The organism is Frigoribacterium salinisoli, from assembly GCF_054781095.1.
In genome coordinates this window covers 449,536-562,723 of sequence record NZ_BAAGVB010000001.1, presented here as the reverse complement: position 1 = coordinate 562,723, position 113,188 = coordinate 449,536, and the positions used below count along the sequence as shown (strand labels likewise).

At 73.7% G+C, this 113,188-nt stretch carries 101 protein-coding genes and 1 pseudogene (2 of these 102 running past the window's edge); 43 read left to right on the top strand and 59 right to left on the bottom strand.

Going from position 1 to position 113,188, the window contains the following annotated elements; translation table 11 throughout:
* Nucleotides 1-295, top strand: the 3' end of a protein-coding gene (gene qcrA / locus ACYVHQ_RS02665; protein WP_460510584.1) for a cytochrome bc1 complex Rieske iron-sulfur subunit. Its footprint begins 773 nt before the window's first position; 295 of the gene's 1,068 nt are visible here — the last part of the coding sequence; its start codon lies beyond the left edge, outside the window; it ends in the stop codon at nucleotides 293-295.
* Nucleotides 296-402: 107 nt separating this feature from the next.
* The gene (qcrB, locus tag ACYVHQ_RS02660; protein ID WP_460511221.1) at nucleotides 403-1,989 is read left to right on the top strand and encodes a cytochrome bc1 complex cytochrome b subunit; all 1,587 of its coding nucleotides are present in this window, start codon (nucleotides 403-405) and stop codon (nucleotides 1,987-1,989) included.
* A gap of 1,306 nt (nucleotides 1,990-3,295) precedes the next feature.
* Here the strand turns inward: qcrB and ACYVHQ_RS02655 are convergent.
* From ACYVHQ_RS02655 to ACYVHQ_RS02635, 5 genes are all read right to left on the bottom strand, one after another.
* Nucleotides 3,296-3,712: a cytochrome c oxidase subunit 4 gene (locus tag ACYVHQ_RS02655; RefSeq protein WP_460510583.1), complete on the bottom strand. Its 417-nt coding sequence runs from the start codon at nucleotides 3,710-3,712 to the stop codon at nucleotides 3,296-3,298.
* Nucleotides 3,713-3,719: 7 nt separating this feature from the next.
* Nucleotides 3,720-5,465, bottom strand: a complete 1,746-nt coding sequence (ctaD, locus tag ACYVHQ_RS02650) for an aa3-type cytochrome oxidase subunit I (protein WP_460510582.1) — start codon at nucleotides 5,463-5,465, stop codon at nucleotides 3,720-3,722.
* Between the two features lie 12 nt (nucleotides 5,466-5,477).
* Nucleotides 5,478-6,371 (bottom strand): aa3-type cytochrome oxidase subunit II, encoded by an 894-nt coding sequence (gene ctaC / locus ACYVHQ_RS02645; RefSeq protein ID WP_460510581.1) that lies wholly within the window; start codon nucleotides 6,369-6,371, stop codon nucleotides 5,478-5,480.
* A gap of 235 nt (nucleotides 6,372-6,606) precedes the next feature.
* Nucleotides 6,607-6,999: an iron-sulfur cluster insertion protein ErpA gene (erpA, locus tag ACYVHQ_RS02640; RefSeq protein WP_460510580.1), complete on the bottom strand. Its 393-nt coding sequence runs from the start codon at nucleotides 6,997-6,999 to the stop codon at nucleotides 6,607-6,609.
* Between the two features lie 83 nt (nucleotides 7,000-7,082).
* On the bottom strand, nucleotides 7,083-8,498 hold the full coding sequence (locus ACYVHQ_RS02635) for a M20/M25/M40 family metallo-hydrolase (protein WP_460510579.1): 1,416 nt from the start codon (nucleotides 8,496-8,498) through the stop codon (nucleotides 7,083-7,085).
* Nucleotides 8,499-8,539: 41 nt separating this feature from the next.
* Here ACYVHQ_RS02635 and ACYVHQ_RS02630 point away from each other — a divergent pair, with 41 nt between their 5' ends.
* Nucleotides 8,540-9,109, top strand: coding sequence for a DUF3043 domain-containing protein (locus ACYVHQ_RS02630; protein WP_460510578.1), 570 nt, complete (start codon nucleotides 8,540-8,542; stop codon nucleotides 9,107-9,109).
* 69 nt (nucleotides 9,110-9,178) lie between these two features.
* Here the strand turns inward: ACYVHQ_RS02630 and ACYVHQ_RS02625 are convergent, their stop codons facing one another.
* The 29 genes from ACYVHQ_RS02625 to ACYVHQ_RS02485 form a co-directional block, all read right to left on the bottom strand.
* A complete protein-coding gene (locus ACYVHQ_RS02625; RefSeq protein ID WP_460510577.1) occupies nucleotides 9,179-10,225 on the bottom strand; it encodes a quinone-dependent dihydroorotate dehydrogenase in 1,047 nt (348 codons plus the stop codon).
* A complete protein-coding gene (nrdR, locus tag ACYVHQ_RS02620; protein WP_460510576.1) occupies nucleotides 10,222-10,704 on the bottom strand; it encodes a transcriptional regulator NrdR in 483 nt (160 codons plus the stop codon). The genes ACYVHQ_RS02625 and nrdR overlap by 4 nt, the downstream gene beginning before the upstream one ends.
* A gap of 128 nt (nucleotides 10,705-10,832) precedes the next feature.
* Nucleotides 10,833-12,143 (bottom strand): histidinol dehydrogenase, encoded by a 1,311-nt coding sequence (gene hisD, locus ACYVHQ_RS02615; protein ID WP_460510575.1) that lies wholly within the window; start codon nucleotides 12,141-12,143, stop codon nucleotides 10,833-10,835.
* A gap of 80 nt (nucleotides 12,144-12,223) precedes the next feature.
* Nucleotides 12,224-15,685 (bottom strand): DNA polymerase III subunit alpha, encoded by a 3,462-nt coding sequence (gene dnaE, locus ACYVHQ_RS02610; protein ID WP_460511220.1) that lies wholly within the window; start codon nucleotides 15,683-15,685, stop codon nucleotides 12,224-12,226.
* A 161-nt stretch (nucleotides 15,686-15,846) separates the two neighbouring features.
* Entirely contained in the window at nucleotides 15,847-18,144 is a 2,298-nt protein-coding gene (gene yicI, locus ACYVHQ_RS02605; protein WP_460510574.1) for an alpha-xylosidase, read from the bottom strand.
* A 25-nt stretch (nucleotides 18,145-18,169) separates the two neighbouring features.
* Complete coding sequence (locus tag ACYVHQ_RS02600; protein ID WP_460510573.1) at nucleotides 18,170-19,081, bottom strand: carbohydrate ABC transporter permease; 912 nt, start codon at nucleotides 19,079-19,081, stop codon at nucleotides 18,170-18,172.
* Complete coding sequence (locus tag ACYVHQ_RS02595; protein WP_460510572.1) at nucleotides 19,081-20,127, bottom strand: carbohydrate ABC transporter permease; 1,047 nt, start codon at nucleotides 20,125-20,127, stop codon at nucleotides 19,081-19,083. The genes ACYVHQ_RS02600 and ACYVHQ_RS02595 overlap by 1 nt, the downstream gene beginning before the upstream one ends.
* 3 nt (nucleotides 20,128-20,130) lie before the next feature.
* Nucleotides 20,131-21,426, bottom strand: a complete 1,296-nt coding sequence (locus ACYVHQ_RS02590) for an ABC transporter substrate-binding protein (RefSeq protein WP_460510571.1) — start codon at nucleotides 21,424-21,426, stop codon at nucleotides 20,131-20,133.
* Between the two features lie 114 nt (nucleotides 21,427-21,540).
* The gene (locus ACYVHQ_RS02585; protein ID WP_460510570.1) at nucleotides 21,541-22,557 is read right to left on the bottom strand and encodes a LacI family DNA-binding transcriptional regulator; all 1,017 of its coding nucleotides are present in this window, start codon (nucleotides 22,555-22,557) and stop codon (nucleotides 21,541-21,543) included.
* A gap of 179 nt (nucleotides 22,558-22,736) precedes the next feature.
* Nucleotides 22,737-23,669, bottom strand: coding sequence for an RluA family pseudouridine synthase (locus ACYVHQ_RS02580; protein ID WP_460510569.1), 933 nt, complete (start codon nucleotides 23,667-23,669; stop codon nucleotides 22,737-22,739).
* Complete coding sequence (gene lspA, locus ACYVHQ_RS02575; RefSeq protein WP_460510568.1) at nucleotides 23,666-24,301, bottom strand: signal peptidase II; 636 nt, start codon at nucleotides 24,299-24,301, stop codon at nucleotides 23,666-23,668. Before lspA ends, ACYVHQ_RS02580 begins: the two co-directional genes overlap by 4 nt.
* A 4-nt stretch (nucleotides 24,302-24,305) precedes the next feature.
* The gene (locus ACYVHQ_RS02570) at nucleotides 24,306-25,100 is read right to left on the bottom strand and encodes a DivIVA domain-containing protein (RefSeq protein ID WP_460510567.1); all 795 of its coding nucleotides are present in this window, start codon (nucleotides 25,098-25,100) and stop codon (nucleotides 24,306-24,308) included.
* 86 nt (nucleotides 25,101-25,186) lie between these two features.
* On the bottom strand, nucleotides 25,187-25,489 hold the full coding sequence (locus ACYVHQ_RS02565; protein ID WP_460510566.1) for a YggT family protein: 303 nt from the start codon (nucleotides 25,487-25,489) through the stop codon (nucleotides 25,187-25,189).
* A gap of 7 nt (nucleotides 25,490-25,496) precedes the next feature.
* The gene (locus tag ACYVHQ_RS02560) at nucleotides 25,497-26,015 is read right to left on the bottom strand and encodes a cell division protein SepF (RefSeq protein ID WP_460510565.1); all 519 of its coding nucleotides are present in this window, start codon (nucleotides 26,013-26,015) and stop codon (nucleotides 25,497-25,499) included.
* A gap of 34 nt (nucleotides 26,016-26,049) precedes the next feature.
* Nucleotides 26,050-26,727 (bottom strand): YggS family pyridoxal phosphate-dependent enzyme, encoded by a 678-nt coding sequence (locus tag ACYVHQ_RS02555; protein ID WP_460510564.1) that lies wholly within the window; start codon nucleotides 26,725-26,727, stop codon nucleotides 26,050-26,052.
* An 8-nt stretch (nucleotides 26,728-26,735) separates the two neighbouring features.
* Nucleotides 26,736-27,893 (bottom strand): cell division protein FtsZ, encoded by a 1,158-nt coding sequence (gene ftsZ, locus ACYVHQ_RS02550; RefSeq protein ID WP_460510563.1) that lies wholly within the window; start codon nucleotides 27,891-27,893, stop codon nucleotides 26,736-26,738.
* 139 nt (nucleotides 27,894-28,032) lie between these two features.
* Complete coding sequence (locus ACYVHQ_RS02545) at nucleotides 28,033-28,749, bottom strand: cell division protein FtsQ/DivIB (protein WP_460510562.1); 717 nt, start codon at nucleotides 28,747-28,749, stop codon at nucleotides 28,033-28,035.
* 544 nt (nucleotides 28,750-29,293) lie between these two features.
* The gene (gene murC, locus ACYVHQ_RS02540) at nucleotides 29,294-30,739 is read right to left on the bottom strand and encodes a UDP-N-acetylmuramate--L-alanine ligase (protein WP_460510561.1); all 1,446 of its coding nucleotides are present in this window, start codon (nucleotides 30,737-30,739) and stop codon (nucleotides 29,294-29,296) included.
* The gene (locus tag ACYVHQ_RS02535; protein ID WP_460510560.1) at nucleotides 30,736-31,893 is read right to left on the bottom strand and encodes a UDP-N-acetylglucosamine--N-acetylmuramyl-(pentapeptide) pyrophosphoryl-undecaprenol N-acetylglucosamine transferase; all 1,158 of its coding nucleotides are present in this window, start codon (nucleotides 31,891-31,893) and stop codon (nucleotides 30,736-30,738) included. The genes murC and ACYVHQ_RS02535 overlap by 4 nt, the downstream gene beginning before the upstream one ends.
* Nucleotides 31,890-33,305 (bottom strand): putative lipid II flippase FtsW, encoded by a 1,416-nt coding sequence (gene ftsW, locus ACYVHQ_RS02530; RefSeq protein WP_460510559.1) that lies wholly within the window; start codon nucleotides 33,303-33,305, stop codon nucleotides 31,890-31,892. The genes ACYVHQ_RS02535 and ftsW overlap by 4 nt, the downstream gene beginning before the upstream one ends.
* Complete coding sequence (gene murD, locus ACYVHQ_RS02525) at nucleotides 33,262-34,836, bottom strand: UDP-N-acetylmuramoyl-L-alanine--D-glutamate ligase (RefSeq protein ID WP_460511219.1); 1,575 nt, start codon at nucleotides 34,834-34,836, stop codon at nucleotides 33,262-33,264. Before murD ends, ftsW begins: the two co-directional genes overlap by 44 nt.
* The gene (mraY, locus tag ACYVHQ_RS02520; RefSeq protein ID WP_460510558.1) at nucleotides 34,833-35,936 is read right to left on the bottom strand and encodes a phospho-N-acetylmuramoyl-pentapeptide-transferase; all 1,104 of its coding nucleotides are present in this window, start codon (nucleotides 35,934-35,936) and stop codon (nucleotides 34,833-34,835) included. Before mraY ends, murD begins: the two co-directional genes overlap by 4 nt.
* Nucleotides 35,933-37,345: a UDP-N-acetylmuramoyl-tripeptide--D-alanyl-D-alanine ligase gene (locus ACYVHQ_RS02515; protein ID WP_460510557.1), complete on the bottom strand. Its 1,413-nt coding sequence runs from the start codon at nucleotides 37,343-37,345 to the stop codon at nucleotides 35,933-35,935. The genes mraY and ACYVHQ_RS02515 overlap by 4 nt, the downstream gene beginning before the upstream one ends.
* On the bottom strand, nucleotides 37,342-38,895 hold the full coding sequence (locus ACYVHQ_RS02510) for a Mur ligase family protein (RefSeq protein WP_460510556.1): 1,554 nt from the start codon (nucleotides 38,893-38,895) through the stop codon (nucleotides 37,342-37,344). Before ACYVHQ_RS02510 ends, ACYVHQ_RS02515 begins: the two co-directional genes overlap by 4 nt.
* 14 nt (nucleotides 38,896-38,909) lie before the next feature.
* Nucleotides 38,910-40,676 carry a peptidoglycan D,D-transpeptidase FtsI family protein gene (locus tag ACYVHQ_RS02505; protein WP_460510555.1) on the bottom strand — a complete coding sequence of 589 codons (1,767 nt, stop codon included), beginning with the start codon at nucleotides 40,674-40,676 and terminating at the stop codon, nucleotides 38,910-38,912.
* An 82-nt stretch (nucleotides 40,677-40,758) separates the two neighbouring features.
* Nucleotides 40,759-41,400 carry a hypothetical protein gene (locus ACYVHQ_RS02500; protein WP_460510554.1) on the bottom strand — a complete coding sequence of 214 codons (642 nt, stop codon included), beginning with the start codon at nucleotides 41,398-41,400 and terminating at the stop codon, nucleotides 40,759-40,761.
* Nucleotides 41,397-42,347: a 16S rRNA (cytosine(1402)-N(4))-methyltransferase RsmH gene (gene rsmH / locus ACYVHQ_RS02495; RefSeq protein WP_460510553.1), complete on the bottom strand. Its 951-nt coding sequence runs from the start codon at nucleotides 42,345-42,347 to the stop codon at nucleotides 41,397-41,399. Before rsmH ends, ACYVHQ_RS02500 begins: the two co-directional genes overlap by 4 nt.
* 101 nt (nucleotides 42,348-42,448) lie before the next feature.
* Entirely contained in the window at nucleotides 42,449-42,880 is a 432-nt protein-coding gene (mraZ, locus tag ACYVHQ_RS02490; protein WP_460510552.1) for a division/cell wall cluster transcriptional repressor MraZ, read from the bottom strand.
* Nucleotides 42,881-43,124: 244 nt separating this feature from the next.
* Nucleotides 43,125-43,520: a DUF3040 domain-containing protein gene (locus ACYVHQ_RS02485; protein WP_460510551.1), complete on the bottom strand. Its 396-nt coding sequence runs from the start codon at nucleotides 43,518-43,520 to the stop codon at nucleotides 43,125-43,127.
* Nucleotides 43,521-43,619: 99 nt separating this feature from the next.
* Here ACYVHQ_RS02485 and ACYVHQ_RS02480 point away from each other — a divergent pair, with 99 nt between their 5' ends.
* Nucleotides 43,620-44,741 (top strand): polyprenyl synthetase family protein, encoded by a 1,122-nt coding sequence (locus ACYVHQ_RS02480; protein WP_460510550.1) that lies wholly within the window; start codon nucleotides 43,620-43,622, stop codon nucleotides 44,739-44,741.
* Between the two features lie 50 nt (nucleotides 44,742-44,791).
* Here ACYVHQ_RS02480 and ACYVHQ_RS02475 read toward each other — a convergent pair whose 3' ends face one another.
* Nucleotides 44,792-45,148, bottom strand: coding sequence for an Rv2175c family DNA-binding protein (locus ACYVHQ_RS02475; protein WP_460510549.1), 357 nt, complete (start codon nucleotides 45,146-45,148; stop codon nucleotides 44,792-44,794).
* A 266-nt stretch (nucleotides 45,149-45,414) separates the two neighbouring features.
* Between ACYVHQ_RS02475 and ACYVHQ_RS02470 the strand changes: the two genes are divergently transcribed.
* A complete protein-coding gene (locus ACYVHQ_RS02470) occupies nucleotides 45,415-46,731 on the top strand; it encodes a LysM peptidoglycan-binding domain-containing protein (protein ID WP_460510548.1) in 1,317 nt (438 codons plus the stop codon).
* Between the two features lie 64 nt (nucleotides 46,732-46,795).
* A complete protein-coding gene (gene pknB, locus ACYVHQ_RS02465; RefSeq protein ID WP_460510547.1) occupies nucleotides 46,796-48,739 on the top strand; it encodes a Stk1 family PASTA domain-containing Ser/Thr kinase in 1,944 nt (647 codons plus the stop codon).
* A gap of 40 nt (nucleotides 48,740-48,779) precedes the next feature.
* On the opposite strand, the gene ACYVHQ_RS02460 is transcribed toward pknB, so the two are convergent.
* From ACYVHQ_RS02460 to ACYVHQ_RS02450, 3 genes are all read right to left on the bottom strand, one after another.
* A complete protein-coding gene (locus tag ACYVHQ_RS02460) occupies nucleotides 48,780-50,153 on the bottom strand; it encodes a class II 3-deoxy-7-phosphoheptulonate synthase (protein WP_460510545.1) in 1,374 nt (457 codons plus the stop codon).
* A gap of 93 nt (nucleotides 50,154-50,246) precedes the next feature.
* Nucleotides 50,247-50,936, bottom strand: coding sequence for a lysophospholipid acyltransferase family protein (locus tag ACYVHQ_RS02455; RefSeq protein ID WP_460510544.1), 690 nt, complete (start codon nucleotides 50,934-50,936; stop codon nucleotides 50,247-50,249).
* Nucleotides 50,937-50,961: 25 nt separating this feature from the next.
* Nucleotides 50,962-51,918 (bottom strand): ROK family glucokinase, encoded by a 957-nt coding sequence (locus ACYVHQ_RS02450; RefSeq protein WP_460510543.1) that lies wholly within the window; start codon nucleotides 51,916-51,918, stop codon nucleotides 50,962-50,964.
* A 159-nt stretch (nucleotides 51,919-52,077) separates the two neighbouring features.
* On the opposite strand from ACYVHQ_RS02450, the gene ACYVHQ_RS02445 reads away from it, so the two are divergent.
* The gene (locus ACYVHQ_RS02445; protein WP_460511218.1) at nucleotides 52,078-53,898 is read left to right on the top strand and encodes an AMP-dependent synthetase/ligase; all 1,821 of its coding nucleotides are present in this window, start codon (nucleotides 52,078-52,080) and stop codon (nucleotides 53,896-53,898) included.
* 4 nt (nucleotides 53,899-53,902) lie between these two features.
* Here the strand turns inward: ACYVHQ_RS02445 and ACYVHQ_RS02440 are convergent, their stop codons facing one another.
* Nucleotides 53,903-54,400, bottom strand: a complete 498-nt coding sequence (locus ACYVHQ_RS02440; protein WP_460510542.1) for a peptide deformylase — start codon at nucleotides 54,398-54,400, stop codon at nucleotides 53,903-53,905.
* Nucleotides 54,401-54,485: 85 nt separating this feature from the next.
* Here ACYVHQ_RS02440 and ACYVHQ_RS02435 point away from each other — a divergent pair, with 85 nt between their 5' ends.
* Nucleotides 54,486-55,298, top strand: coding sequence for a ParA family protein (locus tag ACYVHQ_RS02435; RefSeq protein ID WP_460510541.1), 813 nt, complete (start codon nucleotides 54,486-54,488; stop codon nucleotides 55,296-55,298).
* A 100-nt stretch (nucleotides 55,299-55,398) separates the two neighbouring features.
* Here the strand turns inward: ACYVHQ_RS02435 and ACYVHQ_RS02430 are convergent, their stop codons facing one another.
* The 3 genes from ACYVHQ_RS02430 to ACYVHQ_RS02420 form a co-directional block, all read right to left on the bottom strand.
* The gene (locus ACYVHQ_RS02430; RefSeq protein ID WP_460510540.1) at nucleotides 55,399-55,947 is read right to left on the bottom strand and encodes a MerR family transcriptional regulator; all 549 of its coding nucleotides are present in this window, start codon (nucleotides 55,945-55,947) and stop codon (nucleotides 55,399-55,401) included.
* A gap of 198 nt (nucleotides 55,948-56,145) precedes the next feature.
* Nucleotides 56,146-56,844 (bottom strand): transcriptional regulator FtsR, encoded by a 699-nt coding sequence (gene ftsR / locus ACYVHQ_RS02425; protein ID WP_460510539.1) that lies wholly within the window; start codon nucleotides 56,842-56,844, stop codon nucleotides 56,146-56,148.
* On the bottom strand, nucleotides 56,844-57,344 hold the full coding sequence (locus ACYVHQ_RS02420) for an FHA domain-containing protein (protein WP_460510538.1): 501 nt from the start codon (nucleotides 57,342-57,344) through the stop codon (nucleotides 56,844-56,846). Before ACYVHQ_RS02420 ends, ftsR begins: the two co-directional genes overlap by 1 nt.
* A gap of 269 nt (nucleotides 57,345-57,613) precedes the next feature.
* On the opposite strand from ACYVHQ_RS02420, the gene ACYVHQ_RS02415 reads away from it, so the two are divergent.
* Nucleotides 57,614-58,972, top strand: coding sequence for a S1C family serine protease (locus ACYVHQ_RS02415; protein WP_460510537.1), 1,359 nt, complete (start codon nucleotides 57,614-57,616; stop codon nucleotides 58,970-58,972).
* A gap of 60 nt (nucleotides 58,973-59,032) precedes the next feature.
* Here the strand turns inward: ACYVHQ_RS02415 and ACYVHQ_RS02410 are convergent, their stop codons facing one another.
* From ACYVHQ_RS02410 to ACYVHQ_RS02395, 4 genes are all read right to left on the bottom strand, one after another.
* Nucleotides 59,033-59,920: an NUDIX domain-containing protein gene (locus ACYVHQ_RS02410; protein WP_460510536.1), complete on the bottom strand. Its 888-nt coding sequence runs from the start codon at nucleotides 59,918-59,920 to the stop codon at nucleotides 59,033-59,035.
* Between the two features lie 231 nt (nucleotides 59,921-60,151).
* Entirely contained in the window at nucleotides 60,152-61,078 is a 927-nt protein-coding gene (locus tag ACYVHQ_RS02405; RefSeq protein WP_460510535.1) for a DnaJ domain-containing protein, read from the bottom strand.
* Nucleotides 61,079-61,123: 45 nt separating this feature from the next.
* Complete coding sequence (locus ACYVHQ_RS02400) at nucleotides 61,124-61,516, bottom strand: TIGR02611 family protein (protein WP_460510534.1); 393 nt, start codon at nucleotides 61,514-61,516, stop codon at nucleotides 61,124-61,126.
* A 75-nt stretch (nucleotides 61,517-61,591) separates the two neighbouring features.
* On the bottom strand, nucleotides 61,592-62,005 hold the full coding sequence (locus ACYVHQ_RS02395; protein WP_460510533.1) for a PEP/pyruvate-binding domain-containing protein: 414 nt from the start codon (nucleotides 62,003-62,005) through the stop codon (nucleotides 61,592-61,594).
* 126 nt (nucleotides 62,006-62,131) lie between these two features.
* On the opposite strand from ACYVHQ_RS02395, the gene ACYVHQ_RS02390 reads away from it, so the two are divergent.
* The 4 genes from ACYVHQ_RS02390 (at nucleotide 62,132) to ACYVHQ_RS02375 (ending at nucleotide 65,580) form a co-directional block, all read left to right on the top strand.
* Nucleotides 62,132-63,103: an aldo/keto reductase gene (locus ACYVHQ_RS02390; protein WP_460510532.1), complete on the top strand. Its 972-nt coding sequence runs from the start codon at nucleotides 62,132-62,134 to the stop codon at nucleotides 63,101-63,103.
* A 49-nt stretch (nucleotides 63,104-63,152) separates the two neighbouring features.
* Nucleotides 63,153-64,022 (top strand): aldo/keto reductase, encoded by an 870-nt coding sequence (locus ACYVHQ_RS02385; RefSeq protein ID WP_460510531.1) that lies wholly within the window; start codon nucleotides 63,153-63,155, stop codon nucleotides 64,020-64,022.
* Nucleotides 64,019-64,564: a YbhB/YbcL family Raf kinase inhibitor-like protein gene (locus ACYVHQ_RS02380; protein ID WP_460510530.1), complete on the top strand. Its 546-nt coding sequence runs from the start codon at nucleotides 64,019-64,021 to the stop codon at nucleotides 64,562-64,564. The genes ACYVHQ_RS02385 and ACYVHQ_RS02380 overlap by 4 nt, the downstream gene beginning before the upstream one ends.
* A gap of 125 nt (nucleotides 64,565-64,689) precedes the next feature.
* Nucleotides 64,690-65,580: an EI24 domain-containing protein gene (locus tag ACYVHQ_RS02375; protein ID WP_460510529.1), complete on the top strand. Its 891-nt coding sequence runs from the start codon at nucleotides 64,690-64,692 to the stop codon at nucleotides 65,578-65,580.
* On the opposite strand, the gene ACYVHQ_RS02370 is transcribed toward ACYVHQ_RS02375, so the two are convergent.
* The 4 genes from ACYVHQ_RS02370 to ACYVHQ_RS02355 form a co-directional block, all read right to left on the bottom strand.
* Nucleotides 65,541-67,010, bottom strand: a complete 1,470-nt coding sequence (locus ACYVHQ_RS02370) for an NCS2 family permease (protein ID WP_460510528.1) — start codon at nucleotides 67,008-67,010, stop codon at nucleotides 65,541-65,543. The two genes, ACYVHQ_RS02375 and ACYVHQ_RS02370, sit on opposite strands and share 40 nt — an antisense overlap.
* 55 nt (nucleotides 67,011-67,065) lie before the next feature.
* Nucleotides 67,066-68,502 carry an ATP-binding protein gene (locus ACYVHQ_RS02365; protein ID WP_460510527.1) on the bottom strand — a complete coding sequence of 479 codons (1,437 nt, stop codon included), beginning with the start codon at nucleotides 68,500-68,502 and terminating at the stop codon, nucleotides 67,066-67,068.
* On the bottom strand, nucleotides 68,499-70,223 hold the full coding sequence (locus ACYVHQ_RS02360; RefSeq protein ID WP_460510526.1) for a carboxyltransferase domain-containing protein: 1,725 nt from the start codon (nucleotides 70,221-70,223) through the stop codon (nucleotides 68,499-68,501). The genes ACYVHQ_RS02365 and ACYVHQ_RS02360 overlap by 4 nt, the downstream gene beginning before the upstream one ends.
* Before the next feature lie 81 nt (nucleotides 70,224-70,304).
* Nucleotides 70,305-70,709, bottom strand: coding sequence for a DoxX family protein (locus ACYVHQ_RS02355; RefSeq protein WP_460510525.1), 405 nt, complete (start codon nucleotides 70,707-70,709; stop codon nucleotides 70,305-70,307).
* 81 nt (nucleotides 70,710-70,790) lie between these two features.
* On the opposite strand from ACYVHQ_RS02355, the gene ACYVHQ_RS02350 reads away from it, so the two are divergent.
* Nucleotides 70,791-72,191: a GntP family permease gene (locus ACYVHQ_RS02350; protein WP_460510524.1), complete on the top strand. Its 1,401-nt coding sequence runs from the start codon at nucleotides 70,791-70,793 to the stop codon at nucleotides 72,189-72,191.
* Between the two features lie 92 nt (nucleotides 72,192-72,283).
* On the opposite strand, the gene ACYVHQ_RS02345 is transcribed toward ACYVHQ_RS02350, so the two are convergent.
* Nucleotides 72,284-72,685, bottom strand: a complete 402-nt coding sequence (locus ACYVHQ_RS02345) for a hypothetical protein (RefSeq protein WP_460510523.1) — start codon at nucleotides 72,683-72,685, stop codon at nucleotides 72,284-72,286.
* Nucleotides 72,686-72,723: 38 nt separating this feature from the next.
* On the opposite strand from ACYVHQ_RS02345, the gene ACYVHQ_RS02340 reads away from it, so the two are divergent.
* The 8 genes from ACYVHQ_RS02340 (at nucleotide 72,724) to ACYVHQ_RS02305 (ending at nucleotide 79,762) form a co-directional block, all read left to right on the top strand.
* Nucleotides 72,724-73,752, top strand: coding sequence for an NADPH:quinone reductase (locus ACYVHQ_RS02340; RefSeq protein WP_460510522.1), 1,029 nt, complete (start codon nucleotides 72,724-72,726; stop codon nucleotides 73,750-73,752).
* A complete protein-coding gene (locus ACYVHQ_RS02335) occupies nucleotides 73,749-74,804 on the top strand; it encodes an MBL fold metallo-hydrolase (RefSeq protein ID WP_460510521.1) in 1,056 nt (351 codons plus the stop codon). The genes ACYVHQ_RS02340 and ACYVHQ_RS02335 overlap by 4 nt, the downstream gene beginning before the upstream one ends.
* 103 nt (nucleotides 74,805-74,907) lie before the next feature.
* Nucleotides 74,908-75,801: a patatin-like phospholipase family protein gene (locus ACYVHQ_RS02330; RefSeq protein ID WP_460510520.1), complete on the top strand. Its 894-nt coding sequence runs from the start codon at nucleotides 74,908-74,910 to the stop codon at nucleotides 75,799-75,801.
* A 39-nt stretch (nucleotides 75,802-75,840) separates the two neighbouring features.
* Nucleotides 75,841-77,025 carry a glycosyltransferase gene (locus ACYVHQ_RS02325; protein ID WP_460510519.1) on the top strand — a complete coding sequence of 395 codons (1,185 nt, stop codon included), beginning with the start codon at nucleotides 75,841-75,843 and terminating at the stop codon, nucleotides 77,023-77,025.
* A 455-nt stretch (nucleotides 77,026-77,480) separates the two neighbouring features.
* Nucleotides 77,481-78,011, top strand: coding sequence for a MarR family winged helix-turn-helix transcriptional regulator (locus ACYVHQ_RS02320; RefSeq protein ID WP_460510518.1), 531 nt, complete (start codon nucleotides 77,481-77,483; stop codon nucleotides 78,009-78,011).
* Between the two features lie 157 nt (nucleotides 78,012-78,168).
* Nucleotides 78,169-78,315, top strand: coding sequence for a hypothetical protein (locus tag ACYVHQ_RS02315; RefSeq protein WP_460510517.1), 147 nt, complete (start codon nucleotides 78,169-78,171; stop codon nucleotides 78,313-78,315).
* A gap of 67 nt (nucleotides 78,316-78,382) precedes the next feature.
* Complete coding sequence (locus ACYVHQ_RS02310; RefSeq protein ID WP_460510516.1) at nucleotides 78,383-78,943, top strand: hypothetical protein; 561 nt, start codon at nucleotides 78,383-78,385, stop codon at nucleotides 78,941-78,943.
* A 66-nt stretch (nucleotides 78,944-79,009) separates the two neighbouring features.
* Complete coding sequence (locus ACYVHQ_RS02305; RefSeq protein WP_460510515.1) at nucleotides 79,010-79,762, top strand: class I SAM-dependent methyltransferase; 753 nt, start codon at nucleotides 79,010-79,012, stop codon at nucleotides 79,760-79,762.
* A gap of 22 nt (nucleotides 79,763-79,784) precedes the next feature.
* Here the strand turns inward: ACYVHQ_RS02305 and ACYVHQ_RS02300 are convergent, their stop codons facing one another.
* On the bottom strand, nucleotides 79,785-80,288 hold the full coding sequence (locus ACYVHQ_RS02300; RefSeq protein ID WP_460510514.1) for a 2-oxo-4-hydroxy-4-carboxy-5-ureidoimidazoline decarboxylase: 504 nt from the start codon (nucleotides 80,286-80,288) through the stop codon (nucleotides 79,785-79,787).
* A 119-nt stretch (nucleotides 80,289-80,407) separates the two neighbouring features.
* Between ACYVHQ_RS02300 and ACYVHQ_RS02295 the strand changes: the two genes are divergently transcribed.
* The 6 genes from ACYVHQ_RS02295 (at nucleotide 80,408) to ACYVHQ_RS02270 (ending at nucleotide 87,828) form a co-directional block, all read left to right on the top strand.
* Nucleotides 80,408-81,103, top strand: coding sequence for a YoaK family protein (locus tag ACYVHQ_RS02295; protein WP_460510513.1), 696 nt, complete (start codon nucleotides 80,408-80,410; stop codon nucleotides 81,101-81,103).
* A gap of 107 nt (nucleotides 81,104-81,210) precedes the next feature.
* Entirely contained in the window at nucleotides 81,211-82,032 is an 822-nt protein-coding gene (locus ACYVHQ_RS02290) for a DeoR/GlpR family DNA-binding transcription regulator (RefSeq protein ID WP_460510512.1), read from the top strand.
* Entirely contained in the window at nucleotides 82,029-83,000 is a 972-nt protein-coding gene (locus ACYVHQ_RS02285) for a 1-phosphofructokinase family hexose kinase (protein ID WP_460510511.1), read from the top strand. The genes ACYVHQ_RS02290 and ACYVHQ_RS02285 overlap by 4 nt, the downstream gene beginning before the upstream one ends.
* A gap of 68 nt (nucleotides 83,001-83,068) precedes the next feature.
* A complete protein-coding gene (locus ACYVHQ_RS02280; protein WP_460510510.1) occupies nucleotides 83,069-85,123 on the top strand; it encodes a PTS fructose transporter subunit IIABC in 2,055 nt (684 codons plus the stop codon).
* Between the two features lie 104 nt (nucleotides 85,124-85,227).
* Nucleotides 85,228-85,626, top strand: a complete 399-nt coding sequence (locus ACYVHQ_RS02275; protein WP_460510509.1) for a hypothetical protein — start codon at nucleotides 85,228-85,230, stop codon at nucleotides 85,624-85,626.
* 12 nt (nucleotides 85,627-85,638) lie between these two features.
* Complete coding sequence (locus ACYVHQ_RS02270) at nucleotides 85,639-87,828, top strand: RecQ family ATP-dependent DNA helicase (RefSeq protein ID WP_460510508.1); 2,190 nt, start codon at nucleotides 85,639-85,641, stop codon at nucleotides 87,826-87,828.
* A 114-nt stretch (nucleotides 87,829-87,942) separates the two neighbouring features.
* Here the strand turns inward: ACYVHQ_RS02270 and ACYVHQ_RS02265 are convergent, their stop codons facing one another.
* From ACYVHQ_RS02265 to ACYVHQ_RS02250, 4 genes are all read right to left on the bottom strand, one after another.
* A complete protein-coding gene (locus ACYVHQ_RS02265) occupies nucleotides 87,943-88,374 on the bottom strand; it encodes a DoxX family protein (RefSeq protein ID WP_460510507.1) in 432 nt (143 codons plus the stop codon).
* Nucleotides 88,375-88,407: 33 nt separating this feature from the next.
* Nucleotides 88,408-88,734, bottom strand: coding sequence for a hypothetical protein (locus ACYVHQ_RS02260; RefSeq protein WP_460510506.1), 327 nt, complete (start codon nucleotides 88,732-88,734; stop codon nucleotides 88,408-88,410).
* A 95-nt stretch (nucleotides 88,735-88,829) separates the two neighbouring features.
* Nucleotides 88,830-89,117, bottom strand: coding sequence for a hypothetical protein (locus ACYVHQ_RS02255; protein WP_460510505.1), 288 nt, complete (start codon nucleotides 89,115-89,117; stop codon nucleotides 88,830-88,832).
* A gap of 82 nt (nucleotides 89,118-89,199) precedes the next feature.
* Nucleotides 89,200-90,843: a molybdopterin-dependent oxidoreductase gene (locus ACYVHQ_RS02250; protein ID WP_460510504.1), complete on the bottom strand. Its 1,644-nt coding sequence runs from the start codon at nucleotides 90,841-90,843 to the stop codon at nucleotides 89,200-89,202.
* A 109-nt stretch (nucleotides 90,844-90,952) separates the two neighbouring features.
* On the opposite strand from ACYVHQ_RS02250, the gene ACYVHQ_RS02245 reads away from it, so the two are divergent.
* The 3 genes from ACYVHQ_RS02245 to ACYVHQ_RS02235 all read left to right on the top strand — a co-directional run bounded on the left by ACYVHQ_RS02245 (nucleotide 90,953) and on the right by ACYVHQ_RS02235 (nucleotide 96,875).
* Nucleotides 90,953-94,321 (top strand): DEAD/DEAH box helicase, encoded by a 3,369-nt coding sequence (locus ACYVHQ_RS02245; RefSeq protein WP_460510503.1) that lies wholly within the window; start codon nucleotides 90,953-90,955, stop codon nucleotides 94,319-94,321.
* A gap of 145 nt (nucleotides 94,322-94,466) precedes the next feature.
* Entirely contained in the window at nucleotides 94,467-95,324 is an 858-nt protein-coding gene (locus tag ACYVHQ_RS02240; protein ID WP_460510502.1) for a Rieske (2Fe-2S) protein, read from the top strand.
* A 111-nt stretch (nucleotides 95,325-95,435) separates the two neighbouring features.
* Complete coding sequence (locus tag ACYVHQ_RS02235) at nucleotides 95,436-96,875, top strand: APC family permease (RefSeq protein ID WP_460510501.1); 1,440 nt, start codon at nucleotides 95,436-95,438, stop codon at nucleotides 96,873-96,875.
* Between the two features lie 36 nt (nucleotides 96,876-96,911).
* Here ACYVHQ_RS02235 and ACYVHQ_RS02230 read toward each other — a convergent pair whose 3' ends face one another.
* Nucleotides 96,912-98,057: an SDR family oxidoreductase gene (locus ACYVHQ_RS02230; RefSeq protein ID WP_460510499.1), complete on the bottom strand. Its 1,146-nt coding sequence runs from the start codon at nucleotides 98,055-98,057 to the stop codon at nucleotides 96,912-96,914.
* Between the two features lie 148 nt (nucleotides 98,058-98,205).
* Here ACYVHQ_RS02230 and ACYVHQ_RS02225 point away from each other — a divergent pair, with 148 nt between their 5' ends.
* Nucleotides 98,206-98,943, top strand: a complete 738-nt coding sequence (locus ACYVHQ_RS02225; RefSeq protein ID WP_460510498.1) for an MBL fold metallo-hydrolase — start codon at nucleotides 98,206-98,208, stop codon at nucleotides 98,941-98,943.
* 306 nt (nucleotides 98,944-99,249) lie between these two features.
* Here ACYVHQ_RS02225 and ACYVHQ_RS02220 read toward each other — a convergent pair whose 3' ends face one another.
* Entirely contained in the window at nucleotides 99,250-100,269 is a 1,020-nt protein-coding gene (locus ACYVHQ_RS02220; protein WP_460510497.1) for a hypothetical protein, read from the bottom strand.
* 295 nt (nucleotides 100,270-100,564) lie between these two features.
* On the opposite strand from ACYVHQ_RS02220, the gene ACYVHQ_RS02215 reads away from it, so the two are divergent.
* The 11 genes and pseudogenes from ACYVHQ_RS02215 to ACYVHQ_RS02165 all read left to right on the top strand — a co-directional run bounded on the left by ACYVHQ_RS02215 (nucleotide 100,565) and on the right by ACYVHQ_RS02165 (nucleotide 112,312).
* Nucleotides 100,565-100,960 carry a hypothetical protein gene (locus tag ACYVHQ_RS02215; protein WP_460510496.1) on the top strand — a complete coding sequence of 132 codons (396 nt, stop codon included), beginning with the start codon at nucleotides 100,565-100,567 and terminating at the stop codon, nucleotides 100,958-100,960.
* Nucleotides 100,961-100,974: 14 nt separating this feature from the next.
* Nucleotides 100,975-101,430 carry a hypothetical protein gene (locus ACYVHQ_RS02210; RefSeq protein WP_460510495.1) on the top strand — a complete coding sequence of 152 codons (456 nt, stop codon included), beginning with the start codon at nucleotides 100,975-100,977 and terminating at the stop codon, nucleotides 101,428-101,430.
* Between the two features lie 6 nt (nucleotides 101,431-101,436).
* Nucleotides 101,437-101,802: pseudogene (locus ACYVHQ_RS02205) on the top strand (very short patch repair endonuclease); the annotation flags it as partial.
* A gap of 183 nt (nucleotides 101,803-101,985) precedes the next feature.
* The gene (locus ACYVHQ_RS02200) at nucleotides 101,986-103,839 is read left to right on the top strand and encodes a DEAD/DEAH box helicase (protein WP_460511217.1); all 1,854 of its coding nucleotides are present in this window, start codon (nucleotides 101,986-101,988) and stop codon (nucleotides 103,837-103,839) included.
* 5 nt (nucleotides 103,840-103,844) lie between these two features.
* Nucleotides 103,845-104,207: a hypothetical protein gene (locus ACYVHQ_RS02195; protein ID WP_460510494.1), complete on the top strand. Its 363-nt coding sequence runs from the start codon at nucleotides 103,845-103,847 to the stop codon at nucleotides 104,205-104,207.
* Between the two features lie 148 nt (nucleotides 104,208-104,355).
* The gene (locus tag ACYVHQ_RS02190) at nucleotides 104,356-106,419 is read left to right on the top strand and encodes a glycoside hydrolase family 127 protein (protein ID WP_460510493.1); all 2,064 of its coding nucleotides are present in this window, start codon (nucleotides 104,356-104,358) and stop codon (nucleotides 106,417-106,419) included.
* A 31-nt stretch (nucleotides 106,420-106,450) separates the two neighbouring features.
* Nucleotides 106,451-107,740 carry an ABC transporter substrate-binding protein gene (locus ACYVHQ_RS02185; protein ID WP_460510492.1) on the top strand — a complete coding sequence of 430 codons (1,290 nt, stop codon included), beginning with the start codon at nucleotides 106,451-106,453 and terminating at the stop codon, nucleotides 107,738-107,740.
* Complete coding sequence (locus ACYVHQ_RS02180; RefSeq protein ID WP_460510491.1) at nucleotides 107,737-108,690, top strand: carbohydrate ABC transporter permease; 954 nt, start codon at nucleotides 107,737-107,739, stop codon at nucleotides 108,688-108,690. The genes ACYVHQ_RS02185 and ACYVHQ_RS02180 overlap by 4 nt, the downstream gene beginning before the upstream one ends.
* Nucleotides 108,687-109,589: a carbohydrate ABC transporter permease gene (locus ACYVHQ_RS02175; RefSeq protein ID WP_460510490.1), complete on the top strand. Its 903-nt coding sequence runs from the start codon at nucleotides 108,687-108,689 to the stop codon at nucleotides 109,587-109,589. The genes ACYVHQ_RS02180 and ACYVHQ_RS02175 overlap by 4 nt, the downstream gene beginning before the upstream one ends.
* A complete protein-coding gene (gene arfA, locus ACYVHQ_RS02170) occupies nucleotides 109,586-111,208 on the top strand; it encodes an arabinosylfuranosidase ArfA (protein ID WP_460510489.1) in 1,623 nt (540 codons plus the stop codon). The genes ACYVHQ_RS02175 and arfA overlap by 4 nt, the downstream gene beginning before the upstream one ends.
* Nucleotides 111,209-111,289: 81 nt before the next feature.
* On the top strand, nucleotides 111,290-112,312 hold the full coding sequence (locus tag ACYVHQ_RS02165) for a LacI family DNA-binding transcriptional regulator (RefSeq protein WP_460510488.1): 1,023 nt from the start codon (nucleotides 111,290-111,292) through the stop codon (nucleotides 112,310-112,312).
* Between the two features lie 11 nt (nucleotides 112,313-112,323).
* Here ACYVHQ_RS02165 and ACYVHQ_RS02160 read toward each other — a convergent pair whose 3' ends face one another.
* Nucleotides 112,324-113,188: the 3' portion of an SseB family protein gene (locus ACYVHQ_RS02160; protein WP_460510487.1), read on the bottom strand. Its footprint extends 149 nt past the window's final position; 865 of the gene's 1,014 nt are visible here — the last part of the coding sequence; the start codon falls outside the window, past its right edge — the gene reads right to left on this strand; it ends in the stop codon at nucleotides 112,324-112,326.

Below are 113,188 nucleotides of genomic sequence, written 5' to 3'. Positions count from 1 at the left end.
CCTCAACATCCCCGAGGGCCGCGAGGACTGGCAGTACGACGGCATCGTCGCCTACTCGAAGATCTGCACGCACGTCGGGTGCCCCGTGGCCCTCTACGAGCAGCAGACCCACCACCTGCTCTGCCCCTGCCACCAGTCGACGTTCGACGTGACGAACAACTGCGAAGTGATCTTCGGACCGGCCAAGCGTCCGCTGCCGCAGCTGCCCATCACGGTCGACTCCGACGGGTACCTCGTCGCGCAGAGCGACTTCCACGAACCTGTGGGCCCGAGCTTCTGGGAGCGCGAAAAGTGACCACCACCACCCCTGCACCGTCGACGGAGACGACGAGCACGTCGACGCCCTCCCGCGCCGCCGACTCGTTCGCACCGACCAAGTCGAACCGTTTCTTCGGCACGGCCATGAACTACGTCGACGAGCGGACCAGCGTCTCCGGACTCGTCCGCGAGGTCGGCCGCAAGATCTTCCCGGACCACTGGTCCTTCATGCTCGGCGAGGTCGCGCTCTACAGCTTCGTCGTCATCCTGCTCTCGGGCACGTTCCTGACGTTCTTCTACCAGCCGTCCATGGCCGAGGTGAACTACAACGGGTCGTACGTCCCGCTCAAGGGGCTGAACATGTCGGCCGCCATGGCGTCGACGCTCGACATCTCGTTCGACGTGCGCGGTGGCCTGCTGTTCCGCCAGGTGCACCACTGGGCGGCGCTGCTGTTCGTGGCGTCGATCATGCTGCACATGCTCCGCGTCTACTTCACGGGTGCGTTCCGCAAGCCCCGTGAGCTCAACTGGGTCATCGGCTTCGTGCTGTGGATCCTCGCCATGGCCGAGGGCTTCACGGGGTACTCGCTCCCCGACGACCTGCTCTCCGGCAACGGCCTCCGCATCATCGACGGCATGGTCAAGGGCATCCCCGTCATCGGCGTGTGGATCTCCTACCTGCTCTTCGGTGGGGAGTTCCCGGGGACCGACGTCGTGGCTCGCCTGTACTCGCTGCACATCATGCTGCTGCCCGCGCTGCTCATCGCCATGCTCGGTGCGCACCTCCTGCTGCTCGTGATCAACAAGCACACCCAGTTCGCCGGCCCCGGCAAGACGAACGAGAACGTCGTCGGCGTGCCCGTCATGCCCGTCTTCGCGGCCAAGGCCGGTGGGTTCTTCTTCATCGTCTTCGGTGTGCTCGTCCTCATCTCGGCGCTGTTCACGATCAACCCGATCTGGAACTACGGCCCCTACGACCCGTCCCCGGTCTCGGCCGGCACGCAGCCCGACTGGTACATCGGCTTCGCCGACGGCGCCCTGCGCCTCGTCCCCCCGGGCTGGGAGTTCCTGCTCTTCGGGTACACGGTCTCGATGAACATCCTCGCCCCCATCGCGGTCCTCACCGGCCTCATCGTGGCGATCATGGTCTACCCGTTCCTCGAGGCGTGGGTCACCGGCGACAAGCGCGAGCACCACATCCTGGACCGTCCGCGCAACGCGCCGACCCGTACGGCCATCGGTGCTGCCGGCATCGTCGTCTACGCGGCCCTCTGGGCGGCGGCCAGCTCGGACATCATGGCGACGCACTTCCACGTGTCCCTCAACGCCGTGATCCACGTCATGCAGGCCGTCCTGATCCTCGGACCGTTCGTCGCCTTCATGGTCACGAAGCGCATCTGCATCGCGCTCCAGAAGAAGGACCGCGAGATCGCTCTCCACGGTTACGAGACCGGACGCATCGTCCGCCTCCCCGGCGGTGAGTACATCGAGGTCCACGAGCAGCTCGACGAGTACGAGCGTTGGCGCCTCCTCGACTTCGAGGAGTACGAGCCGCTCATGGTCCGACCCGATGCTCGTGGCCGCATCAGCCCGCTCCAGCGGGTCCGCGCGTCCGTCTCCTCGTTCTTCTTCGAGGACCGCATCGCACCGGTGCGCCGGAGCGAGATCGAGGCGTCGCACCACCACGGCATCGAGTCGTCGGACCAGGGTTCGCAGCGCGAGCTGCACTGACCCCGACCGCTCCCCCTCGAAGGGCCCGACCGCTCCGGCGGTCGGGCCCTTCGGCGTTCTGGATGACGCACGCCTCCGTCACCAGACAGGGTCCGCGGCCCTGCACACCGGGAACGGACGGGCCCTCGGGCGAGCCGTGCTCCGAGGCTCTCCCGTGCCTGTCCGCACCAGAGTGCGCCTCCGTCCTGTCGCCGGTCCGCGGGCCGTGTCAGGGCGAACCCGTGCTCGCGGGACGGCGGGCACAGTGGCACCCGCCCACGTCCCTCGCGCCGAGGACACGCAGCGGTCGCGTGACGATGATCAGGGACGGTTGCCGCGCAGAACGCACCGCTCCGCCGCCCCGGGCGACCGGGGCCCGTCGTGTGCCCTCGGTGTCGGTGCCTGAGCCGCCCTCGGGCAGGATGCACGCCCGTGCTGTCGGTCCCCGGACCGGCCTCGGGGAGCCCGTACCCCCGGTGGACGAGCCTCGTGCTGTACGCGCAGGGCCATGCCGCACGCGAGCGACCGGCGTAGGCAGCCTGGGTGCGTGAGGCACGACCAGGCGAGGTCGTGCCGCGGGCTCGGTGAGACAGCTCGGGGAGGCGGCTCGTCGACCGGTGCACAGGAAGGGTCTCCGAGGTACGTGCTGCCGCCGGGTCCGTGCGCTGGTGCACGCCGCACTCCCCTGACCACCTGCGACACCGCCCCAGCCTGGTGCTGCGTCCGCGGCGGCGGCGGTACGGCGGCGGCGGTGCTGCGTCTGCGGCGGCGGTGCTGCGCCCGCTACGGCCGGGCTGCGCCCGCTACGGCGGTGCTGCGTCTGCGGCGGCCGGGTTGCGCCCGCTGCCGCGGTGCTGCGTCTGCGGCGGCCGGGCTGCGCCCACTGCCACGGTGCTCTCCCCCACTGAGTCACCGCCGGGGCTCGGCTGGCGCGCGGTCCCCGTGCGAGGCGCGGCGAGCGGGCCAGACCGTGCGTCCTCGTCGCCGCGTGCCCCCTGGTCCCGAGCCCCGCCGAGCGGGGGTGCAGGTTGCCGCAGCCGTCGGTCTGACGTCCTGGAGGACGTCACGCACGTGTGCGCGGGCCGTGCCGCGCCTCTTCCGGCCGGTGGCACGAGCAGCGTGCCTCAGGGTCGACGCTCTGCGTCATCGATGGGCGGTCAGGCCGGGCACCGACGGTCTCGAACGTACCCGGGGGTTGACTGCCGGCGGCCGGCACGCCGCCGGCTCCTACGCACCGGCGGCATCGGCGACCCGCCACACGCGCACCGGAGCAGACAGAAGGGGTACAGGCCCTGACGGACCTGCACCCCTTCTCTTCTGACGAGCGTCAGTGCGCGAAGTTGCCTCGGTAGTACTCGTAGACCCAGCCCACGAGGGAGACCACGACGAGCGCTCCGGCGATGTAGGCGATCCACATGCCGACCGCGAGACCGAGGAAGGCCAGGGCCGCGGACCCGGCGAGGAAGATCGGCCACCACGACCAGGGGCTGAAGTGCCCGAGCTCGGGGTCGCCGTCGTCGATGTTCGCGTCGAGCCGGTCCTCCGGCAGCTCCCCGCCCTGGGCCCCGTGGGACCGCGCCATGTAGAAGGCGAGGAACACGCTCAGGATCCCGGTGAGGGAGATCGCGACGGTGCCGACGGGCTCGACCTTGTCCTGGTCGATGATGCTCCACAGCGTGTACGCGGCAGCGGCGACGAAGAAGAAGACCGCCAGGACGTAGAAGAGGGTTGCGTTGGTTCTCATGCTCGGCTCACTTCACCTTGTCCTGGGAGGCGTCGTAGGTGGGCGCCTCCGGGGCGTCCTTGACGGGTCCGACACCGACGGGCATGCCGGCCTCGGGGTGGTTCAGGTCGAACGCCGGCGACTCGGAGCGGATGCGCGGGATCGACGTGAAGTTGTGCCGCGGCGGGGGGCACGACGTCGCCCACTCGAGCGAGCGTCCGTAGCCCCACGGGTCGTTGACCTCGACCTTGGGCGCCCGACGAGCGGTGATGTACACGTTGTAGAGGAACGGCAGGATCGAGACGCCGAGGATCATCGCGCCGATGGTGCTGACCTGGTTCATCCACGTGAAGTGGTCCTCGGGCTGGTACGTCGCGTAGCGGCGGGGCATGCCCATGACGCCGAGCCAGTGCTGCACGAGGAACGTGGTGTGGAACCCGATGAAGAGCAGCCAGAAGTGGATCTTGCCGATGCGCTCGTTGAGCATCTTGCCGGTCCACTTGGGCCACCAGAAGTAGAAGCCCGAGAACATGGCGAAGACGACCGTTCCGAAGACGACGTAGTGGAAGTGCGCCACCACGAAGTAGGTGTCCGAGACGTGGAAGTCGAGCGGCGGCGACGCGAGGATGACGCCGGTGAGGCCACCGAACGTGAAGGTCACGAGGAACCCGATGGCCCAGAGCATGGGCGTCTCGAAGGTGATCGAACCGCGCCACATCGTGCCGATCCAGTTGAAGATCTTCACGCCCGTGGGGACGGCGATGAGCATCGTCATCAGCGAGAAGAAGGGCAGCAGGACCGAACCCGTGACGTACATGTGGTGGGCCCACACGGTGATCGACAGGGCCGCGATCGAGATCGTGGCGAACACCAGCGTCTTGTAACCGAAGATCGGCTTGCGGCTGAAGACCGGGAAGACCTCGGACACGATGCCGAAGAACGGCAGCGCGATGATGTACACCTCGGGGTGGCCGAAGAACCAGAAGAGGTGCTGCCAGAGGATGGCACCGCCGTTGGCGGGGTTGAACACCTGCGCGTCGAAGACGCGGTCGAAGCCGAGGCCGAACAGCGCGGCGGCGAGGACCGGGAAGGCCATGATCACGAGGATCGACGTGATCAGCGTGTTCCAGGTGAAGATCGGCATGCGCCACATCGTCATGCCCGGCGCGCGCATGGTGATGATCGAGGTGATGAAGTTCACCGAGCCGAAGATCGTGCTGAACCCGGTCAGCGCGAGGCCGAACACCCAGAGGTTGCCGCCCAACCCTGGCGAGAAGGTCGTGTCCGACAACGGTGCGTAGGCGAACCATCCGAACGAGGCCGCACCCTGCGGGGTGAGGAACCCTCCCACGGCGATGAGCGCACCGAAGAAGTAGAGCCAGAACGAGAAGGCGTTGAGTCGCGGGAACGCCACGTCGGGAGCACCGATCTGCAGCGGCATGAGCGCGTTCGCGAAGCCCGAGAAGAGCGGCGTCGCGAAGAGCAGCAGCATGATCGTGCCGTGCATCGTGAAGAGCTGGTTGTACTGCTCTTTCGTCTCGACGATGTTGAGGCCCGGGGCGAAGAGCTGGGCACGGATGACCAGGGCCATCACGCCGCCGAGGCAGAAGAACAGGAACGACGCGATCAGGTACATGTACCCGATGGTCTTGTGGTCGGTGGAGGTGATCCACGAGACGACGACGTTGCCCTTGCGGCCGACCTTGGAGGCGCGGAGGTCCGGACCGGACGACGTGCCGCCGGACGCGGGGCGGGTGGCGGTGGCTGAGCTCATCGAACGCTGCCCTTACTTCTCGGAGTCTTCGGTGCCGGCGGCGACGGGCGCCTCGTTGTTCGGCTGGTTGGTGTTGGTGTTGTACTGCTCGTCGAGGCGACCGACGTTGCCCTGGTCGCGGAGCGTGTCGAGGTAGGCCTCGTACTCGCCCTCGGAGACGACCTTCACGTCGAAGAGCATGAGCGAGTGGTACTCGCCGCAGAGCTCGGCGCACTTCCCGCGGAAGGTGCCCTCCTTCTCGGGCGTGAAGTACATGTAGTTCGTCTTGCCCGGGATGGTGTCCTTCTTGTAGAGGAAGTCCACCACCCAGAAGGAGTGCGCCACGTCGCGGGACTGCAGCTCGATCTCGACCGTCTTGCCGACGGGGAGGTAGAGCACCGGCAGCTGGCCGTCGTCCACGTTGCCGTCGCCGAGCTCCTGCGCCTGGATGCCCTGGAAGTAGACCGAGTCGTCCTCGTCGTCCTGGTCGACGTAGTTGAAGTCCCACGCCCAGCGCTTCGCGTAGACGTCGATGGTGACGTCGGGCTCGGCGGTCGGCTCCTCGATCGCGGCCTGGTCGCGAGCCGTGAAGGCGAAGAAGCCCAGCACGAGGATGAACGGCACGATCGTGTAGAAGATCTCGATCGGCATGTTGTAGCGGAGCTGCACCGGCAGGCCCGTCTGGCCCTTGCGGCGACGGTAGGCGACCGAGGCCCAGATGATGAGGCCCCACACGATGACGCCCACGACGAGCAGGACGATCCAGGAGGTCACCCAGAGCCCGATGATCCGGTCGACGTGGTTGGTCGTCCCGGGTTCGGCGGGGAGGAACCCCTGCAGCTGAGCCTGCGAGCAGCCCGCCAGGATCAGGGCCAGGACGGCGGCCACGGGAGTGGCGGCCCAACGAAGACGGCGGTTACGACGCACTGTTACCTCTCGGATGACACGACAGCAGGTTGCGTTCCCAGACTCGGTGGGGACTTCCCTAGCCTACTCGCAGGTCGGACGGCCGACTGCACGCAGCACGCCGAAGTCTCTCGACGCGCCTGGGAACGCGGGCCACGGGGAGCCCCGGTCGCGCCTCCTGCACGCGCCGACGGGGACCGACCCGGATGGTCGGTCCCCGTCGGGAGGCGTGCCGGGACCTGCCCGGCGCGACGGCTCAGTGGAAGCTGTCGCCGCAGGCGCAGCTGCCCTGCGCGTTGGGGTTGTCGATGGTGAAGCCCTGCTTCTGGATGGTGTCCTCGAAGTCGATCGAGGCACCGTCGAGGTAGGGGACGCTCATCTTGTCGACGACGACCTCCACGCCGTCGTAGTCGACGGTCGCATCGGCCTCGAGCAGGCGCTCGTCGAAGTAGAGCTGGTAGATGAGCCCCGAGCAGCCACCCGGCTGCACGGCGACGCGCAGGCGCAGGTCGTCGCGACCCTCCTGCGACAGCAGGCTGCGCACCTTCTGGGCGGCGGCGTCCGAGAGCTGGACGCCGTGGGCGGGTGCCTCGACGGGCGCGGTCGTCGTGGCCGTGGCCGCGGCGGGCGCGGTGGCGGTGTCGGTCATGGTGCCTCCTTCTGGCCGGGCGAGCGTGGGACGCTCGCACCACAGTGTAAGCAGCGGACCCGGGAACGGACCCGCCGCGGCGGTCACGACCGCGCGTCGAGCCTCGCCAAGAGGAGCGCCTCGCTCAGCACGGCCCGGTGCAGCACGCCGAGGTGCTGCGACTCGTTGGGGCTGTGCGCCATCGTCTCGGGGTCCTCGACGCCCGTGACGAGGATCTGCGCGGACGGGAACGCCTCGACGAGGTCGGCGATGAACGGGATCGAGCCGCCGATGCCCGTCTGCACGGGAGCGGTCCCCCAGCCCTCGGTCATGGCCGCCGTGGCCTCGGCGATGGCCCACCCCGTGGTGTCGACGAGGAACGGGTCGCCCAGGTCGACGTCGGTGATCTCGACGTGGGCGCCGAACGGCGCGTGCGAGAGCAGGTGCGCCTCGAGCGCCGCGTACGCCTCGGTGGCCCGCTGGCCGGGGGCGACGCGGGCGCTGATGCGCACCGAGACCTCCGGCAGCAGCGTGTTCGAGGCCTCGGCGACGCTGGGCGCGTCGATGCCCGTGACCGTGATCGACGGCTGGGACCAGGTACGGGCCAGGACCGGGCCCCGGCCGACCGGGACGACCCCGTCGAGGAGCCCGGCCTCGCTGCGCAGCTGGTCCTCCCCACGCTCGGGGTGCTCGGCCTCGCGGCTCGTCAGCCCCTCGACGGCGACGGCGCCGTCGTCGTCGTGGAGGGTGGCGAGGAGCCGGACCGCCGCCATCATGGCATCGGGGACGGCACCACCGAGCATGCCGGAGTGCGAGGCGTGCGCGAGCGTGCGGACCGTGAGCCGGAAGGTCACGTTGCCGCGCAGCGACACGGTGATGGCCGGGACGGTGGTGCTCCAGTTGTCGGAGTCGGCGACGACGATGACGTCGGCGGCGAGGTCGTCGTGGTGCTGCTGCAGGAAGGCGCCGAAGGAGCGGGAGCCGAACTCCTCCTCCCCCTCGACGAAGACCGTCACGCCGACGCCGAGGTCGTCCCCGAGCACCTCGTGGACGGCACGGAGGGCGGCCACGTGCGACAGCACGCCGGCCTTGTCGTCGGAGGCGCCGCGCCCGTAGAGCCGGTCGCCGCGCACGGTCGGTTCGAAGGGCGCCGTGTCCCAGTGGTCCTCGGACCCGGGCGGCTGCACGTCGTGGTGCGCGTAGAGCAGCACCGTCGGGCGACCGGGTGCCGCCTCGCGACGCGCGAGGACCGCGGGCTGCCCCTGCGCCCCGTCGTCGCCGAGGGGCGCCGTGCTGATGCGCACGTCGTCGAAGAGCCCCGTGGACTCGACCAGCGCGGCCACGGCCTCGGCGCTCGTCCGCACGTGCGCGGGGTCGAAGGCGTCCCACGAGACCGACGGGATCCGCACGAGCGACGAGAGGTCGGCGACGGTGCGGGGCATGCCGCCCTGCACGGCCTCCGCGAGTCGGCTGGCAGTCCCCGGGTCGAGGGGCGTGACGGGATGTGCTGTGTCGGTCATGGAGGTAATCTTAGGAACTCGCACCGACCCGAGGATCACCAGTGGCCAAGGCACCGTACACACCGAACGCCGTCGACACCGACGCCGAGACGACACCGACGAGCGCCGGCAAGGGGCGCCCGACCCCGACGCGCCGTGAGCGCGAGCAGGCCAACAGGAGGCCGCTGGTCGCCTCGGGCAAGGAGGCCCAGAAGGCGCAGCGCGCCCGGGCCGCCGAGATCAGGGACCGCCAGCGGGCCGGGCTCGCCGCGGGCGAGGAGAAGTACCTCCCCGTGCGCGACAAGGGCCCCCAGCGCCGATGGGTCCGCGACTACGTCGACGCGCGCTTCAGCGTGGGCGAGGCGCTCATCCCCGCGATGCTCGTCATCGTGGTCCTGAGCTTCGTCCCCAACGTCACGGTGCAGAGCATCAGCCTCCTGGTGATCTGGGGCTTCTTCCTGTTCACGGTCCTCGACTCGTTCCTGCTCGGCCGTCGCGTCGCCAAGCGCGTGGCGGAGCGGTTCGGCTCGGCGGAGAAGGGCCTCCGCCTCTACGCCGCGATGCGCGCGCTGCAGATGAAGCCCATGCGGCTGCCGAAGCCGCAGGTGGCGCGGGGCGAGTTCCCCGCCTGACGCACGGCTCGACGTCGAGAGCCCGTCACCCCTCGGGGTGGCGGGCTCTCGTCGTCCCGTCGACGACCCTCAGGAGGCGCGACGGCGCAGGCGGAGCAGCCCGCGGTTGACCCTGCGCGCCCAGAGCGGCCCCTCGTAGAGGAAGCCCGTGTAGCCCTGCACGAGCGTCGCGCCCGCCCTCAGGCGCGCCTCGACGTCGGCGGCCGTCGTGACCCCGCCGACGGAGACCACGCAGACCTCGGCCGGCAGCACCCGGCGCAGCAGGCCGAGCACCTCGAGCGACCGGGCGGCGAGCGGAGCTCCGGAGAGACCGCCGGCGCCGACGGCGTCGACCTGCGCCCCGGGCGTGCGGAGCCCCTCCCGCGACAGCGTCGTGTTGGTGGCCACCACGCCGGCGAGCCCGAGCTCGAGCACGAGCTCGGCGATGCGGCCGACGCCGTCGTCGGTCAGGTCGGGCGCGATCTTCACGAGCACCGGGGTCCGGCCCGCCGCGTCGCGGACCGCGGTCAGCAGCGGCGCGAGCAGGTCCAGCTCTTGCAGGCCGCGCAGGCCGGGCGTGTTCGGCGACGAGACGTTGACGGCCAGGTAGTCGGCCACGGGTGCCAGGAGGCGCGTGCTCACGAGGTAGTCGGCGACGGCGTCCTCGACGTCGACCACGCGGCTCTTGCCGATGTTGACGCCGATGACGGGTCGGGGCTCCAGGCCGCGTGCCGCCGAGACGGCCCTCGCCGCGGCGGCCGCGCCCGCGTTGTTGAACCCCATGCGGTTGACGACGGCCAGGTCGTCGACGAGCCGGAACAGACGAGGACGCTCGTTGCCCGGCTGCGCCCGCGCCGTGACCGTGCCGACCTCGACGTGCCCGAACCCGAGCGCCCCGAGCCCGGCGATGCCGCGGGCGTCCTTGTCGAAGCCCGCTGCGACCCCGAAGGGCGAGTCGAAGCGCAGGCCGAGGGCCTCGACCGCCAGCGACGGGTGCGGGCGCGTCGCGCGGCGCACGAGGGGTCCGAGCCCGAGCCGCGGCACGGCCCGGATGACCCGGAACGCCAGGTGGTGGGCGTCCTCCGGGTCGAGCCGTCGCAGCACCGTGTCGAACAGGAGGCGGTACGGGGTCCTCATTCGTCGACCGAGCGCAGGGTGCGAGGACGGTCGGCGTGCTCGGCGCGCAGCTGGCGCACGGCGGCCTCGAAGTCGTCGAGGGAGTCGAACGCCTGGTAGACGCTCGCGAAGCGGAGGTAGGCGACCTCGTCGAGCTCACGGAGCGGCGGCAGGATCGCCAGGCCGATGTCGTTGGCCTCGAGCTGGGACGCGCCGCTCGCCCGGACGGCCTCCTCGACCTTCTGCGCCAGGACGGCCAGGTCGCCGTCGGTCACGGGACGCCCCTGACAGGCCTTGCGGACGCCCGAGATGATCTTGTCGCGGCTGAAGGGCTCGAGCACCCCGTTGCGCTTGACGACGTTGAGGCTCGCGGTCTCGGTGGTGCTGAAGCGTCGACCGCAGTTCGGGCACTGGCGTCGGCGACGGATCGACGTGCCGTCGTCGCTCGTGCGCGAGTCGACGACGCGGGAGTCGGGGTGGCGGCAGAAAGGGCAGAACATGGTGCCGCCAGGCTAGCGGAGCCGGAGGCCCGCCCCGGTCGGGTCGGGCCCGATCGGGTCGGGCCCGATCGGGTCGGGCCCGCACCGCACCGGTCGGGTCCGGCCGGTCCGTCCCCGGCCCGGTCCGGTCAGGGACGCTCGAGGCGCGCGCTCACCGCTTCGCCGTGCGCGGGCAGGCCCTCGGCCCGCGACAGGGCGACGAGCCGGTCGGCGACCTCGGCGAGGGCGTCGTGCTCGTAGCGCACGATCTGCTGGGGGCGCAGGAAGGTGTAGGCGCCGAGCCCGGAGGAGAAGCGCGACTGCCCGCTCGTGGGCAGCACGTGGTTGGAGCCGGCGAGGTAGTCCCCCAGGCTCACCGGGGTCGACGGCCCGACGAAGACGGCGCCGGCGTTCGTCACGCCCGCCAGCACGGCGTCGTCGTCCGCCGTCTGGATCTCGAGGTGCTCGGGCCCGTAGGCGTTGCTGAAGTCGACGGCGCGCTCGAGGTCGTCGACGAGCACGAGCGCCGACTGGCGGCCGCCGAGCGCCGTGCGCACGCGCTCGGCGCTCAGGGTGCGGGGCACGAGCCGCTCCAGCTCGCGGCGCACCGCGTCGACCAGGTCGGCGGAGTCCGTCACGAGCACGGCCGCGGCGTCCTCGTCGTGCTCGGCCTGGCTGATGAGGTCGACGGCGACGAGCGTCGCGTCGGCGGTGCCGTCGGCGAGCACGAGGATCTCCGTCGCCCCCGCCACGGAGTCGATGCCGACCCGCCCACGGACGAGCTGCTTGGCGGCCGCGACGAAGTTGTTGCCGGGGCCCGTGATGACCTGCACGGGCGCCAGGCCCAGCTCGGGGACGCCGTACGCCAGCGCTCCGACGGCCCCGGCACCGCCGAGGGCGTAGACCTCGTCGACGCCCAGGAGGCCCGCCGCGCCCAGCACGACGGGGTGCACGGCACCGCCGTGCTCGCGCTGCGCGGGCGAGACGAGCGCGATCTCGCGGACGCCCGCGACCTGGGCGGGCACGACGTTCATGACGACGCTCGACGGGTAGACGGCCTTGCCGCCGGGCACGTACACGCCGGCGCGCTCGACGGGCTGCCAGCGCTGCTCGACGACGGCGCCGGTCGACGGCCGGGTCACGGCGGGCGCGGGCACCTGGGCGCGGCTGGCCTCGGTGACCCGCGCGATGGACTCGACCAGCGCGTCGCGCACGAGCGGGTCGAGCTCGTCGACGGCACGCGCGAGGTCCTCCGACGTGGCCCGGAACGTCGTCGGGCGGACCCCGTCGAAGCGCTCGGCCTGGTCGGCCAGGGCGCTCAGCCCGCGCTCCCGGACGGCCCGCAGGAGCTGCTCGGCGGCTCCCGTCGCGGCGGAGACGTCCGCGGTGGTGCGCGGCACGAGGGCGAGGAGGTCGGACGGGCTCGGGCGGCTGCCCCGGAGGTCTGTGGTCTGGATCATGGCCGGACCAGCCTAGCCGGGCGGGACGCGCCTCCGGCCGGTCCCGGCCCGACCGCGGCTGCCGAGGCGGCGGGGCCGGCTCAGACCAGGCAGCCCGGCCCGAGCAGGCTCTTCAGCTCGCCGAAGAGGTCGGCGGTGACGTCGACCGGCATGGGCACCTCGAAGCTCCGCGCGACGCCGCCCTTGACCAGCTTGAGGCGGACCTCGGTGCGCCCGCGGTGCCGGCCGAGCACCGCCGCCAGCTCGGTGACGACGTCGCTCGTCGCCCGCCGCTCGGGGATCTGCAGCACCAGGGGCCCGGAGTCGACGCCGACGCCGAGGTCGGGCTGGAACATGCTCACGGCGTGCAGGTTCATGCCGTCGTCGCGCACGCTGACGCGCCCCTTGAGCACGATGATGGAGTCGCCCACGAGGGACGGTCCGAACTCCTGGTACGTCTTGCCCAGGAACATCGCGGAGATCTCGCCGCCGAAGTCCTCGACCGTGACGATGCCGTACGGGTTGCCCGAGTTGCGCGCCACCCGGTGCTGCACGCTCGTGACGAGGCCCGCCACGGTGACCTGCTCGCCGTCGATCGACGCGTCGCTCGCGAGGATGTCGGTGACCGTCGTGCTGCGGTGCTTGGCGAGCGGCAGCTCGAGCCCCGCGAGCGGGTGGTCGCTCACGTAGAGGCCGAGCATGTCGCGCTCGAAGGCGAGCTTGTCCTTCTTGGTCCACTCGGGCCGGTCGGGCACGTGCTGCACGGCCTGCGGTTCGTCCCAGAGGGAGTCGAAGTCGAAGCCGACCTGCCCGTTGGCCTCGGCGCGCTTCTCGCTCACCGCGGCCTCGACCGCCGACTCGTGGATCTCGACGAGCGCGCGGCGCGTCGAGCCGAGCGAGTCGAAGGCACCGGCCTTGACCAGCGACTCGACCGTGCGCTTGTTGGCGACGGGCAGCGGGACCTTGCGCAGGAAGTCGTGGAACGACGAGAACGCGCCCTCCTTCTCGCGCGAGGCCCTGATGTGCTCGACGACGTTGAACCCGACGTTGCGCACGGCGCCCATGCCGAAGCGGATGTCCTCGCCGACGGCGGCGAAGAACCCGATCGACTCGTTGACGTCCGGGGGCAGCACCTTGATGCCCATGCGGCGGCACTCGTTGAGGTAGAGCCCGAGCTTGTCGCGCGAGTCGCCGACGCTCGTCAGCAGCGCCGCCATGTACTCGGCCGGGTAGTGCGCCTTGAGGTACGCGGTCCAGTACGACACGACGCCGTACGCGGCCGAGTGCGCCTTGTTGAAGGCGTAGTCGGAGAAGGGCAGGAGGATGTCCCAGATGGCCTTGACCGCGCCGTCGGAGTAGCCGTTGGACTTCATCCCCGCCGAGAAGCCCTCGAACTGCTTGTCGAGCTCGGACTTCTTCTTCTTGCCCATGGCCCGGCGCAGGATGTCGGCCTGGCCCAGCGTGAAGTTCGCGAGCTTCTGCGCGACGCTCATCACCTGCTCCTGGTAGATGATGAGGCCGTAGGTGCCGCCGAGCACCTCGCGCAGGGGCTCCTCGAGCTCGGGGTGGATCGGGGTGATCCCCTGCACGCCGTTCTTGCGCAGGGCGTAGTTGGTGTGCGAGTTCGCCCCCATGGGACCGGGGCGGTAGAGCGCGATGACCGCGGAGATGTCCTCGAAGTTGTCGGGCTTCATGAGGCGCAGGAGGCCTCGCATCGGCCCGCCGTCGAGCTGGAAGACGCCCAGGGTGTCACCCGAGGAGAGCAGCTCGTAGGCACCGCGGTCGTCGAGCTCGAGGTCCTCGAGCACGAGCTCGAAGCCGCGGTTCGTCTTGATGTTGTCGAGGGCGTCGTTGATGATCGTGAGGTTGCGGAGCCCGAGGAAGTCCATCTTGATGAGGCCGAGGGACTCGCACGCCGGGTAGTCGAACTGCGTGACGATCTGGCCGTCCTGTTCGCGGCGCATGATCGGGATGATGTCGAGCAGCGGGTCGCTCGACATGATCACGCCGGCGGCGTGCACGCCCCACTGGCGCTTCAGCCCCTCGAGGCCCAGGGCGGTGTCGAAGACGGTCTTCGCCTCGGGGTCGGCCTCGACGACGGCACGGATGTCGCCGGCCTCCTTGTAGCGGGCGTGCTCGGCGTCGAAGATGCCCGTGAGCGGGATGTCCTTGCCCATGATCGCGGGCGGCATCGCCTTCGTGAGCTTCTCGCCCATGCCGAAGGGGAAGCCCAGCACCCGCGAGCTGTCCTTCAGGGCCTGCTTCGCCTTGATCGTGCCGTAGGTCACGATCTGGGCCACGCGCTCGTCGCCGTACTTGTCGGTCACGTAGTTGATGACCTCGCCACGGCGACGGTCGTCGAAGTCGACGTCGAAGTCGGGCATGCTCACGCGGTCGGGGTTGAGGAACCGCTCGAAGATCAGCCCGTGGCGGATCGGGTCGAGGTCGGTGATGCGCATGGCGTAGGCGACCATCGAGCCGGCGCCCGAGCCACGGCCCGGCCCGACCCGGATGCCGTTGTCCTTCGACCAGTTGATGAAGTCGGCGACGACGAGGAAGTACCCGGGGAACCCCATCTGCGCGATGACGCCGACCTCGTAGTCCGCGCGCTCGCGCACGTCGGCGGGGATGCCGTCGGGGTAGCGGTAGACGAGGCCCTTCTCGACCTCCTTGATGAACCAGCTCTCCTCGTTCTCGCCCTCCGGCACGGGGTACCGGGGCATGTAGCTGGCCGAGGTGTCGAACTGGACGTCGCAGCGCTCGGCGATGAGCAGCGTGTTGTCGCAGGCCTCGGGGTGGTCGCGGAAGAGGTGGCGCATCTGCGCGGCCGACTTCAGGTAGAACTCGTCCGCGTCGAACTTGAAGCGGTTCGGGTCGTTGAGGGTCGACCCCGACTGGACGCAGAGCAGGGCCGCGTGGCTCGTGGCGTCGTGCGCGTGGGTGTAGTGCAGGTCGTTGGTCGCCACGAGGGGCAGCCCCAGGTCCTTCGCGAGGCGCAGGAGGTCGCCCATGATGCGCCGCTCGATGCCGAGCCCGTGGTCCATGATCTCGGCGAAGTAGTTCTCGGCGCCGAAGATGTCGCGGAAGTCGGCCGCCGCCTGGACGGCCTCGTCGTACTGGCCGAGCCGCAGGCGGGTCTGGACCTCGCCCGACGGGCAGCCCGTCGTCGCGATGAGCCCGTCGGAGTACTGCGAGAGCAGCTCGCGGTCCATGCGCGGCTTGAAGTAGTACCCCTCGAGCGAGGCGCGCGACGACAAGCGGAAGAGGTTGTGCATGCCCGGCGTGGACGCGGCGAGCAGGGTCATGTGCGTGTACGCGCCCGCACCGGAGACGTCGTCGCGGCCCCCGTCGCCCCACCGCACGCGGGTCTTGTCGCCGCGGTGCGTGCCGGGCGTGACGTACGCCTCCGTGCCGATGATCGGCTTCACGCCGGCCTCGTTGGCGCTCTTCCAGAAGTCGAAGGCGCCGAAGACGTTGCCGTGGTCCGTGACCGCGACCGCCGGCATGCCCTGGGCGGCCGCCTCGCTGAGCAACGGCTTCACGCGGGCCGCGCCGTCGAGCATCGAGTACTCGCTGTGCACGTGCAGATGGACGAACGAGTCGGTGCTCTGGGCCACGCGGTCTCCGTCGGGACGAGGTCGGACGATGGACGTCGAGTCTAACCGTCGGCACCGACCCCGACGACGGTCGGGAGGGGCGGGCGCCCCTCCCGACCGGTGGGCACCTAGCGGGCGGTGGCCGCTCCCCCGACCTCCTCGAGCCGCCAGCCGGTGGCCGTCGTGCCGATCGAGACCGTGCCTCCTGCCCGCGTGACCGTGAAGTCCGCACGCTCGCCCGTCGGCGTCGTGACGGTCACCTCGCGCGTGCCGTCCGGGCCGGGGAAGGCCCTCAGGACGAGCCCGTCGAGGTAGTCGTGGTCCGGGCGGTCGTCGCGCCCGCCGAGCGGCAGCACCGCGCCCTCGCGCACGTAGAGGGGCAGCGTGGTCACGTCGTGCACCTCGGTCCGCCACGTGCCCGATCCGGCGTCGACGACCTCGCCGGTCCACCAGTCCGTCCACCGCCCTGCGGGCAGGTAGACCTCGACGGTGCCGTCCGCCGAGAAGACCGGGGCCACGAGCAGGTCGTCGCCCAGCAGGTACTGCGTGTCGACGTGGGCCGCCGTGCGGTCCGTCGGGAACGCGAGCACCATCGGCCGCATCACCGGCAGGCCCGAGCGCGAGGCCTCGAGCCCCGCCGCGTAGAGGTACGGCATGAGCGCGAGCTTCAGCTTCGTGAAGCGACGCGTGACCTCGACGGCCTCGTCGTCGAACGCCCACGGCACCCGGTACGAGCTGCTGCCGTGGAACCGGCTGTGGCTCGAGAGCAGGCCGAAGGCGGTCCAGCGCTTGTAGACGTCGGGATCGGGGGTGCCCTCGAAACCACCGATGTCGTGGCTCCAGAACGAGAAGCCGCTCATCGCGAGCGACAGCCCCCCGCGCAGGGTCTCGGCCATCGACTCGAACGTCGAGGTCGAGTCGCCGCCCCAGTGCACGGGCAGCTGCTGCCCTCCGGTCGTCGCCGACCGGGCGAACACGACCGCGTCGCCCTCGCCACGGACCTCCTCGAGCACCTCGAAGACCGCGCGGTTGTAGAGCTGCGCGTACCAGTTGTGCATGCGCTCGGGGTCGGAGCCGTCGTGCCAGACGACGTCCGTCGGGACGCGCTCGCCGAAGTCCGTCTTGAAGGCGTCGACGCCCTGGGCCTGCAGCGCGCGCAGGTGGTCCTGGTACCAGGCCGTCGCCTCGGGGTTCGTGAAGTCGACGAGGCCCATGCCGGCCTGCCAGAGGTCCCACTGCCAGACGCTGCCGTCCGGGTTGCGGACCAGGTAGCCTGCCTCGGCCGCCTCGCGGAAGAGCTTGGAGCGCTGCCCGATGTAGGGGTTGATCCACACGCAGACGCGCAGGTCGCGCTCGTGCAGCCGGGCGAGCATCCCCTCGGGGTCGGGGAACACCCGTCGGTCCCACTCGAAGTCGCACCAGTGGAACTCGCGCATCCAGAAGCAGTCGAAGTGGAAGACGCTGATCGGCATGTCGCGACGGGCCATCTCGTCGACGAACGACGACACGGTCTCCTCGTCGTAGTCGGTCGTGAACGACGTCGACAACCAGAGCCCGTAGGACCACGCGGGCACGTGCGCGGGGCGGCCCGTGAGGCGCGTGTACCGGTCGAGGACGTCGGCGGGCGTCGGGCCGGCGATCACGTAGTAAGTGAGCCCCTCGCCCGCGACCGAGAACTGCACGCGCTCGACCGCCTCCGATCCGATCTCGTACGACACGTGCCCCGGGTGGTCGACGAGCACGCCGTACCCCCGGTTCGTGACGTAGAACGGGACGTTCTTGTAGGCCTGCTCGCTCGAGGTGCCCCCGTCCGCGTTCCAGACGTCGACGGTCTGGCCGTTCTTGACCAGCGGGCCGAAGCGCTCCCCCAGGCCGTAGACGAGCTCGCCCACGCCCAGCGACAACTGCTGCGAGACGTAGCTCGGCGAGGTCAGGCGGCCCGTGCCGCCCCGCGCGTTCCCGACCATGGTGCCGTCGAGGTGCGCGTCGGCCGCCACCGAGTGGTAGCCGATCGACTTGGCACCGCTCCGGGTGAGCACCGTGCCGCCGTCGGAGAACGCCAGGTCGAAGGGCGCGCCGGGGGCGACGGTCGCCGTGAGCCGGCCCGAGGTCAGGGTCGCGCCTCCTGCGCTCGCCTCGGCCGTGCCGACGCCCTCCGCCCCGCCCTCGGCCCCGACCAGGTCGAAGCCGATCTCGTCCCTGCCCCCGGAGAAGTGCTGGACGGTGACGCCGATGACTCCCTCGAGGGGCGAGCTCAGCGTGACCGTCATCGCAGGGCGGTTGAGGGTGTCGCCCCGCGTGGCGATGACCTTCGTCGGGGCCGTGACGACGACCGAGCGACCGTCGACGTCGACGTCGTAGGCCTCCTGGGCGAAGAGCGAGGCGACGCCGGGGCGCGTCTGCCAGAAGCCGTCGGTGAACTTCATGAGGTGCCTTTCGGTGGGAGGAGCGTCACTTGACCGCTCCGGCGGTGATGCCGCGCGTCAGGGTGCGCTGGAAGATCAGGAAGAAGACGAGCGTCGGGACCAGGCCCAGCAGGGCGGACGCGCTCGTCGTCGTCACGTCCATGAGGCGATCGCCCTGCAGCGCCGTGATGGCGACCGGGACGGTCTGGTTGGCGTTCGAGACCAGGAAGGTGAGCGGGATGAGGAACTCGTTCCAGGTCCAGATGAAGAAGAAGATGGCCAGCACCGACAGCGTGGGACGACTGATCGGCACGATGATGCGCCACAGGATCTGCCAGCGGCTCGCCCCGTCGAGCGACGCGGCCTCGAGCACCTCCTTGGGGAAGGTGCCGTAGACGCTCGCCAGCAGGTACGTGCCGAAGGCGCTCTGGACCACCGTGAAGATGATGATGACGGCCCAGATGTTGTCGTAGAGCCCCACCTGCTTGAACAGGAAGTACAGCGGGTAGAGCAGGGCCTCCTGCGGGACCATGTTCGCCAACAGGAACAGCACGATGATCCAGGTGCGGCCGCGCACCCGCCCGATGCCGAGCGCGTACGCGTTGCAGACCGAGATGACCACGGCGAAGAGCGCCACGAGGCCCGCGATCACGAAGCTGTTCCAGAGCTTCGCGGGGAACTCCACGCGGTTCCAGAAGCCCACCAGGCCGTCGAGGTAGATCGAGCTCGGCAGGCTGAGGGGCCCGCCGTTCGTGTAGTCGGCCGGCGACTTGAACGAGTTGACCAGGATGAGCAGGAACGGCAGCGCGACGACCACGCCGAAGAGGACGGCGGCCACCAGCACCAGCCAGTCGGTCGGGATCTTCTTCTTCGTGCGCTGCTTCGCGCGGGGAGCCGGCGACGGCTCCACCGGGTGGATCCGGTCGTCCTTCACGGGCGGGGCGACGGTCGAGGCCATCAGCGCTCCCTCTCAGATCGTTCGACCCGGTTCTGGGCCTGGATGAAGAAGATGGTGATGACGACGATGACGAGGGTCAGGGCCGTCGCGATGGTCGCGCCGTAGCCGACCTGCTGGCTCTGGAAGAACTCGCTGTAGGCGTAGTAGCTGGGCACGATCGTCGAGTCGCCGGGGCCACCGCGCGTGAGCGCGTAGATCGGTCCGAAGACCTTGAGCGCCGCGATCGTGCAGGTGAGCACGACCACGAAGATCTCGGGCCGGATCATGGTGACGGTGATGGCGCGGAAGCGCTGGGACCAGCCGGCGCCGTCGAGCTCGGCGGCCTCGTAGAGCTCCGGGTCGACGCGCTGCAGCGCCGCCATGAAGATGACGACCGGGTAGCCCAGCTGCACCCAGACCATGACGACCATGATGCTGAGCAGCGCGGTGTCGGGGCTGCCGAGCCAGTTGTGCTGGAACGCTCCCAGGCCCACCGCGTCGAGGACCGTGTTGAGCGCGCCGTTCTCCGGTCGCAGGATCCAGCCGATGACGATCGCGGCGATCGCGACGGGCAGGATCTGCGGCAGGTAGTAGGTCGCCCGCAGGAACGAGGCGAGCCGCCCGCCGAACTTCCGCCCGATCACGTCGAAGAGCACGGCGGCCAGGAGCAGGCCGAGCAAGGTCGGCACGACCACCATCGCGATGATGAGGAAGACGCTGTTGACGAACGAGGTCCAGAAGCGGTCGTCCGCCAGCAGGGCGCGCCAGTTGTCGAGGCCCGCCCAGGTCGGCGGACGGATCCCGCGGTAGTCCGTGAAGCTCAGGTAGACGTTCCAGACCAGGGGCACCAGCACGACGACCGTGAAGAGCACGAAGCCGGGGATCAGGTACAGCCAGAAGCCGCGGCGTCCCGCGCCGGGCAGGAGGCTCTCCTCGGCGGGACGGGGCGGGCGGCCGGCGCGGCCGGCGGCGGCGGCGGCGGAGGCGGGCCCGGAGCCCGGGAGGGCCGGCGACGCGCGCCGACCCTCGCGGGGCTCCCGCGCCTCCTGCGTGTCGAGGGAGCTCATCGCCTACTGGCCGGTGATGTCGTCGACGCCGCTCTGGTACTGCTCACCCAGCGCGTCGAGCATGCCCTCGGGCGTCGTGGTGCCGTTGACGAGCTCCTGCGTGCCCGCCACGAGCTGGTCGTAGAAGGTCGGCGTGGGCCAGTCCGGGTAGAAGGCCAGGCCGTCGCGCTCGACGAGCGTGTTCCAGTTCGCGATGAGCTCCTGGCTCTTCGGGTCCGTGATGTCGGCCGGGTCGGCCTTGACCGGGACGCCGCCGTTGTTGCCGATGAGGTTCTGGATCTCGGGGCGCAGGGTGATGTCGATGAACTCGTGGGCGAGCTCCTTGTTGGCCGCGTTCTCGGGTACGACCCAGAGGTTGCCGCCCGAGCCGGGCGCCATCTCGCTGCCCGGGAAGAGGAACGTGCCCCAGTCGAAGCTCGTCGCCTCGGTCACGGCACGGCCGTACCACCACGAGCCGGAGACCATCATGGGCGCCTGTCCGCTCATCCAGGCCGTGCCCATGTCCTCGGCCTTGATGCCCGTGACGTCCTTCGAGATGTAGCCCTTCTCGACGTACTCCTCGAGCTTCTCGGCGGCGTAGGTGAGCTCGGGGCCCTGCCAGTCGACGTCGCCCTCGTACAGCTGGTAGTCGTCGACGAACGAGCGGTCGGCCCGGGTCAGGGCGAGCTGGTAGAAGAGCTGGCCGAGGGGGTACTCCGCACCGGCCTCGGCGAGGGGCGTGATGCCCGCGTCGGCGAAGGTCTGCAGGGCGGCCTCGAACTCGTCGTAGGTCGTCGGCACCTCGATGCCCTGCTCGGCGAAGGCGTCCTTGTTGTAGTAGACCTCGACGTACTCGCCGTAGTTGGGGATCCCGTACCAGCTGCCCGAGCCCATGATGCCGGCCTCGTCGTACTTCGACGTCGTCGCGACCGACGGGGCGAGGTCGTCGTCCCAGCCGTGCTCGGAGACGGCGTCGTCGAGGTTCGAGAGCAGGCCCTGGCTGGCCAGCAGGCCGGCCGTGGCGTTGCCCTTGTTGTACTCGAGGATGTCGGGGGCCTGGTCCGAGTTGAGGACCTGGCTCGCGGTCGAACGGATCTGCTCGAAGCTCTTCTCCTCGAACTCGACGGTCGCCCCGGTCTCCTCCTCGAAGGTGGCGATGGCCTGCTCCCAGGCGATGCCCATGGCGCTGGTCTCGCTCTCGAAGTGCCAGAGCGTGAGGGTGTCGGGGTCGGACGAGCCGCCCCCTGCCGAGCAGCCGGTCAGCAGCGCCGCGGTGGCGGCGAGGGCCGTCCCGGCGACGAGCACGCGTCGTGTGGTCATGTTCTACCTCCTCGTAGATGCCCTGGGCACGATCGAAGCGTTTCGATGATCGGCACGGGCGGGTGGACGTCAGCGTCAGTGGTGCAGGTGGTGCGGGTGGTGCGTCGGTGGGGTCTAGGGGCGCGGCGACGGTGGAGCGACCGAACCGCGGGTCAGATAGGTCGGGGCGAGCAGCTCGAGGCCGGTGCCCGCGCGCCCCTCGATGCGCTCGAAGGCGGCCTCGACGGCCCGCGAGCACATCTCGCCGATGGGCAACGGGATCGCGTCGAGGGCGGGCTCCAGCTCGCCGGCGTCGTAGCTGGCGCACGCGGCGAGCACGGACAGGTCGCGCGGCACGGCGATGCCCCGCTGGTGCAGGCGCACCAGGACCGCCTCGGCGGTGGGCTCGCTGCAGTGCAGGACGAGGGCCGTCATGTCGGGCAGGCGCTCCAGGAGCTCGTCGACCGCACGGGCCCCGGAGGCCCGCCCCAGGTCGGACGCGACGGTCGCGCTCAGCACGCCCCGGCTCGTCGCCCTGGCCGCGAAGGCCTCGTCGAAGCGTCGGATGAAGCCGGTGTCGCGCTCCGAGTAGGACGCGGGGTGCCCCACGACGCCCACGGAGCGATGCCCCTCGTCCGCCAGCCGGTCCACGCTCTGCACGGCGGCCTCGGCGAAGTCGAGGTCCACGCAGGCCAGGTCCCCGGCTCCGCTCGGCACGCCGATGAAGCACGCGGGCAGGCCGAGGTCGTGCACGAGGTCCACGCGCTCGTCCTCCGTGGCGACGCCGATCGCGACGACCCCGTCCACCAACGAGCTCGAGGCGACGCGGCGGATGCCCGACACCTCGTCGTCGGTCGCCAGGAGCAGCACGTCGTAGTCGTGCCGGCGGGCCGCCTCGACGACGGCCGTGACGAAGCGCATCTGCGTCGGCTGGTGGTTGTCGGGACGGACGGGCGCACTGAGCGCCAGGATGTTCGTCCGGGCGCCGGCGAGCATCCGCGCCCCCGCGTGCGGCCGGTAGCCCAGTCGCTCGACCGCGTCGGTGACCCGCTGCCGGGTGCTCGACGCGATGGAGCGCTTGCCCGACAGCGCGTACGAGACCGTCGAGATGCTCACGCCAGCGGCTCGCGCCACGTCGTGGATCGTCGCCATCAGGACCTCGCTGTCAGGTGGTGCGGCCTCGCCGCGGACCGCGCAAGCGCTTCGACTGCTCGCGTTCCGAGACACTACGGCAGCGGCGACGGCGCGCGCAAGCGTCCGTCGTGCGCGTCGACGTCGCTCGTCCGCGTCGGCGTGCGGCGTGCTCCACGACCGGGCGGCCCCACCACGGTTCAGGCGGCGTGCGTCCCCGAGAGCACGTCGAGGGCGTGCTGCAGGTCGTCCGGGTAGCTCGAGCGGTACGTGACGCGCTCCCCCGTGGCAGGGTGCCGAAAGGACAGCTGCATCGCGTGGAGCCACTGCCGGCCGAGGCCCAGCGTGGCCGAGAGCCGCGGATCGGCGCCGTACATGGCATCGCCCGCGCACGGGTGGCGTTGCGCCGACATGTGCACCCGGATCTGGTGCGTCCGCCCCGTCTCGAGGTGGATCTCGAGCAGCGACGCGGACGGGAAGGCCTCGATCGTCTCGTAGTGCGTGACGCTGGGCTTGCCGTCGACGACCACCGCGAACTTCCAGTCGGACGACGGGTGGCGACCGATCGGCGCGTCGATCGTGCCGGCGGAGGGGTCGGGGTGGCCCTGCACGACCGCGTGGTAGATCTTCTCGACGGTGCGCTCGCGGAAGGCGTCCTTCAGGACCGAGTAGGCGTGCTCGGTCTTGGCGACGACCATCAGCCCGCTCGTGCCGACGTCGAGCCGGTGCACGATCCCGGCACGCTCGGCGGCGCCCGACGTCGCGACGGCGGTGCCCGCCGCGGCGAGGGCGCCCAGGACGGTGGGCCCGGTCCAGCCGACCGACGGGTGCGCCGCGACCCCTACGGGCTTGTCGACCACGACGATGTCGTCGTCGTCGTGCACGATCCCCAGACCGGGGACGGCCTGGGCCACGACCACGGGGGCCGACCTGGGCGTCCACGTGACGTCGAGCCACGCACCGGCCTCGAGGCGGTCGGACTTGCCCACGACGCGGTGGTCGACGGTGACGCCGCCCTCGGCCGCCACCTCGGCGGCGAACGTGCGACTGAACCCGAGCAGCTTCGCCAGGGCCGCGTCGACGCGCTCGCCCGCCAGGCCGTCCGGGACCGGCAGCGCCCGGTTCTCGCTCACGAGCGGCCGTCCTGGACGGGTCGTGCTGCGTCGCCGGCGGCGGCCGGTGCGTCGGCGACGTGCTGGGGATCGTGCGGCGGACGGGCGTGGCCCTCCTCGTCGTCGCGCGACGACGCGCCCCGCGTGCCGTCGAGGCCCACGCCGAGCACCGTGAGCAGGATCAGCAGCCCCATGCTGGAGACGATGAAGACGTCCGCCACGTTGAAGATGGCGGGGAGGATCCACGGCAGGTACAGGAAGTCGATGACGTGACCCTGGCCGAAGGAGGGCTCCCGCAGCACGCGGTCCGTGAGGTTGCCGAGCGTGCCGCCCAGGAGCATGCCGAAGAGCACCGCCCAGGCCACCGAGCGGATGCGCCGCGCGAAGACGACGATGGCCACGACCACCACGGTCGCGGCGATCGAGAAGATCCACGTCGAACCGCTCGCCAAGGAGAAGGCCGCACCGGGGTTCTTCACGAAGTGGAGCTGGAGGACACGGCCGAGGACGTCGACCGTCTGCCCCTCGACGAGGTGGCCGACGACGAGGGCCTTGCTGATCTGGTCGAGCGCATAGGCCACGACAGCGACGAAGGCCAGCACCACGAGGACGCGGCCGCTGACCTTCGTCGCGGGAGAGGTGGGACGGGGCACAGGGTCAGTTCGTGCCGAAGCCCTGAGCGCTCGCCGGCGCGAAGCCGCCGGTCGTCTGGCCCGCCTCGCCGTCGAGCTCGTGCAGCTGGCCCTCGATGTAGCTCTTGAGCTTCAGGCGGTAGTCGCGCTCGAACGTGCGGAGGTCGTCGATCTTGCGCTCGAGGCCGCCACGCTCCTCGTTGAGCTGGTCCAGGGTCTCGCGCTTCTGACGGTCCGTCTCGGCGACGATCTCGCGCTGCTGCGACTCGGCCTCGGACACGATCTCGCGACGACGCGACTCGGCCTCGGAGACGAGGCGCTCCGCGGTCGTGCGCCCCTCGGCGATGAGCGCGTCGCGCTTCTCGACGCCCTCGCGGACGTGCTCCTCGTGCAGGCGGCGGGCCAGCTGCAGCAGGTTGTTGGTGCTCGCGGTCTCGTCGACCGGGGCCGCGTAGGCAGGTGCGGGCGCGGCGACGGCGGCGACGGGAGCCACCTGCGGCTCGGGGGCGCTCTCGGCCTCCGCGGGCTCCTGGACCGAGGTGGGCGCGGGTGCCGACTCGGGCGCGGGCACCGAGGCGGGGGCCGGGGCGGACTCCGGGGCCGGGGTGCTCGCGACGGGGGCCGACTCGACGGGCGCGGACTCGACCGACTGTCCACCGGAGGCGAGGCGCTGGCGCAGCTCGTCGTTCTCCTGGTTCAGCCGCCGCAGCTCGACGACGACCTCGTCGAGGAAGTCGTCGACCTCGTCCTGGTCGTAGCCCTCGCGGAACTTGGTCGGCTGGAACCGCTTGTTGACTACGTCTTCAGGCGTCAAAGCCATTGCCGTCACCTCGTGCATCTGTTGGATCGGTCTGGTGCTTCCTCAGGGTAGAGGAACGCGGGGGCTGTGAGCCCAGCTCCACCACCTTACATGGCGTAGCGCAACGCGGAGGCGAAGCTCATGAGCACGACCACGGCGAGCATGATGAGGCTCCACCCGAAGTCGAGCGCGACGCTGCCGAGGCGCACGGGCGGCAGCACCTTGCGGACCGCCTTGATGGGCGGGTCCGTGACGGTGTAGGCGACCTCGGCCAGGACGAGGACGGGCCCGCGCGGCCGCCAGCCGCGGCTGAAGGACTGCGCGAGGTCGAGGACGAACCTGCCCCACATGAGCAGGAAGAACAGCAGGAGCGCCCAGTAGGCGATCGTGGCGATCAGCGAGACGAGCACGGGCCGGTCAGGACTGCGTGAAGAACGACGCCTCGATGTCCGACTCGACCTCGGCCTGCTCGCCGCTGACGGCGATGTGGGCGGGCGAGAGCAGGAACACCTTGGCCGTGACGCGCTCGATCTTGCCGTAGAGGCCCTGCGAAAGGCCGCTGGCGAAGTCGACGAGGCGACGGGCGTCGGACTCCGTCATCTGCGAGAGGTTGATGATGACGGGGATCCCGTCTCGGAAGCTCTCGGCGATGGCCTGGGCGTCCTTGTACTCGCGCGGGTGGACCGTGAGGATCTCGTTCATGTCGGAGGGCACCGTGTTCTTCGGGGTCGAGGCGCGACGCAGGGGCGTCACGGGAGCGCGGGAGGGGGCGGGAGCAGAGGAGGGCGCGGCGTGCACCGGCGCCACGGGCGCCGGCGCTGCGGCCGCAGCGGGAGCCGGCTGCGGACGGGCGGGCTCGCGCTGCTGGTCCTCGTACTCGAGCTCCTCGTCGGCGAGGCCCAGGTAGACCATGGTCTTGCGCAGCGGATTTGCCATTCGTTCCTCCGGTCGTGTGGCGTCTGCACCGAGGTTAACGAGGTGCGGGCCGTGATCCCGTGATTGCCGTGCCGATGCGCAGGTGTGTCGCGCCCTCAGCGATCGCCTCGGCGTGGTCCTGGGACATGCCCGCCGAGATGGCGTCGGCACCGGGGTCGACGGATCGCACCCGCTCGGAGATCTCCCGGAGGCGCGCGAAGGCGGGACGCGCGGGCTCGCCCAGCGGTGCCACGGCCATGACGCCGCGGAGTCGCAGGCCGGGCGTCGACGCGACCAGTTCGGCGAGCCCCTCCACCTCGGACACGGGGACGCCACCGCGACCGGGGCCGTCGTCCAGGGACACCTGCACGAAGCCGTCCACGACCGTGCCGTCGTCGACCGCCAGGGCCCGGACGACGCTCTCGCGGTCCAACGAGTGGACGGCCGAGGCGTACCGGCGCACCTGCCGCGCCTTCTTCGACTGGAGCTGTCCGACGAAGTGCCAGCGCAGGTCGTCGAGGTCCGCGAGCTCCTCGCTCTTGGCCTGGGCCTCCTGGTGCCGGTTCTCGCCGACGTCGCGGACGCCGAGGGCGTGCAGCTCGCGCACGAGCGAGGCCGGGTGGAACTTGGACACGACGATGGTCGTGATCTCCGAGGGCGACCGGCCCGCCGCTGCCGCGGCCCCGGCGATCTCGTCCGCGACCTGCGCGAACCGCTCGACGAGGCCGGGCACGGCCGGGGTCACTTCAGGAAGTCGGGCACGTCGAGGTCGTCGTCGCCGTCGTCGAAGACGGGGTCGGCGGCCTGCTGCGCCGGCTCCTCCGGGCGACGCCACGAGGGCACCTCGGCACCGGCGCCGCTGTCGGCGATGGGCGACGTCCCCGCCGCTGCCGTGGCCGGGGCGTCGTGCTCCACGTAGCTCGCACGACGGTCCTTCTGCTTCGCCTGCGGCTCGCCACCGTCGAAGCCGGCGGCGATGACCGTGACGCGCACCTCGTCGCCGAGGGTGTCGTCGATCACCGCGCCGAAGATGATGTTGGCCTCGGGGTGGACGGCCTCCTGCACCAGGCGGGCGGCGTCGTTGATCTCGAAGATGCCGAGGTTCGAGCCACCCTGGATCGAGAGGAGCACGCCGTGCGCACCGTCGATGCTGGCCTCGAGGAGCGGCGAGGCGACGGCCAGCTCGGCCGCCTTGATGGCCCGGTCGGCGCCGCGCGACGAGCCGATGCCCATGAGGGCCGAACCGGCGCCCTGCATGACGCTCTTGACGTCGGCGAAGTCGAGGTTGATGAGGCCCGGAGTCGTGATGAGGTCGGTGATGCCCTGGACCCCGGCGAGGAGGACCTGGTCGGCGGTGCCGAAGGCCTCGACCATGCTGATGCCGCGCTCGCTGATCTCGAGCAGCCGGTCGTTCGGCACGACGATGAGCGTGTCGACCTCGTCCTTGAGCGCCGCGACGCCGGCCTCGGCCTGGGCCTGGCGGCGCTTGCCCTCGAAGCCGAAGGGCTTGGTGACGACGCCGATGGTGAGCGCGCCGATCGACTTGGCGATGCGGGCCACGACGGGCGCGCCGCCCGTGCCCGTGCCGCCGCCCTCGCCCGCCGTGACGAAGACCATGTCGGCACCGGCGAGGGCCTCCTCGATCTCCTCGGCGTGGTCCTCCGCCGCACGACGACCCACCTCGGGGTCGGCGCCGGCGCCGAGGCCGCGCGTGAGCTCGCGACCGACGTCGAGCTTGACGTCCGCATCGCTGAGCAGGAGCGCCTGCGCGTCGGTGTTGATGGCGATGAACTCCACGCCTCGGAGACCGAGCTCGATCATCCGGTTCACGGCGTTGACGCCGCCGCCCCCGACGCCGACGACCTTGATCACGGCTAGGTAGTTGTGGTTCGTTGTCACGTCGTCCGGCCTCCGCTATAACCTTCGACCTCTACTACAAGGTCAGGGTGATGCTCCATATGCAAGTGCTGCACGCCCACCGTACGGTCCCGTCGGTCGCGCGCGCACCACTCGGCACCGCGTGTCGGGAACGACCGCGTCACTTGCCCCTGATGATGCCCGCGTCCGGCGCGGACACGTCGTACTCGACGTCCGCCCCGGGGTCGCGGCGCGCCTGGTCGGCGACGAGCCCGGCGAGCACCTGCGCCTTGCGCGCGGACTCGTCCGCGCTGCCCCAGACGACCCGTTCGCCCGTGGTCAGCGTGAGGGTCACGTCGTCGGGCGTCGAGGCCGTCGCGGTGTCGACCGTCGCCCGGAGCTGCACGGGGAGGCCGAGCAGCACCTCGCCGACGGCACGGAAGAGCGGGCCGTCGACCTCGGCCGCGCCGACGTCGACGAGCGGCACGCCCTCCGGCCTCGCCCCGAGCCGCTGCACGACGACGCCGGCCGGGTCGACCAGGTCGAACCCGTCGCCGACGGCGACCGTCGCGACCGGCTGCCGCTCGCTGATGCGCACGACGAGCGTGTCCGGCGGAGCCGTCTCGGTCACGTAGCTGGCGATGAGCGGGAACGCCTCGAGGGAGCGCTCCACCTCGTCGAAGTCGAGCAGGGCCAGCGGCGTGCCCATCTGGTCGCCCAGGGCGGCCTGCACCGCGGCGGGGTCGACCCGCTCGGCACCCTCGACGGTCACCGTGCGGAGGGCCAGCAGGGGCGAGAAGACGGCCACGAGCACCGAGGCGACGAGCACCACGACCAGCCCGGCGGCCGTGAGCGACGCCGCCCGACGGTGACGGCTGCGCCGCGTGAACCGCCGCACCTCGGCACGCTCGGTGCGCCGACGCTCCGCCGAGGCCCGACGCGCCGCGCGGCGCGCCCCCCGCGCACGGGCCGAGGCGTCGGCAGCCGTGGACGGGGCCGGGCCGAGGACGGGAACGGGCCTCTCCGCGGCGGCCGGCCCCGTGCCTCCTGCGCCGTCACCCTGGTCGGTGCCGGCGGGGGCACCGGTCCCCTGACCCGTCGAGGGGCGCGCGCCGGCGGGCACGTCCGCCGCGCCGTCGCGGGAGCCGCGCCCCCTGCGCCACGACTCCCCGAGGGCACCCAGGCGCCCGGCGGCCCCGCTCGCGAGCGAGCGTGCGCGGTCGGCGCCGGAGGTCCGGCCATGGTCGGTCGGGACGGGCCCCGTCGCCACGTCGTCCGCAGCGGGCCCCCCGGTCGCCGCACCCGGCGCGCCCGGTGCGTCGTCCCGACGCGCGCGAGAGGGAGAGCGGTCCGGGGAGCCGTCCTTCCTCCGCGGAGGGCCGGGCTCGTCGAAGCCCTCGGGCCGCCTCACGGGCGCCCCCCGCCGACGACCTCGGCGACCGTCATCGCGGCGAGTCCTGGCCGGTCCCCCGGTCGACGGCGTCGTCGTGCGCCAGGTCCGCGTCGAGGGCCCCGAGCAGCTGGGGGACGATGCGGTACACGTCGCCGCAGCCGAGCGTGATGACGAAGTCGCCCGCGCGGGCGATCTCGGCGGTCCGCACCGCGGCCTCCTGCCAGTCGGGCACGAAATCGACCCGCGAGGCGTCGCCGAAGCGGTCCGACACGAGCGCCCCGGTCACACCGGGGACCGGGTCCTCGCGCGCACCGAAGACGTCGAGCACGACCGTGTGGTCCGCGAGGGCCTCGTAGGTGCTCGCGAACTCGCCCGCCATCAGCTGCGTGCGGCTGTACAGGTGCGGCTGGTGCACGGCGATGAGGCGCCCCTCCCCCACGACCGAGCGGGCGGCCTGCAGGGCCGCCGCGACCTCGGTGGGGTGGTGGGCGTAGTCGTCGTAGACGCTCACGCCGCGCACGGTGCCGTGCAGCTCGAAGCGGCGCTCGGTGCCGCCGAAGGTCTCGAGGCCCGCGATGGCGGCCTCGGGCTCCACGCCGAGGCCGACGAGCACGGTGAACGCGCCCGCGGCGTTGAGCGCGTTGTGCCGCCCGGGGACGCGGAGCTGGACGGGCCAGGAGCGCCCCTCCCGGTGGAGGGTGAACGCGACCGGCCCGACCGAGGTGACGTCGGACACGCGCACGTCGGCCGAGGCGTCCTCCCCGAAGGTGACGACCCGGGTCGTCGGCGCGAGCGCCGCGGTGACCCGACGGGCACCGGCGTCGTCGCTCGAGATCGCGACGAACTCGCTCGAGGCGTCCGCGAAGGACGCGAACGCCCGGTCGAAGGCCTCGTGCGAGCCGTAGTGGTCGAGGTGGTCGGCGTCGACGTTGGTGACGAGCGCGACCGCGGTGTCGTAGAGCAGGAACGAGCCGTCCGACTCGTCGGCCTCGACCACGAAGAGGTCGTCCGTGCCGCCGCGCGCGCTCACGCCGAGCGACTGGATCACGCCGCCGTTGACGAAGCTCGGGTCGTGGCCCGCCGCGAGCAGGGCCGTCACGAGCATGCCGGTCGACGTCGTCTTGCCGTGGGCACCGGCCACGCTCACCAGGCGGGAGCCGCCGATGAGCCAGGCCAGGGCCTGCGAGCGGTGCAGCACGGGCAGCCCCTTCGCCAGCGCGAGCTGGTACTCCGGGTTGTCCTGCCAGAGCGCACCGGTCACCACGAGGGTGTCGGCGTCACCCACGTTCGCCGCGTCGTGGCCGATCGCCACCTCGGCCCCCAGGTCGCGGAGGGCGCGCACCGCCGCCGTCTCGCGCAGGTCGGAGCCCGTGACGACGTGACCCGCGGCGAGGAAGACGCGCGCGATGCCGCTCATCCCCGAGCCGCCGATCCCCACGAAGTGGACGCGACCGAGCCCGGTCGGCAGCGGCTGGTCCAGGTCGGGCTTGATCACGATGCCTCGCTCGGGGTCGGGTCGGTGGTGCCGGTAGGGGCCGCGTCGTCGGGGCGACGCCAGGAGGGGCGGCCGGGCCCGCGGCGGCGCACGGCCCCGCGGACGAGGTCGACGGTGCGGTCCGTGCCGTCGAGCACGCCCACCGTCGCGGAGCGGACGGCCATGTCGGCGACCCGCGCGCGGTCGAGCAGCAGGGGCACGAGCGACCGGGCGACCCAGTCGGGACGGAACTCGGCGTCGGCGACGAGCAGCGCGCCTCCTGCCCGGACCACGTCGGTGGCGTTGTGGCGCTGCTCGCCGTTGCCCACCGGGTACGGCACGAGCACCGACGGCAGGCCCAGCGCCGTGAGCTCGCTCACGGTCGCGGACCCCGCCCGGCTCACGACGAAGTCGGCGGCCGCGAGGGCCAGGTCCATGCGGTCGCAGTAGCGGAGCAGGTGGTAGCCGTCGAGGCCGGGGTCGGTGAGCTCGGACTTCTCGCCCGTGATGTGCAGCACCTGCCAGCCGGCGCCGAGCACGCCCGCGGCCGCGCGCGCCATCGTCTCGTTGAGGCGTCGCGCGCCGCTGGAGCCGCCCGTCACGAGCAGCACGGGACGCGCGGGGTCGAGCCCGAACTCGGCGACGGCCTCGGAGCGCCGCGACCGACGGTCGAGCGACTCGATCTCGACGCGGAGCGGCATGCCGACGCGCCGGCCGTGCCGGAGGCGCGTGGACGAGAACACGACGCCCACGTCGCGCGTGAGCCACGAGCCGAGCACGTTCGCCATGCCCGGCTTCGCGTTCGCCTCGTGCACCACGACCGGCACGCGGGACAGCGCCGCCGCGACGTAGGCCGGGGCCGCGGCGTAGCCGCCGAAGCCCACGACGACGTCGACGCCGTGCTCGCGCAGCAGGCCCCGGATGCGGGCGATCGCCCCCCGCAGGGCCGCGGGGAAGCGGAGCGCCGCGGGCGAGGGGCGACGGGGGAAGGGCAGGCGCGGGATCGTCGACAGGTCGTAGCCCCGGAGCGGCACGAGACGGGCCTCGAGGCCCTCGGCGGTGCCCAGGACCAGGATGGTCGCGGCGGGGTCGTCGCGGCGGATCCGGTCGGCCACGGCGAGCAGGGGGTTCACGTGGCCGGCGGTGCCGCCGCCGGCGAGGAGGTACGTCGTCACTGCCCCGAGCCTACCCGGCGAGCACGCGCCTCAGCGGCACGTGCGGACGCCTCGCGCGCCGCCTGCGCCCGACGCTGCGACGCCGCCCGCGGGTCCGCGTCGCGGGGCGCGGCGTCGGGGACGGGCCGCAGGTCGGCGCGCGCGCCGGGCTCGTCGACGACGAGCTCGTCGTCCTCACCGCCCGGCTCGTCCGCGTGCCGCGCGAACGAGAGCACCACGCCGATGGCGAGCAGGGTCACGATGAGCGCCGACCCGCCCGCCGAGATGAGCGGCAGGGGCACGCCCAGGACGGGCAGGAGGCCCAGCACGACGGCGATGTTGACGAGCGCCTGCCCGACGATCCAGGTGCCGATCGCGCCCGCGACGACGCGGACGAACGGGTCGCGCGTACGGCGCACGACGCGCACGAAGCACACGGCGAGCACGATGAACAGGGCGAGGACGACGATCCCGCCGACGAGGCCCAGCTCTTCGCCGATGATCGCGAAGATGAAGTCGTTGTCGGCCTCGGGCAGCCAGGACCACTTCGACTTGGAGTTGCCGAGCCCGACGCCGAAGAGGCCGCCCGACGCGAGCGCCCACGTGCCGTGGAGCGTCTGCCAGCAGTCGGCCTGGTAGTCCGCCTCGGCCGTGCAGCCCGACATCCACGCCGAGATGCGGTCGGTCCGGCTGGAGGACTGCTGCGCGACGAGGGGCACGGCCACGGCGAGGAACACCAGGGGCACCGCGAGGTGCCGCAGGCGCACGCCGCCGAACCACACCGCGGCGAAGACGAGCAGCAGCACGATCATCGTGGTGCCGAGGTCGCCACCGGCGACGACCATGAGCACCGCGGCGCCGACGCCCGGCAGCACCGCGGTCGCGAGGCGGCGCCAGTCGTCGAGGAACGACTGGGTCCGGGCCAGGACGGCACCGAGCCAGACGGCCAGGGTGAGCTTCACGAGCTCGGAGGGCTGCGCCGTGATGAACCCGAGGTTCAGCCAGTTGCGGTTGCCGCCGACCTCGTAGCCGAGGGGCGTGAACACGAGCGCCTGGAGCAGGAGGGACGCCACGAGCAGGTGCAGCGCCCATCTCTTCCAGAACGAGACCGGGATCCGCGAGACGACGAGCATGAGCGGGACGCCCAGGGCGGCGTACGTGGCCTGGCGCCCGAAGGCCCCGAAGAAGGACTTGTTGGCGATGTACTCCTCGACGCTCGACGAGGACAGCACCATGACGAGCCCCAGCACGACGAGGAAGACCGTCGTGCCGAGCATCAGCCAGTAGGTGCCGGTCTCCGCCGCGAAGAGGCGCCGGACGGCGACGACGGCCGCGGCGGAGCGCTCGCGGACGACGCCCTCCGCGGGGCGTCCCTCGGCCGCGGGCCGGTCAGTCGACCGGCGTCGCGGGAGTCCGATCGACGGTCTCGCCATCGGAGCCACCTCCCAGGTGCTCGTGCACGGCCTCGGCGAAGGCTCGCCCGCGCGCCGCGTAGTCGGTGAACTGGTCCATGGACGCCGCCGCGGGGGCCAGCAGCACGGCGTCGCCCCCGTGGGCGAGGCCCGCCGCCAGGCGCACGGCCGTCGGCATCACGCGGCCAGTCTGCGTCTCGTCGACCTCGAGGACGGGCAGCTCGGGGGCGTGTCGCGCGAAGGCGGCCCGCAGCGCGGTCCGGTCGACGCCGAGGAGCACCGCGGCCCGGAGGCGCCCCGAGCGGACGGCGTCCTCGACGAGCGGATCCGGGTCGACGCCCTTGAGCAGGCCGCCGACGAGCCAGACGACGGACGCGTGGGCCGCCAGGGAGGCCTGCGCCGCGTGCGGGTTCGTCGCCTTGGAGTCGTCGACCCAGGTGACCCCGCCGGCCCGGGCCACGACCTCGGTGCGGTGCCGGTCGACCCGGAAGCCGGCCACGGCGTCGCGGATCGCCGCGGGCTCGACGCCGACGGCGCGCGCGAGCGCGGCCGCGGCGAGGACGTCCAGCAGGAGGTGGTCGGCGCCGAGCCCCACCTCCTCGGCCGCCGCGAGGGTGGTCAGCTCGAGGGCACGGTGCCGGCGGTCGTCGAGGAAGGCCCGGTCGACCAGCACCGCGGAGTCCTCCGACGCGACGAGGCCGAGCTCGCTCGGACCGGGCGCACCCAGCCCGAAGCCGATGGCGCGGCAGCCCTCGACGACGTCGGCCTGCTCGACCATGCGGCGCGTCGCGTCGTCCTCCTTCGACCAGACGGCGGCGACCACGGTGTTCTCGTAGACCTTCGCCTTGGCGGCCCGGTAGGCCTCGAAGGACCCGTGCCACTCCAGGTGGTCCGCCTCGAGGTTGAGGCAGGTCGAGGCCACGGGACGGAGGGCGCCCGGTCCGCTCGTCGGCAGCTGGTGCAGCTGGTGGCTGGAGAGCTCGACGACGAGCACGTCGAACCCCTCGGGGTCGCGCACGGCGTCGAGGACCGGCACCCCGATGTTGCCGCAGGGGGCCACCCGTCGTCCGTCGGCGAGGACCATGGCCGCCGTCAGCTGCGTCGTCGTGGTCTTGCCGTTCGTGCCCGTGACGAGCAGCCAGTCGGCCGTGCGACCGGGCACCTTGTCGCGCACGCGCCAGGCCAGCTCCACGTCGCCCCAGACGGCTGCGCGCGACGCCGAGGCCCACGTGCTCCAGGGGTGGTGCGGCGCGAACCCGGGGCTGACGACGACGAGGTCGGCGTCGACGGCGTCGAGCTCGGCGGGCGGGGCCGCGTCGGACGGCGCCAGCAGGAGGCGCGCCCCGATGAGCGAGAGGAGCTCCGCCCGGTCGTCGTCCACCGCGGGGGCGACGACGAGCACCTCGGCGCCGAGCTCCGTGAGCGTGTCGGCGACGGCGAAGCCCGTGATGCCGAGGCCCAGCACGACCACGCGCAGGCCCGACCAGTCGGCGTGCCAGCTGGTCAGGCCGTCGAGGCGCTCCCGTCGGGCGGGGTCGAGGTCGTGCGTCATGAGGTGCGGACGATCCATTCGAGGTAGAAGACGCCGACGCCCGCGGCGACGGAGAGCCCCGCGATGATCCAGAAGCGGACCACCACCGTGACCTCGGCCCACCCCTTGAGCTCGAAGTGGTGGTGCAGCGGGCTCATCAGGAAGATGCGCTTGCCGTGCGTGATCTTGAAGTAGGCGCGCTGCACGATGACCGAGCCGGTGACGATGATGAAGAGCCCGCCGATCAGCACGAGCAGCAGCTCGGTCCGGCTGAGGATCGCGAGGGCGGCGAGGGCGCCGCCGAGCCCGAGCGAGCCCGTGTCGCCGAGGAAGATCTGCGCCGGCGAGGTGTTCCACCAGAGGAACCCGATGAGCCCGCCGCAGATGGCCGCCGCGACGACGGCGAGGTCGAGCGGGTTCGCCACGGTGTAGCAGGCCGACCGCGTCGACTCGTCGAGCCGGACCGAGAAGCAGGACTGGTTGAACTGCCAGAAGCCGATGAAGATGTACGACGCGATGGCGAGGATCGACGAGCCCGTGGCCAGGCCGTCGAGGCCGTCGGCGACGTTCACGCCGTTCGACGTGCTGACCGTGATGAGCACGACCCAGACGAGGAAGAGCCCTCCGCCGACGATGGTCCCGAAGAACATGAAGTCGAGCCAGGGGATGTCGCGCACGCCCGAGATCCGGGGCGACGCGGGGGTCAGCCCGTTCGCGTTGGGGAACGACAGGGCCAGGACGGCGAAGACCGCCCCCACGACGACCTGGCCCGCGATCTTCGCCCAGCCGCCGAGGCCGAGGCTGCGCTGCTTGCGGACCTTGAGGAAGTCGTCGAGGAACCCGACGGCACCCAGCCCGACCATCATGAACAGCACGAGCACGCCGCTCAGCGTGACGTGGTCCTGGGCGACGAGGTGCCCGACGAAGTAGCCGAGGACCGTGCCGATGATGAGCACGATGCCGCCCATGGTGGCGGTGCCGCGCTTGGTGTGGTGCGACTGGGGTCCGTCGTCGCGGATGAACTGGCCCCAGCCGAGCCGGTGGAAGAGCCGGATGAACACGGGCGTCATGAGCAGCGTGAAGGCGAGCGAGACGCCTCCGCCGACGAGCAGCGCGATCACTCGTCCACCCCCGCGAGCCGGTCGCCGAGGTGCCGGAGGCCCGCGGACTTGGACGACTTGACGAGCACGACGTCGCCCTCCCGGAGGATCTCGCGGAGCCGCTCCTCGGCCTCCTCGACGGTGTCGACGTAGACGGACTCGCCGTCCCACGACCCCTCGAGGCCGGCGGCCATGTGCACGTGCCGCGCCTCGTGGCCGACGACCACGAGCTGCGCCACGTTGAGCCGGACGACGAGACGGCCGATCCGGTCGTGCTCCTCGCGGGCGGCGTCGCCGAGCTCGGCCATCTCGCCCAGCACGGCGACGGAGCGCTGCCCGGGCGCGACGATGGTCGCGAGCGTCTTGAGCGCCGCGGCGACCGAGTCGGGGCTGGCGTTGTACGCGTCGTTGACCACGGTGACGCCACCGGGTGCCTCGAGGACCTCCATGCGCCAGCGCTCCGCGCGGGCGACGCCCTCGAGGACGTCGCAGGCACGGTCGAGGTCGAGGCCCCACTCCCCGACGACCGCGAGGGTCGCGAGGGCGTTCATGACGTGGTGCTCCCCCAGGATGCGCAGTCGGACGCGTCGGACCAGGTCGCCGTGGTGGTAGGTGAAGGCGGTGCCCGAGGCCGAGACCTCGACATCGGAGGCACGGTGGTCGGCCCCCTCGGAGAGCCCGAAGGTGACCACCCGCGCCGCCGTGTCGGCGGCCATGCCCGCGACGCGGTCGTCGTCGGCGTTGAGCACGGCGACGGCCGTCGCCGGGAGGTCGGTGACCATCTCGGCCTTCGCGCGTCGGGTCCCCTCGATGCCGCCGAAGCCTCCTGCGTGGGCGAGGCCGACCTTGAGCACGACGCCCGTGTCGGGTCGCGCGGTCGCCACGAGCTTCGCGATCTCGCCGGGCCCGCTGGCGCCCATCTCGACGACGAGGTAACGGGTCGCCTCGTCGACCCTGAGCATCGAGACGGGGGCGCCCACGTGGTTGTTGAACGAGCCCTGGGGCGCGACGGTCGGCGCGACGTCGGAGAGCACGGCGCGCAGGAGGTTCTTGGTGCTCGTCTTGCCGTTCGACCCCGTGACGCCCACGACCTTCAGGTCGCCTCCCCGGCGGACCCGCTCGACGACGCCCGCGGCCAGGGCGGACAGGGCGCGCACGCCGTCGTCGACGACGACCACGGGCACGGTCGCGCCCGGGTCGCGCTCGGCGACCACGAGGGCGGCACCGGAGGCCACGGCGGCGTCGACGAAGCGGTGGCCGTCGGTCTCGTCGCCGCGCAGGGCGAAGAACGTCGACCCCGGACCGACGAGGCGGGAGTCGGTCTCGACGGACCCCGAGACGGCGGCGTCAGCGACGGACGCGGACCCGGCGGGGAGCACGAGGCGCCCTCCGGTGAGCTCGGCGACCTCGGCGGGAGTGAGCGCGATCATTCGGCCCACCCCGCCTCACGGAGCGCGGCGCGGGCCTCGTCACGGGCGGAGTAGGGCGTGCGCACGCCCTGGATGTCGCGGTAGTCCTGGTGGCCGGGCCCCGCCCAGAGGATCGAGTCCCCCTCGCCGACGAGCGAGACGGCGTGGCGGATGGCCGCCTCGGGCGGGCTGACCTCGTGGATCTCGTGGTCGGGGAACGCCTCGCGGGCGGCCTCGACGAGGGTCGCGCGGATGGACGCGGCGTCCTCAAAGCGCGGGTGGTGGTCAGTGACGACGAGGACGTCGGAGCCCTCGGCGGCGACGCGGGCCATGTCGCCGCGCTTCGTGGTGTCGCGGTCGCCGTCGGCGCCGAAGAGCATGACGACCTTGCCCGGGGTGAAGCGCCGGACGGCCGCGAGGGTCGCCAGGAAGGCGTCGGGGCTGTGCCCGAAGTCGACGTAGACGCTCGGGCCCCGGTCGCCCGAGACCCGCTCCGTGCGGCCCGGCAGGTAGGCCCGGATGCCGCCGTCGGCGTCGAGCGCCTGACCGATGGCCTCGAGCTCGAAGCCCGCCTCGACGAGCATGACGATCGCGAGGGCCGCGTTGGCGGCCATGTGCCAGCCGATGAGGGGGACGCGCGTGACGAGGAAGCGCCCCTCGGGCCCGGACAGCCGGAACTCGGTGAAGGCGGCCTGCTCGTCGAGCAGCTCGACGCGCCAGTCGGCCTCCACCTCGGGCAGCACCGTGATGGTGGTGAGCGGCACCCGGGCGTTGTCGACGACGCGCTGCCCGTACGGCGTGTCGAGCGAGACGACCGCCCGACGGGCGCGGTCCGGCTGGAACAGCGGCAGCTTCGCCTCGAAGTACTCCTCCATGTCGGAGTAGTCGTCGAGGTGGTCGTGGCTGAGGTTCGTGAAGGCGGCGACGTCGAAGACGATGCCGTCGACCCGGGCACGGCTCAGCGCCTGGGCGCTCACCTCGACGGCGACCGCCCGCACCTCGGTCTCGCGCATGCGGGCGAGCAGCGCGTGCATCTCGCTGGCCTCGGGCGTGGTCAACCGGCTGACGACCGTGAGGTCGCCGATGTGGCGCTCGGCCGTGCTGCTGAGACCGGTCACGAGGCCGAGCTGGCGCAGGATGCCCTCGAGCAGGTACGACGTCGACGTCTTGCCGTTCGTGCCGGTGACGGCGAAGAGCAGGGGCAGCTCGTCGTCCGGTCCGGTGCGGTAGGTCCAGGCAGAGACCGCCCCGAGGGCGGCGCGGGGGGCGTCGACGAGCACGACGGGCAGGCCGGAGGCCCTGGCCAGCTCTGCGCCGGTCGCGTCGGTGAGCACCGCCACGGCCCCGCCGTCGCGGGCCTGCTCGGCGAACTCGGCACCGTGCCGGTGCTGCCCGGGGACGCCCACGTAGAGGTCGCCGGGGCGCAGGTCGGACGTGCTCAGGGTGACGCCGGTGATCTCGACGCCGTCGAGGGACCCCTCGTGCTCGAGGCCGAAGCGGCTGACGAGCTGGGCGAGCGATCTCGCCGAGGGGTGCTCCGGACGGAGGACCGGGGGTGTCCGGGCGCTCAAATGATCCTCTTCTCTCACCAGGTCGTGGGGATGGCCGGTGCCGGCTCCGTCGACGGGGGCACGCGGTACATCTCGAGGACCTGGGACATGATCTCGTTGAAGGTCGGCGCCGCAGCGGCCGACGTCTTCACTGTACTGGGCTTCGTGAAGGTCACGACGACGACGTACTTCGGGTCCTCGGCCGGAGCGAGGCCCGCGACCGACACGATGCGGTCGGACCCGTAGCCACCGCCTCCTGCCTTCGCCACCTCGGCCGTGCCCGTCTTGGCCGCCACGCGGTAGCCGGGCACCGTGAGGACGTCCGCGAGGTCGCCGTCGCTGACGACCTTCTCGATCATCTGCACCGTGCCGTCGGCCGCCGCGGCGGACACCACCGGGACGCCCTCGGTGCTCGGCTCCTGCGTCACGGTGCCGTCGGGGGCGGTGCAGCCCGCCACGAGCGAGGTCGGCAGGCGCGTGCCGTGGTTGCCCAGCGTCTGGTAGATGCTCGCGATGTGCAGGGCCGTCGTGGAGACGCCCTGACCGAACATCGTGTTGATGCTGGTCTGCTGGTCCCACTCCGAGGCCGGGCGGATGCCCGCGGTGGGCTCCCCGTTGAAGCCGACCGCCGTCGGCTCGTCCAGGCCGAACTTCACCATGTAGTCGTGGCGGGCGTCCTTCGAGAGGTTCTCGCCGAGCAGCGAGATGCCGACGTTCGACGAGTCGCGGAGCACGCCCGTGAGCGTCAGCTGCTCGGTCGGGTGGAAGGTCGCGTCGTGGATCTCGCCGCCCCACGGGAAGGACCGCGAGTACGGCACCGTCACGCGGCTGGTCTGCGAGGCCACGCCCGCGTCGAGCAGCATCGCGGCCGTCATGGCCTTGAACGTCGAACCCGGCTCGTAGCTCGCGGTGAACGCCTTGGATCCCAGGTCGGCCACGTCGGTGCCGTCCACGTCGTTGGGGTCGACGGCGGGCGAGTCGGCCACGGCCAGGAGCTTGCCGGTCGAGACCTCCTGCACGACGGCGGTGCCGGACTCGGCGCCGATCGCGGCGACCTGCTCGCCCACGGCCTGCTGGACCATGTACTGGAGGTCGCTGTCGATGGTCAGCTGCAGGGTGCCGCCCGGGACGGCCTGCTCCTGCGTGACCGTGCTGCCGGGCAGCTGCACGCCGTCGGCGCCCCGCTCGTAGGTCTGGGAGCCGTTCGTGCCGGCGAGGCAGGAGTCCTCGGTGAGCTCCAGGCCGGCCTGCGGGCCGTCCGTGCCGATGAAGCCCGTGAGGTTCCCCGCGACCGAGCCGTTCGGGTAGGTGCGCGCCGACTGGCGCTCGAAGTAGACCCAGGTCACGCCGAGCGCCTTGACGGCGCGGTAGGCGTCGACGTCGACGCCCTTGACGAGGTAGGCGAAGTTCGCCTCCGGGTCGCGCGTGACCGAGTCCTCGAGCGCAGCGGGGTCGGCCCCCGTGATGCTCGCGATCTCGGCCATGATCTCGGTGACCGACAGGAGCTCCTCGGTGCCGTCCTCGCGGGTGACCTTCGTCTCGGAGGCGAAGGCCGGTGCAGCCGTCACGTTGTACCGCGTGACGCTCCCCGCCAGGACCGTGCCCGACGCGTCGACGATGTCGCCGCGGTCGCCGTACGTCGTCTGCACGATCTCGCGCTTGTGCTTCGACTGGTCGTTGAGCTCGGCCGCTTGGACGAGCTGGATGTCGGCGAGCCGGACGACGAAGACGCCGACGAGGCCGATGACGAGCGCCATGGCGAGCGTCACCCGCAGCCGGCGGGAGCGGGGGGCAGCGTGCACGGGGGTTCCTCACCGCGACCCCGAGGTGCCGGGTCGCTGTCGTCGTGGTGCTGGTGCTGGTGCTGAGGCGGTGGAGCCGCGGTCACCGGGTCTCGGGGGCCGCGAGCTGGTCCGTGCCCGACGGTACCGAGCCGGGGGCGTCGGGCCCGACCGCCGCGCCCGGGACGCTGGCATCCGCGGCCGGGGCCGTCGTGCCGGGCGACGTCGTCGAGGCCGGGTCCGAGGCGGCGGGCGCCGTCCCGCCCGTCGCGGCGTCCGCCGCACCGACGACGGGGACGCCCTGGAGCAGGGTGTTGCCGATGAGGTTGTCGCCCGTGCCGTCCGGGCCCGCCTCGGCGGGCGCCGGCACCCCGTGCACGGCGCCCGTGGCCAGGTCGAGGTAGACGGGGTTCGAGTTGCGGACCATCCCGAGGGCGTCGGCGTTGTTCGCCAGGTTCTGCGGCGACGACAGCACGTCGAGCTGCTCGGCGTACTTCTGCTGGTCCCGCGCGAGCTCGGTCTGCTCGGACTGCAGCGCCGAGATCTGGTAGGCCCCGTCGCTCAGGGCGATGCTGATGCCGAGCTGGGTCAGGAGCAGTACGAAGAGCGCGGCGGTCGCGACGAGCGCGTAGGCCACCTTGGGGCGGGCGCGCCGCTGGTCGCGCGAGGTCACGACCTCGACCGGACGCGTGGACCCGTGGTCGGGCCCTGCCGTGGCGGGCGCGAGTGCGGTCGCTGTGCTCATGCGTGCCTCCGGAGGCGTTCGGTCGCGCGCAGGCGCACGGGGGTCGCTCGTGGGTTGACGGACCTCTCGTCGTCGGACGCCAGCTCGGCGCCCCGGACGAGCAGGGAGAACTCGGGACGGTGCTCGGGGAGCTCCACGGGGAGCCCGGCGGGCGCGGTGGAACTGGTCCGGGCCGCCAGCTCGCGCTTGACGAAGCGGTCCTCGAGGGACTGGTAGGCGAGGACGACGAGACGGCCGCCGACGGCCAGGCGGTCGAGGGCGGCCGGGAGGGCGGCCTCGAGCGACGCGAGCTCGGCGTTGACCTCGATCCGCAGGGCCTGGAACACGCGCTTCGCGGGGTGACCGGCCCGCTGCAGGGCGGCCGGGGTCGCGGCGACCAGGACGTCGACCAGCTCGCCGCTGCGCGTGAGCGGTGCGTGGGCCCGCGCCTCGACGATGCGTCGGGCGTAGCGCGGCGCGAGCTTCTCCTCGCCGTACTGGTAGAAGATGCGCCGGAGCTCGGACTCGGGGTACTCGGCGAGCACCCGCTCGGCCGTGAGCTCGCCCGTCGGGTCCATCCGCATGTCGAGCGGGGCGTCCTTCGAGTAGGAGAACCCGCGCTCGACCCGGTCGAGCTGGAGGGAGGAGACGCCGAGGTCGAAGAGGACGCCCTGCGCCTCGTCGACGCCGAGGCCGTCGAGTGCCTCGCCGATGCCGTCGTACGTCGTGTGGACGAGGTGGACGCGGTCGCCGAAGGGCCGGAGGCGCTCCCCCGCGATCTCGAGGGCCTGCGTGTCGCGGTCGAGCCCGACGAGGACCGCCTCGGGGAACCGCTCGAGGAGCGCGGCGGAGTGTCCGCCCATGCCCAGGGTGCAGTCGACGACGACGGCACCCGGAGCGGAGAGGGCCGGGGCGAGCAGGTCGAGGCTGCGCTCGAGCAGGACGGGGACGTGGATCTGGTCTGCCATGGTCGGGAGGACTCGGATCCTCGACCCTGATCCCCATCCATCCCGACCTGGCACCGGGGAAGGTGCGCCAGGGCGGACGGCTGGGAGTCAGGACCGAGGAGCTAGAAGAGTCCCGGGATCACCTCCTCCGAGGTGTCGGCGAAGGAGGCCTCCTGGGCCTCGTAGTAGGTGTTCCACGCCGTGGTGTCCCAGATCTCGGCGCGGTTGCCCGCCCCGATCACGGTCAGCTCGCGACCGAGCCCGGCGTACTCGCGCAAGGGCGCGGGGATCGTCACGCGGTGCTGCTTGTCGGGGACCTCGTCGCTGGCGCCGGACAGGAACACGCGCATGAAGTCGCGACCCTGCTTGCTGGCGATGGGCGCCTGGCGGATCCGCTCGTGCATCTCCTCGAAGTCGCCGCGGCTGAACACGTAGATGCAGCGCTCCTGCCCGCGCGTCATGACCAGCCCGGGGGCGAGCTCGTCGCGGAACTTGGCGGGGAGGATGATCCGACCTTTCTCGTCGAGCCGGGGCGTGTGGGTACCGAGGAACATGCCACACCCCTCTCCACCGCTTTCCTCCACTTTACTCCACCGCGCACCACCGAGCAACGACCGGCGCGCCGGAACGTGCCCGCGCACCCCCGGCAGGCCCGTCGTGGCGGGGCCGAACTGGGTGGAGGGAGGTGGAGGGCCCGGCGCGTCGCGGGGCGCCCTCGGGCCCCGCGGACGACGAAGAAGGGGCCGGCCCGGAGGCCGACCCCTTCTGGTCGTGACGTGGTGGAGGAGGGTGGAGCGCCTATCGGCGGTCGTCGCCGTCCTGGCGGCGTTCCCACCGCTGGTTGAGGCGGTCCATGAAGCTCGAGGACTGCGCGGGGCGCGAGGTGGAGGGACGGGGAGCGCGGGCCCCCGCAGACGCAGGCCGCACGTCGCCCTTGCGGCGGGGCGGCGCGATCGCGAACAGCACGCCCACGAGCATGACCACGAAGCCGGCCACGCCGAGGAGGGGCAGGCGCAGCACGACCCCGGCGACCACGACCGCGATGCCGACGAGCGCGCCGAGCACGCCGAGGACGGTGACGGTGTAGTTCGGGCGGCCGGACCGGCCGACGGTCGCCACGAAGTCGGAGTCGTTCGTGTAGAGACTCCGCTCCATCTCTTCGAGGAGTCGTTGCTCCTGCTCGGACAGCGGCATCTTGGTGTTCCCTTCGAGCACAGGCCCACGGGCCTCGGGATCGACGCGTGACAAGGTGCCTCGAGTGTAGGCCCGCGCGTGCTCGCTAGGCTATGCAGCGTGGCTGAGAGTACGCGATTAGTGGACATCGTCCAGGGGCGCATCGACGGGTTCCTGGAGGAGCGACGACCGCAGCTGGTGGGCATCGCGCCCGACCTCGACCCGTTCGCCCGCTTCTCGAGCGACCTGCTGCGCGGCGGCAAGCGGTTCCGGGCCCTGTTCTGCTACTGGGGGTGGCAGTCGGTGGCGGGACTCGGGGACGACTTCGACCCCCTGCCCGAGCGGCACGACGAACGGTCGCTCGACGCCGTCGTCGACGCCGCCGTGGGGCTCGAGCTCTTCCACGCCGCGGCGCTCGTGCACGACGACATCATGGACAACTCCGACACCCGGAGGGGCCTGCCCGCCGCGCACCGCCGTTTCGAGCAGCTGCACTGCGACGGGGAGTGGCTCGGAGCGGCGGCGCCGTTCGGGACCTCCGGGGCGCTCCTCCTGGGCGACCTGCTCCTCGCCTGGAGCGACGAGCTGGTCAGCCGGGCCCTCGACGCCCTGCCCTCTCGGGCCGCCGCGACGGCGGCCCGAGCCGAGTTCAACCGCATGCGACAGGAGGTGACGCTCGGCCAGTACCTCGACATCGTCGAGGAGAACGCGTGGTGCAGCGTGCCCGACGCCGAGCTGCTCGGCCGGGCGCAGCGGGTCATCGTCTACAAGTCGGCGAAGTACAGCGTCGAGGCGCCCCTGACCATCGGCGGCGCGATGGCCGGCGGCCGCCCGGAGCACCTCGAGGCCCTCCGCCACTTCGGCCTCCCGCTCGGCATCGCCTACCAGCTGCGCGACGACCTGCTCGGCGTCTTCGGCGACCCCGCCGTGACGGGCAAGCCAGCCGGCGACGACCTCCGCGAGGGCAAGAGGACCGTCCTCGTCGCCACCGCCCGCCGCACCCTGCCGTCGAGCGCGGTGCGCCTGCTCGACGAGCTGCTGGGCGATCCCGAGCTCGACGCGGACCAGATCGGCATGCTCCAGGCGACGCTGCGCGACTCGGGAGCGGTCGACGAGGTCGAGCAGGCGATCACGGACCAGGTCGAGCGCGCCGAGCACGCCCTCTCCCGGTCCCCCCTCGCGGCCTCGGCGCGAGCGCAGCTGTCGCGCCTCGCCGAGACGGTGACCCGCCGGGACTGGTGACCGCGCGCCCTCGGGGCGCGCGGGGTCGCGGACGCGCGGCGGGCGCGGCCTCAGAGGAGGCTCTGAGCGACCCGTCGCACCTCGGCCTTGCGACCCTCGAGCAGGGCGGCCAGCGGCGTCGTCCCCAGGGAGTCCTCCGGTGAGAGCACCCAGTCCACGGCCTCGTCGTCGGTGAAGCCGTCGTCGGCGAGCACGGTGAAGGTCCCGCGGAGCTCGGGGAGCGGCTCACCGTCCCGCAGGAACGCCGCGGGCACGACGAGGGTGCCGTCCGCGCGGACGGCGAGCAGGGCCCGCTCCTCGAGGAGCCGGCGGACGCGGCTCACGCCCACGCCGAGTCGCTCGACGAGGTCGGGCACGGTCAGCCACTCGTGCTCGGCGTACCAGGGCTGGTCGGTGGTGTCGGTCACCCCACCACTGTGCCACGGGCCGGGGGTCCGCGCGGACCCCCGCGCGGGCGCCCGGCCGTCGCGTCGGCACCGCCTCCGTGGTTGACTGGTCCCCAGGACCGTGCCAGGTTCGTACCGCCACGTGCGGTGCGCGACCCCCGTCGCCGAGCAGCCCGTGCCGACGACCCTGTCCGACGGCGACGCCGCCCGGCTGCACCGCGGGCCGTCGACGCCGACCACCCGAGCCCGCGAGGGCACCTTGAGACCGATCCCCGGGGACACCTTCCATGAACGACTCGCAGACCGGCCCTGACACCAGCGGCACCCTCGACCGCCAGGCGAAGATCAGCCGTTCGCTGCTCAGCACGGTGCCCATCGTCCTCGCGGGCAGCATGGCCGTCTCCCTGGGCATGACGGGGCCCGTCTTCGCCTCCGAGCGCGCCCCCGAGCCGGAGCGCCGCCCGCACACCGCCCCCGACCCGGAGGTCGCCTCGGGCGAGCAGCGGGCGAGGACCGTCCAGGCGGCCAGCACGACCGAGGCCCCCGAGCGCGACGAGCGCAGCACGTTCGCCGCCGCCCCGTCGAGCTACACGGTCGTGTCGGGCGACACGGTCGCCACGATCGCCGGGCGCTTCGGCCTGAGCACCGCGTCGGTCCTCGCGCTCAACGGGCTCAGCTGGAAGTCCACGATCTTCCCGGGGCAGGCCCTGCGCCTCACCGCCGCGGCCCCCGCCCCGACCCCCCGTTCCACGGCCCCGAGGCCCACGTCGCCGGGCAGCTACACGATCGTCCGTGGCGACACCCTCAGCTCCATCGCGGGCCGCCACGGCGTCACCACGCAGCAGCTCATCCAGGCCAACGGGCTCACCTTCTCGAGCATCATCTACCCGGGCCAGGAGCTGACGCTCCCCGGGGGCTCGGCCGCGACGGCACCGTCGGCCCCGCGCGCCGCCGCCCCGACGTCGACGCCCCCCACGGGCAGCTACAAGATCTCCGCCGGCGACACCCTGAGCTCCATCGCCAGCCGGACCGGCACCTCGGTGCAGGCGCTCATGGCGGCGAACGGGCTCAGCTGGACCAGCACGATCTACGCGGGCCGCACCCTCCGCCTCCCGGGCGCGACGACCGCCGCGGTCGGCGTGCCCCGCGTCGTCCTCGCGGAGGGCACGCGGCCCGCACCCTTCGTCACCACGTCGACGCTGACGCACGAGCAGCAGGGCAACGCGCGGACCATCATCCGGGTGGGGCGCTCCCTGGGCGTCTCCGACCGGGGCATCGTCATCGCCCTGGCCGCGGCCGCCCAGGAGTCCAGCCTCCGGAACATCGACTACGGCGACCGCGACTCGCTGGGCCTCTTCCAGCAGCGCCCGAGCACGGGCTGGGGCTCCGCCGCCCAGCTCACCGACCCCGTGCACGCGACGAAGCTGTTCTTCGGCGGGCCCTCGAACCCGAACAAGGGCAGGACGCGCGGGCTGCTCGACGTGCGCGGCTGGACCGGCATGAGCGTCACCGTGGCGGCGCAGGCCGTGCAGATCTCCGCCTACCCCGACGCCTACGCCAAGTGGGAGGGCCCCGCGCGGACCTGGCTCGCCCAGCTCGGCTGATCGGCTGCCCGCGACCCGGTGAGTCGGGAGGGCGGGCACCCGACCCTTCCGTAGGATCGAGCGCGTGAGCGCGCACCAGACCGACCCGATGATCGGCCGTCTCGTCGACGGTCGCTACCAGGTCCGCTCCCGCATCGCGCGCGGCGGCATGGCGACCGTGTACCTCGCGACCGACCTGCGGCTCGAGCGACGCGTCGCGATCAAGATCATGCACGGCCACCTCGCCGACGACGCCTCCTTCAAGGAGCGCTTCGTGCAGGAGGCCCGCTCGGCGGCGCGCCTGGCCCACCCGAACGTCGTCAACGTGTTCGACCAGGGGCAGGACGACGAGAGCGCGTACCTGGTGATGGAGTACCTGCCGGGCATCACCCTCCGTGAGCTCCTGCAGGACCACCGTGTGCTCACGACCGAGCAGGCCATGGACATCCTCGAGGCCGTGCTGGCCGGCCTCGCGGCCGCCCACGCCGCGGGCATCGTGCACCGCGACCTCAAGCCGGAGAACGTGCTGCTCGCCGACGACGGCCGCATCAAGATCGGCGACTTCGGCCTGGCCCGCGCCGCGACCGCCAACACGGCCACGGGCGCTGCCCTGCTCGGCACCATCGCCTACCTCTCCCCCGAGCTCGTGACCCGGGGCGTCGCCGACACCCGGAGCGACATCTACGCGCTCGGCATCATGCTCTTCGAGATGCTCACCGGCGAGCAGCCCTACAAGGGCGAGCAGCCGATGCAGATCGCGTACCAGCACGCCAACGACACGGTCCCCGCGCCGAGCCTGCGCGAGCCCGGCGTGCCCCTCGAGCTCGACGAGCTCGTGCTGTGGGCCACGGCTCGCGACCCGGAGCACCGACCCCGTGACGCGCGTGCGCTGCTCGAGCAGGTCGTCGACGTGCAGCGCGTCCTCCGCGACCCGTCCGGCCCTCCCCTCACGCGGACCATGGTGCTGCCCCCCGCAGCGGCGCCCCGCAGCTCCGGTGCCACGGGCGAGACCACGGTGCTCCCGGGCGCACGCCACCGCACGGGTCCCGTCCCGCCCGGCCCGGCCGACGCCCTCGCCGCGTCAGCGGCTCGTCGACGCCGCCGGGGTCGTGCGGCCCTCGTCGTCGTGCTCGTGCTCGTGCTGCTCGCAGGAGGCGCGGCCTGGTGGTTCGGTGCCGGTCCCGGTGGGCAGGCGCTCGTCCCCGACGTCGTCGGCAGCGACCCGGCCGCCGCGGCGACCGTCCTCACGGAGGCGGGGTTCGTCGTGGCCGACGAGCGTCGCGAGGACTTCTCGGTCTCGGTGCCGGCCGGTCAGGTGGCCGGGACCGATCCTGCCGCGCAGGCCAGCGTCCGCCGGGGCGCCGAGGTCGCCCTGGTGGTCTCGCGGGGTCCGCAGCCGCTCGAGCTGCCGACGGTCGTCGGACAGCCGGAGGACCAGGCGGTGGCGGCCCTCGACCGCTTCTCGCTCACGGACCCGGTGCGGCAGTTCCGCGACGAGCCGCAGGGCACGGTGGTGGGCGTCGCCGGCGTCGGGCCGGACGGCGGGTCCGTCGACCTCGCCGACGCCGACGAGTACGGCGAGCAGCAGCCGGTGACGCTCACCGTCTCGCTCGGACCCGTGCCCGACGTCGCCGGACAGGGGGTCGACGAGGCCGTCGCCGCCCTGCAGGCCGTCGACCTGGCCGGGGTCGAGCAGGAGCGGGAGTTCAGCGACGAGGTCCCCGCAGGGGTCGTCCTGCGTGCCGCGCCCCAGGGCGAGGGCCCCGTCGTGCCCGGCGGGACCGTCGACCTCGTCGTCTCGAAGGGCCCGGCCCCGGTGGTCCTCCCCGACGTCCGTGGGCAGTCGATCGCGTCTGCGACCGCGACCCTCGACGACCTGGGGATCCTCGTGAGCTACGACGAGTGCACCAACGTGCTCTGCGAGGTCCTCGACGGCTGGCGTGCCGTGGTGGTGGTCGAGGACACGCTGCCCGTCGCCGGCACGAGCGTCGAGCGGGGCAGCACGGTCCGCCTCACCTACCGGCAGTGACCGGCTCCGGGGCGCCCCTCACGGGACGCCCCGCGCACCGTCAGGCCTGCGCGGAGAGTTCCTCCGCCACGAGGAACGCGAGCTCGAGCGACTGCATGTGGTTGAGCCGGGGGTCGCAGAGCGACTCGTAACGCGTCGCCAGGGTCGCCTCGTCGATGTGCTCGGAGCCGCCGAGGCACTCCGTGACGTCGTCGCCGGTGAGCTCGATGTGGATGCCACCGGGGTGGATGCCAGCGGCACGGTGCGCCTCGAAGAAGCCCTTCACCTCGTCGACGATCTCGTCGAACCGGCGCGTCTTGTAGCCCGTCGGGGTCGTGAGGCCGTTGCCGTGCATGGGGTCGCTGACCCAGAGGGGCGTCGCGTCGGCGCCCTTGATGGCCTCGAGCAACGGCGGCAGGGCGTCGCGGATCGTGCCGGCCCCCATGCGGGTGATGAAGGTGAGCCGGCCCGGCTCGCGATCGGGGTCGAGCGCGTCGATCAGTCGGAGCATGTCGTCGGGCGTCGTGCTGGGGCCGAGCTTGACCCCGATCGGGTTGCGCACGCGCGAGAGGTAGTCGACGTGCGCGCCGTCGAGGTCGCGCGTCCGCTCGCCGATCCAGGCGAAGTGCGACGAGAGGAGGTAGGGCGTGCCCGTGCGCGAGTCGATGCGCGTGAGCGGACGCTCGTAGTCCATCAGCAACGCCTCGTGGCTCGTGTAGAACTCGACGCGCTTGAGCTCCTCGAAGTCCGCCCCGGCCGCCTCCATGAAACGGATGGCCTTGTCGATCTCCCGGGCGAGGTGCTCGTACTGGGCGTTCGCCGGGTTGCGCGCGAAGCCCTGGTTCCAGCTGTGCACCTGACGGAGGTCGGCGAAGCCGCCCTGCGTGAAGGCGCGGATGAGGTTGATGGTCGAGGCCGAGGTGTGGTACCCGCGGACGAGCCGGGAGGGGTCGGCCTGCCGCGACTCGGGGGTGAAGTCGTAGCCGTTGACGATGTCGCCGCGGTAGGCGGGCAGCGTCACGCCGTCTCGGGTCTCGGTGTCGCTCGAGCGCGGCTTGGCGAACTGGCCCGCCATGCGCCCCATCTTGATGACCGGCATCGAGGCGCCGTAGGTGAGCACCACGGCCATCTGCAGGATCGTCTTGACCCGGTCGCGGATCTGGTCGGCCGTCGCACCGGCGAACGTCTCGGCGCAGTCCCCGCCCTGCAGCAGGAAGGCCTCTCCACGGGCTGCCGTCGCGAGACGGTCCCGGAGCGTGTCGACCTCGCCGGCGAAGACCAACGGCGGCAGCGTCGCGAGCTCGGACGAGGCGGCCTGGAGGGCGTCGCCGTCGGACCAGGCCGGCTGCTGCTTGATCGGCAACGTGCGCCAGCGGTCCAGGCCGTCCAGCACGTCGGGATCGGTGAGCACGGTCGGTTCTGCGAGCTGGGACACGGTCTTCCTCGAGTCTCGGTCGGGATCGGACCCGGACGGGCCCGACGTGCGAGCTTATCGCGGAGCGAACGGGGGGCGGGTGACCGTGACGCGTCAGCGCGCGGAGGCGGCCCGGCGCTCCTTGACGGTGGACGCGTAGACGTCCTCGTACTCCTGGTCGCTGAGGCGTGCCAGTTCGTACATGATCTCGTCGGTGATCGACCGCAGGATGAAGCGGTCGCCCTCCATGCCCTCGAAGCGGCTGAAGTCGAGCGGCTCGCCGAAGACGACGCCCACGCGGCGCAGCTTGGGGATCTTCGTGCCGGTGGCCATGACCTGCTCGGTGCCGATCATCGCCACGGGGACGACGGGCACGTGGCCCTCGAGGATCATCCGCGCCACGCCCGTCCGCCCGCGGTACATGCGCCCGTCGGGACTGCGCGTGCCCTCGGGGTAGATGCCGAGCTGTTCCCCGCGCGCGAGGACGGCGAGCCCCGTCGCCAGAGAGGCCTCCGAGGCCTTGCCGCCGGAACGGTCGATCGACAGCTGGCCCGTCGCGTTGAAGAACAGTCGCGTCGCCCAGCCCTTGAGGCCTCGCCCCGTGAAGTAGTCGCTCTTGGCCAGGAACGAGATGCGCCGTTCGAGCGCGATGGGCAGGAAGATCGAGTCGACGAACGACAGGTGGTTGCTCGCGAAGATCACCGCGCCCGAGGCGGGGACGTGCTCACGGCCGCGCACCCAGGGCCGGAACACCGTGAGCAGCAGCGGGCTCGCCACGAAGGTCTTGAGGATCCAGTAGAGCATCGTCGCGCCTCTCGATCGACCGCTGCTACCGACGGGCCGCGTGGATGCGGGCCAGGTCGGCGGCGCCGACGACGCCCGCGTCGTTGACGAGCTCGGCGATGACGAACTCGGGTTCGGGGTGGTACCCGCGGGCGGGCAGGTGGGCGAGGTAGGCCTCGCGGACCGGGTCGAGCAGCAGGTCGCCGGCCTGCGCCACTCCCCCGCCGAAGACGAAGACCTGGGGGTCGAGCACGACGCTCAGGGAGGCGGCTGCCTGGCCGAGCCAGGAGCCCAGCTCGGCGAGGGCCGCGAGGGCGCCGGGGTCGCCGGCCTGCAGCAGGGTGCTGACGTCGTGGCCGTCGAGCTCGCCCGCCTCGCGTCGACGGGCGGCGAGGGCCGCGCCGCGCCCCTCGGGCTCCGCGTCGGCGATCACGCCGGCCATGCGCAGGAGCGCGCGGCCCGAGCCGTACTGCTCGATGCAGCCGCGGGCGCCGCACCCGCAGGGCAGGCCGTCGGGGACGACGCGCACGTGGCCGAGCTCGCCGCCGGTGCCGAAGCCGCCGCGGAGGAGGGCGTCCTGGACGACGATCGCGCCGCCCACGCCCGTGCCGATGGTGAGCATCGTCATGTCGCTCGCCAGCCGGCCGGCACCGTAGCGGAACTCGGCCCACCCGGCCGCGTTGGCGTCGTTGTCGATCGTGAGGGGCAGGTCGAGGCGGCGGGCCAGCTTCGCGCGCAGGGGCTCGTTCCGCCAGGGGATGTTCGGGGTGTAGTAGACGACGGACTGCGAGGCGTCGATGAAGCCCGGGGCCGCGACGCCCGCCGCGACCACGTCGGGGTGCTCGGCCCGCAGCTCCTGCACCATGTCGACGACCGCGTCGACGATGGCGTCGGCGTCGCCGGCGTCCGTGGGCACCCGCCGTTCGGCGACGATCTCGCCCAGCTCGGTGACCACCGCCCCCGCGATCTTCGTTCCGCCGATGTCGATACCTATGGCCTGCACGAGGGCAGAGTCTAGCGGCCGCTCGGCCGCGCTCCACCGGCCACGCGCGGAGCGCGTCCCGCTAGGCTGGCCGGACCATCGTTCGGTACCGAAGGAGCTGCCGTGAGCGACCACGACGTCACCCGACCCGCGCGAGGCGCGGGCGCCCCCACCGGAGGCCTGCGCGAGCACGGCGTCCCCGCCGCCGTGCCGGCCGCCCCCGGCGACACGGCCACCGACCTCCTGCTCGCGCGGGTGGCGGCCACCCCCGACCTCCCCCTCTTCGGCCTGCCGGACGGCACCGGCGGGTGGCGCGACGTCACCGCCCGGACCTTCCTGGACCAGGTGCGCGCCCTGGCCAAGGGGCTCGTGGCGGCGGGCGTGCAGCCCGGGGACGCCATCGGCATGATGTGCCGCACGCGCTACGAGTGGACCCTGGTCGACTTCGCGACCTGGTTCGCGGGCGCCGTGCTCGTGCCCGTCTACGAGACCTCCTCCCCCTCGCAGGTGCACTGGAACCTCAGCGACAGCGGAGCCGTCGCGGTGTTCCTCGAGACCCCGGACCACTTCGCGCGGTTCGACGAGGTCCACGCGGAGCTGCCCGACGTCGAGCACGTCTGGCAGATCGACCTCGGCGACCTCGACAAGCTCGCCGCCGCGGGCCGCGACGTCGCGGACGACGAGCTCGAGCGCCGTCGACGGCTCGCCACGGGCTCCGACCTCGCGACGATCATCTACACCTCCGGCACGACCGGGCGCCCCAAGGGCTGCGTGCTCACGCACTCGAACTTCGTCGAGACGAGCAGGAACGCCACCGTGGCGATGTCGGAGATCGTCGCCGAGGGCGCCTCGACCCTCCTGTTCGTCACGACGGCCCACGTCTTCGCCCGCTTCATCTCGGTCATGTGCGTGCACGGCGGGGTCAAGGTCGGCCACCAGGCCGACACGAAGCAGCTGCTGCCGTCGTTGGCGTCGTTCCGGCCGACGTTCCTGCTCGCCGTCCCCCGCGTGTTCGAGAAGGTCTACAACTCCGCCGAGCAGAAGGCGGAGGCCTCGGGTCGCGGGGGCATCTTCCGACGAGCCGCCGCCGTCGCCGTCGCCCACTCGAAGGCCCTCGACGACGGTCACGTCCCGACGGGCCTGGCGTTGCGGTTCCGGCTCTTCGACGCCCTGGTCTACTCCAAGCTCCGCAGGGCCATGGGCGGCCGCGTGCGCTACGCGGTGTCGGGCTCGGCGCCGCTCGGCCTGCGCCTCGGCCACTTCTTCCGCAGCCTCGACATCCGCGTCTGCGAGGGCTACGGGTTGACCGAGACCACGGCGCCCGCGACCGTCAACCTCGTCGAGCGCTTCAAGATCGGCACCGTCGGCCCCGCGCTGCCCGGCGTCCGGGTCCGCATCGCCGACGACGGCGAGGTCCAGGTCGCGGGGGTCAACGTCTTCGCCGGCTACTGGAACGACCCCGAGGCGACCGCGGAGGCCATGGACGGCGAGTGGTTCCGCACCGGCGACCTGGGCGCGCTCGACGACGAGGGCTACCTCACGATCACGGGCCGCAAGAAGGAGATCATCGTCACCGCGGCCGGCAAGAACGTGGCCCCGGCGGTGCTGGAGGACCCGATCCGGTCCAACCCCCTCGTGGGCCAGGTCGTGGTCGTCGGCGACCAGCGCCCGTTCGTGGGCGCCCTCGTGACCCTCGACCCCGAGATGCTGCCCGTGTGGTTGAACAACGCGGGCGAGGCCGCCGACATGCCGCTCGCCGAGGCGGCCGAGCACCCCAAGGTGCTCGCCGAGCTGCAGCGGGCCGTCGACGAGGCGAACTCGCGGGTGTCGCGCGCGGAGTCGATCCGCAAGTTCGTCGTGCTGCCGGTCGAGCTGACGGAGGCCGGTGGCCACCTCACCCCGAAGATGAGCATCAAGCGCGCGGTCGTGCACGCGGACTTCGCGTCGCAGATCGCCGAGCTCTACGCCACGGACGCGACCGACTCGATCCGCACGGCCTGACGGCTCAGGCCCGCCACCAGTCGCTCGCGCGGATCTCGCGCAGCGCCTCGCGGCGGGTCTCGGGCTCGAGGGTCATGACGTAGAGCGTCCCCGCCAGGTGGTCCGTCTCGTGCTGCAGCGCCTGGGCCATGAGGCCCGTGCCCTCCAGCACGACGCGGTCGCCCGCGAGGTCGACGCCCTCCACCCGGGCGTAGGACCAGCGCGGCGTGGGGAACCAGAAGTCGGGCACGCTGAGGCAGCCCTCGTCGACGAGGTCGTGCTCCCCCGACGCCTCGACGACGACGGGGTCGAGCACGTAGCCGACCTCGCCCTCGACGTTGTAGCTGAAGGCCCGCAGGCCGACGCCGATCTGGGGCGCGGCCACGCCGGCACGGCCGGGCACGCGCACGGTGTCCAGGAGGTCGGTCACGAGCGCCGCGAGGCGCGGGTCGCCGAGGGTCACGGGGTCGGCGGGCGAACGGAGCACGGGGTCGCCGAAGAGGCGGATGGGTCGAACGGTCACGCCACTACTCCACCACGAGATGCGACCCGGCCGCGTGCACCGCGCTGTCAGCCGCTTCATCGACCGGACGCGCTATCGTCGTCTCGTGCATGTACTCAGCGTCAGTTCTCTCAAGGGGGGCGTCGGCAAGACGACGGTGACGCTCGGACTCACCTCGGCCGCCTTCGCCAAGGGCCTCCGCACCCTCGTCGTCGACCTCGACCCCCAGTCGGACGTCTCGACCGGCCTCGACGTCGCGGTCTCGGGGCACCTCAACGTCGCCGACGTGCTCGCGTCCCCGAAGGAGAAGACCGTCCGCGCGGCGATCGCTCCGAGCGGATGGACGAAAGGCCGCCAGGGCACCATCGACGTGCTCGTCGGGAGCCCCTCGGCGATCAACTTCGACGGGCCCCACCCCTCCATCCGCGACATCTGGAAGCTCGAGGAGGCCCTGGCCATCGTCGAGGCGGACTACGACCTGGTCCTCATCGACTGCGCGCCCTCGCTGAACGCCCTCACCCGCACGGCCTGGGCCGCGTCCGACCGCGTGACCGTCGTCACCGAGCCGGGCCTGTTCAGCGTCGCCGCGGCGGACCGTGCGCTGCGGGCCATCGAGGAGATCCGTCGCGGGCTGTCCCCGCGCCTCCAGCCCCTGGGCATCATCGTGAACCGTGCCCGCGTGCAGTCCCTCGAGCACCAGTTCCGCATCAAGGAGCTCCGCGACATGTTCGGCCCCCTGGTCCTCTCCCCTCAGCTGCCCGAGCGCACGTCGCTGCAGCAGGCTCAGGGTGCGGCCAAGCCGCTGCACGCCTGGCCCGGCGAGAGCGCGCAAGAGATGGCCCGCAACTTCGACCAGCTGCTCGAGCGCATCATGCGCACGGCGAAGATCGGCGACTACGCCGAGGCCGCCACCCGCTGAGGCCGTCGGCACGACCACGCGACGCCCCTGGTCCTCGGACCGGGGGCGTCGCGTCGTCGTGCCACGGGGGCAGCAGGAGGCCCGGGGCGGCCCGACGGCGTCAGCTGGCCCGCGTGCCGCGTCGCGCGGCGAGCTCGTCGGCGGGATCGGCCGCGGGGGTCGCGTCGAGCTCCACGAGGCTGGACTCCACCTCGCGCAGCACCTTGCCGACGGCGATGCCGAAGACGCCCTGGCCGCGGCTCACGAGGTCGATGACCTCGTCGTCGGACGTGCAGAGGTAGACGCTGGCCCCATCGCTCATGAGCGTGGTCTGGGCCAGGTCGTTGACGCCGGACTCGCGGAGCTGGTTCACGGCCGTACGGATCTGCTGCAGGCTGATGCCCGTGTCGAGGAGCCGCTTGACGAGCTTGAGCACGAGGATGTCGCGGAAGCCGTAGAGGCGCTGGGAGCCCGACCCGGCGGCACTGCGCACCGTGGGCTCGACGAGGCCCGTGCGTGCCCAGTAGTCGAGCTGTCGGTAGGTGATGCCGGCGGCGCGGGCGGCGACGGTGCCGCGGTAGCCGCTCTGGGCGTCGAGCTCGGGCAGGCCGTCGGTGAAGAGCAGGCCCAGGTCGTACCTGGATCCCTCGGGAGAACCTGTCTCTCTCATGCGGTCGCCTCTCAGTGTCTGCGCGGACCGGCGTCGGAGCGTCGGTCCCCACCCGTAACGTTCAACGCCGGGTTGATGGTTGTTCCGAGTGCAACGGTACCGGCCGCGAGCCCCCGACACGGCCACATCCGCGTGGAGGGGTCGGCGTGTCGAGGATATTCTCCCGAGGCCCCGGAGTCCATGCCCGCGGGCGGACGCTCAGGCGTCGAGCCGCGCCAGTGCCGATCGCAACAGGCTCGCCCGGACCACGTCCAGCTGACCGGCCAGCTCGCGCGAGGCCTCGGCGACCCGGGCGCGACCGGCCACGTCACGGCGCCGCGCGACGCTGGCGAGGGCCGTCTCGATGAGGGCGACCTCGCGCTCGGCGCCCGCGCGGAGGGGACGCAGGTGCCGCGGACCGATGCCGGACGCCGCGAGCTCGACGAGCGCGGTCAGGACGGCCACGGACTCGTCGTCGTACTGCTCGGCGGCCGGCAGGAGCCCCGTGGCGACCGCGTCGTCGAGGAGCGACGCCGGGGCGCCGGAGGCACGGAGCAGCTCGCTCCGCGTGCAGCGACGGACCGTCGAGAGGAGCGATGCGGGCGCCGAGCTGCCGGGGACGGTCGAGGGACGACCCGCGTCGAGGTCGTCGAGGTGCTGCCGGATGACCTTCAGCGGCAGGTAGTGGTCGCGCTGCAGCCCCAGGATGAAGCGGAGGCGCTCGACGTCGCTCGGGGAGAACTTGCGGTAGCCGGACGCCGTCCGCACGGGCGTCACGAGCTGCCGCTCCTCGAGGAAGCGCAGCTTGCTGTTGCTGAGGTCGGGGAACTCGGGCTTGAGGCGCGCGAGCACCTGCCCGATGGTGAGCAGGTCGGGCGCTGCCGACGCCCCGGCCCGGGCGGCGGAGGTCGCGGCCACTACCCGATGGCCAGGTGGGCCAGGTCCACGCGCGACGCGTAGAAGGTCAGGCGGAACTTGCCCACCTGGACCTCGGCCCCGTCGCTCAGGCGGGCCTCGTCGATGCGGGTGCCGTCGAAGTAGGTGCCGTTCAGCGAGCCCAGGTCACGGACCACGAAACCGGTGCCCCGGCGCACGAACTCGGCGTGCCGGCGGCTGACGGTGACGTCGTCGAGGAAGATGCCCGCGTCGGGATGGCGGCCGGCGACCGTGACGTCGCTGTCGAGGAGGAAGCGCGCGCCGATGTTGGGACCGCGGCGCACGACGAGCAGGGCCGACCCGGAGGGCAGGGCCGAGACGGCGTCGTGCTCGTCCGTGGACACGCCACCCTCGAGCGCGGCCAGCTGGGCCTGGAACTCCTCTGCGAAGCTCGCGGTCGTGTCGGCCTCGTGGGCCGGGGCACCACTGACGTGACCGGCGGACTCGCGACGGTCGGGGGTGGGGTGGGCGGGCTCTGCCATCGTGGACCTCCTTCGGCGTCCCAGCGTACTGGAACCGGACCCCCGGTCCAGCACCGGATCCCCAGGTCGCGACCCGGAGCAGCACCGCGTCCGTCGCACGGACGACGGTCCCCCCTCCCGGGACGGAGGCGGGACGGGCGGCTCTCGGCGTCCCCTGGCGATCCTCCCGACCGGCACCCAGCCCGCCCAGGGACGTTCCAGGGCCGGCAGAGGTCGGATCGGAGCACGGCACGAGCACCGCACGACCAGCCCGAGGAGGCGCCAGGACCATGACCGAGATCGACCGCGACCCGGACCGAGACCACGACCACGGCGAGCCCGCGGCCACCGCACCGGTCCGGTCGGGGACCGCCTCCGCCGCGCGGGACGGAGGACACGACGTCGACGCGCACGCGCTCCCCGCCGCGACGGCCGGCCCTGCCGGGCGCCACGGCACCGCCCCGGCTCCGCGGCGTCGCCCGTCGCGCTGGGTCCTCGTCACGGGTGCGGCCGCGGCCGCCGCCCTCGTGCTGGGCGGCACCGGCGCGGGCGCGTGGTCGCTCGGTCGCGCCGTCGGCGAGACCGCGGCGGTGACCTCGGCCCAGCGACGGGTCCCGAGCCTCCTGCCCGCGACGCCCGGCAGCGGCACCGCGGTCGACCCCTCGTCGCCCGCGCAGGGCGGGGCGGACGCGTCGTCGCCCACGGCCGGGGGCACGACGGCACAGCAGCAGGCCACGACCGCCACGGCCGACGAGCAGCGCGGGGTGGTGACGATCGAGGCGGCCCTCGGCTACGACGGCACGGCACGGTGCGCGGGGACCGGCATGCTCCTCACGGCCGACGGCGTCGTGCTCACCAACGACCACGTGGTGCGGGGCGCCACGAGCATCGCGGTCACCGACGAGACGACCGGGCGACGCTTCACCGCCGACGTCATGGGCACCGACGCGACGGCGGACGTCGCCGTCCTCCAGCTGCGCGACGCGACGGGCCTGGACACGGTGACGATCGACGACGACGACCCCGCCGTGGGCGACGAGGTCCGCTCGACCGGCAACGCGGCGGGCACGGGCGACCTCGTCACCGCTCAGGGCACGGTGCTCGCCACCGACCGGGCCCTCACGGTCGCCAGCGAGACCGACCGCAGCACCGAGTCGCTGGACGGCCTCCTCGAGATCGACGCGGACGTCGTGGCCGGCGACTCCGGAGGGCCGCTGCGGGACGCCGAGGGCGAGGTGGTCGGCATGGTCACGGCGGCCTCGTCGGGCGTCGCACCCGTCACGGCCTACGCCATCGACGTGGACGACGCCCTGGCCGTGGCGCAGCAGATCAGGTCCGGGCAGGGCACCGGCACGGTGCAGATCGGCCTGCCCGCGTTCCTCGGCGCGCTGGTCGCGGACGGCCCGACCTCGCCCGGCGGCGGCGTCGCCCTCGCCGGCACCGTCGAGGGCAGCGCCGCGGCGACGGCGGGACTGCGCGCGGGCGACACCGTCACGACCGTCGACGGCACAGTCGTCGGCGACGCCGACGCCCTCACGACGGCGGTCCGCGCCCACGACGCGGGCGACCGGGTCGTGGTCGGCTGGACGGACGCGACGGGCACCGCGCGCACGGCGACCGTGGCGCTCGGCGCGGGTCCGGCGGCCTGAGCCGGGGCGGGACGGGCAGGAGGCGCGGGCTCGACGACACCGCGCCTCCTGCCCGTCCCGTCAGCGCCGGTCGTCGAGCAGGCCGAGCAGGGCGGACGGAGCCAGCACGGCGGCACCGACGGCACGGACGCGCTCGGCGAGGTCCCGGTCGGCGGTCACGACCGCCACGGGGTCGGCCGCCGGGTCGGCCGCCCCGGCGGCGACCCGCACGATCGTCGCGTCGCCCTCGGCGCTGGCCCGCTCGACGAGGACCGCGCCCGACCGGTCGGCCACGGCACGCGCCTCGCCCTCGACCACCGCCGTCACGGGGGCCCGCACGAGCGTCGGTGCGCCCGGGCCCTCCTCGGCGAGACCGAACCACCGGGCGGGCCAGCCCTCGTCGGCCGCGCCCTCGACCGCGTCGAGCAGGCGGTCGGTGGCCCCGGCCCGATCGCGCCACCAGCCGTCGGGTCGCGACCCGACGACGTTCGCGACGTCGACCACGAGCCGGGGGCGCCGGTCCAGCTGCGTGCGCAGGAGCGGCCAGGAGGCGGCCAGGCCCGGGTGCAACGGCAGCTGGTCCACCCGGTCCACGGGGACCCACGCCAGCTCGGTGCTCTCGGCGTCCGAGATGACGGGTTCGAACGGACGCGTCACGCGGGCGACGACCGTCGTGTAGGACCAGAAACCGAGGTCGAGCACCGACGTGAACGCCACCTCGAGCGCATCGCGCGGGACCGCCGCCTCTTCGGCGCTCTCGCGCAGGGCACCCTCGACGGCGCTCTCGTCGACGTCGCGCGCACCCCCGGGCAGGCCCCAGGTGCCCCCGAAGTGGCTCCAGGCGACGCGGTGCTGCAGCAGCACCCGCCCCGCGTCGACCGCGAGCAGCCCCGCCGCGCCCTCGCGTCCCCAGAACCGTTGGCCGCCCGGTCCCTCGACCCAGCCGTCGGCCGGGCCGTGCACGGTCACGGTGCGTTCCCGCCGGAGCAGGGACGGGACAAGGGGGACGGTGCGGGCATGTCGGGCCTCCTCGGTCGGACCGTCCCAGCGTGGCACGACCGGCGGCGACCAGTCCGATCGGCGGGGCGCTCCGAACGGGTGTGCAGGGGGTCGGTCCGCAGCCCGACGCCGGACCGGCTCCCGCACCTCCCGGGCACGCCCGACGCCCGGCCCGGTGCCGACGTCGACCTCGCGGCCGTCTCAGACGAAGCGGATGGACTGCTGGAGGCGAGCGCGCAGCTCGAAGACGTCCGTCGGGCTGGTGCGGTCGTCGAGCCCCGGCCCGTGGTGCAGCACGTGCGCCAGCAGGGAGCGGCGCAGGACGTGCGTGCCGCCCGAACGCCCCCGTCCGACCTGTTCGATGCCGGGCGGGAAGTCGTCGTCGGGCACCACCACGAGATGGTGCGTGAACGGCACCCGCGTCTCCCGACGCACGGCACGGGCCTGACGGCTCAGCTCGCGCACGGGGCGCTCGTCGAGGGCGAGGCCGCGTCCGACGAGCTCGCCGCGCGAGAGCGCCACCTCCGTGCCCCAGTCGCTCGACTGCACCGCGTAGAGGCCGGAGGGGCCGAGCACGACGTGGTCGAGCTTGCCCTCGGCGCCCGCGTCGACGTCGCTCCAGATCGTGAAGCCGAGGCCCAGCTGGCTGACGATCGCCACCGTCGCCTCCTCGGCGAGGGCGTCGGCCAGCACGTGCCGGATCTCGGCCGGCGCACGGTGCACCAGGGCGTCGTCGTAGGGGTCGTCGAGCGGCACGCCGCGGCCGACCCACTCGCGCATGAGCTCGAGGTACCGCTCCCGGTTCGCCCCACCAGGGTGGCCGTGCGTGCGCGCGCGCGGCTTCGAGTCGGTGCGGCGTGCCGTCGGCGGACGCCAGCCCGGCCCGTCGTCGGACGAGGTGCCGCTGCTCGTCGACGATCGGCCGCGGTCGTAACGGGCCCTGGCCTCGGGCGTGCCGACCTGCTCCCAGGCGAGCTGCAGGCGCCGGAACGCGCCCGCCGAGCCCCCCAGGTCGGGGTGGGCCTCGCGGGCGAGACGGCGGTAGGCCCGGCGCAGCTCGTCGTCGCTCGCCTGCGGCGGGACGCCGAGCACCTCGTAGGGCGTGGCGGAGGCGGGGCTGGGCGGCACGCGGACGATCTTAGGAGGGGCCGACTGGGAGCCGCGGGACCGCGCTCAGCGGTGGGACGCGCGGCTCGCCGCCGGCTGCGCGGACGGCCGGGCGGGGGCGGGACCGCCTGCCCCGTGCGCGGCGTCGGCACGGGCGGCCGATCGTGCGACGCGCCAGGCACGCCACCGTGTGCGGAGCCGGCGCACCTGTCGACGCACGAACTCGGTGACCCGGTGCGCCGCGGGGAACTCCGTGCCGAGCACCGCGACCCCGACGAACACGATGAGCCAGCCCGGCCCCGGCAGCGGCACGAGGATCAGGCCGACCACGACGACGACCAGGCCGACGACCGCCACGAGCAGCTTGTAGGCGGTCCGGAGCCGGGGGAACGCGTCGAGACGGGACCGGTGGTGGTCGTAGCGGTCCCTCAGGCGGCCGCGCCTGGTCGAGGAGCTCATGCGGCCGACCCTAGGGGGCAGGACTGGCAGAGTCCACCGCGCCCGCTGCCAAGGCGCTGGACCCGACACGGACCCTCAGCCCTCGCCGAGGGGCAGGAGGCGCGCGTCGTGGAGCTCGAGCGCGCCGGCCCGCAGCGTCCAGTCGGCCTGGACCGGGCCTCCTGCCGTCCGTTCCGCCTCGCGCGCCGCCCGGGCCAGCCGTCGGACGGCCTCGTCGTCGAGCACCTCGGCCCGTCGTCGGAAGACGTTGACGTCGTGCTCGACGAGCAGGTCCGTCTCGAGGTCGAGCACGTGGGCGGTGCGCTTCTCGTGCGTCTCGCGGTGCAGGACGCTGCCACCGGCGTCGACGACGACCACGTCGGGCGGTCCGCTCGCGAGGCCGTGCGGGACCGCCTCGCCCCATCGGGCCGTCACCACCACCTCGTCCGTCCCGAGCACCGGGTCGCGGGAGAACACCCTGCCGGAGGCGTCGAGCGGGTCGTGCGGCATGGCGGTCCTGTCCTCGTGGCGGGGGCGAGCCCATCTTGCCGTGCGCACCCGCGGCCCCGCCGCGCCGGGGCGTCCGCAGGGCGGTTCCTGGGAGCACGCCGTCCTCGGGAGGACTAGGCACGGACCATGGACTACGCACATCTGGGACGCACGGGGCTGTCCGTCTCGCGGGCGGTGCTGGGCACGATGAACTTCGGGCCGCAGACCTCCGAGGAGGACTCCCACGCGATCATGGACCGGGCCCACGAGCTCGGCGTCAACTTCTTCGACACGGCCAACGTCTACGGCTGGCAGAAGGGCGAGGGGGTGACCGAGAAGATCGTCGGGCGCTGGTTCGCCCAGGGCGGCGGACGACGCGAGCGCACCGTGCTCGCGACGAAGCTCTACGGCGACATGGGCGACTGGCCCAACGAGTCGAAGCTGTCGGCCCTGGCCATCCGCCGCCAGCTCGACGACTCGCTGCGCCGGCTGCAGACCGACCACATCGACCTCTACCAGTTCCACCACGTCGACCGCGGCACGCCCTGGGACGAGATCTGGCAGGCGATCGAGGTCGCCGTGCAGCAGGGCAAGGTCCTCTACGCCGGCAGCTCGAACTTCGCGGGCTGGCACATCGCACAGGCGCAGGAGGCCGCGAAGGCCCGGCACTTCGTCGGGCTCGTGAGCGAGCAGAGCATCTACAACCTCATCGTCCGCGACGTCGAGCGCGAGGTGCTGCCCGCGGCGCGCGAGTACGGGCTCGGCGTCATCCCCTGGTCGCCGCTCCAGGGCGGACTGCTCGGCGGCGTCATCGACAAGGTCGAGGAGGGCCGCCGCCGCCTCGAGGGGCGCAGCGCCGAGTACGTCGCGGACCACCGCGACCAGCTCGTCGCCTACGAGGACTTCTGCCGCGAGGCCGGCCACGCCCCCGGCGAGGTCGCCCTGGCCTGGCTGCTCCACCAGCCGGGCGTGACGGGCCCCATCACCGGCCCCCGCACGCTGCAGCAGCTCGAGTCGGCCGTGAAGGCCGTCGGCCTCACGCTCGACGACACCGCCCTCGCGCGCCTGGACGAGATCTTCCCGGGGCACCGCACCGCGCCCGAGGACTACGCGTGGTGACCACCCCGCGCTCCCCCGAACCCCGCACTCTCTCCTTGGAGGACCACGCATGAGGACACGCACCATCGGCGACGTCACCGTCAGCGCCATCGGCCTGGGAGCCATGCCGCTCTCGATCGAGGGTCGCCCCGACGAGGCCCAGGCCGTCTCGACCATCCACGCCGCCCTCGAGGCCGGCGTCACGCTCGTCGACACGGCCGACGCCTACCACCAGCCCGGCACCCACGAGGTCGGCCACAACGAGGAGCTCGTGGCCCGTGCCATCGCGAGCTTCGGGGGCGACACCAGCGACGTGCTCGTGGCCACGAAGGGCGGCCACCTGCGCCCGGACGCGTCGAGCGACGCGTGGACCCAGGACGGTCGGCCCGAGTACCTCAAGGAGGCCGCGAGGGCGTCCGCGAAGCGACTGGGCGTCGAGGCGATCGGCCTCTACCAGTTCCACCGGCCCGACCCCGCCGTCCCCTACGCGGACTCGGTCGGCGCGCTCGCCGAGCTGCTCGACGAGGGCGTCATCCGCATGGCGGGCATCTCGAACGCCGACCCGGACCAGATCCGTGAGGCGAACGAGGTGCTCGGCGGCCGCCTGGCCAGCGTCCAGAACCAGTACAGCCCGGCCTTCCGCTCCAGCGAGGCGGAGCTCGTCCTCTGCGACGAGCTCGGCATCGCCTTCCTGCCGTGGAGCCCGCTCGGCGGCATCTCCAGCGCCGGGGGCCTCGGCGACGAGCACGCCGCCTTCGCCGAGATCGCGGCCGCGCGCAGCCTCTCGCCGCAGGTCGTCGCGCTCGCCTGGGAGCTGTCGAAGTCCGACGTCGTCGTGCCGATCCCCGGCTCGCGCCGCCCGCAGACGATCCTCGACTCCGTGACCGCCGCGACGATCAAGCTCGCCGCCGACGAGATCGAACGGCTGGACCGCGCGTGAGCGCCGCCGAGCACCCCTACGACGCCATCGACGTCGTGCCCGCCTTCGAGCTCACGAGCGACGACCTCGTCGAGGGCGGCACGCTCGCGTCGCCGCAGGTGAGCGGCCTCATGGGCGCGGGAGGCGGCGACGTCAGCCCCCAGCTCCGCTGGTCGGGGGCGCCCGAGGGCACGAGGTCCTTCGCCGTGACGATGTACGACCCCGACGCCCCCACGACCGCCGGGTTCTGGCACTGGGCCGTCGCGGACCTGCCCGCGGGAACCACCTCCCTGCCCTCCGGCGCGGGCGACGACGACGGCGCGGCACTGCCCGAGGGAGCGGTCCGGCTCCGTGGCGACGCCGGCCTGGCCCGCTTCGTCGGCGCGGCCCCGCCCGCCGGTCACGGGCCGCACCGCTACGTCGTGGGCGTGCACGCCCTCGACGTCGAGCAGATCGGGGTCGACGCCGACTCGACGCCGACGTTCCTCGGCTTCTCGATGCACGGGCACACCCTGGCCAGGGCCACCCTCACGGCCACCTACGAGGTGCCCGCCGAGGACTGACCGCGGCGACCGCCCGGCCCCGCCCCGCACGCACGGGGGCGGGGCCGAGCTGCGTGCGGCCGACGGCGGGCCCTCCCGTGCCTCCTGCCGGGCCGGTCGCCCGCGGCGCCGCTAGCCTCGGCTGCGTGACGACCACGACCCCGCCCCGCCCCGGTGCCGCTCGCGAGTTCGCCTCGGGCGTGGCCCTGCTGGGCGTCGGCCTGCGCACCTGGCTCACGTCGCCCCGGCTCATGCTGCTGGGCGCCCTGCCCGCACTCGTCGTCGGTGCCGTGTTCGCCACGCTGCTCGTGATCTGGGCCCTCCGGGTCGACGAGGTCGCGGCGCTCCTCACGGCACGCCTCGACGTCGGCCCGGCCTGGCTCGGGCCGGTCGTCGACGGGGCCGCCCAGCTCGTGCTCGCGGGAGCCGCCGTCGTGGTCGCCGTCCTGGCCTTCACCGCCACCACGCTCGCGGTCGGCGACCCCTTCTACGAGCGCATCGCCCGGCGCACCGAGGAGCGGCACGGCGGGGTCGTCGGCGAGGTCGAGCAGGGCTTCTGGCGGGGCCTCGGCCGGGCCCTCGGCGACCTCGTCCGCGTGCTCGCGGCGACCGTGCCGCTCGCGATCGCCCTCGCGCTGGCCGGGTTCCTGCCCGTGGTGGGCCAGGTCGTGGTGCCCGTCGTCGCCGCGCTCACGGGCGGGTGGTTCCTCGTCGTCGAGCTGACCGGCTGGGCCTTCGACGCCCGCGGGCTGACGCTGCGACGACGGCGCAGGATGCTCGCCGTGCGCCGGGCGCGCAGCGTCGGCCTGGGCACGGCCACGTACCTGGCGTTCCTCGTGCCCCTGGGAGCGGTGGTCGCCATGCCGGCCGCCGTGGTCGCGGCGACCCTGCTCGCCCGGGACGCCCTCCGGGACGACCCGGCCACCGCGGCGTCCCTCGGGGAGGACGCCGGGCCTCCGGCCGGGCAGCACGTGATCGGCCCCCGCGCCGACGGGCCTCAGCCGAGCAGCAGCTCGAGCGGTCCGCGGACGAAGTAGACGACGAAGCCGGCCGCCACGACCCAGAGCAGCGGGCTGACGGAGCGCGCGTGCCCGGACAGCGACCGCACGACGACCCAGCTGATGAAGCCGACGCCGATGCCGTTCGCGATCGAGTAGGTCAGCGGCATGACGACGATGGTGAGGAACACGGGCAGGGCCACCGAGAACGAGCCCCACTCGATGTCCTTGATCTGCGACACCATGAGCGCCCCGACGATGACGAGCGCCGCCGCCGCGACCTCGAGCGGCACCACCTGCGTGAGCGGCGTGAAGAACATGGCGAGCACGAACAGCACGCCCGTGACGACCGAGGCGAACCCCGTGCGGGCTCCCTCGCCGATGCCCGACGCCGACTCGACGAAGACCGTGTTCGACGACGAGCTCGTCGCGCCGCCGGCGATGGCGCCGACGCCCTCGACGACGAGGGCGGAGCGCAGGCGCGGGAAGGTGCCCTTCGCGTCCGCGAGGTCGGAGGCCTTCGCCAGGCCGGTCATGGTGCCCATCGCGTCGAAGAAGTTCGTGAAGACGAGGGTGAAGACGAGCATGACGGCCGAGAGCACGCCGATGCGCGCGAAGGCCCCGAAGCTGACGTCGCCGACGAGCGACAGGTCGGGCAGCGAGACGATCTGCGAGGGCAGCGCGGGGGCGTTGAGGTTCCAGTCGTCGAGGTTCTGGCCGTTGGACGGCGGCACCTGGAAGATCGCCTGCAGGGCGATCGCGACGATCGTCGAGGCGACGATGCCGATGAAGATCGCACCGCGCACGCCCCGGGCCATGAGCACGCCGATGACGACGAGCGCGATGACGAAGGTGATCGTGGGCAGGGTCGCGATCGAGCCCTCCGAACCGAGCTGCAGCGGCGGCGAGGCCAGCCCGCTCGTGCGGACGAACCCGGCGTCGACGAGGCCGATGAAGGCGATGAAGAGGCCGATGCCGACCGTGATGGCCGTCTTCAGCGCCGCGGGCACGGCCGTGAAGATGAGGCCTCGCAGGCCGGTCACGGCGAGGATCGTGATGATGAGCCCGTTGATGACGACGAGGCCCATCGCCTCGGGCCACGTGACGTCGCGCACGACCGTGACGGCCAGGAACGAGTTGATGCCGAGTCCGGCCGCGAAGGCGAACGGCAGGCGCGCGACGGCGCCGAAGAGGATCGTCATGACGCCCGCGGTGAGCGCGGTGACGGCGCCGACCTGCGCGTTCTGCAGCCATCCGCCCGTGACGTCCTGCGCCGCCTGGTCGGCGCTGAAGCCGCCGAGGATCAACGGGTTCAGGATCACGATGTAGGCCATCGTCACGAAGGTCACGACTCCGCCGCGGATCTCGCGCGACCAGTTCGAGCCCCGGGCCGAGATCTCGAAGTAGCGGTCGACGCGGCCGAGGGTGCCCCGGGAGGGTGCGGTGCCGGTGGGCGCGGACGATCTCATGGGCGACTCCTGCGGTGGTGGTGGTCCGGCGCCAGATCCTGGGCGGACTCCCAGCTTACGACGCCGGAGGCGCTCCCTCGGCGGGCAGGGCGGGCGACCAGCCCGGCCACGGGGTCGGTCGGGCCAGGGCGTCGAGCCCGTCGCACTCCCACTCGACCCACCTCGTGTGCACGCGGTGCCCGTCCTCGTCGCCCACGAAGGCCGGATCGTCGACGAGGAGGCGGTGGAAGGGCAGCACGGTCGTGGGGCCCGTGACGACGGCCGAGGCGAGCGCGCGGCGCGACCGCCGGAGGGCCTCCTGCCGGTCGCGACCGGAGACGACGCAGCGCATCACCTCGCCCTCCCGACCGCGAGGCAACAGGCCGCCCTGGGCGACCGCGAGATCGGTGCGCACGCCGTGTCCGCCGGGCGCCTCGAGCCGTTCGAGGCGCGCGGGTGCCGGGACGAAGCCGCGGCCGGGGTCCTCCGCCACGACGAGCCAGTCGATCGCGCAGCGGTCGACGTGGGGCGTGGCGTCGACGTCGAGCGGCTGGCCGTCGGCGACGAGCAGCTGCTGACGGACGAGGTCCACGCCCGTGGCGTGCTCGGTGGCCGCACCGCGGTCGGTGAGGCACGGCGACGCCTCGAGGAACGACGCGACTCCGGACTGGGCCACGAGGAACTCCACGGTGCAGAGCCCGCGCAGGCCGGCCGCGACGGCCACGTCGCGCGCCCCCGCGGTGATCGCCTGCTGCTGCTCCGGGGTGAGGGACGGCGCGGGCGCCTCGACGACGAGGGGGCGGTGCCGGCGCTGGACGCTCGCCTCGCGGGTGCCCAGCACGACCACCTCGCCCGAGGCGTCGCCGACGAGCTGCACCTCGACGTGCCGCGGTCGGTCGAGGTACTGCTCGACGAGGCACTCCCCCCGCCCGGTCGAGCGCACGCCCTCCTGGACGACGGCCTCGAGGAGGTCGCCGATCTCGTCCAGGCGACGGACGACCCGGAGCCCCGTGGTGCCCGTGCCCGAGGCGGCCTTGAGCGCGACGGGCAGTCCGTGCCGCTGCGCGAACGCGACGACCTGCGCCGAGGTCGCGACGGCTCCGCTCGACGCGACGACGAGCGGCACGCCGGCCTCCTCCGCGACGCCGCGGGCGGCGAGCTCGTCGCCCAGCAGCTCGAGCGTGCCGGGATCGGCGCCGATCCAGGTGAGGCCGGCGTCGGCGACACGCCGCGCCGCCTCGGGGCTCTCGGCGAGGGCGCCCGTGCCCGGGTGGAAGGCGTCGGCCCCGGCGCGGGCGGCGACGTCGAGGAGCGCGTCGAGGTCGAGGTACGGGTCACGGCCCTGGCCGGGCTCGCCGACGGGCAGGGACCACGCGCTCGTCGCGAGCTGCGCGTGGCGCGCGTCGACGTCCTCCGGCGACCAGACCGCGACGGACTCGACGCCGTGGTCGGCGCACGCCTCGACGACGCGCACCGCGGCGAGGCCGCGCGCCGCCACCAGGACGCGCCTCACTGCTCGCTCCCGCGCTCGTCGAGGTCCCGGTCGACCGCGACCTCACGGCGGCCGTCGAGGACCGGCCCCGGCACGACGCGGAAGCGCACCCGACCGCCGACCGGCACCTGCGCGATGCGGTCGAGCTGGCCGGCGACCACGACCGCCACCACCGGGCGCGAGACGGTCACGGGGTGGTCGGACATGGCGACGACGAGGGTGCCGTCGGCAGCGACCTCGACCCCGCCGGGCACCAGCGGCTCGCGCGGCAGGACGGCCGAGCACGTCGTCACGAGGGTCGTCGGGCCGCCGAGGCGCAGTCCCGTCCGGTCCGAGCCGGGCGCGACGCGCCACGCCTCGTCGACGAGGGCTTCGAGCGAGGCGGGCTCGACGAGGTCGTGACGGGGCCCGAGCACGACGTCGACCACGGTGACGCCGTCGGCCGAGGGCACCGAGCGCTGGGCGTCGACCGCGGGCGCGGCGACGGCCTCGGCCCAGGCCGTGCCGACGGGCACCAGGTCGCCCGGTCCCAGGAGGCCGGGTCCCGTCCCGGTCCGCAGGTCCCCCGACGCGCTCTCCAGGACCGCGGGCACGGCCAGCCCGCCCCGCACGGCGAGGCAGGTCCAGACGCCGCTCGGCGGCTCCCCCACGCTGAGCACGTCGCCGTCGTCGAGCGCGAAGGGCGCTCCCACCTCCTCATGGCGCCGCCCCGAGGGCGTGCGCACGACGACCGGGACCGGGGCGCCGGCGAGGGCGACGACGTGGTCGCCCTCGGCGACGGCCTCGAAGCCGCCGCCGGCGAGCTCGAGCACCGCGGCGCCCGAGGTCATGCCGACGAGACGGTCGGCCTCGCGCACCGCGCGGTGGTCCATGCCGCCCGAGCGCGAGACGCCGAGGCTCGAGCGGCCCGGGCGACCGAGGTCCTCGACGAGGGCGTGCCCGCCCGGGTGCACGACGCGCAGGCCGCCCCGGGTGGGCGGCTCGTCGGCGCCGACGACGACGTCGTCCTCGACGACGGTCTCGCCGCGGTCGCGCGCGTCGGCGAGGGCCGCGGCGTCGTCGGCCTCGACGAACCGGACGCGCATGCCGGGCTGGAGGGCGGCGGGCACGCGCCGCCGGAGGTCCCAGAGCGCCACGTCGGTGCGGGCGAGGACGACGTCGCCGGGGTGCGGGGCGCCCGGACGCACGACGAGGTGGCCGTCGACGACCGCGACCGTGCCACGGCCGTCGGCCCCCTCGTCGTCCGCGTCCGCCACGGCGTCGCCGTCGGGCGCGGGGAGGCCCGTGAGCAGGGGGTCGGTGCAGAGCAGGTGGGCCGTCCCCGGCTCGTCGCTCGTGGTCGCGACGGCGTAGGTGGTGCCCAGGTGGCGGGCGAGCAGGGCGTCGGGCTCGCTGGCCGCGGCCTCGGCGACCCGCTCGAGCACGGCGGTGTCGTGCTCGACGGGCAGCACCACGAGGCGGCCGTCGCGGGCGGGGTCGTGCCGGACGCGCGTCCTGCGCACGACGGTCACGAGGGTCTCCGCGGTGAGCAGCGAGTCGAGGAACCTCAGGGCGACCGTGCGCTCCCCCGGCACGACGTCGGTGACGCCGCCGAGGGGCTCGGCCACGAGCGTCGAGAAGAGGGCGAGGGCCTCGTGCGGGCCCGCGGCCTCGACCAGCACGCCGTCGGTCCCGAGCGGCAGGAACCGCAGCGGGGCGTCGTCGCGCGGGGCGCCGGGAGGGGTCTGCGCGGCGTCGGTCATCGTCCGATCATGGCCGACGCACCTGCGCACGGCCCGGAGGCGGTGCGGCCGGTCCGCCCGTCCCGCGCGCGGCCGGGGGCCTCAGGAGCCGCGCCGCACCCCGAGCGCGGCCGTCACGAGGGGCACCTGCAGCGGCAGGCGGGCGACCGTGACCACCCGACGACGCGTGCCCGCCCGGTCGCTGCGGAGGGCCCGGAGGGCCATCGAGACGTTGGCCGGGAACACGGCGACGAACAGGGCCGCGGCGAGCGCCCCGCCCGTGCGCCGGGTGCCGGGCACGGCGAGCGCCGCCGCGACGACGAGCTCGGCCACGCCGGAGGCGAGGGTCCAGGGGCGGGGGCGGCCGGGCAGGGAGCGGGGCACGACGGCGTCGTAGGTGGCGGGCACGGCGAGGTGGAGCAGGCCGGAGGCGCCGAGCACGACGGCGAGGGCGGTGGCCGTGCGTGCGGCGCGGGCGGGGCGGGGCGTGCGGCGGGCTCGGGTCATGGGGCCATCCTCCCCCTCCCGCGGCCCGGGGCGGGGCCGGACGGTACGGTGGGGGCCCACCACCGTTCGAAGGAGAACCCCATGACCGTCGAAGGTTGGACGCAGAGCCTCACGGCCGGTCCGCTCCTCCTGATCGCCGCGGGTGCGATCCTCGTCCTGCTGTTCCTCATCATCAAGCTGCGCGTGCACGCGTTCGTGGCGCTGATCCTCATCAGCCTGGTCACGGCGTTCGCGACGGGGATCCCCACGTCGCAGATCGTGACGGTGCTGTCGGGCAGCTTCGGCTCGACCCTCGGGGCCGTGGCCCTGCTGGTGGGCCTCGGGGCGATGCTGGGCCGCCTGGTGGAGACGAGCGGCGGGGCGAAGGCCCTGGCGGACACGCTCATCGGTGCGTTCGGCGAGCGCCGTGCCCCCCTGGCGCTGGGCGTGGCCTCGCTGGTCTTCGGGTTCCCGATCTTCTTCGACGCGGGGCTCGTCGTCATGCTGCCCATCGTGTTCTCGGTGGCGCGTCGCCTGGGCGGCGGGGTGCTGCGCTACGGCCTGCCCGCGGCCGGCGCCTTCTCGGTCATGCACATCTTCGTGCCGCCGCACCCGGGGCCGGTCGCCGCGTCGACCTTCTTCGAGGCGAACGTGGGCGTCGTGATCCTCGTCGGCCTCCTGGCGGCGATCCCCACCTGGTTCGTCACGTCGTACCTCTACGGGCTGTGGGCCGGCAAGAAGTTCGTGCTGCCCGTCCCGGAGCTGCTGGGCAAGGCGGACGAGCGGGCCGAGTCGGACCCGCCGCGCTTCGGCACGGTCGTGGCGGTCCTCCTGCTGCCGCTGGTCCTCATCTTCCTCAACACGGGCCTCAACACGGCGGCGCAGTCCGGGGCGTTCGGCGACGGGCTGGCCGACCAGACCTGGTTCCAGGTCCTGCGCACCCTGGGCGAGACGCCGGTGGCCCTGCTGATCTCGCTGCTGGTCGCAGCCGTCGTCCTCGGCCGCCGACGCGGGATCGAGAAGTCGGCGCTCGAGAGCACGTTGGAGTCGGCCCTGGGCCCGGTCGCCTCGGTGATCCTCATCACGGGCGCGGGCGGCATGTTCGGCGGCGTCCTGCGGGCGAGCGGGATCGGCGACGCCCTGGCCGACGTCCTGGGCGACCTCGGGATCCCCCTCGTCCTGGCCGGGTTCCTCATCGCGGCGATCCTGCGCATCGCGCAGGGCTCGGCGACGGTGGCGCTCACGACGGCCGCGGGCCTCATCTCGCCGGCGGTCCTCGCCGCCGACCTCGGCGCCCTCCAGGTGGCGGCGCTGGTCGTCGCGGTGGCGGGCGGCTCCGTCGTCGCCAGCCACGTCAACGACTCGGGCTTCTGGCTCGTCGGCCGGTTCTTCGACATGGACGTCAAGACGACGCTGAAGACGTGGACCGTCATGGAGACGACCATCGGCCTCATGGGCTTCGGCATCGCGAGCGTCGTGTTCGGGCTGGCGTCGCTGGCCTGACACCACGGCGGCCTGCCGCCGCCCCGGCCGGACACCGCGTCGGCCTGCCACCGCGGCGGCCTGCCACCGCGGCGGCCGGACCCGCCCGCCGGTCAGACGGCGGGCCTCCTGCGCGGCGCGCCGAAGGCGAGGGCGACGTCGAGCGGGGCGTCGCGACCGTCGGGCAGGCGGACGGTGCCCGTGACCCGCAGGTGGTCGCCGGCGGAGATCGTGAGGTCCGCCGTGAGCTCGGCCAGGGGCTCGTCGGCGTCTCCGAGGTCGAGGCCGACGTCGTGCAGCACGGCGACGTCGTCGTCCAGCTCGGCGCCGAGGGAGGTGCCGTCGAAGCCGACGGGCAGGGCGCGACAGCGCAGCACGGGCGGCGGTCCCCCGTCGGCGGGGCGCGTGCCCGCGACCACGACCGCGTCGAGGACGCCGTCGGCCGTGAGGGTCACGAGGCAGGCGCGGAGGTCCAGGCCGAGGTCGACGCCGTCCAGGCGGAAGCGGGGCTGCACCCCGTCACGCTAGTGCGCCGAGGCGCAGACTGGGCGGCATGAAGTCGATCGTCCACACCGAGACCGGACCCTCCAGCGTGCTGCACCTCGTCGACCGCGACCTGCCCGAGCCCGGGCCGGGCGAGGTGCGCGTGCGCGTCGTGCTGAGCGGGGTCAACCCCACCGACTGGAAGTCGCGTTCCGGCGAGGGCCCGGGCGGCGCGCTGCCGTTCCCCGAGGTCACGCCCGACCAGGACGGCGCCGGCGTCGTCGACGCGGTCGGCGAGGGCGTCCCGGGGCTCGCCGTCGGCGACCGGGTCTGGACCTACCTCTCCGCCCACCAGCGCCCCACCGGCACCGCGCAGGAGCACACGGTCCTGCCCGCCGAGCGCGTCGTCCCCCTGCCGGACGGCGCGTCGATGGAGCTGGGCGCGAGCCTGGGCGTGCCCGCCATGACCGCCCACCGCGCGCTCACCGTCCGCGAGGACGGCCCCTCGCGGCTGGAGCCGGGCGCCCTCGCCGGCACCACCGTGCTGGTGGCAGGAGGCGCGGGCGCCGTCGGGCACGCCGCGATCCAGCTGGCGAGGTGGGCCGGCGCGACCGTCCTCACGACGGTGAGCAGCGACGAGAAGGCCGCCCTGGCCCGGGCGGCCGGCGCGCACCACGTGGTGAACTACCGCGAGCAGGACGTCGCGGCGGTCGTCCGCGAGCTGGCACCGGACGGCGTCGACGTCGTCGTCGAGGTCTCGCTCTCGCAGAACGCGGCCGTCGACCAGCAGGTCGTGGCGCACAGGGCCGCGGTCGCGATCTACGCGAACGACGGTGACGACCGCGCGACCCTCGACCTGCGCGCGAACATGACCACCAACACGCGCTACCAGTTCGTGCTGCTCTACACCGTCGGCGACGCGGCCCTCCGCGCCGCCGTCGAGGACGTGACCGCCGCCGTGCGCGACGGCGCCCTCGAGGTCGGTGAGGCGACCGGGCTGCCGCTGCACGAGTACCCGCTCGAGCGGACGGCCGAGGCGCACGACGCCGTCGAGGCCGGCGCCGTCGGCAAGGTGCTGGTCCGGGTCGGCCGGGAGTGAGCGAGGACGCGGCGGGAGCGTCGCCTCCTCGCCCGACCAGCGCCCACCAGGCCGAGGCGCTCGCCCGGAGCGTGCTGCCCGCGCCCGAGCGGGTCGGGGAGCGGACCTGGTCGCTCGCGCTCCCGGTCGGCGAGCGACCGCTCGACGCCACGCTCGCCTACCTGCTGGAGGGCGACGGGGGCGAGCTCGCGCTCGTCGACCCCGGCTGGGGAGAGGGCGACGCCGTCGGGCGCCTGCGGGCGGCCGTGGCCGCGACGGGGCACGACCTGGCCGACGTCGGGCTCGTCGTGGCGACGCACCTGCACGCCGACCACCTCGGTGCGGCGGAGGCCGTCCGGCGGGCCACGGGGGCCCGCGTGGCGGTGCACGCCCTCGACGCCGAGGCGGACCGCTGGCTGCCCGGCCGTCGGGCCACCGCCGAGGCGGACCTCGCCCGCTGGGGCGTCCCCACGGGCGAGCTGCCGGCCCTGCGCGACTCCTGGGCCGTGGGCAGCGCGGTGACGAGCGTCGTGCCGGACCTCCTCCTGGGCGACGGCGACCTCCTGCCGCTGCCCGGCCGCGCGGTGCGCTGCACCTGGACGCCCGGGCACACGGCAGGGCACCTCTGCCTCGTCGACCCCGAGGGCGCGCTCGTGCTCACGGGCGACCACGTGCTGCCGCACGTGAACCCCGGGATCGGCCTCGGCGGCCCCGGGCCCGGCGATCCCGTCTCGGACGTGCTGGCCTCCCTGGGGCGCGTCGCCGACCTCGACGACGGCTCGATCGAGGTCGCCCCCGGTCACGGCTACCGCTTCCGGGGCCTGCGCGAGCGGTCCGAGGCGCTCTCGGCGCACCGCCTCGCCCGCGACGACGCCGCGGCGCGTGCCCTCGACGCCCTCGGCGGGCGGCGAGGGGCCACCGCACCGACCGTCTGGGAGCTGGCCAGCCACCTGCCCTGGACCGGCGGGTTCGACGCCCTGCACGGCGCGACGCTCGGCTCCGCGCTCGCCCAGACGGCGTGGCACGTCGCGCACCTCGGCCGCGACGACGAGCTGCACGACGCCGCCGCCTGACGCCGTCCGCGACGGGTGACGTCCTCGACGACGGCTGGGAGCCTCTCGGTCGGGCGTCGTAGCGTGCGGGAGGACCACGACCACCGACCCTCGAGGAGACCCCGTGACCGCACCCGCCACCGCCACCGCCCCCGTCCGCACCGCGCTCGTCCTCGGCGGTGGTGGCATCGCGGGCATCGCCTGGGAGGTGGGCCTGCTCTCCCGGCTCCTGGAGCTCGGCGTCCCGCTCGACGACGCCGACCTCGTGGTGGGCACCTCGGCGGGCTCCGTCGTCGGCACCGTCCTCCGCCGGGGGCTCGTCGAGGAGGGCTACCGCGAGCAGCTCGAGCCGGCGGAGGGCACGCCCGAGGGCACGATCGACGCCGCCGGCCTGGAGGCGCGGGTCGCGACGGTGCTCGCGGGCGCCGCCGACGACCAGGAGGCGCGGGCCCGCCTGGGCGCGCTCGCCCGGCAGGTGCCGCTCACCGGCCCCGAGCCCGAGCTGGTCACCGCCATGCGCGCCCGCTTCGGCGCCGAGGCCGCCTGGCCCGAGCGCGACCTGGCCGTCTGCGCGGTCGACGCGACGACCGGCGCCTTCCGCGTCCTCACCCGCGACTCGGGCGTGCCGCTGCACGTCGCCGTCGCCGCCAGCTGCTCGGTGCCGCTCGTCTGGCCGACGGTCGAGGTCGACGGTGCCGCCACCATGGACGGCGGCGTGCGCAGCGGCACGAACGCCGACGTCGCCGACGCGGCCGAGAGGGTCCTCGTGCTCTCCTGCGGCCCCGAACTGCCCGCCTCGCCCCTGGGTCCGACCCTGCCGCAGGTCGTCGCCGCCCGCCGCGCGGCGGGGAAGGCCGTGCACGTCGTCGAGGCCGACGCGGCGAGCCTCGCCGCCTTCGGCGGGCAGTCGCTCTCCGTGGCGTCCCGGCGGCCGTCCGCCGAGGCCGGGCGACGGCAGGCGGAGGACGTCGTCGACGCCGTCCGCGCCTTCTGGCAGGACGGCCGCGGCGCCGCCTGAGGGGCCGGGCCGGCGTCCGGGGGCCGGTAGGCTCCCGTGGTGTCCTCCGGTCCCCTGCGCCTCGCGCTCGTCTCGCTGCACACCTCTCCCGGGGCGGACCCCGGCAGCGGCGACGCGGGCGGCATGAACGTCGTCGTCCGTCACCAGGCCGCCGCCCTCGGCGCCCTGGGCCACGACGTCGAGGTGCTCACCCGTCGCTCCTCGCCCGACCAGCCCGCCGTGTCCGAGCTCGCCCCGGGCGTGGTCCTGCGCGTCCTCGACGCCGGACCCGCCGAGGTCGTCCCCAAGGGCCGCCACGAGGAGTTCACCGCGGAGTTCACGGCCACGATGCGCGAGCTCGGTCCGTGGGACGTCGTGCACGGGCACCACTGGTTCTCCGGCGTCGCCGCGCTGCCCGTCGCCCGCGATCTCGGCGTGCCCTACCTGCAGAGCTACCACTCGATCGCCGCCGACCCGTCGACGCCGCTGTCGCACGGCGAGCGTCCCGAGTCGGCGGGCAGGCTGGCCGGCGAGGCACGTCTCGCGCGCGAGGCGGACGTCGTCGTCGCCGTGAGCGAGGCCGAGGCGGCGACGGTCTCCGAGCGCCTCCGGGGCGCCGCGGAGCGCGTCGTCGTCGTCCCGCCCGGGGTGGACGCCGACGTCTTCCGCCCGGGGCCGCGCGACAGTCCGCCGTTCGTCCTGGTGGCCGGCCGTCTCGAGCCCCTCAAGGGCCCCGACCTCGCGCTCCGTGCCGTGGCCGCCGTGCCCGCGGGCGTCCGACCGCGGCTCGTCGTCGCCGGGGGCGCCTCCAGCGAGCACGCCGACTACGAGGCCGAGCTCCACCGCCTCGCCGACGAGCTGGGCCTGGCCGACGAGGTGACCTTCGTGGGCCCGCGCAGCCGACGGGGCCTCGCCGAGCTCCTCCGTGGCGCGTCGGTCGTGGTCGTGCCCAGCCACAGCGAGACCTACGGGCTCGTCGCGCTCGAGGCGGCCGCCTCCGGCACTCCCGTGGTCGCCGCCGACGCCGGCGGACTGCGCGAGGCCGTCGTGCACGGCGCGACCGGGACGATCGTCGGCGATCGCGACCCGGAGACCTGGGGTGCCGCGATCGGCGCGTACCTCGACGACGCCGACCTCGCGGCGGTCACCGCGACGGCCGCGAGGGAGCACGCGCTCGCCCGCCCCTGGAGCCGGTCCGCGCGGGCGCTCGAGGCCACGTACCGCCGGGCCCTCTCGGCACGCTGACGCGGGTCGTCGCGCGACGCCGCACCGGGCACCGGCGTGACCGCGGTGCACGGCGGAGGCCGCTCGGGCGGGTAACGTCGTCCCGGTCGGTCGCGCTCGCGCGCCGACGACCGTCGGACCGGCGCCGCACCCCTGCCCGTGAAGCTCGTGCGGCACCGCGCCGACCAGGGGCCGCACCTCCTGCCCGGAGGTGCGGCTCCGCTCGTCCCGGCGGTGCGGGAGAGCGGCACCCTCCCGGTCGGGCCGCCTGCCGTGGAAGCTCCGGACGGACCTGGAGGGGTGCCGCGCACGCGTCGTCGAGGACGTGTGCTCGACCAGACCACCACCGCGGGCGCTGGTCGTCAACCCCGGTCCGCCTTGGTTGCCGCGCCACGGCGAGCTTGATAAAATCCCAGGTCAACATCGATATTCGCTAGACCCTCTACCTAGACGGCCTAGCTGGCTATGATCGGGTGATGACCATGCAACAGCCGCTCGCGGACTTCGACGCCTCCGGGTACTGGTACGAGGCCACGAACGAGGAGCGCGGCGTCGAGGTGCTGAACGCCCTCCGTCGCTACCGCGCCGCCGAGAGCGAGATGCGGAAGCGCACGCGGACCTCCATGAAGATGGGCGAGACCGACCTCCAGGCGATCCGGTACCTCATGCAGTCCCAGCGGAGAGGGCTCCCGGTCAGCGCGAAGGACCTCGCGACGCACCTGAAGATCACCACCGCGTCGACGTCGGTCCTCATCGCACGACTCGTCAAGAGCGGCCACCTGCTCCGGCACGCCGACCCGCACGACCGTCGCGCCGTCCTGCTCACGGCCACGGGCGAGTCCGACACCGAGGTCCGCGCGACCCTCGCGGGCATGCACGCGCGGATGATCGTCGCCGCGGAGCACCTCTCCGCCGACGAGGCCGCCGCCGTCGTGGGCTTCCTCCGGGAGATGGCGGCGGCCGTCGAGCACGAGGACGACGCAGGAGCAGCCACGCCGACCCACTGACGGCGACCCGCGAGGCGTGTCCACTTTGCGCACCGGGACTCGATCTAGTTAGAGCGACTAGGGAACATGCGGCATCATGGACCACGTCACCGGTTCACGGCGGTGACTGTCCGGGTTCTCCTCAGGCGGCGCAGGGTCGTCAGGAACGAGTCGAATCATGCACGCGCACCACTCCACCAGCCCGCTGGCCGGCCTCCGTCACGAGGACCTCGTGTCGATGCTGAGGACCCGCTTCGACGTCACGGCCGAGGTCGTCGACGTCGACCCGTTCACCACGCGCACGGTGGAGCGGATCTCCGCCTGACCGGTCCACGGCGGTCGCCCAGCTGGCACGGACCCGTTCGACAGCCGGAGCCCCGTACCCTCTCGGCGTGACCCGACGAACCCGTCCCGTGCTCCGAGCGGTCGCGGCCTGCCTGTTCCTCGCCCTCGTCACCGGGTGCGCCCCGACCGGCGACGTCACGCCACCACCGGCCTGCCCGGAGGTCGACCCCGTGCTCGTGGGCGACATCTCCGTCCCCGCCGGCCCCGTGGCGGGCTACTGCCAGGACCGCCTGGTCAACGCCGCGCAGGTCGTGCGGGCCGCACGGTCGCTGGGCATCGGCGAGCACACCCAGGCCATCGGGGTCATGACCGCCATGGGCGAGTCGAGCCTCGTCAACGTCGACCACGGTGACGAGGTGGGACCCGACTCGCGGGGGCTGTTCCAGCAGCGCGACAACGGCCAGTGGGGCACCTACGCGGAGCGCATGGACCCGTACACCGCTGCGCTGCACTTCTTCGAGCGCCTCGTCTCCCTGCCCGACTGGAAGTCCCTGGCCCCCACCGAGGCGGCCCACGCCGTCCAGGTCAACGCCGACCCCGACCACTACACGCGCTGGTGGCCCGAGGCGCAGGAGGTCGTGGCGGCCCTCACGGACGCCACCGGTTGACGACGCCCTTGCCACCTCGGCAACACCGCTGGGCCGTGAGCGCCGGCCGCACCTAGGGTCGCCCTCGTGACCGACCTCGAGCAGCCCCACCCGCACCCGCACCCGCACGCGACCGACCAGCCGGACCCGTCGACGCCGACGTCCGCCCCGACGTCGGACCCCGCCTCCTGGGGCGCCGCCGACTGGGACGCCCGGTACGCCTCGCGGGAGCACGCGTCGGCACCGGGGCGCCTCTGGAGCGGCGCGCCCAACGCGACCCTCGTCGCCGAGGCCGAGGGCCTCGCTCCCGGCCGCGCCCTCGACGTCGGCTGCGGCGAGGGCGCCGACGCACTGTGGCTCGCCCGGAGGGGCTGGCAGGTCACGGGCCTCGACCTGAGCCGGGTCGCGCTCGCGCGGGCGGCCGCCGCGGCCGCCGCCGACCCCCGCGTCGCGGGGCGCACGACCTGGCACCGGGTCGACGTCGGCGACTGGTCGCCGGCGACCGCCTCCGCGGACCTCGTGACGGCGCACTTCCTGCACGAAGCTCCCGCGCGGCGCGCGACGACGTTCCGCCACCTGGCCTCCGCCGTGGCCCCCGGCGGCACCCTGCTCGTGGTCGGCCACTCCCCCGCGGACGTCACGACGGGCCTCCGGTCGGTCGAGCACGCCGAGCTCCTCTTCGGCCCCGACGACGTGGTGGCCGCGCTCGACCCGGCCTCCTGGACGATCGAGGTCGCCACGGAACGCCCTCGACCCGAGCGGAGCCACGAGCGCTCCGGCCCGGGCTCCCGGACCGGCACCGCTCACGACACCGTCGTCCGGGCTCGCCGCCGGCCCTGACGGCCGGGCGGCACGCGGAGGCCTAGGCGACGACGCCCGAGCCCTCCCCGGCACGTGCGACCCGCGCCTCGACGCTGTCCGCCGCGACCATCGCCCGGAGGCGCACGGTGGCGATCTCGCCGAGCTCACGGGCGACGTCGCCCAGCTCGGCCGCCTCGTCCTGCTTGAGGCGACGGTCGAGCTCGTCGAGGACCTCCTGCCGGTCGCGCCCGGCCCCGCGCACGACGAAGGTCCGGCCGAAACGTGCCTCGTAGGTGGCGGCGCCCTCGGTGAGCGCGCGTCCCGTGCGGTCGGCGTCCCCTTCGTCGACCAGCGCCTCGCTCCACGAGACGTCGACGGGAGGTCGGTGCGCCAGCACCTCGTCCACCTCGGCGGCGGTGAGGGTGGCGGCCGCGGCCTCCGCCGCCCCGCAGAGGTCGTCGGCGGTCGCGTAGGGCCCACCGGCCACGACGTCGTCGACCCAGCGCCCGACGGGGAGGACTGTCGTCAGGCGGGCTCGGAGGTCGTCGGCGGGGAGGTCGGTCATGCGGCCAGCCTGCCACCCCGGCTCAGCCGCGGGCCGCGGAGGCGGACGGCACTGCCAGACTCCCAGGGCGGTCGACCACCGCCGCGCCTCCTGCGCGCCCGCACGACACCGAGGATCTCGTGACCCGCCTCCGCACCGACCCCGCCCGCACGCAGCTCGTGCTCATGCTCGCCCTCACCTTCACGACGGGCGTCGTCGACGCCGTGGGCTACCTCGGCCTCGACCGCGTCTTCACGGCCAACATGACGGGCAACGTCGTGATCCTCGGCATGGCGCTCGCCCAGGCGGAGGACCTCCCCGTGGCGGGTCCGCTGCTCGCCCTGGGCACGTTCCTGGTCGGGGCCGTGGCGGGCGGCAGGACGCTCCGCACGGCCCGACCGGGCTGGTCCGGCAGGCACACGGTCGCCTTCGCCGTGACCGGCACGGTCCTTGTAGCCCTGGGGGCCGCGAGCGTCGCCTGGCGACCCCAGGAGGGCACGCCGTGGGCCTTCACCGTGACGGGGCTGCTCGGCGCGGCCATGGGCCTGCAGGCGGCCACCGCGCGCCGCATCGCCGTCGCCGACGTGACGACCGTCGTCGTGACGTCGACGATCGTGGGGCTCGCCGCCGACTCGCGCCTCGCCGGCGGCACCGGGGTGCGCGCACCCCGACGGGTGCTCGCCGTGCTGCTGATCCTCGCGGGCGCGGGCGTCGGCGCCCTCCTGCTGCAGGTGCACGTGGGCCTGGGCATGGCGGTCGCGGGCGGGCTCACGCTGCTCGTCGCGCTCGCCGGCCACCTGCTGCGGGAGCGTCGGGCGCCTTCGAGCGACAGCTGACGGACATCTGCGATCGTGTTGCTTTCGTCGTGCTCGGCGCCTAGCATCGTCGACAGCGCAGACGAGCGCAGGTGAACGAAGACCGGCACAGGTGACGCGGAGGTCCCATGTACGCGACGGAGCGGCACGACGCCATCCTCTCCACGCTCCGCGAGCGGGGCCGCGTCGTCGTGGCCGAGCTCGCCGGCAGCTTCGACGTCACCACCGAGACCGTCCGTCGCGACCTCGACGCCCTGGAACAGGCGGGCCACCTGCAGCGCGTCCACGGCGGCGCCGTCGCGCCGGGTCGCAGCAGCGTGAGCGAGCTGTCGGTCGACGAACGCTCCCGCCGGCACACGCCCGGCAAGCTCGCCGTGGCCCGCCTCGCCGCCCGGCTCGTGCCCCCGACCTTCACCGGCTCCGTGGCGCTCGACGCCGGGACCACCACCGCTGCGCTGGCCGCCGAGCTCGCCTCCTGGCGGCCCGCGGCACCGGGGGGCGTGCTCACGGTGGTGACCAACGCGGTCCCCATCGCGGCCCTCCTGCAGCACAGCCCGCACGTCGACCTGCACCTGCTGGGCGGCCGGGTGCGGGGCGTGACGAGCGCCGCCGTCGGCACCTCGACGGTCGAGCAGCTCGGCGGGCTCCGCCCCGACATCGCCTTCGTCGGCACCAACGGCCTCAGCGCAGGGTTCGGGCTCTCCACCCCCGACGAGCTCGAGGGCGCCGTCAAGGCCGCCCTCGTCCGGGCCGCGCGCCGCTCGGTCGTCGTCGTCGACGCGACCAAGCACGGCGAGGAGGCGCTCGTGCGCTTCGCCCGCCTCGCCGAGGTCGACACGATCGTCACCGACCTCGCTCCCCCGGCCGACCTCGCCGAGGCCCTCGAGGCCGACGGCGTCGAGGTCCTCGTCGCCGACCCGTCCGACGCCCCCTCAGGAGGCCCCGCGTGATCGTCACCGTCACCGCCAACCCGTCGCTCGACCGCACCATCGAGCTCGCGGCCCCGCTCGCCGTCGGGGCCGTGCAGAGGTCCGTCCGCACCACCGACGAGCCCGGCGGCAAGGGCGTCAACGTCTCGCGCGCCGTCGCCGCCTCGGGGGGCGCGACCGTCGCCGTGCTGCCCGGCGCGCTCGACGACCCCGTCCTCGTGGCCCTCCGCGAGCGCGGCGTGCCGGCCGTGAACCTGCCGATCGTGGCCCGCCTGCGGGCCAACGTGACCCTCACCGAGCCCTCGGGGACGACCACCAAGGTCAACGAGCCCGGTCCCGACCTGTCCGCCCACGCCGACGCCCTCACCGCCCTGGTCGTCGAGCAGTCGGCGGGCGCCGACTGGCTCGTGCTCGCCGGCTCGCTGCCCCCGGGCCTGCCGGACGACCAGCTCGCCGTGCTCGTCCGGGCGGTGCAGGAGCAGCTGGGCGCGTCCGCCCCGCGCGTCGCCGTGGACTCGTCCGGTCACCCCTTCGCGGCCCTGCTCGACGCCGACGTGGCGATCGACCTCGTCAAGCCCAACGCGGAGGAGCTCGCCGAGGTCGTCGGTGGCGACCCCGCCGCCTTCGAGGCCGACCACGCCCTCGCCGCGACGGCCGCGCGGCAGCTGCTGTCCCGCGGCGTCCGGGCGGTCCTGCTGACCCTCGGCGGGTCGGGCGCCGTGCTCGTCACCGACGAGGGCTCCTGGGCCGCCGCCGCTCCCCGCATCACGCCCCTCAGCACCGTCGGCGCCGGCGACTCGTCGCTCGCCGGCTACCTGCTCGCCGAGACGAGCGGCGCCGCCCCCGCGGACCGCCTCGCCCAGGCCGTCGCCTCCGGCGCGGCCGCCGCGGCGCTGCCCGGCAGCGTCGTCCCCGCCCTCGACCAGACCCGCCCCGACCACGTCTCCGTGGTCCGCGTCGACGTGCCGGTGCCGCCGGCCGCCGCCTGACGCGCCCGTCCTTCCCCGCATCGCCACCGCCTCCTGCACCAGCAGAGCCGCTCACCAGAGGAGAGCCCATGTCCACCCTCATCACGACCGGTCTCGTCGGTCTCGACGACGACCTCGGCGCGACGTCGACCGACGTCATCCACGCGCTCGCGGCCCGCGTCGCCGCCGCCGGCCGGGCCGGTTCGGCCGAGTCGCTCGCCGCCGACGCGCTCGCCCGTGAGGCGTCCGTCGGCACGGGCGTTCCCGGCGGCATCGCGATCCCCCACGCCCGCTCGGCGAGCGTCACCGAGCCGACCCTGGCCTTCTCGCGCCTCGCACGGCCGGTCCCCTTCGGGGCGCCCGACGGCGACGCCGACGTGGTCTTCATGATCGCGGTGCCCGAGGGCGCCGACGGCGACCACATGACGGTGCTGTCGACGCTCGCCCGCGCGCTCATCCGCGAGGACTTCACGGCCGCCCTCCGTGCGGCCCGCACCCCCGACGACGTCGTGCGCCTCGTCGAGGACGAGGTCGGCGGCGAGGTCGCCGAGACGCGCGCGGCGTCCGCCGCTCCCGCAGGAGGCGCGACCCCCGCCCCCGACGCGGCCCCGGTCCGCCGCCTGGTCGCGGTCACCGCCTGCCCCACCGGCATCGCCCACACCTTCATGGCGGCCGACGCCCTCGTCGCCGCGGCGAAGCGCGCCGGGGCGGAGCTGCAGGTCGAGACGCAGGGCTCGTCGCAGGTGACCCCGCTCGACCCGGCCGTGATCGCGTCGGCCGACGCCGTCATCTTCGCCGTCGACGTCGACGTGCGCGACAAGGCCCGCTTCGCCGGGCTCCCCGTCGTGCAGGGACCGGTCAAGCGCGGGGTCGACGCCCCCGACGCCATGGTGGCCGAGGCGCTGACCGCCGCCGACGACCCCCGGGCCGCACGCGTCTCGGGCAGCGCGGCCCCCGGACCGGCCGAGGAACGCCAGCGGCAGGGCTTCGGCTCGTCGCTCAAGCGCTGGCTGCTCACCGGCGTGTCGTACATGATCCCGTTCGTCGCCGCGGGCGGACTCCTCATCGCGCTCGGCTTCGCCATGGCCGGGTACCAGATCGCGAACGACGCCGATGCCGTGCTCACGGCGTACTCGCTGGGGAACCTCCCGCCGGAGGGGCTCCTCTACTTCTTGGGGGCCGCGGCCTTCAAGATCGGCCAGCTGTCGATGGGCTTCCTCGTCGCGGCGCTGGCCGGCTACATCGCCTACGCCATCGCGGACCGGCCCGGGATCGCGCCCGGCTTCGTCGTCGGCGCGGTCGCCGTCTTCACCAACGCGGGCTTCATCGGCGGCCTGGTCGGCGGTCTGCTCGCCGGTGCGGCGGCGTACTGGATCGGCAAGCCGACGGTCCCCCGCTGGCTCCGCGGCCTCATGCCCGTCGTCATCATCCCGCTGCTCGCCTCGATCGTCGCGTCCGGCCTCCTGCTGCTCGTGCTCGGCGGCCCGATCGCCGCACTCATGGCGGCGCTCACGGACTTCCTCAACGGGCTCTCCGGCTCGGGCGCGGTCCTCCTCGGCGTGATCCTCGGCCTCATGATGTGCTTCGACCTCGGTGGTCCCGTCAACAAGGTCGCGTACGCCTTCGCCGTCGCGGGCCTCTCGGCCGGTTCCGTCACCGACAACCCGGCACCGCTCATGATCATGGCCACGGTGATGGGCGCCGGCATGGTGCCGCCGCTCGCCATGGCCCTCGCCTCGACCCTGCTCTACCGCAAGGGCTTCACGCAGGAGGAGCGCACCAACGGTGGCGCCGCCTGGCTCCTGGGCGCGTCGTTCATCTCGGAGGGCGCCATCCCGTTCGCCGCGGCCGACCCCCTGCGCGTGATCCCGGCCAGCATGGTCGGCGGTGCGGTCACCGGTGCGATCTCGATGGCGGCCGGCGTCACGTCACAGGCGCCGCACGGTGGCCTCTTCGTCTGGTTCGCCATCGACGGCCTCGGCATGTGGGTCGTCGCGATCCTCGCCGGCACGATCGTCACCGCCCTCGTGCTCGTCGCGCTCAAGGTGCTCGTGAAGCCGCGTCGCCAGGTCCCCGCGGTCGACGCGACCTCCGCCGACGCCGCCGGCGTCGTCGGGCAGGGCCGCCCCGTGGCGACCGCCTGACCCCACGCCCGTCGGGCGGGAGGCCGTGTCCCGGGAGGGGCGCGGCCTCCTGTGCGTCCACGGGCCTCCCAGCCTCGACGGGTGCCCGGGCGTACGGTCTGGGCATGGATCAGCACGAGCAGCCCGACGACCGTCGCACCGCCGACCTCGACCGCGAGGAGGTCGCATCGTCCCCCGCACCGAACGTCGAGGACGTCGCCGCCGACCTCTCGCTCGCCATCGTGTCCGAGGCGACCGCCATGACGCAGGACGACGCAGAGTCGCTCGAGCAGAGCGACGAGAACCTCCGCGACGTCGTGCGCGAGCAGGTGCAGCAGCCCCTCGACCCCCAGCAGGAGGAGGTCGTCGCCACGCTCGGCGCGGCCGGTGGCAGCCTCGCCGCGGGCCTCAGCGTCGCCCTCGCCGACGCCCGTGGCGTCGACGCGCGCGACGTGCTCCAGGCCACGGCCCAGGCCGTGCTCGCCCAGCGGAGCGACGCGCAGGGCGACGTCGGACGCTCCTGACACCATGGGGGCATGAGCCCCACCGACGCCGCCGCACCCGCCTCCGCCGCCCCTGACCGGGGCGATGCCGACCGGGTCGACGGTGGTCCTGGCGCCGCGGAGCTCGACGCCGAAGCGCTCGAGCTGCTGCGGGCCCTCACGGGCCGCGCCGACGCCGTGTTCCACGACGGGCAGCTCGAAGCGATCCGGGCCCTCGTCAGCGACCGGCGGCGGGCGCTCGTGGTCCAGCGCACCGGCTGGGGCAAGTCCGCCGTCTACTTCATCGCGACGCTGCTGCTGCGGCGGCGGGGCGGCGGTCCCACGCTCCTCGTGTCGCCCCTCCTGGCCCTCATGCGCGACCAGGTCGCCGCGGCGGCCCGCGCGGGCGTGCGCGCGGTGGCCGTCAACTCCGCGACGGCCCACGAGTGGGACGACGCCCAGCGTGCCCTCGCCGCCGACGAGGTCGACGTGCTGCTGGTCTCGCCCGAGCGCCTCAACAACCCGCGGTTCCGCGACGAGCAGCTGCCCCTCCTGGTGGCCCGCCTGGGCATGCTCGTCGTCGACGAGGCGCACTGCATCTCCGACTGGGGCCACGACTTCCGCCCCGACTACCGCCGCCTCGCCGAGCTCGTCCGTTCGCTGCCGCCCACCGTGCCCGTGCTCGCGACCACCGCGACGGCCAACGAGCGCGTCGTCGCCGACGTCGAGGAGCAGCTGTCGGCCGGGCCCGGGGCCGAGGTGCTGACCATCCGCGGCTCGTTGGCCCGCTCGTCCCTGCGGCTCGGCGTGCTCACGTTGCCCACCTCGGCCGACCGCCTGGGCTGGCTCGTCGGGCACCTGCGCGACCTGCCCGGCAGCGGGATCGTCTACGCCCTCACCATCTCGGCGGCCGACGACACCGCCCGCCTGCTCCGCCAGGCCGGCTACGACGTCGAGTCGTACTCGGGCCGCACCGACCCCGACGAGCGCGAGCGGCTCGAGGCCCGGCTCAAGGGGAACGACCTCAAGGCGCTCGTCGCCACGAGCGCCCTCGGCATGGGCTTCGACAAGCCCGACCTGGGCTTCGTCGTGCACCTGGGGGCACCGTCGTCCCCCGTCGCGTACTACCAGCAGATCGGGCGCGCGGGGCGTGCCACCGAGAACGCCGACGTGCTCCTGCTGCCCGGTCGGGAGGACACCGAGATCTGGCAGTACTTCGCCACGGCCTCCATGCCGAGCGAGCAGCGCGCCGCGGCCGTGCTGGCCGAGCTGGGCGACGTCCCCCTGTCGACGCCCGCCCTCGAGGCCCGGGTCGACCTCAAGCGCACGCCGCTCGAGCTCATGCTCAAGGTGCTCGACGTCGACGGCGCCGTCCAGCGCGTCCAGGGCGGCTGGATCGCCACCGGGCGGCCGTGGTCCTACGACGCCGAGCGGTACGGGCGCATCGGCGCTGCCCGCGTCGCCGAGCAGGAGGCGATGCTGCGGTACGAGCGCGGCGAGGAGTGCCGCATGCAGCTGCTGCAGTCCGAGCTGGACGACCCGGGCGCGGCCCGCTGCGGGCGGTGCGACGTCTGCGCGGGCGCCTGGTACCCGACCGACGTCGCCGCCGACGCCCAGGCGAGCGCTTCGGCCTCGCTCGACCGCGTCGGCGTCGAGGTCGAGCCGCGCGCGCAGTGGCCCACGGGCGCCGACCGTCTGGGCCTCCCGGTCAAGGGCAAGATCGCGCCGGAGGAGCGGGTCGAGCCCGGCCGCGCCCTCGCGCGCCTCACCGACCTCGGCTGGGGCACGACCCTGCGCGCCCTCCTGGCCGAGGGCGCGCCCGACGGCCCCGTGACGAAGGGGCTCGTCGACGGGTGCGTCCGCGTGCTCGCCGAGTGGGGCTGGGCCGAGCGCCCGGTCGGCGTCGTCGTGGTCCCCTCGCGTCGTCGCCCGCAGCTCGTCGCCTCGCTCGCGCAGGCGCTCAGCACCGTGGGGCGCCTGCCCCTGCTCGGCGAGCTGACCCTCGCCCGACCCGACGCGCCGTCACGGGCCGGCAGCGTCAACAGCGCCTACCGCCTGGCCGACGTGTGGGACTCCCTCACGGTCGGACCGGAGCTGGCGGCGGCCCTGGCCGAGGCAGCTGGCCCCGTGCTGCTCGTCGACGACGTGGTCGACTCGCGGTGGACGCTCACCGTCGCGGGTCGAGCCCTGCGCCGCGCGGGCGCGGGCCCGGTCCTGCCGTTCACCCTCGCGGTCGTCGCCTGACGACCGTGACGGCGACGCCTCGGGGCGCCGGCGGGCGCCGCGGCTGCTGCGCGAGGTCGGCGGCGGCGGGGGCAGCGGCACGAGGCCGGTGGCCGCGGGGGCAGCGGCGAGCGGTCAGCGGCGGCGCAGCGAACGGCGGTCGCGCCAGGCTCCGGTCGACCAGAGGCTGAGCGCGACGAGCACGGCCTGGAACGGCAGTCGGCCCCAGCGCTTGGCGTCCGTGTCGAGCCCGAAGGCGTCGACCCGATTGACGAGCTGCGAGACGTTGCCCGGGAAGATCGCGACGAAGAACGCGGCGGCCAGCCAGCCGACCAGGACGCGCCTCTTCGCCTGCGTGATCAACAGGGCACCGAGCGTGATCTCGGCGACGCCCGAGGCGAGCACCACGGTGTCGTCGTCGAGGGGGACCCACTCCGGCACCTGGGCCCGGAACTCCTCACGGGCGACGGTGAGGTGGGTCGTCCCGGCGAAGGCGAGCGCACCGCCGAGGGCGAGGCGGCCGAGGGTGCGGGGCAGGGACGTGGGGCGGGCAGCGGTTCGGGACATCGCTCCAGCGTGCCCCACCGAGATGGACGGAGGCTAAGCGCTGACGCCCAGGGCTCCGACGGGCTCGGCCGCCGAGGTCTCCCACGCGATCATCGAGACCGCTCCGCCCGAGCGCTCCGCGAGGGCGGCGTCCATCAGGCGACGGGCCCGTCGCGCGGCGAGCTCGTCGCCGACGACAGCGTCGAGGCGCAGCACGTCGTCGAGCTCGGTGAGCAGCACGGTCGTCGTCTCGCCCAGGCGGACGACGAACTGGCCCTGCCCGACCGGTGCGGCCTCGTGCTCGCCGATGAGGCGGCGGGACAACCAGAACAGCCCCGCCGTGTCTCCGGCGGTGTGCGCGAGGGCCGTCACGGTCATCATGCGCACGAGCATGTCAGACCGACCGGTCCACCGTGTGAACGCCGTGTGACGATGTCGTGACGCGGCCGACCCCCGGGACCGCCCGCCAGGCCCGGTCAGTCCTCGTCGTCGACGGCCAGGCTCTCCATGAGCTCGACGATGAACGCGACGCTCGAGGCCGAGCCGGGCGCGTCGTCGCGCTCGTCCTCCGCGTCGACCACGAGCAGCGGGATGCCGGGCCCGAGCACGAGCTGGGCCATCTCGGCGCGCTCGTCGAGCCAGCACGCCACGGGCACGCGGAAGGTGCGCGCGTCGTCGCTGAACTCCATCGACGCGGCGAGGACGACCTCGGCGAGCTCGTCGGAGACGTGGAGGCGGGTGCCGGCGTAGTGGAGGACCTTCATGCGGCGAGGCTACCGGCTCCGGGCGCACGACCGGCAGGGGCCTGCGACGGGCAGGAGGCGCGGGACCAGACCGAGGGCCCGCTCACGACGCGCTGACGCGCACCCGGTGCCACCCCTCGGCCCCGTTCGGCGCGGGTGGCAGCTCCGCCTCCCCCTGGGTCTCGCCCGTCGCGTTCGTCGCCCGCACGGCGATCTCGTGGTCGCCCGGCGTGGCACGCCAGCGGAGGACCCACTGGCGCCAGGTGTCGGCGGAGACGCTGTCGGCGAGCTCGGCCTCCTGCCAGGGCCCGTCGTCGACGCGCACCTCGACGCGCGAGACGCCGACGTGGGGCTCCCAGGCGACGCCCGCGATCGCGACCTCCTCGCCGGCCGTCAGCGCGGCTCCTGCCCTCGGCACGTCGATGCGCGACTCGAGCTTGACCGGCCCCAGGGCGTCCCAGCCGCGCGGGGTCCAGTAGCCCTCGGCGTCGGCGAAGCGCGTCACCTCGAGCGAGACCACCCACTTCGTCGCCGAGACGTAGCCGAAGAGGCCGGGCACGACCATGCGCACGGGGAACCCGTGCTCGACGGGCAGGGGCTGCCCGTTCATGCCGACCGCGAGCAGCGCCTGCGTGGCGTCGTCCTGCAGCACGTCGAGCGGCGTGCCGGCGGTGAAGCCGTCGACGCTCGTCGAGAGCACCATGTCGGCCCCGGCACGCACCCCCGCGCGCGCCAGGAGGTCGCGGATCGGGTGGCCGAGCCAGAGCGCGGTGCCGATGAGGTCGCCGCCGACCTCGTTCGAGACGCAGCTGAGCGTGGCGTGGTGCTCGACGAGCGGCAGGGCGAGCAGCTCGTCGAAGCCGAGCTCGACCTCGCGCTCCACGAGCCCGTGCACCCGCAGCCGCCAGGTGGCCGGGTCGACGGCGGGCACCTGGAGCGCCGTGTCGATGCGGTAGAACTCGTCGGCGGGCGTGACGTAGGGGGTGATGCCGTCGACGTCGAGGGAGGCGCCCGCGGGGACCGGGTCGGCCGCCACGGCCGGTCGCGGCAGCACGAGCCGGTCGCGCAGGTCGGTGACCGCCTGCGCCGTGGCGTTGACGACGCGGGCACCGGTGCCCGCCACGACGGCGGCCGCTCCGGCCACGACGGCCCAGGTGAGGAACGCCCGGCGCTCGAGGCCGGGGCCGCGCAGGGGCGGCGCCGTGCCCGCCTCGGTCCAGCCGGGCCGGGACGCCGCGTCCCAGCGTCGGAGGCGGCGGACCAGCGCGGCGAGCAGGCGGATCGCGACGAGCGTGCCGACCGCCGTGGGCACGCCGTCGACGGCGCCCGCTCCCGCCCGCGTCAGCACGGCGACGAGGGCGAGGAGGCCGCCGAGTCCGATCACGACGGTGCCGAGCGGTCTCCGGCGCAGCTCGAGCAGGCCGGCGCCCGCGGCGACCGCGAGCAGCACGACCACCATGATCACGCCGAGGGCGAGCTTGTCGGCGGTGCCGAACAGGGCGATCATCGCGTCCTTGACGGCCGCGGGGGCGAGGTCGATGGCGACCTGGCCGACGGCGAACAGCGGGCTGCCGGAGGGGCCGAGGACGACGGCCAGCAGCTCGGCGGCGGCGAGGAACGCCAGCACGGCGACGACGCCCGAGGTCGCGGCCGCGACGCCCCGTGCGCGAGGGGCGAGGCCGTCAGGAGGCACGCCCGGTCCCGCCCCGGACGTCCCGGTGACGGACTGGTCGGCGCGCACGGACATGCGACGACGGTACGACCGCCGGGCGGGGAACGGGCTGTGCGACCCGGGTCGACCGGAGACGCCGGGCGGCGGACCGGGGGGCGTCGGCGGTCCGTGGGACAGTGGTGCCATGCTGCCGCTGGTCGACGCCGTCGACATCATCCGCCTGGTCGGGCCGCGTCCGTTCGGGGCGGGCCGCGACCTCGCGCGCGACGGCAGGGTCGGCGAGCTCTCCCTCGACGAGACCGGCGACGTCCTCACGGCCCGCGTGCAGGGCTCCGCGCCCGATCCCTACGTGACGCGCGTCGAGCTGCGTCCGTCGCGCGGCGACTACAGCCGCCCCCACGAGAGCTCCTGCTCGTGCCCGATCGGCTCGGCCTGCAAGCACGTCGCGGCCACCCTGCTCGAGGCGAACGCGCGCTCCCTCGCCGAGCGCAGCGGCGGCGGCACGACCACGGCCCCCGACGACGAGCAGCCGGCGTGGCCCGGCGGCGGTCCCCCCGGCAGCACCTCCGCCGCGGCGGTGCGGGCAGGGGGCACGCCGACCGACACCGGTGCACCCGAGGCTGGTGGGGCCTCCTGGCGTGACGCCGTCGCCGCCCTGTCGACGCCCAGCAGCCCGGCGAGCGCGCGGGCGACGCGGCTCGGCCTGCTGTTCGAGCTGCGCGACCGCGTGCGCAGCGTGAGCCGACGCTTCGGCGGGACGGCCTCCGCGGCGGCGGCCTCCGGGGCGCTGCGCCTCGGGGTGCGCCCCGTGAGCCTCAGCAGCACGGGCAACTGGGTGCGCGGCGACCTCACCTGGACGAGCCTGCCGTACCAGATGAACCGTCTCGGCATCGCGCCGGAGCAGCACGCGTGGTTCCTCCAGTTCGCCGCGCTGCACAAGTCGGTGCACGCGGCCTACGCGCCGGGCGAGGGCGACTGGCTGCACCTCGACGACTTCGCGAGCCCGCTCCTCTGGCCGCTCCTCGCCGAGGCCGAGCGGCTGGGCGTCGCCCTCGTCACGGGCAAGCGGCAGACCGACGTCTCCCTCGCGGCCGAGGGGCGGGTGACGCTCGACGCGACCCGCTCCACGACGGCGGCCTCGACCGCCGGGACCGTGCCGGGCCTCCGGCTCGTGGCGGGCGTGACGATCGACGGCGAGGCCTGGCCGTCGTCCGACGCGGGCGTCATCGGCGACCACGGCGTGTGGGCGGCGCGCCGCGACCCCGCACTGTCGGTCGTGCTCGCGCCGGCGCCCGAGCCGGTGGGCGACGAGCAGCGGCGGCTGCTCACGACCGTGCGCGAGATCGCCGTGCCCGCCGACGACGAGGCCGAGTTCGTGCGCGAGGCCCTGCCCGCGCTGCGGCGTCGCCTCGAGGTGGTCAGCAGCGACGCGACGGTCGAGCTGCCCGAGGCGCTGCCGCCACGGCTCGTGCTGACGGCCGCCTTCGGGCGGGCCGACACCCTGAAGCTCGCCTGGCGGTGGCGCGACGGCGAGATCCGCGAGCCGGTGGGTGCGCACGAGCTGCCCGAGGGCCTCGTCGAGCTGCTCGGCGGCCCCCCGCGCGACACGACGACGAAGGGCGTCGCGACCGCCGAGTTCGCCGCGACCGTGCTGCCCGCGCTCGAGGCCCGCCCCGACGTCGACGTCGAGGTCGAGGGCACGCGGCCCGGGTACCACGAGCTCACCGAGGCGCCGCACCTCACGATCACGACCGTGCCCAGCGAGCGCCGCGACTGGTTCGACCTCGGCGTGCTCGTGACCGTCGAGGGCCGCACCGTGCCCTACGCCCCGCTGCTGAAGGCGCTCGCGAAGAGGCAGCGCAAGCTGCTCCTCGTCGACAAGTCGTACCTCTCGCTCGCGCACCCGGCCTTCGACGAGCTCAAGCGGCTCATCGACGAGGCGACGGAGCTCGACGAGTGGGAGGTCGACGCCCCCACGATCTCCCGGTACCAGGCAGGGCTCTGGAGCGAGTTCGACCAGCTCGCCGACGAGACCGTGCAGCACGAGACGTGGCGCGCGACCGTGGGCGGGCTGCTCGACCTGTCCCGGCGGGGCGACCTGGGCGGGGTCCCCTCGCACCCGGTGCCCGCCGGGCTCCGCGCCGACCTCCGGCCCTACCAGCGCGAAGGCCTCGACTGGCTCGCCTTCCTGTACGAGCACGGCCTCGGCGGCGTCCTCGCCGACGACATGGGCCTCGGCAAGACCCTGCAGACCCTGGCGCTCGTCGCGCACGTGCGCGAGCAGGAGGCTCGGGAGGCTCCCCCCGGGTCGGCCCGCCCGTTCCTCGTGGTCGCGCCGACCTCGGTGGTGGCGAACTGGGCCGCGGAGGCCGCGCGGTTCACGCCCGGGCTGGTCGTGCGCACGGTGTCCGGCACGTCGCGCGCCGGGCGTGCCGTGGTCCGCGAGGCGGCCGAGGGCGCCGACGTCGTGGTCACCTCCTACGCGCTGTTCCGCCTCGATGCGGCGGCGTACCGCGCCGAGGGCTGGGCGGGGCTCGTGCTCGACGAGGCGCAGTTCGTGAAGAACCGCGCCTCGCAGGCGCACCGGTGCGCGGTGGAGCTCGAGGCGCCGTTCAAGCTCGCCATCACGGGCACGCCGCTCGAGAACGGCCTGCTCGACCTGTGGTCGCTGTTCGCGGTGGTCGCGCCGGGGCTGCTGTCGAACGTCACGCGCTTCACCGAGGACTACGTCAAGCCCCTGGCCGGTGGCGGCCGACCGGAACTGATGGCGCAGCTGCGCCGGCGCATCCGCCCGCTCCTGCTGCGGCGGACGAAGCAGATGGTGGCCCCGGAGCTGCCCGAGAAGCAGGAGCAGGTGCTGCGCGTGGAGCTCGACCCGAGCCACCGCGAGCTGTACGACACGGTGCTGCAGCGCGAGCGCCTCAAGCTGCTCGACCTCATCGACGACCTCGACCGCCACCGCTTCATCGTGTTCCGGTCGCTGACCCTCCTGCGCCTGCTCGCGCTGGACGCGGGACTCGTCGACGAGGCCTACGACGGCATCCCCTCCGCGAAGCTCGACCAGCTGCTCGACGACCTCGAGGCGATCGCCGCCGAGGGGCACCGTGCCCTGGTGTTCAGCCAGTTCACGACGTTCCTGCGGCGCGTGGCCGCGCGGCTCGACGAACGCGGCATCGCGCACGAGTACCTCGACGGCTCGACGCGCGACCGGGCGACGGTCGTCGACCGGTTCCGCTCCGGCGACGCCCCGGCGTTCCTCATCAGCCTCAAGGCGGGCGGCTTCGGCCTCAACCTCACCGAGGCGGACTACGTGTTCATCCTCGACCCGTGGTGGAACCCCGCGGCCGAGGCGCAGGCCGTCGATCGGACGCACCGCATCGGTCAGACCGAGCGGGTGCTCGTGCAACGGCTCATCGCGACCGACACCATCGAGGAGAAGGTGCTGGCCCTGCAGGCGCAGAAGTCGGCCCTGTTCGACGCGGTCGTCGACGACGACGCGGTCTTCAGCGCCGCCCTCACGGCGGACGACGTGCGCGGGCTGCTCGAGGCCTGACGCCGGCGGTCCGACACGTGCCGGGCGGCGCGACGGGCGCGGGTGGCCCGTGTCAAGCCCGGACGCGCCGGTGGCGACGGAGCAGGGTGGACCGACCTGCACCATCGAGACGAACCCGGGAGGGCCCGTGCGAGAACTACCCGTCGTGAAGCTGTTGGACCGAGTCGAGGACTCCTCGGCGCTCGACCCCGCCGTCGAGAAGCTCGTCGCCGCGTCGAAGGCGCTCCTCCGGCCGCGCGCCCTGCGGGACCTCCTGCACGGCGTGCCCGCCGGGCACCCGCTGCACCCGGTGGCCGTCCTCGTTCCCGTGGGCGGCTGGCTCGGCGCGGGCGTGCTCGACGCCCTGCCCGGCACGGAACGGGCCTCGCGCGTGCTCGTCGGGGCAGGACTCCTCGGGGCGCTCCCCTCGGTGCTGTCCGGCCTCACCGACTGGTCGGAGCTGCACCGGCAGCAGCAGCGCACGGGCTTCGTGCACGCCGCGCTCAACGGCGTCTCGGTGGGCCTGTACACGGCGTCCTGGCTGCAGCGCCGTCGCGGCCGTCAGGTCAGCGGCGTCGTGCTCGGCTACCTGGGCCTGGGCGTCGTCGGCGCCTCGGGCTTCGTGGGCGGCCACCTCAGCTACCGGCAGGCCGCCGGCGCGAACCACGCCGAGCACGTCCCCCACGTCTTCCCGCGCGGGTGGCAGCCCGCCGGCCCGCTCGCCGCGGTCGTCGACGGCGGCCTCACCCGGCTCGACGTGCAGGGTCAGCCGCTGGTCGCCGTCCGCCGCGGGCCGCACGTCGACGTGCTGTCCGACACGGGCACGCACCTGGGCGCCCCGCTCTCCGAGGGGGAGCTCGTCGAGGGGCCCCAGGGCACCCTCCTCCGCGACCCCTGGCGCGGCAGCGAGTACCTCGTGTCCACCGGGCACGTCGTCCACGGCCCCGCGACGGCCCCGCAGCCGAAGTTCGAGAGCCGCGTCGTCGACGGGGAGCTCCAGGTGCGCCTGCCGCACGCCGGCTAGACCGCCGACCCGCCGCCCCCTCGCCCGACAGGAGGCGCGTCGTCCCTCGACACGCGCCTCCTGCCGGGTGCAGCATGGCCCCACGCGCACGGCGACGACGCTGGAGGCACCATGAGCAGTCCCACCACCCACGACGCTCCGGGCGGCACGGGCGAGGAGCCCACCGAGCTCAAGCGCGTCCTCGGCCCGAAGCTGCTGCTGCTCTTCGTCGTCGGCGACATCCTGGGCACGGGCATCTACGCCCTGACCGGGCAGGTCGCCGCCGAGGTGGGCGGCGCGGCGTGGCTGCCGTTCCTCGTCGCCTTCGCCGTCGCGCTCGTGACCGCGTTCTCGTACCTCGAGCTCGTGACGAAGTACCCGCAGACCGCGGGTGCCGCCCTCTACGTGCACAAGGCCTTCGGCGTGCACGTGCTCACGTTCCTCGTCTGCTTCGTCGTGATGTCGTCGGGCATCACGAGCGCCTCGACGGCCTCGCAGGCCTTCGCGGCGAACCTCGCCGCGGCGGTCGACGTGGACTTCCCCGCCGTCGGCGTCATGGCCGTCGCCATGGGCTTCATGGTGCTCGTCATGCTCGTCAACCTGCGCGGCGTCAGCGAGAGCGTCGGCGCCAACGTCGTGCTCACGCTCGTCGAGCTGTCGGGCCTGGTGCTGGTGATCCTCATCAGCGCCTGGGCGATCTCGGGCGGGCAGGCCGACCTGAGCCGCGTCACGGTCTTCGAGACGCCGGGCGACAAGTCCCTGCTGCTCGGCCTGAGCACGGCGACCTCGCTCGCGTTCTTCGCGATGGTCGGCTTCGAGGACTCCGTCAACATGGCCGAGGAGACGAAGGAGCCCAGCAGGATCTTCCCGAGGGTCATGCTCACGGGCCTCGGCCTCGCGGCCGTCGTCTACGTGCTCGTCGCGCTCTGCGCGGTCGCCATCGTGCCGGTCGGGGAGCTCGCCGACAACGAGACGCCGCTCGTGACGGTCGTGGAGACCGCGGCGCCGGGGTTCCCGATCGGTCAGCTGTTGCCCTGGATCTCCCTGTTCGCCGTCGCGAACAGCGCCCTCATCAACATGATGATGGCGAGCAGGCTCCTCTACGGCATGGCCAAGCAGGGCGTCCTGCCCCCCGTGCTCGCGAAGGTGCTGCCGGGCCGGCGGACGCCCTGGGCCGCCATCGTCTTCACGACGGCGCTCGCCCTCGCGCTCATCGCCTACGTGACCCTCACGCCCGGCTCGCCCATCGTGGCCGTGCTGGGCGGGACGACCTCGCTGCTGCTGCTCACCGTCTTCGCGATCGTCAACGTCGCGGTGCTCGTGCTGCGCCGCGACGACGTCGGGCGACGGCACTTCCGGGCCGGCCGGGTGCTGCCCGTCGTCGGCGTGGTGTCGTGCACGTGGCTCGTGCTGCCGGTGTCGTCCGGGCGCGGGGCCGAGCAGTACACCATCGCCGGCGGGCTGCTGGCGCTCGGCATCGTGCTCTGGCTGGTCACCGTGCTCACGCGCCGGGCACGGCCCACGCTCGACACCGCCGCGCTCGAGGCCGTCGCCGACCCGGACGACCGCTGACCGGCCGCGCCGCGCCTCCTGCGCCCGCGTCTGCCCCTACGGGACGAGGCGCTCGGCGCGGTAGCGGTCGATCAGGTCCGTGAAGGAGCGCTCCGTCCGGCGGAACCCGAGGAACCCCGCCTCGCGGCTCTTGCCCATGTCGGTGACGACCTCCATGGGGCGGCCGAGGTCGGCGTCGGTGTGCCACCACGACGCCAGGCGCGTCACGTCGGCCTCGACGAGGCCGTGGCGCTCGGCGATCCCGGCCCAGGCGCCCTCGTGCGGCGCCATCTGCTCGGCGAAGGGTCGGGGCTCGTCGCCCGGGCCCTCGACCCGGGCCGGGTCCACGCCGAGGTGCGCGGCGAGGCGCGGCCACATCCAGCGCCAGCGGAAGACGTCGCCGTTGACCACGTTGAACGCCTCGTCGGCACCCGCCGGGTCGGTCGCCGCCCAGAGCATCTGCTCGGCGAGGACGCCCGAGTCGGTGACGTCGGTGAGGCCGTCCCACTGCTGACGGCTGCCCGGGAACGTGAACGGCAGGTCGAGCTCCTTCGCCAGCGTGGCGGCGACGGCGATCGTGAGGCCCATGTTCATGGCGTTGCCGACCGCGTGGCCGACGACGGTGTGCGAGCGGTGCACCGACCAGGTGAAGCCCTGGCGCGCGGCGGCGGCGAAGAGCTCGTCCTCCTGCGCGTAGTAGAAGTTGGCGGTCTCGAGGCGCGGCTCCTCCTCGTGGAACGGGGTGTCGGGGACGACGCCCGCCGCGTAGGCCTCGAACGGGCCCAGGTAGTGCTTGAGCCCGGTGACGAGCGCGACGTGCTCGAGCGGCGCGTGGGCGAGGGCCGCGAGGAGGTCGCGGACCATGCCGCCGTTGACGGCGATGTTCTCCGCCTCGGTCTCGCGGCGCTGCCACGCGGTGAAGAAGACGTGGGTGGGGCGCTCCTCGGCGAGCGAGGTCCGGAGGCTCTCGGCGTCGAGCAGGTCCGCCGCGACGCCGCGCACGCCCTGCTGGGACGACGCCCGCCGCGACAGGGCGAGGACCTCCCAGCCCTCGGCCACGAGGCGTTCCACGAGGGCGCTGCCCGAGATGCCCGTCGCGCCGACGACCAGGGCCGTCCGGCCGGGGCGGGCCAGGCCGTCGCGGTCGGCCGTCTCGGGGGCGCTGGCGGGGCCCGTGGGCCGTGCAGGTGAGTTCGACGTCATGTGTGGTGCAAGCGCAGGAGGCCCGGGGGCATTCCCGCCACGGGCGTCGCCCGGTCCTCGCGCGGGAGGGAGGGCACGACGCCGCGCCGGGCCCGCGTCGTCCTGTCAAGGGGGCACCCGCGCCTCCTGCGCCGCGTTGGCTGAGGACATGCTCCACCTCGACGTCGCCCCCGGGATCCACCGCCTGCAGCACGCGGACACCAACCTCTACCTCGTGGAGCACGGGGACCGCGTGCTCGTCGTCGACGCGGGCCTGCCCGCCGTCTGGCCCGAGCTCGTCGCTGCGCTGCGCCGTCTCGGGCGCACGCCCGCCGACGTGGACGGGGTCCTGCTCACGCACGCGCACTTCGACCACGTGGGCACGATCCGGCGCGTCCGCCGGGAGTGGCAGCGCCCCGTGTGGGTGCACGCCGCCGACGAGCGGCTCACCCGCCACCCGTACCGGTACGCGCACGAGCGCGCACGCCTCCGCTACCCGCTGCTCTACCCGGCGGCGCTGCCCGCGCTGTGGCGCATGACCCGGGCCGGCGCCCTGGCCGTCCACGGCATCGACGACGCCACCCTGCTCACGCCCGCGGTGCCCCTGCCCGAGGGGGCCGCGATCGTGCCGACCCCGGGGCACACCGCCGGCCACGTCGCCCTGCACCTGCCCGATCGCGACGCCGTCCTCGTCGGCGACGCCCTCGTCACGCTCGACCCGTACACCGGAGGGACCGGCCCGCAGATCGTGGCGGGCGCCGCCACCGCCGACAGCGCGCAGGCCCTGCGATCGCTCGACGCGCTCGTCGCGACGGGGGCCGGCACCGTGCTCACCGGTCACGGGGCACCGTGGGGGCACGGCATCGCTGCCGCGGTCGCCGAGGCCCGCCGCCGCGGCGCCCACTGAGGCCGGGGCGCACCGCGCGGCCCGGTGCCCGCGCCCGCGCCCGCGCCCGCAGCCGCGTCGATGTGACCCGAACTGCGGCCTCCGGCGCCAGGAGGCCGCACATCGGGTCACATCGATGGCCCGCACCTTCGCCCGAGGCGGACCTGACCCGGGCGGGCGAGAGGGACGCGCCTGCGACCCGGCGAGGATCAGCCGGGTCGAGGCGACCGGACGGCGCTCTCCGACCTCGACGGACCGCGCGCAGGGTCGCCCCGATGCTCCGGACCTTCGATGGGGCAGCGCAGGTCGAGTCGCAGGCCGAACGCGTCAGGGCACCCAGCCACGCACGCCCGTGAAGTCGGGCGAACCATCGGCCCGCGCGGGCAGCGGCTGCCCGTTCGCGTACCGCGGCCACTCGAGAAGGTAGGGCGCACCGGCGAGCGGGTAGGCCGAGGCCGGCGGTGCCTCGAACACCGGCCCAGGCGGCGCGCCCTGCGCCGCGGACGCCCCTGTCGATGCGTGCGTGCCCGGCCCGGGCACGCGGTCCGTCACGCCCAGGCCGGGCGGCTGCGGCGGGGTCGGTGCCGTTCCCGTCACCCCTCGGCCGTAGGCCGGGACCGAGGTCGACGCCCCGCCCCGCCACGCCGGTGCCGGTGCCGTGCCCGGAGTGGCACCGACCCCTGCTCCCGATCCGCCCGCCGTCGGCCCCGTGGGAGCCACCTGTCCGCCGTGGAAGAGGGCGTACGTGAGCGGGATCAACACGGTGCCGAGCAGGTCGAGGATCGCGACGGCCACGACGATGCGCCAGTAGAGCTCGGGATAGCCGGCATCGCGCGAGGCGAGGGACGGCAGCACGAGCAGCACGGCGAGCGCGCCGACCAGCACGATCGTCGCGACGGTGACGGCCTGCATCGCGTCGGACGTGAAGCGACGCTTGTTCGTGAGCAGGAGGTGCACGTGCAGGAGGGCGACACGGCCCACGACCGCGATCCACAGCCAGTGCGGCAGCCGCCCGGCGTCGTCGCCCAGCCAGAGCCACGTCACCCCCACGAGCAGCAGCAGGATGCTCACGGCGATGCTCGTCACCCCGAACGCGGCGCTGCGTCGGGCGGAGACGTCGGCGTCGTACCAACAGCAGAACGCGAAGAAGACGAAGAGCGCGATCGTGCCGAGGAGCCGCCACGACGTGGGGCCGAAGTCCCCGGCGAGCGCGGAGCCCACGCCCACGAGCGCCGCGGCGACGATGGAGCCGACGACCGCGCGCAGCACGAGCGGCCGCACGCGCCGGAACGCCCGCTCCACACTGCTCTCGTGACCGGTCCCCACGTCCTGCCGTGCGTCGTCCATGGTCCTCCTCGGTGCCGGGGCTGCTCGGGTGCTCCCGAGCATGCCGTGGTCCTCGGTGGCGCGCCACCCGAGCAGCACGCCCTCTGGACGGTCCCCACCGCACCCATGAGCGAGCAACGAGACGACCCGAACTGCTGCCCGAGGGGACGGCAGGCGGCGCCTCGGGTCACATCCACGCAGCACCGCGACGGGGGCAGGACTGGTGCCGCGTGCCCGGAGCGGTCCGCACGGCCCGTCGTCCCCAGGTGGGGGCACGGGCTGCGCCGACCCTCGTCCGACCGGTACGCTCACCGACATGTCAGATGTTCATTCCGATGTCCCTCCCGTCGTCCGGCGACGCTCCTTCCGCGGCGCCCGCCTCGGGCTCCTCGTCCTCGTGGCCGTGCCGTTCGCCGCGGTCGCCGGGTGGGAGTGGCAGTTCCTCGCCGTGCTGCTCACCGGGTCCGGCAGCGGGCGGATCGCTCCGGGCTCGCTGGTCCCGGGCCTCCTGCTCGTCGCCCTGGCCACCGGTGCGGCCGTGACGGCCACCGTGCTGGCACTGACCGACCGCTGCTCGCCGACCCCCGTGCTCCGCGTCGTCGTCGCGACGGTGGCGGGCGCGTCCACCCTGCTGCTCGTCCCGATCCTCGTGCTGGAGGTCTCGTCGCTGATCGACCTCGCGACCACCCCCGGCCCGACCTCCCGCTACTGACAAGGAGCTCCACGATGCACCACGAGACCGACCGCACCCCCGAGCCGCAGAGGCAGCCCGTCATGATGATGAACGACGGGCGAGAAGCTGCGCCCCGACCGCAGCACGACCGTCCCGACCCGGCTCCCGGGCCGACGCCTCCCGTCGGGCCGCCCGGCTCGCGCCTCGGGACGACCGCCCTCGCGCTCAGCGCGTCGATGAGCGGCTTCCTCGTCGTCGCCACCCTCATCGGGGGCTTCGTCGAGAGGAACGCGCTGATGGTGCCGCTCTCGCCCCTGCTCCTCGCCGCGCTCGCACCCCTGCTCCTCGGCCCCTGCGCCGTCGCCTGCACGGCCGCCGCCCTACACCCGGGCCTCCCGCGTCGGCAGGGCCTGATCGGGATCGGCCTCGTGGTCCTGCCCTTCGCCCTCTTCGCCCTGAACGTCGTGGTCCACCTCCTCCTGGGCGCCCTCCCCCGAGCAGCCTGGTGACGGGCGGTGCCGCTCCCCCGCCGTCCCTCCGAGTTCGACTCCGACGCCGCCACGCGCGCCCGCATGTCGCGCATCGCGCGTCGCGACACGAAGCCCGAGCTCGCCCTGCGCCGGGCCCTCCACGCCCGCGGGCGACGGTTCTTCGTCGACCGCCCCGTGCCGGAGTTCCCCCGCTGCCGCCCCGACCTGCTCTTCCCGCGGCTCCGCGTCGCCGTCTTCGTGGACGGCTGCTTCTGGCACTGGTGCGAGGAGCACGCGCAGGTGCCCCGCGCGAACGCGGCCCACTGGCGCCGGAAGCTGCACGACAACAAGAGGCGCGACGCGGCGAACACGGCGAGGCTCACCGCGGCCGGATGGCAGGTCGTGCGCGTCTGGGAGCACGAACCGTTGGAGGTCGGGATCGCCCTGGTCGAGCAGGCGCTCGACGGTGCACGCCCGCCCGTGCCGCACGAGGACCGACCCGACCGGGCCCCGCCCCGGGCCCCGCCGCGACGGCTCCACGCCGTGCCGGGGAGGCGTCCCCTCAGCGAGCCCGTGACCGACTACCCTGAGAGGATGACTGCCTCTGACACCGCCGCGACCTCCGAGGCAGACGCCACCGACGCCCCGGACGCGCCCACCACGACCTTCTCCGACCTCGGCCTCAGCGACGCGGTGCTCAAGGCGATCAAGGACATCGGCTACGAGACCCCGTCCGCGATCCAGGCGGCGACGATCCCGACGCTGCTCTCGGGTCGCGACGTGGTCGGGCTCGCCCAGACCGGCACCGGCAAGACGGCCGCGTTCGCGCTGCCGATCCTGTCGCGCCTCGACGTGTCGCAGAAGACCCCGCAGGCGCTGGTCCTCTCCCCCACGCGCGAGCTGGCCCTGCAGGTGTGCGAGGCGTTCGAGCAGTACGCGGCGCAGATGCGCGGCGTGCACGTGCTCCCCGTCTACGGCGGCCAGGCGTACGGCGTGCAGCTGTCCGCCCTGCGCCGCGGCGTGCACGTCGTCGTCGGCACGCCCGGACGCATCATGGACCACCTCGCGAAGGGCACGCTCGACCTGTCCGAGCTCAAGTACCTCGTGCTCGACGAGGCCGACGAGATGCTCAAGATGGGCTTCGCCGAGGACGTCGAGACGATCCTGGCGGACACCCCCGACGAGAAGCAGGTCGCCCTCTTCTCGGCGACCATGCCGCCGCAGATCCGCCGCATCTCGAAGCAGTACCTGCACGACGCGGAAGAGATCACCGTCAAGCAGAAGACGACCACGTCGGCGAACACGACGCAGCGCTACCTGGTCGTGTCGTACCAGCAGAAGGTCGACGCCCTCACGCGCATCCTCGAGGTCGAGAACTTCGAGGGCATGATCGTGTTCGTCCGGACCAAGAACGAGACCGAGACCCTCGCCGAGAAGCTGCGCGCCCGCGGCTACTCCGCGGCCGCGATCAGCGGCGACGTGGCCCAGGCCCAGCGCGAGCGCACCGTCAACCAGCTCAAGAGCGGCAAGCTGGACATCCTCGTCGCCACCGACGTCGCCGCCCGCGGCCTCGACGTCGACCGCATCAGCCACGTCGTCAACTACGACATCCCGATCGACACCGAGTCCTACGTGCACCGCATCGGCCGCACCGGCCGTGCCGGACGCAGCGGCGCCGCGATCAGCTTCGTCACGCCGCGCGAGCGCCGTCTGCTCGGCGCGATCGAGAAGGCCACGCGTCAGCCGCTCGAGCAGATGCAGCTGCCCAGCGTCGAGGACGTCAACAGCACGCGCCTCACGCGCTTCGACGACGCCATCACGCAGGCGCTCTCGCAGGAGTCGCGCATCACCGCGTTCCGCGACATCATCGCCCACTACGTCGAGCACCACGACGTGCCCGAGACCGATGTCGCCGCGGCGCTCGCGGTCGTCGCCCAGGGCGACACGCCCCTCCTGCTCGACCCCGCCGACGACGAGCTCTCGCGCCGCACCGCGCGCGACGCCAAGGCGGGCACCACGAGCGACAGGAGCCGCGACGACCGCCCCGAGCGGAGCGAGCGCGGCCCCCGGGTCAGCAAGCCCATGACGGCCTACCGCATCGAGGTCGGCCGCCGTCAGCGCGTCGAGCCCCGTCAGATCGTCGGCGCCCTCGCCAACGAGGGCAACCTCAGCCGCGACGACTTCGGTGCGATCACCATCCGCCCCGACTTCTCCATCGTCGAGCTCGCCAGCGACGTGACCCGCGAGCAGCTCGGCCAGCTCGACGACACCCGCATCGGCGGCAAGCTCATCGAGCTCAAGCCCGACCGCCGTGGCGGCGGTGGTGCCCGCCGCCCCGACCGTGACGACCGCGGCCCGCGCGGCGGCGGCGACCGTCGTGACGACCGCAGCCGTGACGACCGTGGCGGCGACCGCGCCGAGCGGTCGTTCCGCAAGCCGCGCCACTAGGACCAGTGCAGGGCCCGGTCGCGGGCGACGCCCTCTTCGGCGTCGCCCGACTGGCGTTGACCATCGGCAGCGTCGTCCCGCTCCTCCTGGCCGCGATCGCGTGCACCTCCTGGGTGCTCGCGTGGCGGAGGCGCTCCACGGCGGACGTCTCGGCCCGGCTCCACGACCTCGCGCGCGTCGGGCTGCTCGCGGCGAGCGTCGCCGTGGCCCTGCTCGCCGTCGCCGAGCTCGTGGGCGCCGCGGCCGCGGGCGGCGGGCTGCTGCAGGCGGTCCTCGCGCCGTCGTGGCTCCTCGTCGTCGCCGTGGCCGTGCTCATGACGACGCTCGTGCTCCGCGCTCTCGCGTCGGCCGCCGGACCGCCGCACTGACGGCGGCGCCTGGCCGGGCTCCCGTGCCGGCCGGGGCGTGCGGGTGAGCGAGAGACAAGTCTTGACCTCGTAGTGCATCGATGTACATACTCGTCCTACAACGATGTACAGGCGGCCTCGACGACGAGTGCCGTCGAGGAGGACGACGATGACCACCGCCAGCACCGACACGCCGCAGCGCACCCCCGCCGCCACCACGGCCCCCACGCACGAGGGCCCGGTCGCCCCCGGCCGCCCGGGCAGCACCCTCCTGCGGCCCCTGCGCCACGACGCGGTCCACCTCACGGGCGGCTTCCTGGCCGACTGGCAGGCGACGAACCGGTCGGGCACGATCCCCCACGCGATCGAGCAGCTCGAGGCGTCGCAGGCGCTGGCCAACCTCCGTCGCGTGACCGGCGAGCACGAGGGCGAGTTCGTCGGGTTCCAGTTCGCCGACTCCGACGTGTACAAGACGCTCGAGGCGATCGGCTGGGAGGCCGGCCGCAGCGACGTGACGGAGCTCCTGCCCTTCGTCGACGCGACCGTCGACCTCCTGGCCCGCGCCCAGCAGCCGGACGGCTACCTGGACTCGCACTACCAGGTCGACAAGCCCGAGCTCGAGCTCGCCCCGGGCGAGCTGCGCTGGGGCCACGAGCTGTACTGCCTCGGTCACCTGCTGCAGGCAGGAGTCGCCTGGGTGCGCACGACGGGCCGTCGCGACCTGCTCGAGATCGGCCTGCGCTTCGCCGCCCTCGTCGACGAGCGCTACGGGCCCGGCGGTGCCGAGGGCGTCGACGGCCATCCCGAGATCGAGACCGCCCTCGTCGAGACCTACCGCGTCACGGGCGACGAGCGCTGGCTGATCCTGGCCCGTCGCTTCGTCGACCTGCGGGGCCGGCAGCTCGTCGGCCCCGACCCGCTCGGGTACCCGTACTTCCAGGACCACGAGCCCGTGCGCGAGGTGCAGGAGGCCACCGGCCACGCCGTGCGCCAGCTCTACCTCGCGGCGGGCGTCACCGACGTCGTGACCGAGTCCGCCGACGGCGAGCCCGAGCTGAGGGCCGCGCTGGAGCGCCTCTGGACGAGCGTGCACGAGCAGAAGATGTACGTCTCGGGCGGCGTCGGCTCGCGGCACCGCGACGAGGCGTTCGGCGACGCCTACGAGCTGCCGCCGGACCGCGCCTACAGCGAGACCTGTGCCGCCATCGCGAACCTGCACTGGAACTGGCGCCAGCTGCTGCTCACCGGGCAGTCGCGCTTCGCCGACGAGATGGAGCGCGGCCTGTACAACGCGATCGCGGTGTCGACGTCTACCGACGGCTGCGCGTTCACCTACGCGAACCCGCTCCAGCTGCGCACGGGGGCGGGCGGCGGCGGCGAGAACGCCCCGGCCGGGCGCCAGCCGTGGTTCCGCTGCGCCTGCTGCCCGCCGAACCTCGCCCGCCTGGTGAGCTCGGTGCACGACTACGTCGCGACGACGACGACCACCGGCCTGCAGCTGCACCTCTTCGCCGAGGGCACGATCGCGCTGGGCGGGGTCGGCGGGCAGGCGACGACCGCGACGGTCCGCACGGCCTACCCCTGGGACGGCACCGTCGAGATCGCCTTCGACGCACCGTTCTCGGGCAGCTCGGTGGCCCTGCGCCGCCCCGGCTGGGCGACGGGCGCCACCGTCACGGTCGACGGCCGCCAGGTCGACCCGGCCCTGCGCGACGGCTACCTCGTCGTCGACGCGCAGGAGTCCCCGGTCACCACGATCACGCTGGTCCTGCCCCTCGGGCCGACCGTCCAGCACCCGCACCCCTTCGTCGACGCCGCCCGGGGCACGGTGGCGCTGACCCGCGGCCCCGTGCTGTACGCGGTGGAGCAGGCGGACCTGCCCGAGGGAGTGACGCCCGAGCAGGTCGTCGTGCCCGCGGCCCCGGTCGTGACCGTGGCGGAGGGCGACGCCGTGACGGGGCCGCGCCTCCTGATCGCCGGGGCCAGGGTGCGGGCCGCGGCGGGGGCGCCGCTGTACCGCGCCGCTCCGGCGAGCGCCGAGGCGACGGCCGAGGCGACGGCCGAGGCGACGGCCACGGCCACGACCGCATCGGACTCGAACGGCTCCGCCGCGACGGGCGCTGAGGGCACCGGCGTCGTCGACGGCGCGACCTTCGACCTCGTCGCGATCCCCTACCACCGCTGGGGCAACCGCTCCGCGGGCGGCATGCGGGTCTGGCTCCCCACGAGCTGACCGCTCCCCCGACCACCGAGAAAGGCACGCAATGACGCGAACCGCACTCAAGGCCCTGGCCCTCGCCACGGTCGCCGCCACCGGGCTGGCGCTCTCGGGGTGCTCGTCGGCCGCAGGACCCGCCGACGACGACACCGTGACGCTCTGGATCCGCGACTACCAGCGGGGGCTCGTCGAGCCCCTCGCCGACGCCTACAACGCGACGCACGAGACGCAGGTCGAGATCACCCTCGTCCCCGCGACGACGTTCGTGCAGAAGCTCGCGACCGCGGTCGCGGGCGGGAACCCACCCGACATGGCCTCGCTCGACCTCGTCTTCACTCCGTACTTCTCGCAGGCGGGCGCGCTGCTGGACGTGACGGACCGGGTCGAGGCGCTGCCCTACGCCGACGACCTCAGCCCGGCGCACGTCGCGCAGGCCACGTTCGACGACCGTCTCTACGGGGTGCCGTTCACGGGCGACGCGAGCGTGCTGTTCTACAACAAGACGCTCTTCGCCGAGGCCGGCCTCGACCCCGAGGACCCGCCGTCGACGTACGACGAGATCGTCGAGGCCGCGACGGCGATCCGCGGCCTGGGCGGCTCGAACTACGGCTTCGCGTTCTCGGGAGCCTGCGGCGGGTGCAACATCTTCAGCTTCACGCCGCTCATCTGGGCGAGCGGCGGCAGCGTGCTGTCCGAGGACGGCCGCGACGCGACGCTCGACTCGCAGCCGGTCACCGCGGCCCTCCAGCTCTACCGCGACCTGTGGGAGGCCGACACCATGCCCTCGCTCGTGCGCACCGACAACGGGCCCAACGCGGCGACCGCGTTCCAGGAGGGCGTGGTCGGCATGCGCGGCGACGGCACGGCGTTCCTCGGCACGCTCGCGGCGGAGGGCCAGGTCGACTTCGGCGTCGCCCCCCTGCCCGGCGAGGACGGCGGCTCGGCGAGCTTCGCCGGCGGCGACGACCTGTCGATCATGGCCGGGTCGGAGGACCCGGACGGCGCCTGGGACTTCTTGGAGTGGGCGACCGGCACCGAGGCGCAGACGATCCTCGCCGACCAGTCGGTGCTGCCGATCCGGCTCGACCTGCTCGACTCGATCTACGTGCCCGGCGACCCTCGACGACAGGTGTTCGCCGACGCGCTCGCGGTCGGCCAGGTGCCCTACAGCCCGGTCGAGAACGAGCTGTTCAACGACAACAACGGCATCTGGGCGACCATGATCGCGCGGGCGGTGTTCGACGGCGACGTCGAGGCGGCCCAGCGCGACGCCCAGCGTGACGCCCAGGCGACGCTCGACGCGGTCGTCTACGAGGACGAGGACGACGACCGATGACCGCTCCCCTGATCGACCGGGCCGGCTCGGCCCTCCGGCAGCCCGCCGCTCCCCGTGCCGGGCGCCGCGCCGGAGCCGTGCAGGGCAGGCGGCGCCTCACGGGCCTCCTGCTCGTGCTGCCCGCGCTGCTCCTGCTCGGCACGTTCTTCCTGTACCCGCTGGCGCGCACGGTGGTCATGTCGACGTTCACGTGGCCGCTGCTGGGCAACCGCGCCTTCATCGGCCTCGACAACTACGTGGCCGCGTTCGGCGACTCGTCGTTCCTCGGGGCGATCGGCTTCACGCTCGTCTACACGCTCGTCGTCACGCCCGTGCTGCTCGTCGTCGGCCTGGTCCTGGCGAGCCTCGTGCAGAAGCGCACCCGTGCCGCGCGCGTCTTCCAGACGGTGTACTTCCTGCCCGTGGTCATCGGCCTCGCGAGCGCCAGCTACCTGTTCCTCTTCCTGTGGCAGCCGGTCATCGGGCCGACGACGAACCTCCTGGCGGACCTGGGCGTCCTCGACGTGACGACGAACCTGTTCGGCGGCACGGCGACCGCGTTCCTCGTGGTGCTGCTCATGGTGACCTGGAAGACCGCGGGCCTGCAGATGCTGTTGCTGCTCTCGGGGTTCCAGTCGATCCCCCAGGAGGTGAACGAGGCCGCGGCCGTGGACGGCGCGACCGGGTGGCAGCGCTTCGTGCACGTCACCCTGCCGCTGCTGCGCCCGACGCTGGCGCTCGTGCTCGTGTTCTCGGTGGCCGGATCGCTGCTGGCGTTCGACCAGTTCTACATCCTCACCGCGGGCGGGCCCGACAACAGCACCATCACGGCGGTGTACCAGATCTTCCGGTCCTCGTTCATCCAGCTCGACCTCGGCTACGGCGCCGCGCTGTCCCTCCTCCTCATGCTCGTCCTCGGCCTGGTGAGCGCGGCGCAACTGCTGCTGCTCAAGAACTCGGATCACTCATGACCACGACCACCGCTCCGTCCGTCCCCCGCACCTCCGGTGCCGGCCCCGCAGGAGGCCCCGCCGCCGGCCGCCGCGTCGGTCACCTCGCCGAGGTGCGCAGCTCCCTGCCCCGCGCCGCCTGGGCCGTCGTGTGCACGGCGCTGGCCGTGCTCGTGCTGTACCCGCTCGGCGTGCTCGTCGTGCGGGCGCTCACGGGCCCCGACGGCAGCTTCAGCCTCGCGAACTTCACGAGCCTGGCGTCGCCCACGGCCGGCATCAGCCTGCTCACCGGGCTGGGCAACAGCATCTTCGTGTCGCTGACCGTCACGGCCGTCACGGTCGTCGTGTCGACGCTCGCCGGCTACGCCTTCGCCCGGCTGCCGTTCCCGGGCAGCGACGTCGTGTTCTTCGTCGTCCTGGTGACGTTCATGATCCCGTTCCAGGCGATCATCACGCCGTTGTTCCTCACGCTGATCCAGGTGGGCCTGCACGACAGCCTGTTCGGCCTGGCGCTCGTGCTGGCGACGTTCAACCTGCCGTTCGGCATCTTCCTCATGCGCAACTCGTTCGCGGCGATCCCCGCCACGCTCGAGGACGCCGCCCTGCTCGACGGCAACACGCCGTTGCAGGCGGCACGGCGCGTCATGCTGCCGCTCGCGGTGCCCGGTCTCGTGTCGACGGCGCTGCTGACCTTCTTCGCGGCGTGGAACGACTTCTTCGCGACCCTCATCCTCATCAACGACCAGGCGAAGTACACCCTGCCGGTCAGCCTGAGCATCCTGTCGGCGGGGCAGAACAACGCCGTCGACTGGGGGCTCATGCAGGCCGGCGTCGCCGTCACGGTCGTGCCCTGCGTCATCATCTACCTCCTGCTGCAGAAGTACTACGTGGCGGGCCTCATCAACGGAGCGATCAAATGACCCCTGTGTTCACCGGACCGGCCGCCGCCTCGGCGAGCGAGCCCACCGCCCCTGCCGTCACCGCGGCCTCCGGCACCTCCGCCGACGGCCCCGCGAGCGCGCGCCTCAGCCTCGACCCCGCCTTCGTGGTGGCCCCGGTGCGCCGCGCGACGTTCGGCGCGTTCGTCGAGCACCTCGGCCGCTGCGTCTACGGCGGCATCCACGACCCGGGCCAGGCCACGGCCGACGAGGACGGCTTCCGCGGCGACGTGCTCGACCTCGTGCGCGAGCTCGGCGTCTCGAGCGTGCGGTACCCGGGGGGCAACTTCGTCTCGGGCTACCGCTGGGAGGACGGCGTCGGGCCGGTCGAGCAGCGCCCCGTGCGCCGCGACCTCGCCTGGCACTCGACGGAACCGAACACGATCGGCCTGGACGAGTTCCTGCGGTGGTGCCGCAAGGCCGGCGTCGAGCCGATGATGGCCGTGAACCTCGGCACCCGGGGCGTGCAGGAGGCGCTGGACGTCCTCGAGTACGCCAACGGCGAGCAGGGCGCCCACTTCAGCGACCTGCGGGCCGCGAACGGCGTCGCGGACCCCTACGGCATCAAGCTCTGGTGCCTCGGCAACGAGATGGACGGACCGTGGCAGATCGGCCACAAGACCGCCACGGAGTACGGCCGTCTCGCCGCCGAGACCGCGCGGGCGATGCGCATGGTCGAGCCCGACCTCACCCTCGTCGCCTGCGGCAGCTCGGGCTCGTCGATCGAGACCTTCGGCACGTGGGAGCGCCAGGTGCTCGAGGAGGCGTACGACGAGGTCGACCTCATCTCGGCGCACGGCTACTACTGGGAGACCGACGGCGACCTGGCGAGCTTCCTCGCCTCGGGCGTCGAGATGGAGGCGTTCATCGAGGACGTCGTCGCGAGCGTCGACCACGTCCGCGCCGCGGGGAAGCGCACCAAGCGGATCGACATCTCGTTCGACGAGTGGAACGTCTGGTACCTCCAGGGCGAGGCCTCCGCACCTCCCGTCGACGACTGGCCCGTCGCCCCCGTGCTGCTCGAGGACCGCTACTCGGTCGCCGACGCCGTCGTCGTGGGCGGCCTGCTCGTGACGCTGCTCAAGCACAGCGACCGCGTCGCCAGCGCATCGCTCGCGCAGCTCGTCAACGTGATCGCGCCGATCATGACCGAGACCGGCGGTCGCGCCTGGAAGCAGACGACCTTCCACCCCTTCGCGCAGGCCTCGCGCCACGCCGTCGGCGACGTGCTCCGCGTCGAGGTGCAGGCGCCGCTCGTGCCGACCGCGAAGTACGGCGACGTGCCCGCGGTGGACGCCGTCGCCACGCACGACCCCGCGACGGGCGACGTGTCGGTGTTCGCGGTCAACCGTTCGACGACCGACGCGATCAGCATCACGATCGACACCCGGGCGTTCGGCGGGGCGGCCGCGGGCGGGGCGGGCCTCCGGCTCGTCGAGGCGACGCAGCTCAGCGACGCCGACCCGTACCGGACCGTCGACGCCGACACGGCCGACGAGGTCGCACCGCGCACCAACGACGGCACCAGCTGGGAGGGCAGCGTCCTCACGGTCGTGCTGCCGCCCGTGTCGTGGAACGTCGTCCGGCTCGCCTCGGCCTGACGCCTCCTCGCGCGCACGGCGCCGTCCGTCCTCGCGACGGCCGGCGCCGTGCCACAGTGTCCCGATGACCCAGGAGGTGCCATGGCGGCGACGATGAGCGACGTGGCGGCGCGAGCCGGCGTCTCGGTGAAGACGGTCTCGAACTTCTTCAACGGCTACCGGTACATGCGCGACGAGACCCGCGAGCGCATCGAGGCGGCCGTCGCCGAGCTCGACTACCGCATGAACCGGTCCGCGCGGGCGCTCCGGTCGGGTCGCACGCGCATGATCGCGCTCGTGCTGCCGGAGCTCGACCACTCGTACTTCGCCGAGCTCGCGCAGGAGGTCGTGGACGCGGCCGAGGAACGCGGCCTCACCGTCATCGTCGAGACCACGCGCGGCAGGCGCGAGCGCGAGCTGGCCGCGGTCAGCGGGGTCGCGGGCCAGGTCGTCGACGGCGCCGTCTTCGGTCCCGTCGCGCTCGGGCCGGAGGACGCGGGGCTCATCGACCCGGCGTTCCCGCTCGTCGTCATCGGCGAACGGCTCGTGGAGGCCCTCGGCGACCACGTGCTCATCGCCGACCTCGAGGTGGCCCGCACCGCCGTGCGGCACCTCGTCGAGCAGGGCCGACGGCGCATCGTGCTGCTGGGCACGAACGACCTGCCCGAACCCCGTGGTGCGGCCCTGCGGCAGCGGGGCGCCCAGGAGGCCCTCGTCGAGGCCGGTCTCGGCGTCGACCCCGAGCTCGCGCTCGAGGTGGCGGCCTGGCACCGCCAGGACGGCGCCGACGCGATCTCGGGGCTGCTCGACCGCGGCGTGGACTTCGACGCCGTCTTCGGCTTCAACGACGCCCTCGCGCTCGGCGCCCAGTGGGAGCTGCAGCGCCGCGGCCTCGTCGTGCCCGACGACGTCGCGGTGGTCGGGGTCGACGACACCGCCGACGGCCGCTTCGCGCAGCCCCCGCTCACGACCATCTCGCCGGGGCGACAGTCCATCGCCCGGCTGTCGGTCGACCTCCTGGTGCGCCGCATCGAGGGCGAGACCCCCGCCTCCGGCTTCTCGACGGTCGTCACCGAGCACGAGCTCGTCGTGCGGGGGTCGAGCGTCGTCGCGTCGAGGGACTGACCCCGCGCGCGTCAGTCGCGCGCCACGAGCGCCCGCAGCTCGTCGGCGACGACCAGCACCGACGGGCCCCTCGGGTTGACGACGACGCCCGCGTGCCCGGACCCGAGCGCGCTGGCGGCGACCTCGGCGAAGGCGACGCGCAGCGCCGAGGCACCGGGTGCCCAGGCGCGCACCTCGGCGGGCGACGAGTGCAGCACCGACCAGGTCTCGCCGTGCTCACCCGTCACGGTGCCCACGTCGACGTCGGCCACGCCGGAGCGGTCGCCCTGCTGCTCGAGCTCGGCGGTCCAGAGCGACGGCGAGCCGCGCAGCAGCTCCAGCACCTCGGGCCACGGCTGGTCGCGCTCCGCGAGGGCCCGCTTGACCGGGCCGCTCGCGCGCACGTCGTCGCCCAGGGCCGAGACGAGCTCGTCCGCGTGGGCGATGAACTGCGTGTCGGGCGAGCCGGGGTCGAGGGCGAGGCCCCCGTACTCGGCGACCGCCTGGGCGGCGACCTCCACCGCCGGTTGCGCGAGCGAGAGGTCGCCGACCGTGCCGCGGTAGCGGGCCAGGCGCTGGGCGTCCGTGAACGCGAGCAGCACGCGCTCGCCCGCCGAGTCGACCTGGTGCGCAACGGCCAGCACGTCGCCCCGCTGCAGCCCCGCGGAGCGGTCGGCGAGGGTCGACGACCCGATGTCGAGCAGCAGGTCACCGGCCGCGAGCTCGCGGAGCACGTCGGAGAAGGTCACCGAGTCCTTCTGCCGCGCCCACACGGCGAGCGCCGCCTGCAGCGCACCGTGCTGCACGGCGCCGCCGAGGGACCCCGGCGTGACGTCCCAGCCGGGTGCGCCGTGCGCGTCCGCCGTCGTGAGGCCGGCCGAGGTGAGGCGGGCGGCG

Bases quoted from the DNA above. Each gene is read 5' to 3' on its own strand.
- qcrB (WP_460511221.1), top strand. From the start codon at position 403: ATGAACTACGTCGACGAGCGGACCAGCGTCTCCGGACTCGTCCGCGAG.
- ACYVHQ_RS02655 (WP_460510583.1), bottom strand. From the start codon at position 3,712: ATGAGAACCAACGCAACCCTCTTCTACGTCCTGGCGGTCTTCTTCTTC.
- ctaD (WP_460510582.1), bottom strand. From the start codon at position 5,465: ATGAGCTCAGCCACCGCCACCCGCCCCGCGTCCGGCGGCACGTCGTCC.
- erpA (WP_460510580.1), bottom strand. From the start codon at position 6,999: ATGACCGACACCGCCACCGCGCCCGCCGCGGCCACGGCCACGACGACC.
- ACYVHQ_RS02635 (WP_460510579.1), bottom strand. From the start codon at position 8,498: ATGACCGACACAGCACATCCCGTCACGCCCCTCGACCCGGGGACTGCC.
- ACYVHQ_RS02625 (WP_460510577.1), bottom strand. From the start codon at position 10,225: ATGAGGACCCCGTACCGCCTCCTGTTCGACACGGTGCTGCGACGGCTC.
- nrdR (WP_460510576.1), bottom strand. From the start codon at position 10,704: ATGTTCTGCCCTTTCTGCCGCCACCCCGACTCCCGCGTCGTCGACTCG.
- hisD (WP_460510575.1), bottom strand. From the start codon at position 12,143: ATGATCCAGACCACAGACCTCCGGGGCAGCCGCCCGAGCCCGTCCGAC.
- dnaE (WP_460511220.1), bottom strand. From the start codon at position 15,685: ATGCTCGACGGCGCGGCCCGCGTGAAGCCGTTGCTCAGCGAGGCGGCC.
- yicI (WP_460510574.1), bottom strand. From the start codon at position 18,144: ATGAAGTTCACCGACGGCTTCTGGCAGACGCGCCCCGGCGTCGCCTCG.
- ACYVHQ_RS02600 (WP_460510573.1), bottom strand. From the start codon at position 19,081: ATGGCCTCGACCGTCGCCCCGCCCGTGAAGGACGACCGGATCCACCCG.
- ACYVHQ_RS02595 (WP_460510572.1), bottom strand. From the start codon at position 20,127: ATGAGCTCCCTCGACACGCAGGAGGCGCGGGAGCCCCGCGAGGGTCGG.
- ACYVHQ_RS02590 (WP_460510571.1), bottom strand. From the start codon at position 21,426: ATGACCACACGACGCGTGCTCGTCGCCGGGACGGCCCTCGCCGCCACC.
- ACYVHQ_RS02585 (WP_460510570.1), bottom strand. From the start codon at position 22,557: ATGGCGACGATCCACGACGTGGCGCGAGCCGCTGGCGTGAGCATCTCG.
- ACYVHQ_RS02570 (WP_460510567.1), bottom strand. From the start codon at position 25,100: ATGGCTTTGACGCCTGAAGACGTAGTCAACAAGCGGTTCCAGCCGACC.
- ACYVHQ_RS02560 (WP_460510565.1), bottom strand. From the start codon at position 26,015: ATGGCAAATCCGCTGCGCAAGACCATGGTCTACCTGGGCCTCGCCGAC.
- ftsW (WP_460510559.1), bottom strand. From the start codon at position 33,305: ATGGCGAGACCGTCGATCGGACTCCCGCGACGCCGGTCGACTGACCGG.
- murD (WP_460511219.1), bottom strand. From the start codon at position 34,836: ATGACGCACGACCTCGACCCCGCCCGACGGGAGCGCCTCGACGGCCTG.
- ACYVHQ_RS02515 (WP_460510557.1), bottom strand. From the start codon at position 37,345: ATGATCGCGCTCACTCCCGCCGAGGTCGCCGAGCTCACCGGAGGGCGC.
- ACYVHQ_RS02500 (WP_460510554.1), bottom strand. From the start codon at position 41,400: ATGAGCACAGCGACCGCACTCGCGCCCGCCACGGCAGGGCCCGACCAC.
- rsmH (WP_460510553.1), bottom strand. From the start codon at position 42,347: ATGGCAGACCAGATCCACGTCCCCGTCCTGCTCGAGCGCAGCCTCGAC.
- mraZ (WP_460510552.1), bottom strand. From the start codon at position 42,880: ATGTTCCTCGGTACCCACACGCCCCGGCTCGACGAGAAAGGTCGGATC.
- ACYVHQ_RS02485 (WP_460510551.1), bottom strand. From the start codon at position 43,520: ATGCCGCTGTCCGAGCAGGAGCAACGACTCCTCGAAGAGATGGAGCGG.
- ACYVHQ_RS02470 (WP_460510548.1), top strand. From the start codon at position 45,415: ATGAACGACTCGCAGACCGGCCCTGACACCAGCGGCACCCTCGACCGC.
- ACYVHQ_RS02455 (WP_460510544.1), bottom strand. From the start codon at position 50,936: ATGCTCTACTGGATCCTCAAGACCTTCGTGGCGAGCCCGCTGCTGCTC.
- ACYVHQ_RS02430 (WP_460510540.1), bottom strand. From the start codon at position 55,947: ATGAGAGAGACAGGTTCTCCCGAGGGATCCAGGTACGACCTGGGCCTG.
- ACYVHQ_RS02420 (WP_460510538.1), bottom strand. From the start codon at position 57,344: ATGGCAGAGCCCGCCCACCCCACCCCCGACCGTCGCGAGTCCGCCGGT.
- ACYVHQ_RS02415 (WP_460510537.1), top strand. From the start codon at position 57,614: ATGACCGAGATCGACCGCGACCCGGACCGAGACCACGACCACGGCGAG.
- ACYVHQ_RS02400 (WP_460510534.1), bottom strand. From the start codon at position 61,516: ATGAGCTCCTCGACCAGGCGCGGCCGCCTGAGGGACCGCTACGACCAC.
- ACYVHQ_RS02395 (WP_460510533.1), bottom strand. From the start codon at position 62,005: ATGCCGCACGACCCGCTCGACGCCTCCGGCAGGGTGTTCTCCCGCGAC.
- ACYVHQ_RS02390 (WP_460510532.1), top strand. From the start codon at position 62,132: ATGGACTACGCACATCTGGGACGCACGGGGCTGTCCGTCTCGCGGGCG.
- ACYVHQ_RS02385 (WP_460510531.1), top strand. From the start codon at position 63,153: ATGAGGACACGCACCATCGGCGACGTCACCGTCAGCGCCATCGGCCTG.
- ACYVHQ_RS02370 (WP_460510528.1), bottom strand. From the start codon at position 67,010: ATGAGATCGTCCGCGCCCACCGGCACCGCACCCTCCCGGGGCACCCTC.
- ACYVHQ_RS02360 (WP_460510526.1), bottom strand. From the start codon at position 70,223: ATGACCGACGCCGCGCAGACCCCTCCCGGCGCCCCGCGCGACGACGCC.
- ACYVHQ_RS02355 (WP_460510525.1), bottom strand. From the start codon at position 70,709: ATGACCCGAGCCCGCCGCACGCCCCGCCCCGCCCGCGCCGCACGCACG.
- ACYVHQ_RS02350 (WP_460510524.1), top strand. From the start codon at position 70,791: ATGACCGTCGAAGGTTGGACGCAGAGCCTCACGGCCGGTCCGCTCCTC.
- ACYVHQ_RS02340 (WP_460510522.1), top strand. From the start codon at position 72,724: ATGAAGTCGATCGTCCACACCGAGACCGGACCCTCCAGCGTGCTGCAC.
- ACYVHQ_RS02320 (WP_460510518.1), top strand. From the start codon at position 77,481: ATGACCATGCAACAGCCGCTCGCGGACTTCGACGCCTCCGGGTACTGG.
- ACYVHQ_RS02315 (WP_460510517.1), top strand. From the start codon at position 78,169: ATGCACGCGCACCACTCCACCAGCCCGCTGGCCGGCCTCCGTCACGAG.
- ACYVHQ_RS02300 (WP_460510514.1), bottom strand. From the start codon at position 80,288: ATGACCGACCTCCCCGCCGACGACCTCCGAGCCCGCCTGACGACAGTC.
- ACYVHQ_RS02290 (WP_460510512.1), top strand. From the start codon at position 81,211: ATGTACGCGACGGAGCGGCACGACGCCATCCTCTCCACGCTCCGCGAG.
- ACYVHQ_RS02280 (WP_460510510.1), top strand. From the start codon at position 83,069: ATGTCCACCCTCATCACGACCGGTCTCGTCGGTCTCGACGACGACCTC.
- ACYVHQ_RS02275 (WP_460510509.1), top strand. From the start codon at position 85,228: ATGGATCAGCACGAGCAGCCCGACGACCGTCGCACCGCCGACCTCGAC.
- ACYVHQ_RS02270 (WP_460510508.1), top strand. From the start codon at position 85,639: ATGAGCCCCACCGACGCCGCCGCACCCGCCTCCGCCGCCCCTGACCGG.
- ACYVHQ_RS02265 (WP_460510507.1), bottom strand. From the start codon at position 88,374: ATGTCCCGAACCGCTGCCCGCCCCACGTCCCTGCCCCGCACCCTCGGC.
- ACYVHQ_RS02260 (WP_460510506.1), bottom strand. From the start codon at position 88,734: ATGATGACCGTGACGGCCCTCGCGCACACCGCCGGAGACACGGCGGGG.
- ACYVHQ_RS02255 (WP_460510505.1), bottom strand. From the start codon at position 89,117: ATGAAGGTCCTCCACTACGCCGGCACCCGCCTCCACGTCTCCGACGAG.
- ACYVHQ_RS02250 (WP_460510504.1), bottom strand. From the start codon at position 90,843: ATGTCCGTGCGCGCCGACCAGTCCGTCACCGGGACGTCCGGGGCGGGA.
- ACYVHQ_RS02245 (WP_460510503.1), top strand. From the start codon at position 90,953: ATGCTGCCGCTGGTCGACGCCGTCGACATCATCCGCCTGGTCGGGCCG.
- ACYVHQ_RS02235 (WP_460510501.1), top strand. From the start codon at position 95,436: ATGAGCAGTCCCACCACCCACGACGCTCCGGGCGGCACGGGCGAGGAG.
- ACYVHQ_RS02230 (WP_460510499.1), bottom strand. From the start codon at position 98,057: ATGACGTCGAACTCACCTGCACGGCCCACGGGCCCCGCCAGCGCCCCC.
- ACYVHQ_RS02225 (WP_460510498.1), top strand. From the start codon at position 98,206: ATGCTCCACCTCGACGTCGCCCCCGGGATCCACCGCCTGCAGCACGCG.
- ACYVHQ_RS02220 (WP_460510497.1), bottom strand. From the start codon at position 100,269: ATGGACGACGCACGGCAGGACGTGGGGACCGGTCACGAGAGCAGTGTG.
- ACYVHQ_RS02215 (WP_460510496.1), top strand. From the start codon at position 100,565: ATGTCAGATGTTCATTCCGATGTCCCTCCCGTCGTCCGGCGACGCTCC.
- ACYVHQ_RS02210 (WP_460510495.1), top strand. From the start codon at position 100,975: ATGCACCACGAGACCGACCGCACCCCCGAGCCGCAGAGGCAGCCCGTC.
- ACYVHQ_RS02200 (WP_460511217.1), top strand. From the start codon at position 101,986: ATGACTGCCTCTGACACCGCCGCGACCTCCGAGGCAGACGCCACCGAC.
- ACYVHQ_RS02190 (WP_460510493.1), top strand. From the start codon at position 104,356: ATGACCACCGCCAGCACCGACACGCCGCAGCGCACCCCCGCCGCCACC.
- ACYVHQ_RS02185 (WP_460510492.1), top strand. From the start codon at position 106,451: ATGACGCGAACCGCACTCAAGGCCCTGGCCCTCGCCACGGTCGCCGCC.
- ACYVHQ_RS02180 (WP_460510491.1), top strand. From the start codon at position 107,737: ATGACCGCTCCCCTGATCGACCGGGCCGGCTCGGCCCTCCGGCAGCCC.
- ACYVHQ_RS02175 (WP_460510490.1), top strand. From the start codon at position 108,687: ATGACCACGACCACCGCTCCGTCCGTCCCCCGCACCTCCGGTGCCGGC.
- arfA (WP_460510489.1), top strand. From the start codon at position 109,586: ATGACCCCTGTGTTCACCGGACCGGCCGCCGCCTCGGCGAGCGAGCCC.
- ACYVHQ_RS02165 (WP_460510488.1), top strand. From the start codon at position 111,290: ATGGCGGCGACGATGAGCGACGTGGCGGCGCGAGCCGGCGTCTCGGTG.